This is a genomic window from Kribbella sp. NPDC056345, assembly GCF_042262745.1.
Taxonomy (GTDB): domain Bacteria; phylum Actinomycetota; class Actinomycetes; order Propionibacteriales; family Kribbellaceae; genus Kribbella.
The window spans coordinates 226,969-334,311 of record NZ_JBHJQQ010000008.1; the positions used below are offsets into that span (position 1 = coordinate 226,969).

Here is a 107,343-nt window from a genome sequence, read left to right on the forward strand (position 1 = left end):
TCGCCGGGAGCAGTGCGCAACCGCAGTATGCGCGCACTCGAACGGATCCGCGGGCTGGCCGACGACTCACTGAGGATCGGGAAGGACTGACATGTACGACGACAAGACAGCCACTGACGACCGCGTCACGACGCTATTCCACGACACCACGGCGGACGTCGAGGTGGATGTCGCGGCACTGGTCCGCGGCGGTATCGTCCGCGGCCGCGCCAAGCACCGCCTGCACACAGCCGGTACGGCGTTCGCCGCAGCGGTCGGCGTGGCCGGGATCGTAGGAGTGGCACTGACCGTCGCCCCCGGACTGGGCAGCGGTGGCAGCGGGATCGCCCCGGCCAGTGCCCCTGCACCGGCCACCAGCACCACGGCGAAGCCGGACCAGCCTAAGAACCTGCCGGCGGGCAAGCCCACCAACGCGCCGCCGCCGGCGACTGCCGACATCCCCGTCAAAGCGGCCGATCTACCTGGGCTGTTCACCCGGATCTACCCCGGCAAGGTCACGCCGGCCGAGATGCGGACCGGCCGGATCATGGACCACGGCCGGCAGGCCCAGATCGCACACTTCCTCTGGAAGGGCCACATCACGACCGTCAGCTTCACCGCTTACCACGGCACGCCGGCCGAGGCGTGCGAGGCGGCCCGCCAGGACGCGAAGCTCGCAGGCCGCCCGCCGATCACCTGCACCGAGCGACCGGACGGATCATTCCTGTACTCGGCGTTCGGGCAGGAGCCCGCAGTGGACGGCGGCGGCAGCGCGAACATCGCCACACTGCTCACTCCAGACCACTACGCGATCGAGATCCTGTCGTACACCTACGCCCGCAAAGGCGGTCCCAACCTGAGCGCGAAGCCGCCGCTGACCCAGGAGCAGCTCAAGCAGGCGGTCACCAGCCAGGCCTGGTTCTAGCCGCCGAGGCCCGGCCGCTTCGTGCGGCCGGGCCCGGCTCAGCTCAGAACGGGCAGGTCGATCGGTACTCCTCGACGGTTGTGCTCGCGCCCGGTCCGGGGCAGATGAACTGCTCGTAGCGGGTGTCGTCGTCGACGAAGCGCTTCAGCCAGGAAATGCTGTACTTCGCGACCGTCGTGTTCGGCGAGGTCGGAGCGGAATGGCTGGCGTTGTTCAGCTCCAGGTACGCCTTGTCGAGGGTGGCCGGCAGGCTGGTGTAGAACGGCTCGGAGTGGCTGCTGACCGGGGCGACGGTGTCGCTCTCGGCTCCCACGACCAGGGCCGGCACGGACACCTGTGACCAGTTCTTCGTGGTGTTCCAGCCGGCCAGCGGGACGATGGCCTGGAGTGCCGGCCGGTCCTTCGCGGCCTCGAGGGAGCCTCCGCCGCCCATCGAGTGCCCCATCGCGCCGAGCCGGCTCGCGTCGATCCGGGTCCGGACGGAGCTGGTGGTGGTGAGGTAGTCCAGCGCTGCCAGCAGTTGGTCACCGCGGCTGGCAGGTGAGTCGTAGCGGGACAGGGTGTCGATCGTGATGATCACGAAGCCCTGCGAGGCCAGCCGTGGTCCCAGCCAGGCGACGCTCGACTGAGTCGCGGTGAAACCAGGTGAGATGGCCACCGCACCGAAGGTGCCTTCGCTGGTGCTGGTCGGGTAGTAGATGGTGCCGCCACCGAAACCGCGCGCCCCGGAGGCCGGGACGGTCACCGTCGCGGTGGCGAACGGGCCTTGCGGCGCTTCGATCGTGGCGTTGGTCGGAGCCGGACCGCGCTCGTACGGATTGGCGGCCACCGAGGCGGCTTGGCCGGTCGTTGGGGACAGTACGGCGGCGGCGAACAGCGTTGCGAGGAAGATCTGCAGCGGACGGCGGCGGAAAGCGCGCACGGCAACTCCTTCGGTGGATCGGGCGGCTGAACCGCCTCTCCACCACCGGCCTACTCGGTGGTACGGCGGCCCACGGCGCCCAAGGTAATCACTCGACTACCCTGGGTCAACGCCGTGCACCGAAGATCCGTGCACTGTTCAGGACAAGATCACCGAGCGGGTCAGGCTGCGCGGCTGGTCGGGGTTCAGGCCGAGGGCGAGCGCCTTCGCAACCGCCACGCGCTGGGCGACGACCAGCGAGGCCATCGGGTCCAGCTCGGCGTGGTGCACGATCGTGGCGCCGGTGGCGGCGACATCGTCGAGCAGGCCCGCCGGCGGCTCGCCGAAGACCCACACACCGCGGCCGGGCTGCGCGATCGCGATCGGGCCGTGCCGGTAGTCCATCGCCGGGTAGGCCTCGGTCCACGCGGAGGCCGCCTCGCGCTGCTTCAGGGCCGCTTCGTGGGCCAGACCGACGGTCCAGCGGGTGCCGACGTACGTGACCTGCTCGAGCTTGGCCAGTTCGTCCACGTCGATGCTCAGAGCGGTCACCGCATCCGCAGCGGCCTGCTCGAGATCCTGACCGAGAGATGCGCGCAGCAGCGCCAGCGTGGTGGTCGCGAAGCGGGTTTGAACAACGGACTGCTCATCGGCGAAGTCCAGCATGATCACGTGATCGGCCAGCTCGACGATCGGCGACCCCGGGGTCGCGGTGATCGCCACGGTCGGTACGTCGGTCGACCGGATCAGGTCGAGCACCTCGGTCGTCGTACCGGACCGGCTGATCACGACCACGGCGTCGTACCCGCGGTCCTTGGGGAACTCCGAGCCGGCGAACGCGTCCGTCTCGCCCTGACCGAGGTCCTCGCGCAGGGCGGCGTACGCCATCGCCATGAACCAGGAGGTGCCACAACCGACCGCCGCGACACGCTGACCGGCTTTGGGCAAAGCGTCACCGTACTGCGCGAAACTGCTGCCGATCCGGCGCCAGAGCTCAGGCTGGGTGGCGATCTCAGCGGTCACGAAAGGGCTCTCATCGGGCGTCTGGGTCATGTCGTCTCCGCACTTGTCATGGTCGAAACTGCTCGAACGTGATCGAATGGTGCCAACCGGCCGCCATCCGGCTGACCGAAAGTGTGAAGGAGGAGCCCCGGGTGAAGCGTTATGAACGCCTCAACACCTTGCTCGAGTCGCTCGCCGAGAAGGGCGCCATCGACGTCGACGAGCTCGCCGAGCAGTTGCACGTGTCCGCGGCGACCATCCGGCGCGACCTGGACCACTTGGGCAAGCAGCAGCTCCTCACCCGGACCCGGGGTGGCGCCGTCGCCAACGCGGTGTCGTACGACCTGCCGCTGCGCTACAAGACTGCGCGTTTCGCGTCCGAGAAGCAGCGGATCGCGCAGGCGGCGGCCACGCTGGTCCGTCGCGGCATGGTGATCGGGATGAACGGCGGCACCACCATCTCCGAGGTGGCGCGCACGCTGGCAACCCGGCCGGAGCTGTCCGCCGAGCACGGCGAGCCGGCGTTCACGCTCGTCACCAACGCGCTGAACATCGCCAACGAGCTGATCGTCCGGCCGCACGTGAAGATGGTCCTCACCGGCGGTGTGGCGCGGCCGCAGTCCTACGAGATGATCGGGCCGCTGTCGCACCGGATCCTGGCCGACCTGTCGCTGGACATCGCCTTCATCGGGGTCGACGGGATCGACGAGACCGGCGCCACCGCGCATCACGAGGGCGAGGCGAACATCAACCAGCTGATCGTCAGCCGGGCCGCCAAGGTCGTCGTGGTCGCCGACTCCTCCAAACTCGGCCAGCGCGCCTTCGCCCGGATCTGCGAGCTGAGCGAGATCGACACCCTGGTCACCGACGCCCAGGCCGACGAGAGCCAGCTGACCGTCTTCAAGGAAGCCGGTATCGACGTCATCCGCGCGTAGCCGCATCTTCGCCGTACCTCCTCCGCTGGGGTGAGCTCTGTCCTGACAGGACGATCATATCTGATTGCGGGCCGGTTGTAATGAGCAGTTTTGTGCAATCTCCGCGCGGGAGGCGGGGAAACCGGACCCGGTGCCGCTAGGCTTCTGGGCAGCATGAGCAGCGCAGCAGCGGATTACCCCGCAGACCCACGGGAGGGCATCATCGCCACCGGCATCGACCCGAGCTCCTGGGCGTACGCCGAGGACTACATCGGAGACGACGAGGTCGTCACCGGTGCCCGGGCGAGCGCTGCGGACAGTGGCATCGCCGCGATCGGCTCCGGTTCGGCGAGCGCGCTCAGCCTGCTCGCCGCCACCGTCGGCGCCAAGGCGGTCGTCGAGATCGGCACCGGCACCGGCGTCTCCGGCCTGGCCCTGCTCCGCGGCATGCGCACCGACGGCACCCTGACCACGGTCGACCTGGACGCCGAGAACCAGCGCCTGGCCCGCAAGACCTTCCTGGACGCCGGCATCACCTCGAACCGCTTCCGCCTGATCGCCGGCGCCGCCCTCGACGTCGTCACCCGCCTCACCGACGGCCACTACGACCTGGTCTTCTGCGACGCCGACCGCCGCGAGAACACCGCCTACCTGCACGAGGCCCTCCGCCTGCTGCGCCCCGGCGGCATCGTCATCTTCGCCGGCATCCTCACCGCCGGCCGAGTCCCCGACCCGGCCCACCGGGACCCCGAAACCACCGCCCTGCGCGACCTGATCCGCGCAGTCCGCGAGGACGACGACCTGGTCTCCGCCCTCCTCCCCACCTCCGACGGCCTCCTCACCGCCACCAAGCGCCTGAACTGACCCAGAGCGAACGGCCTGCACTCCCACTCAACGGGTCAGGTGGTGAGGCGGGCGAGTTCGGTGGCCAGGTCGTTGAAGGGGTCGGTGACGGGGTCTATGAGCTCGTAGTGGCCGCAGTTGGGGATGCGGTGGAAGCGGGAGGTGGGGTGAGCGGTGAAGTAGGACTCTGCGACTTGGAGAGGTACTTCGGTGTCGTTCACGCCGTGGAGGATCGAGACCGAGGCGATCGGGGCGGGCAGGTGCACCGGGTCCAGGTCGTTGCGGACGCCACTACCGATGAAGGCCTGTACGGCGCTGTTGCCCAGCATCAGCTGGTCGGCCAGCAGCAGGTCGGCGACCGGGGCCAGCGCGACCACGCCGCGCAGGCGGACCGGGTTGAGGGTGGCCGCGGCCCAGAGTGCCAGCTGACCACCGGCAGAATGGCCGACCAGCACGTACCCGTCCTGTACGTCGACCAGGTCCGGGAGCGCGTCGAGCGCCGTACGGATGTCTGAGGTCGTGATGTCGGGCTCACCAGGGACCCGGCGGTACTCGAGGGAGGCGACCGGCCAGCCGAGGTCGGACAGGGCGGCGCCGAGTGACCGGGCGTGCATGCGGTCGTACTCCGGGCGCCAGAAGCCACCGTGGATGTAGACGACCAGCGGGCGCGGGTTCTTCGCGTGCCAGTGGTCGATCACCTGGTCCGCGTGGTCGCCGTACCGGAGCTCTTCATCAGGCTCACGGCCAGAGCGGGTCAGGATCGATTCATCCTCGCTCATCAAGACCTCCCGAGGTAACGCATCGCGTTCGTCGACAACAGCTTCTGCTGCTGCTCCACGGTCAGGAAGCCGGATTTCCGCACCACCTCCCCGACCGGTCGCTCACCCAGTGGATAGGGGTAGTCGCTGCCGACCAGTACCCGATCTTCTCCCAAGGTATCGACAAGTAGCCGTAAAGGCGCTGATTCGAACACCACGGTGTCCACGAAGAACCGCTGCAGATAGTGCGAGGGTGGATGCTCTGAGCAACCACGCACGATGTCGCCGCGCCGGTGCCAGGCGTTCTCCAGACGCCCGAGCCAGAACGCGAAACTCCCGCCCCCGTGGGCGAAACAGATCCGCAGCGACTCCGGCAGTACGTCGAACGCCCCGCCGAGGATCATCGCGATGATCGACAGATGGGTCTCGGCCGGCATCCCGGTCAGCCAGCGCGCCATCCAGCGATCCAGCCGCGGCCCGCCCGGCATGTCCCACGGGTGCACGAGAACCGGCGTACCGGTCTCCGCACAATGCTTGAGGAAGGCAACGATCCCGGCGTCGTCGAGATCCTTGTCACCGACATGGTTGCCGATCTCGACGCCGGCATGCCCGGCTTCCAGGCAGCGGTCCAGCTCGGCACAGGCCGCGTCGGGATCCTGTAACGGCACCTGGCAGAACGGCACGAAGCGCTCGTCCCCGGCCAGCGTCTCCAGTGTGCGGTCGTTGAAGATCCTTGCCAGCTTGACCGCCTGCGCCGCCGGCCGGTCGTACCCGAAGAAGACCGGGGTCGGTGACACCACCTGCAGATCGATGCCATCGGCATCCATATCGGCCCGCCGTACGGCGGTGTCCCAGGCCTGCGGGCCGACCGGGCGGAACTCGGTCTCGCCGACCATGATCATCGCGGCCCGCTCGGAGTCCACCCGCAGCCACGGCCACCCCTCGCCCCCACAGGCGGCCGCGAGATCGGGCCAGCCCTTGGGGACGAGGTGGGTGTGGACGTCGACAGCCACTCAGGCCTTGCCTGGATGGACAGCACCACACTCGGGGCAGGTGCGGGCTTCCTCGCTCTCGTAGAACGCGGCGAAGACCGGCGGCAGGTCGGCGACGATGTCGGTCACCTGGAGCTCGACCTCGTGCACGATCGCGCTGCACTCACCGCAGTACCAGCGGAACTTCTCCAGCGTGCCAGGTTCGCGGACTCGCTCGATCACCAGGCCGATCGAGTCCGGACCACGCTGCGGCGAATGCGGCATGTTGCGCGGCAGCACCCACATCTCCCCCGCGTTCACCTCGACGGTCTGCGGACCGTCCTCGGTCATCACGTTGACCCGGAGCTCACCCTTGATCTGGTAGAAGAACTCCTCGTACGGGTCGACGTGGAAGTCGGTGCGCTGGTTCGGCCCGCCGACCACCATCGTGATGAAGTCGTCCCCGGTCGGGAACATCTGCTTGTTGCCGACCGGCGGCTTCAGCAGATGCTTGTTCTCCTCGATCCACTCCGGAAAGTTCGTCGCCTTCATGGTTCACTCCTTTGCGGGATCGCCGCTACGGCCTGAATCTCAATGAGCAGCTGGGGATGCGGCAGCTGATGAACAGCAACAGTTGTGCGCGAAGGCCCGTTCTCGTCGAAGTACTCACCGTAAACCTCGTTGTACCCACCGAAGTCGTTCATCGACACCAGGTACGTCGTGACGCTGACCAGGTCTTCCAGCCCGGCGTCGACTGCGCTGAGGATGTCGCGGATGTTCTCCAGTACGGCGCGCGTCTGCTCACGAATGTCGAGTGTCGTGGTGCCGAGCTCGTCGACCGAGGCGCCCGCGATCGTGTTGTCGGGGCGGCGGGAGGAGGTACCGGACACGAAGGCGAAACCGTTCGACACCTTCACATGCGGGAAGCGTCCGCGTGGGGTGGCCTTACCTGCAACAACTGTCATGACAGCTCCACACAGACGTTGGTGGGTTCGGAGTAGAAGTCGAACGAGTGCCGCCCGCCCTCCCGCCCGACCCCGGACAGCTTCATCCCGCCGAACGGCGTCCGCAGATCGCGGACGAACCACGTGTTCACCCAGACCAGCCCGACCTCCAGCGCGGCCCCCGCGCGGTGGGCACGCCCGACGTCGCGCGTCCAGACCGTTGCCGCAAGCCCGTAATCGCTGTCGTTGGCCAGCGCGAACGCCTCGTCCTCGGTGTCGAACGGCGCAATGTGGCAGATCGGCCCGAACACTTCCTCGCGGTTCGTCCGGGCGTCCGCGGGCAGCCCGGTCACGACCGTCGGTTGCACATAGCAACCACCGTCGCGGGCATCACCGAACGCCGGTACGCCGCCACCCGCGAGCACGTCGGCACCTTCGGCGCGCGCGAGATCGTAGTACGAGAGGACCTTGTCGCGGTGCTGCTGGGAGATCAGCGGCATGTTCGCCGTGGCCTCGTCGGACGGCCAGCCGTAGGTGAGTTCGCCGGCGCGGGATGCCAGTCGTGCGCAGAACTCGTCGTACACGGGGCGTTCGACGTACAGGCGCTCGGTGCACAGGCAGACCTGGCCGCCGTTGGTGAAGGTCGAGCGGACCGAGCCCTCGACCGCCGCGTCCAGGTCGGCGTCGGCGAAGATCAGGCCGGCGTTCTTCCCGCCCAGCTCGAACGAGACCGACTTGACCCGCTCTGCTGCCACCTTGGCGATCGCCGTACCGGTCGCGGACTCGCCGGTGAAGGTGATCGCGTCGATCCCCGGGTGCCGGGTCAGGTACTCCCCCGCGGACGCCGGGCCGAGACCGTGCACGAGGTTGAAGACGCCGTCCGGTACGCCGGCCGCCGCCATCACCTCGGCGAGTACGGTCGCCGACGACGGGGTCTCCTCGGACGGCTTGACGACTACCGCGTTGCCGCAGGCAAGCGCCGGTGCGACCTTCCAGGTCAGCAGAAGCAGCGGGAGGTTCCACGGTACGACGATCGCCACGACACCGACCGGTTTGCGGACCGCGTAGTTGAGCGCCCGGCGGCCGTCCACGAGCGTGGTCGTGTAGGACTCGGTGGGCGTGGTGGTGGCGAAGTCCGCGAAGGCGCGGAAGTTGGCCGCACCACGGGGGATGTCGAGAGTGCGTGCCTGGCTGATCGACTTGCCGGTATCACCGACCTCCGCCGCGACCAGGTCGTCGAACCGGCGCTCCAGCTCGTCCGCCACCCGCCGCAGCACGTTCGCCCGCTCCTGCTCTCCCATCCGGCCCCACGGGCCCTTCAGTGCACTGCGAGCCGCCTCTACCGCGGCATCCACGGTGGACTCGTCCGCCTCGCAGACCTCGAAGATCTGCTCCCCCGTCACCGGACTGATCTTGGGGAACCTCTTAGGCGAGTCAAAGAACGCCCCACCGACGAAATGCTTGAGGAGCCCCACCGAGGTCGGCTGGCCGGTCAGGAGCTCAGGCGTCCAGAGCGTCATCGGCGTCTCCTCAACAGCCTCAGTGCGACCAGTCCAAGAGCGGCTGCCGCCAGAGCGACGTACCGGTGCTGGCGGCGCACCCTGCGCTGGACCTCGGCGTACGGGGTCGTGCTGAAGGAGACCAGCTCGTAGCGGGAGACGTACTTGCCTGGGAGGAGTCGCTCCAGTGTGTGCTCCACCTGCTTGGTCAAACGGAAGGCAGGTGACGCCACCTTGTCGCGCATCTCGATGAAGTTGTTCAGCGCCATGTCGGCGATGGCTTCGGTGTTCTCGCGGCGCCGTGCCTCGAAGAGCGGCAGTGCGCGCGCCCACGAGCCACCTGTGTCGTCCAGGCACCGGTCCAGCTCGACGACGTCCTCGAACGCACAGTTCGCGCCCTGGCCGTAGAACGGGACTATGGCGTGCGCTGCGTCGCCGATCAGACCTGTCCTCCCGTGTGCCTGCCAGGGCAGTGTGTGGACCGTGCCGAGCACGCCGACGGGGTTGTGCAGGTAGTCGTCGACCAGGTCCGGTGCCAGCGGCAGCACGTCCGGGTAGTGCTCACCGAAGTACGCAATGACCGCGGTGTCCGTGGTGAGCGCGTCGAACGAGCCGGCCGGCCAGAACAGCGTGCACGTGAACGAGCGGTCTGGGTTGGGCAGGGCGATCATCATCGACGTGCCACGCGGCCAGATGTGCAGGGCACCTGGATCCAGCGCGAACTCACCGTCCACCGCCGGAATCGACAGCTCCTTGTAGCCGTAGTCCAGGAAGTCGACGTCCTCGGCAACGATGCCCTCGGCCAGCAGTTGCTCGCGCACTGCCGAGCCGGCGCCGTCTGCGCCCAGCACCACGTCTGCCGCGACCGACACCTTCCCGGACGGTGTCTGGAACACCATCCGGCCGGCTGCCGAGTCCAGCTCACACAACCGGTGCTCGAACTCCACCGAGACACCTGCGGCGGCCGTAGCTGCAGTCAGCAGCGCGTTGTTCAGTGCACTCCGGCTGATCGAGTTGATCGCCCGGTCGCCTTTGGCTGAGTACTGCTGGAAGTCGAGCGCTCCGGCGACCGGATGGATCATCCGGCCCTTCATCGGCAGCGCATCGGCCATCACCGTCGTGTCCAGCCCGATCCGCCGCAGCGCATCCAGTCCGCGCTCGGAGATGGCCAGGTTGATCGACCGGCCGCGCTCGGCCGTGGCGACGCGCGGATCCGGACGACGCTCGTACAGGGTCACCGTCAGTCCGCGCCTGGCGAGGTAGCAGGCCAGCAGACTGCCGGTCAGCCCGGCTCCGACGATCGCAACCTTCATCCTGGAATCACCTCGGCCAGCGCCGCCGCTGCGCGCCAGCAGTCGTGGTACGTCGAATACAGCGGCACCGGCGCCAGTCGCAGTACGTCGGGTTCACGTGCGTCCGCGATCACGCCGTACTCGAACCGTAGCCGCTTGGCCAACTCACCGGCAGTCAGCGCACCGCCGATCCGCAGCGACAGTTGCGCTCCTCGGCGCGCCGGATCGGTCGGTGTGATGATCGGGAGGTCGAGCAGCGTCTCCAAGTACGCGGTCAGCCGCAGACTGCGCTCACGCAGTGCAGTGATGCCCACTCGGTCGAAGATCTCCAGGGACGTGCGTACCGGACTCATCGAGAAGATCGGCGGGTTCGACACCTGCCATGCGTCCGCAGACTGCGGCGGTCGCGAGTACGGCGCCATCTCGAACCGCGTGGCGGCCTCCGTGCTCCACCAGCCCTCGAACCGCGGCCGATCGCCACCCAGGTGCCGCTCGTGCACGAACGCACCGGCCAACGATCCCGGTCCGGCGTTCAGATACTTGTACGAGCACCAGGCCGCGAAATCCACGCCCCACTCGTGCAGCTCCAGCGGTACGTTCCCTGCCGCGTGCGCCAGATCCCAACCGACGACCGCACCGGCCGCTTGACCGGCCGCGGTGATCGCTGGGATGTCCATGAGCTCACCGGTCAGGTAGTTCACACCGCCGAGCAGGACCAGCGCCACGTCCTCCCCGAGCCGGTCGAGCACCTCGGACGGCTGCACGCGGACGACAGCGTCGTCGTACCCGTGGAAGCGTGCCTGGGACTGGACGGCGTAGCTGTCCGAGGGAAAGGCCGAGTCCTCGATGAGGATCCGGTACCGCGCGGCTGTCGGGCGGTAGAACGACACCATCAGCAGGTGGAGGTTGACCGTCAGCGAATTCATCACCACGGTCTCGCTCGGCAGCGCACCAACGAGCCGGGCCGCCGGGCCGGTCAGCAGCTCGTGATACGGCAGCCACGGCCGCTCGCCCTCGAGATGGCCCTCGACCCCGAGAGCTGCCCACGAGTCCAGGTCCTCGAGCAGCTCGGTGCGGGTCGCCTTCGGCCGCAGCCCGAGCGAGTTACCCGCGAAGTACGCGACCTCGGGGTAGGGACCCTCGTGCACCGGTGGGATGTCGAAGAGCTCCCGGTGTCCCGGGTCGGCGGCGTCCAGTGCAAGTGCCTCCGCCTCCGAACTCATGCCTCGGCGACCTCCGGCTCCTCAACGGCCCGTACGGCGAGCGGCTCGACCACCTGGCCCTTGCCGAGCACCGTGACGCCGCCCTTGGAGACGGTGAAGCCACGCTGCCGGTCGTAGTCCTGGTCGATGCCGATCTCGACCCCCGGGGGAATCACCACGTTCTTGTCCAGGATGACGTTCCGCAGCACCGCACCGGCGCCGATCGTGCAGTTGTCCATGATCACCGCGCGCTCGACCTTCGCACCGGCGCCGACCTTCACGTTGGAGCCGAGTACGGAGTGGTCGACGGTCGCACCGGACACGATCGAGCCCTGGCAGATGATCGACTCGCTCACGGTCGCGTTGTCGGTGAACTTCGCCCCGGGCAACTGCGGGTGTGAGGTGAAGATCGGCCAGTCGGAGTTGTACAGGTTGAACACGGGCTGGATCGAGACCAGGTCCATGTGCGCCTCGTGGTACGAGTCCAGCGAACCGACGTCACGCCAGTAGGAGCGGTCCCGGTCGAGCGCACCGGGCACGTCGTTGTCCTTGAAGTCGTAGACCCCGGCCTTGCCCTCGGCAACGAGCATCGGCACGATGTCGCCGCCCATGTCGTGCCGGGACGCCGGGTTGGCCGCGTCCTTGCGCAGCGCCTCCACCAGCACGTCGGCGCTGAACACGTAGTTGCCCATCGACGCGAACGTCTCGTCCGGCGAGTCCGGCAGCCCGGGTGGGTCAGCCGGCTTCTCCAGGAACTCTGCGATCGTGTGACCGTCGTCGGCGGTCTTGATGACGCCGAACTCCGACGCCTCGGCCCGCGGCACCCGGATCCCCGCGACGGTGACGCCGTTGCCGCGGGCGATGTGGTCGGCCACCATCTGGGAGGCGTCCATCCGGTACACGTGGTCCGCACCGAACACCACGATGATGTCGGGCTTGGCGTCGTTGATCAGGTTCATCGACTGGTAGATCGCGTCCGCGCTGCCCTGGTACCACTGCGGGCCGAGCCGCTGCTGGGCCGGCACACAGGTGACGTAGTTGCCCAGGAACGTCGACATCCGCCAGGTGATCGTCACGTGTCTGTCCAGCGAATGCGACTTGTACTGCGTCAGCACGCACAGGCTGCGGATCCCTGCGTTCACCAGGTTGGACAGCACGAAGTCGATCAAGCGATAACTGCCGCCGAAGGGCACAGCCGGTTTGGCCCGGTCCGCCGTCAGCGGCATCAGCCGCTTTCCCTCACCACCGGCCAGCACGATTCCGAGAATTCTGGGCGCCTTTGCCATGTGCGCACCTTAGCCTTGGCAGCCCCGGCACATAAGCGGTGGCGAGTGTCGCGCTACCGGACGTGCGTAAGACTGGGGGGATGCCAACCCTCGTCGAGCCCACTGTCGCCGTGCACCGGTCCTTCCTGGCCGCCTGGGACGAGCTGCGGCCCGAAGAGGAGCGGTGGATGGGCGCGGAGACGTTCGTCGGTGGCGAAGAGGAGAACTGGACGCGCGAGCAGGCTGCGGACCCGGCCGAGTTCGAGCGGCTCGTCGACGGTATCCGCGGCGCGGCCGACCCGGACGCCGTACTGGTGCCCGGCATCGTGCCGTACACGATCCTCTGGTTCGTCGACGGCCTGGAGTGGCTCGGCCGGGTGTCCGTCCGGCATGTGCTGACTCCGCAGTTGCTGGAGCTGGGCGGCCACATCGGGTACTGCGTGCGCCCGTCGTACCGGCGTCGCGGCTACGCCACCGAGATGCTCGTCCAGTCGCTACCGGTGGCCGCCGAGCTCGGCATCGACCCGGCGCTGGTGACCTGCGACGCCGACAACCTGGCGTCGCGGAAGGTGATCCAGGCGGCCGGTGGCGAGCTGGAGGACGAGCGACACGGGAAGCTGCGGTTCTGGGTCGCTACACACACGTCCTGATGACTTATCGTCGGACTTTATGAAGGTCGCCATTCTGACGCGTGAGTTTCCTCCGGACGTGTACGGCGGGGCGGGGGTGCATGTCGACTTCCTGGTGCGGGAGTTGCGCCGGTTGCTCGACGTCGACGTGCACTGCATGGGTGAGCCACGTCTGGGCGCAACTGCGCACTCGGAGGACGACCCGCGGATCCCCCAGGCCAATGCGGCGCTGCGGATCCTGTCCACCGATCTGACCATGACTGCGGCGGTCGGCGACGCACAGCTCGTGCACTCGCACACCTGGTACGCCAACATGGCCGGCCACTGGGCCAAGCTCCTGTACGGCGTCCCGCACGTGGTGACCGCCCACTCGCTGGAGCCGCGTCGCCCGTGGAAGGCCGAGCAGCTCGGCGGTGGCTACCGACTGTCGAGCTGGGCCGAGCAAACGGCGTACGAGGCTGCCGATGCGGTGGTAGCGGTCAGCCGCGGGATGCGTGACGACGTACTGGCCTGCTACCCGTCGATCGACCCGGCCAAGGTGCACGTGATCTCGAACGGGATCGACGCCGACTTCTACCACCCGGACCCGTCGACCCACGTGCTGGAGCGGCTCGGGGTCGACCTGAGCCGGCCATACGTGACGTTCGTCGGCCGGATCACTCGGCAGAAGGGTGTGCCGCACCTGCTCCGTGCCGGGCTGCGGCTGGACCCGTCGGTGCAGCTGGTGCTGCTGGCCGGTGCGGCCGACACGGTCGAGCTGAAGGCCGAGACGGACGCGCTGATCGACGACCTGAAGGCTGCTCGCGACGGTGTCTTCGTGGTGTCCGAGATGCTGCCGCGCGAAGACGTCCGGCAGGTGCTCACGCACGCGCTCGCGTTCTGCTGCCCGTCGATCTACGAGCCGCTCGGCATCGTCAACCTCGAAGCGATGGCTTGCGAGACGGCCGTCGTCGCCAGCGCGGTCGGCGGTATCCCGGAGGTCGTCGACGACGGGGTCACCGGGACGCTGGTGCGGTACGACGAGAACGACATCGACACGTTCGAGCGCGAGCTCGCCGAGGGCATCAACGAGCTGGTCGCCGACCCGGCCAAGGCCGCTGCGATGGGTAAGGCGGGTCGCGAGCGGGCGGTGTCGCAGTTCGGCTGGGACGCGGTCGCCGAGCGGACGGTCGAGCTGTACAACTCCTTGGTGGGGTAGGGATATCCCTACCTCGATTAGGGGGCCTGCCTGATGGTGGCGAGGGGCCGCTGACGGGTTGGCTGGAGGCATGACAAACCGAGCGATTCGCATCGTCCCCGCCACTCTCGCCATCGGTGCTCTGATCGCCGCGCCGCTGTCCGCCTTCGCCGCCACCCAACCGTCGCTGGCCCAGGCCGCTGTCGCCCAGGCCTCGGTGGCCCAGCCGACAGCTGTTCGCGGTTCGCTCGTGTCCGCAGTCGAGGTCGCCAAGCTCACGGCCGCCGACCTCGACGCGGCCGCCCTCGACGCCGGCTTCGTCGACGCACCGAAGTCCCGGTACGACGTCACCGTCCACCGGCTCATCTACCGCACGATCGACCCCAACGGCCGACCGACCACCGCCAGCGGCATCGTCGTCCTGCCAGACGGCCGCCGCGGCGCACTGACCGTCGCGGAGTACCTGCACGGCACCACCGCCACCAAGGCGTACGCCGCCTCCGTGGACTCCGACTCGACCGACCGCCTGATCACGGCCCTCTTCGCCGGCACCGGCCTGGCAGCCGTCGCCCCCGACTACCTCGGCCTCGGACTCGGTCCGGGCAAACACCCCTACATCGACACCGACACCGAGACCAGCGCGTCGATCGACCTGTTGCTCGCGGCCCGCACCTTCACCGCCCGGCACGGCGTAGCCCTCAAACGCGACGTACTGGTCACCGGCTTCTCCCAGGGCGGCCGCGCCACCCTAGGCGTCGGCCGAGCCCTCACCCGCGGCGAAGCCGGCCCCTTCCGCCTCGGCGAGATCCGCGGCGTCGCCGGCCCCTACGACCTCCTCGACGTCGAGCTACCAGCCGTCTTCACAGGCCAGGTCGCCCCCAAGGTCGCCACCATGTACCTGGCCTACTTCACCACCGCCTGGGACCGCACCGTCGGCCTCTACAACCACCCCCGCGAAGCCTTCCGCGCGCCGTACGCCAAAACCGTCGAGTCCCTCGTCGACGGCACCCACACCAACGAAGAAATCGCCCAGGGCCTCCCCAACTCCCCCGCCGACCTCTTCACCCCCACCTTCTACAACAAACTCGAACACCCCACCGGCCGCTTCCACCAAGCCCTCCACGAAGCCGACCAGATCTGCCACAACTGGACCACCCGAGCCCCCATCCACTTCTACACCGGCACCAAAGACACCGACGTAGTCCCCGCGAACGCCACCTCGTGCGCAACCTCCCTACGCACCCGGAAAGCCACCGTCACCGTCCACTCAATGGGCGACGTCAACCACTTCGGCACAGCGATGACGGCCTACCCGCAGATCGTCCGCGCCTGGACTCCCTAGCCGATGCCGGCGGTGGGGGATTCGGTGGTCAGCCAGGTGGTTAGGAGGCGGGCGCCGGCGCCGGTGGCGCCGGCGGAGTATTCGTGGCGGTCGGCGGGGGACTCGGCGATGGAGGAGAGGTCGAGGTGGGCCCAGGGGGTTTTGCCGGTGAAGGCTTTGAGGAAGAGGGCGGCGGTGATGGAGCCGGGGCCCTTGGAGGAGTTGACGGAGTCGGCGATGGGGGTGGAGATGAGGTCCTGGTACTGCTCGGCCAGGGGCATTCGCCAGAGTTCTTCGCCGGAGACGCGGCCGGCCTCGGTGAGGTTGTCGGCGAGGGCGTCGTCGGTGGCGAACAGGCCGCCGTACAGCATGGCGCCGAGGGAGACCTTGATCGCGCCGGTGAGGGTGGAGATGTCGACGACGACGTCGGGCTTCAGCTCCTGGACGGCGTACGCGAGGCCGTCGGCCATCACCAGGCGGCCTTCGGCGTCGGTGTTCTTCACCTCGGTGGTGCGGCCGCCGTAGTGGCGGATCACGTCGTCGGGGCGGTACGCCGAACCGGACGGCATGTTCTCGGCCGAGCAGATCAGGCCGGTGACCCGGACCTTCGCACCCAGCTCGCGCAGGGCCGCCAGGGTCGCGATCACCGAACCGCCGCCGGTCATGTCGCGCTTCATCGACACCATGCCCTCGCGCGGCTTCAGCGACAGGCCGCCGGTGTCGTAGGTGATGCCCTTGCCGACCAGGACGACGTACGGCGTCTTGTCGGTGGCACCGTCGGGTACGTAGTCCATCCGGATGAACCGGGGCGGCCGGGTCGAGCCCTGGCCGACCGCGAGGATGCCGCCGAAGCCGTCGGCGGCCAGCTGCTTCTCGTCCCAGACCGTCACCTCGAGGCCGGTGGACGCGGCCAGCTCGGTGGCGCGGGCGGCGAGCCAGGCCGGGTCCTTCTCGTTCGAGGGGGTGATCGCGAACTGCCGGGCCAGCCAGCCCGTCCGCCCGATTACGATGCCGCGGTCGAGCACGGTCTGCCGCTCGGCCGTGGAGCCGTCGGTCAGGGTGACCCGGCCGGCCACCGGCTTGCCCTTGTCAACGGTCTTGAGGGTGTAGTGGAACGAGCCCAGTACGACGCCCTCGGCAAAGGCCTGCAGCGCCTGATCGTCGATGCCCTCGGCAACGACCGTGGTGAGCTCGTCCTTGCCGCGGCCGAACCGGGCGATCGCCGCGCCGGCGTGGCGCAGCTCCTTCGCGGTCCCGTCACCGGCGCCGACCAGCAGCACCTCACTGACCTCGCCCGACAGCAACGGGTAGGCCACGGTCGAGCCGGCCGAAGCACTGAAGCCGGCCTCCTGCTGCACCTCGAGCAGCCGGCTCAGATCGACCCCGAGCCGCTCGCCCGCCTCCTTCGCCGCAGCCGGCAACCCACTGGACCCGACCACGATCACCCAAGTGGGTGCGCCATGCACCGGCAGACCGGGCTGCCAATCCACGGCCGGAATCGTCGGGTACACGAAGGTGCTGGTGCGGCGAGCCACTGGAGGGGTCCTCACTGGTCAAGTGTCAAAAGAAACTGCGGGCCAACCGTAACGACCCCGGCCGGTACCAGAAAAGGCACCCACCGGGGTCGAAGGAATGACAGGAGTGCGGAAGGCACCCCGGAGAGTCGGTCAGCCGACGACGGCCTTCAGTGCGTTACCGAGCTCGGTCGCCTCGTCGGCGTTGAGCTCGACCACGAGCCGGCCGCCGCCTTCGAGCGGAACCCGCATCACGATCCCGCGGCCCTCCTTGGTGACCTCGAGCGGACCATCGCCCGTCCGCGGCTTCATCGCCGCCATGCGCGCACCCCTTCCCAGTTCGGTGTTGAGCGACGACACCGCGCGGATCACCGTCGCCGGCGCCGTGCGGTGATGCGCCGTCGGCGCGTATCGCAATGTGTATCCGGACCCATTATCCCCGATCACAGGCCGAAGGCGCGCACCATACGGCAGACTCGGGTTTTGTGCACGCCCGTTCAGCCCTCTTCGACCTGTACGGCGACCACCTGCGCGCGCGTGGAGCGCGGGCACCGGTGGCCGCTCTGGTGCGCCTGCTGGCACCGCTCGGCGTCCATCCCCCGGCCGTCCGGACGGCGGTGTCGCGGATGGTCCGGCAGGCCTGGCTGGAGCCGGTCCGGATCGACGGGCAGCCCGGATATGCCTTGACGGCCCGGGCGCGCCGCCGGCTCGACGACGCGGCGGCCCGGATCTACCGGACCGGGGCCGACGGCACCGATCCGGACGGCATGCCGGCCTGGGACCGGCACTGGCATCTGGGCATCCTGCACGAGGTGCCGAACGCGCGCCGCCGCGACCAGCTGGCGAGCCAACTCGCCTTCCTGGGTTGGGCTCCGCTCTCCGACGGCGCCTGGGTCGGGCTGCGCAACGACGCCGAGGTCGACCAGATCCTGGAGGTCGAAGGGATCACCGCCGACCGGTTCCGGGCGCCGGTCGACGACGGCGCGATCGAGTTCGCCCGGCGGGTCTGGAAACTCGACGAACTCGGCGCGTCGTACGACGCCTGGCTGATCGAGGCCAAGGCTCTGGTCGACGCGGCCGGGGACGGCACCACCGACGAGCAGGCGTTCGCCGTCCGCTCCGAGCTGGTGCACGAGTGGCGCAAGTTCCTCTTCCTCGATCCGGGCCTGCCGGCCGAGTTGCTGCCGGCCGGCTGGGCCGGGACACGGGCCGCCGCATACTTCGATTTCCACGCGGAACGACTGGGCCCCGCGGCCGGGCGTTTCGTCGACGACTGCCTGACAACGCACTGATTTTCCTCACCCACTGTCAAGGAGCTGACCACGATGAGTGACTCCGTCACGTACGGCGTGTCCGAAGGTGTCGCCACCATCACCCTGAACCGGCCGGACGCGATGAACGCGCTCGACACCCCGACCAAGGTGCTGCTGCGCGACACGATCCAGGCTGCGGCCGCGGACGACGCCGTACGGGTCGTGGTGCTGACCGGGACCGGACGGGCGTTCTGCGTGGGGCAGGACCTCAAGGAACACATCGGGCTGTTGCAGGCGAACGACACCGACGCGCTCTGGAGTACGGTGCCGGACCACTTCGCGCCGATGGCACTCGCGCTGGCCGAGATGCCCAAGCCGGTGATCGCTGCAGTGAACGGGGTGGCGGCCGGGGCCGGCGCGTCGCTGGCGTTCGCGTGCGACTTCCGGATCGTGGCGGACACGGCTGGCTTCAATCTCGCGTTCACCGGGATCGCGCTGTCGTGCGACACCGGGATCTCCTGGACCCTGCCGCGGCTGATCGGTCAGGCGAAGGCTTTGGAGCTGCTGTACTTCCCGCGGACCGTCCCGGCGGCGGAGTCGCTCGAGCTCGGTCTGGCGACGTCGGTGGTGCCGGCTGACGGGCTCAAGGCGGCTACTACGGAGCTGGCCGCAAAACTGGCCGCTGGGCCGACGGTCGCCTATGCATCGGTACGGCAGTCGGTTGCGTACTCCGCAACGCACACACTGGCCGAGGCGCTCGCATTCGAAGCCGCGAAGATGCAGCTGACCGGCGACACCGAGGACCACAAGAACGCGGTCGCATCGTTCGTGGCCAAAGAAAAGCCGACCTTCACCGGGCGGTAAAGGTCGGCCTCCTCACGTTGGTGGACTCCCCGGCCGCTTTCCGGTCGGGCGAGTCACGACCGGACAACCACCTGACAGACGGGGAGTCCGCTGAACACCACATCACGTTCTGTGGCCGGAGCACAACTCGTTCAGCCGTTTGTCTTACAGTCAACGCGAATTGCACGATTTCGTGCGTTCTGCACGTGCATTTGGGACATGCAAACGCCCTGGTCAGCGGGCGATACAAGTACTCAGATGATCGTTCACGATGCCCGTCGCCTGCATCAATGCGTAGGCCGTCGTGGGGCCGACGAAGACAAATCCGTTCTTCTTCAACGCCTTTGCCATCGCGACCGATTCCGGTGTTGTCGCAGGCACGTCACCGAGCTTCTTCGGCACCTTCTGCTTGGCCGGCCGGAAGCTCCAGAGCAGCTCGGTGAACTCACCCTCGCCGAGCTCGAGCAAGGCCCGCGCGTTCGAGATCGTGGCGTTGATCTTGAGCCGGTTCCGCACGATGCCCGGGTCGGCCATCAGCCGGTCGAAGTCGGCGCTGCCGAACTGCGCGATCACCTCGGGATCGAAGTGTGCGAACGCGGTCCGGAAGTTCTCCCGCTTGCGCAGGATCGTGATCCACGACAGCCCCGACTGGAACCCCTCGAGCGTCATCCGCTCGAACAGCCCGCGGTCGTCGCGGATCTCCTTACCCCACTCGTTGTCGTGGTACGCGATGTACTCCGGTGCCGAAGTCGCCCACCCGCACCGCGGCTGCCCGTCCGGCCCGGCGACCGTCATGCCGCGACCTCCTTGACCAGCCGCCGCAACGAGATCCGCATCATCACCTCGAACGCGGGCCCAACGACCGGCCAGGCCAGGCGGCCGAGTTTGCCGAACGGCGGGATCACGTCCTCGGACCAGGTGAACACGCTTCCGTCGGCCTTGGTCTTGACGGCGAACGTGCCGGTGCCGCGGACGATCGTGCCGAGGTGCTTCACCGTGCACTCGTTCGGCGGATCCCAGTGTGTGATGACCATGTCGTCAGTGAACCCGATGCCACCGACAGAAGTACGCGCCGCGACTCCGCCGCCGATCCCGACGCCGTCCTGATCGGTCGCCCACACCCGCGTGAACAACATCCACCGCGACTGCCGCGACCAATCCACCACGACAGCCCAGGTGTCCTGCACGTCCAGGTCCAGCTCGATGCTCGCCTCGGCGTGACAGGTGGTCATCAGCTAGGACGCTGGTACGCCGACTGCTCCGGTGGCGCGCTGTGCCGCCCCTGAGCCCCCGGATCGCCCGCAGGTGGCTCCCACGTCTGCCACCCCTCCTGCTCGTCCCCCGGGCCCTCCTGCTGCCCGTTCCCACCCGGCTGCACCCAATGAGGCACCGGCAACTGCTGAGACGCCGGCGCCTGCTGCGCCGACTGCTGAGGACCGGCCTGCGGCTGCTGGTACGGCGTGGCCTGCGACTGCTGTTCGTACGGGGTGGCCTGCGGCTGCTGCTGGTACGGCGAGGGCTGCGCCTGCTGGTCGGGAGTGGGCTGGTACGGCGAGGGCTGCCACTGCGGCCGTTGGTACGGCGACGGCTCAGCCTGCGCCTGCTGGTCCGGGACGGCCTGGCCCTGCTGCTGGTAGCCCGGGGCCTGTGCTTGGCTCTGGTGATCAGGAGCCTGCGCGGGCTGCTCAGGCGCGGCGGCCTGCTGCTGGGGTGTCTGAGACGGCTGCTGGTACGTCGTCGGCGCGGCCGAGCCCGGGTTCGGGAACTGCTGCCCCGGGGCCAGCGCACCCTCGTCATCCTCGGTCGGCTGCTCGTACGGCTGGGTCGGGGACTGCGGTGCGGCGGACGACTCAGTGGGCTGCTGGCTCGACGGGGCGGGCTGTTCCTGGAACCAGGAGCCTCCGTCCGTCGGAGTCGAGGCTCCAAGCGCATCCCGAACCTGCGAGTCGGACTGACCGCTCGCCGGGGTACCTAGTGCGTCAGGTGCCTGCGGGTTGGGCTGCTCGGTCGCCGGGGTGGCGGGGGGCTGCTTGGGGCGTTCGTTGGCTGGGCGGATGGTGGGGAGGCTGCCGGTGGTGGCTTCGAGGAGGGCGCGGGCCTCGGCCTGGAGGCGCTCGTACTCGTTGGCCGCTTCAGACGCCGCTGTCGAGGGCACCGCCTCGGCTTCGGCGGCCGGCTCTTGCGCCGCCGGGACGGCGACTACGGGCACCGTGACGCCCGGAGCGGCCGCTACTGGAGCAGGCTCAGCCGGTACGGCGGCCTCGGGCTCTGCCGGTACGGCCGGCTGCTCGGCGGTGTCGCGCACCGCGGGGAAATCACCCCCGACCAGGATCGGCGGTTGCGAGCCGGTGTCGTCGAAGTCCGCCGCGGTGTAGCGGTTCCGCGAGGCGAACCCGTCTCCGTCCGGCGAGTCGAGGATCGGGGCGACCGCCCGCTCGAGGTCGGCGATCCGGCGGTCGCGTTCGGCGACCTCACGGGCGACGCGCTCGAGCAGGGTGTCGACCTCGTCCATCCGGTAGCCGCGCAGCCCGACGGCGAACCGGACCGACTCGATCTCGGTCGAGGTCAGCGCCTGTCGCGCGGGGACAGTCATGTCGGGGCGGTCGTCGTACGCCGGGCTCATGGCACCCCAACGTCCCGAGGCCACGACGGCGACAGCCCCGATCAACAGCACCACGATCAACCCGAAGAACCACATCACGGGTCCGATCGTGCCATGCCGACCCAGTCACCCGCACAATCGGCGGAGCCTTCAGCTCCCATCTGAGCCCAGCCGACGCTCCTCGCGGCGTTCGCGGGCGGCCGGGTTCTCGGCTTCGGCGACCTGCTGGGCAGCGGTGGAGGCGGCCTCCTCGGCGGCCGCGTCGGCGAGCTCGGCGGCCTTGATGATGTAGCTGACGGCCTCATCCACGGAGTCGGTGATCGTGAACATGTCGAGGTCAGCCGCCGAGATCTTCCCGTCCGCGAGCATCGTCTCGCGCAGCCAGTCGGCCAGCCCGCCCCAGTACGACGTACCGAACAGGACGACCGGGAACGACGTCACCTTGCGCGTCTGCGCCAGCGTGAGCGCCTCGAACAGCTCGTCCAGCGTGCCGAACCCGCCGGGCATCACCACGAACCCCTGCGCGTACTTCACGAACATCGTCTTGCGCGTGAAGAAGTACCGGAAGTTCATCCCGATGTCGACCCACTCGTTCAGGCCGTTCTCGAAGGGCAGCTCGATCCCGAGCCCGACCGAGACCCCGCCGGCCTCGGACGCACCCTTGTTGGCCGCCTCCATCACGCCCGGCCCGCCGCCGGTGATCACCGCGTACCCCGACGAGACCAGCTTCCGCGCCAGCTCCTCGGCGGCGAGGTACATCGGGTCGTCCGGCTTCGTCCGCGCCGATCCGAACACGCTGATCGCCGCACCGAGCTCGGCGAGCATGCCGAACCCCTCGATGAACTCCGACTGGATCCGCAGCACCCGCCACGGATCGGTGTGCACCCAGTCCGACGGTCCGCGGCTGTCCAGCAGCCGCTGCTCGGACGTGGACTGCTGCACCTGCTTGCGTCGCATCACGACCGGCCCGCGCAGCTGGTGGCCGACCGGACGGTCGGGGTGGATCGAAGGTTCGTCTGCCATACCCCCAGGTTAGGACCTATCGCGGCACAGCACCGGCTCAGGCGGACGCGGTCAACCAACTCCTCAGCCGCTGTTCACACAGCTCGATCTCGGCCTCCGGCACGAATTCATCCTGCTTGTGCGCATACAGCGGGTCGCCGGGCCCGTAGTTCACCGCCGGTACGCCGAGCAGCGTGAACCGCGCCACGTCGGTCCAGCCGAACTTCGGCTGCGGCTCGCCCCCGACCACCTGCAGGAACGCGGCCGCGGCCGGCCGCTCCAGCCCGGGCAGTCCCCCGGGCGCCGAGTCCGTCACCACCACGTCGTACCCGGAGAAGACCTCCCGCAGATGCGCCTCGGCCTCCGCCTCGGACCGGCTCGGCGCGAACCGGTAGTTGATCTCCACCGTGCACAGATCCGGTACGACGTTCCCCGCGACGCCACCGTTGATCGCGACCGCGTTCAGCCCCTCGCGGTACTCCAGCCCGTCGATCGGCACCCGCCGCGGCTCGTACGCCGCCAGCCGGGCGAGGATGTCCCCGGCCGCGTGGATCGCGTTGCGGCCCATCCACGACCGCGCCGAGTGCGCCCGCTCGCCGCGGGTGGTGACCTCGATCCGCATCGTCCCCTGGCAGCCCGCCTCGACCACGGCGTTCGACGGCTCCATCACGACCGCGAACACGCCTTCCAGCAGCTCCGGATTCGACTGGGTCAGCTTGAACAACCCGTTCCGCTCGGACTCGACCTCTTCGCAGTCGTAGAAGATGTAGGTCACGTCCCGATTCGGCTCGACCAGCGTGGCCGCCAGCCGCAGCCCGACGGCGACCCCGCCCTTCATGTCGCACGCCCCGAGCCCGTGGATCAGCCCGTCCGCCCGGCGCGCCGGCAGGTTGTCGTTCAGCGGGACGGTGTCCAGGTGCCCGGCGATCACGATCCGCTCGGCCCGCCCGAGGTCGGTCCGCGCCACCACGGTGTTCCCGTGCCGGAACACCTTCAGATGCGAGTACGCCGACAGCGCCGCCTCGACCTGGTCGGCCAGCGGCTCCTCGGTCCCACTGACCGAGGACACGTTCACCAGCGCCTCGGTCAGATCAGGTCCGGACACGGTCAAGTCGAGCTGAGTCATGGGCTAATGGTCCAAGAAGACGCAGAACTCGTTGCCCTCGGGGTCCGCGCAGATGTGCCAGCCGATCTCGTCGTCCTTGGCTCGTAGGAGTGTGGCACCCGCATCGAGGACCGGCTGCAGATCCCCCGCGCTGATGTCCCAGTGGACGCGGTTCTTCACGGTCTTGGGCTCGGGCACCGGCACGAACACCCAGTAGGTGAACGGCAGGCCGGGCACGTTCTCCAGCCAGTACCACGGCTGGTCCGCCGAGCTCCCGAGGTCACCGCCGACCACTCCGGCCCACCACTCGGCCTGCGCCTTCGCATCGACCGAGTCGACCACCAGCTCCATCAGCCGGTACGCCGGGACGCGCTCCCGCACGAATCCGCAGAACTCCCCACCCTCCGGATCCGTCAGCACGGTCCAGCGCGGATGCTCGGTCTGGACGGTCGCCCCGGCCGCCACCAGAGCGTCGATCGACGGGGTGTGCACATCGAGGTGGACCCGGTTCTTGGTCGTCCGCGGGTCGTCGACGGTATTCATCCAGACCGTCTTCTCGGGCGTGTCGCCGAGCAGCACGGTCGGGTTGTCGGCCGGCACGGTCAGCCCGAGTGTCTCCGCCCAGAACGCAACCATCAGACTCGATGCGTTCGCGTCGATACACAGATCCTTGAACCGGGCCACCGTCATACAAGAAGGCTAACCACGCCGTCCCCCAGTTTGTCGGACCTGGTTCTGACTTAGGGTCGTGGGCGTGACTGACCTGCGGACCCGGCTGCGCGCCGTACCGACGCTGACCGGTACTCCCCCGCAGTTCGATCCGGCGCAGGCTCCCGCGACACCGCACGAGCTGTTCGTCGACTGGCTGCTGACCGCGGTCGACCAGCATGTGCCTGAGCCCCTGGCAGCCACCGTCTCCACGGTCCGCGCCGACGGCCGTCCGAACGCGCGGGTGTTGATCCTGAAGGACGTGACGGAGGCGGGCTGGCAGTTCGCCTCGTCTGCGGCCAGTCCGAAGGGCACCGAGCTGGCGGCGACGCCGTACGCCGCTCTGACGTTCTACTGGATTCCGCTCGGCCGGCAGGTGCGTGTGCTCGGCCGAGTCGAGCCCGCCGCTCCGGATGATTCGGCTCTCGACTTCCTGGCGCGTCCGATCGCGGCTCGCGCGGAGTCGCTGGCTGCGCGACAGAGCGACGTACTGAACGACCCGTCCGAGGTCAGCCAGACCGTGGCCGAGCAGACCGAGCGGCTCCAAGCCGACCCGGGGTTGGTCGCGCCGAACTGGACGTTGTACACGTTGCAACCAGACGAGGTGGAATTCTGGCAGGCGGATCCGGACCGCCGTCACCTCCGCCTGCGGTACCGCCTGACCGACAACTGGACGAAGGAGCGCTTGTGGCCCTGATCGACGTGAAGACCGCTGCGGCTCGACTGAGCACGCTGGTGGACGGCCTGGACGAGGCCACTGCCCGCGGCGACTCCGTACTGCCCGGCTGGTCCCGCGGGCACGTGATCACCCACATAGCCAACTTCTCGCGGGCGTTCACCCGCCAGGTCGAGTACGCCCTGCGTGGCGAGCTCGTCGAGGTGTACGACGGCGGCCGGCCCGCTCGTGACGCGGACATCGAGGCCGGTGCGCACCGCCCGGCCGCAGAGCTCACCGCCGATCTGGACGAAGCACTTACCGACCTCCTGGCCGCCTGGGACCGCGTCGGCCCGGAGGACTGGTCCCGGCCGATCCTGCACCGCAACAGCACCCTGGCGCACGGCATCGACGCCACCTGGCGCGAGTTGGTCATCCACACCAGCGACCTGGGCCTCGGCCCAACCCCCGACGAGTGGCCCGCCCACTTCTGCGCCCACCTGCTCGACTTCCTCCGTCCCCGCACCCCCGACGGCATCCACCTGATCCTGCAGCCCTCCGACGGCCCGGTCTGGGAGAACGGCACCGGCGAGGACCACGTCCTCACCGGCACGCTCACCGCACTCACCGCCTGGTACGCCGGCCGCGCCGAGCTGGACGGCGCACCAGAACTCCTCCCCTGGCCCTAACCATTGCGCATTCTTGCTCACATCTGAATGATGTAGGCATGACTGCGCAGTGGGGCTTCGTACTCTGTGACGCCTTGGCGAAGGTGCATCCGACCCGGGACCCGCGACCGGCAGCGACTCAGTTCCAGGCGTTTCTCGGCGAGCCGGCGTCGTTCCAGCTCGCGTATCGGCCGCCGCTCGGGTCGAGCGCACTCCAGGTGCGGGTCGAGGGTCCGGCCGCCGACTTGGTCGCGGTGTCGAGCGTTGACCTCGTGCACTGCGACCTGCTCGCGTTCCCCGAGCACGACGACGGCTACGAGTTCGACGAGCCCGGGCTGTACCCGGACGTGCTGCGGCCGATCCCGAGCGGCGAGACCTCGGTGCGCCCTGGCGAGTGGGCGGCGCTCTGGTTCGACGTCAGCACCACCGACCCCGCACGAGCCGGTCGCCACGAGCTCACCGTCGTACTGAGCGCACCCGACGGGGCTGAGCTGCACCGGCAGCAGGTCACCGTCGAGCTCACCGGAGTCGAGCTGCCGGCACTCGACATCGTGTCGAGTCACTGGATGCACCTTGACTCGCTGGCTGACCACTATGGCGTCGAGGTGTTCAGCGAAGAGCACTGGGCGCTGGTCGACCGCTTCATGGCGTCAGCTGCCGAGATGGGCGCGACCTCACTACTCACACCGGTCTGGACACCACCTCTCGATACAGCGGTCGGCTCGTACCGCACCGTCGTACAGCTCATCGACATCACCGCCACTGAGGACGGATACCGCTTCGGCTTCGACAAGCTGCGCCGCTGGCTGGAGCTGTGCCGACGGAACGGGATCACGGGTGTCGAGGTCGCACACCTGTTCACGCAGTGGGGCGCAAAAGCCACGCCCGGCATCGTGGTCGACGGCCGGCGCGCCTTCGGCTGGGACGTCGACGCGACAGCTCCGCAGTACCGGCAGTTGATGGAGGCCTTGCTGCCGGCACTCCATGCGGTGCTCGACGAGGAGTGGGACCGCGAGCACGTGGTCTTCCATATCTCCGATGAGCCGTCCGGCGAGGACGGGCTCGCCAGCTATCTCGCTGCGAAGGCGGTCGTCGCCGATCTGCTGAAAGGCTGGACACTCGTCGACGCGTTGAGCGAGCACTCGTTCTGGACATCAGGAGCCGTCCCACTGCCTGTCGTCGCCACTGATCACGTCGAACCGTTCCTCAAAGAGCGCCCCGAGCACCTGTGGGTCTACTACTGCGTGAGCCAGAACCGTGACGTCGCGAACCGCTTCATCGGCATGCCCTCGGCGCGCAACCGGGCGATCGGCCACCAGCTCTTCGCGTCCGGCGTGGACGGCTTCCTGCACTGGGGTTTCAACTTCTGGTACACCCAGTACGCCGCCCGCCGCGTCGACCCGTTCACCGAAACGTCAGCCGGCGGCGCGTTCCCGTCCGGGGACCCGTTCATCGTCTACCCCGGCACAGACGGTACGCCGTGGCCGTCGCTCCGGCACCGTGTCTTCGCTCAAGCGATCTGGGACCACCGCGCGCTCCAAGCCATCCGCGCCCGACACGGAAACGCCAGAGCACTGGACGTGATCGACCCTGACCGGACGCTGCGCTTCAACCGCCCAGTGCTCGACCCCGACCACTACTACCAAGCCCGGCAACGCATGGTCGCCGCACTCACTTGAGGCCGGTGGTCTTCATCGCGTCGACCAGGCGCTTCTGGCCGGCGACGAAGACCACGACTGTCGGGACGGCCGCGATCACAGCGGCCGCCAGGATGAGGTTCCAGGCCGAGGCGTACTGCCCCTGCATGCCGGAGACGCCGAGCTGGATGACGCGCAGGTCCGGGTTCCGGGTGATGGTCAGCGGCCAGAGGAATGCGTTCCAGTTGGCCAAGAAGAACAGCACCGACAGGGACGCGAGCACCGGGCGGCTGAGCGGCAGGATGACACTCCAGTACCGCCGCCAGTAGCCGCAGCCGTCGAGGTCGGCGGCCTCTTCGAGCTCGCGCGGGATGTTCAGGTAGTACTGGCGGAGGAGAAAGATGCCGAAGGCATGGAAGATGCTCGGCACGATCAGGCCGGCGTAGCTGTCCAGCAGGCCGAGTTGCTTGGCGACCAGGAACAGCGGCACCAGGATCACCGGCAGTGAGACGAGCAGTGTCGACATGATGCCGGAGAAGATGATCCCGCGCCCCGGGAACCGCAGCCGGGCCAGCGCGTACGCCGCCATCGAGTGGAAGAACAGCGCGATCACGGTCACCGCGACCGAGACGATCGCCGAGTTCAGCATGAAGCGCGGCATCGGGATCTTCAGCAGCACGTACTGCAGGTTGTCCAGCGTCCAGGTGCTCGGCCAGCCGAAGTCGAAGACGTCCTCGACCGGTTTGAGAGCACTGATCACAATCCAGAGCAGTGGTAACACCGCGATGATCGCGAGTACGTGCGCGACGATCGGCAGGACTCTAATCCTCATCGAAACGGCCTCCTCGGGTGACGCTGAACATCAGGCCGGTACAGAGCACGAGGATCGCGACGACCACGGTGGTCAGGGCGGCGGCGTACCCCATGTTGTTGAAGGTGAACGCCTGCTCGTAGATGTAGAGCACCACCGTGCTGGTCGCACGCGCCGGGCCGCCCTTGGTGAGCACGAAGACCAGATCGAAGGCCTGCAGGCCGGTGACCGCGCCGATCGTCGAGTTCACCACCACGAAGAAGCTGGTCGGGCGGAGCAGCGGCCAGATCACGTACCGGAACCGCTGCCAGGAGCTCGCGCCGTCGATCTGCGCGGCGTCCTCCAGCTCCTTCGGCACGTCCTTCAGCCCGGCCAGGAAGACGAGCATCTGGTAACCCATCAGGAACCAGACGCTGATCACCACATAGGTGCCGAGGGCAAGGGACGGCGTACCGAGGAAGGAGACGTCACCGAGGCCGAGTGGCGCGAGCAGCTTGGACAGCGCGCCGCGCTTGTCGACCAGCAGGAACTGCCAGATCAGGCCGACCACGATCAGGCTGACCACGTTCGGCAGGAAGAACGCCGAGCGGACCCAGCCGATGCCCTTGAAGTGGTTGCGAACCAGCATCGCCAGCGCGAAGCTGACCACGAACGCGATCGGGACGAAGGTGACCACGTAGATCGCGGTCACCTTCAACGAAGCAAGCAGCTGGTCGTCTCCCGCCATCAGCTGGTAGTTCGCCAGACCGACGTACTGATAGTTGCCGAAGCCATCAACCTTGAAGAACGCAACGCCGAACGCGAGCACCATCGGGAGCGCGACGAAGATCAGCAGGCCGAGAGTGTCCGGCGCGAGGAACGCATACGCCGCCAGCGCCTCGCGTCGCTTCTTGGTCATCCGCATCAGCTGATCGGCGCGCCCTGGTAGGTCTTCAGGAAGGTGTCGATCCGGGCCGCCGCGTCGGCCGCGGCCTTGGCCGGATCGGCAGCGTTCAGCTGGCAGGCCTGGATGGCATCGGCGATCGGCTGGTAGACCTCCGGCGGGAAGCGCGGCTCCGGCTTCCCGGTCGGCGCGATCTCACTGACGAACTTCTTCAGCGCGCCATCCGCGAAAGCGCCCTTCGCGTCAGCCGCGGCCTGAACCGACTTACGCGGCGGCACATTGGTCTTGACCACCGTGTTCCACTGCCGCTGCCGCTCGACGCCGGCCGCGTCCGTCGAGCCGAGCGCCCAGGCGATGAACTTGGCCGCCGCCTCCGGGTTCTTGCCCTTGGAGTTCGCGACGAACGCCCAGCCGCCGAGGTCGGTGGCCGCCTTGCCACCGGCCGGAGTCGGGTGCGGAATGACGCCGTACTTGAAGTTCTTCGCCTTGGCACGCATGTCCGCCACTGCCCAGATGCCGCTCTGCTGCATCGCGGCTGCGCCGGAGCCGAGGTTCGAGACCACGTCACCGCCACCATCGCCGAGCGCCTTGCGCGGGGCGACCTTGTTCTGAATGGTGTCCTGCCAGAACTTCAGTGCCTGTACGGCGGCCGGCGAATCGAACGCGACCTTGCCGTCCTTGATCGGGGTGCCGTCACCCTGCCAGAGGAAGGGGTACCAGGTGAAGTTCTGGTAGTAGCCGGGCAGCGTTTCGAACATCACGCCGTACCGGTCCTTGCCGGTGAGTTTCTCGGCAACCGCGAGGGTCTCGTCCCAGGTCTTGGGCAGGTCGGCCTCGGACAGGCCGGCCTTCTCGAAGGCGGTTTCGCTGTAGTACATGGCGAGCGGCTCGATCTCCATCGGCAGTCCGTAGACCTTGCCGTCCACGCTGCGCGCCTCGAGCAGTCCGGGGAGGTAGTCGGCCTTGGACTCGGGCGACAGCGCGGAGCCGAGGTCCTGCAGGACGTTGCCGTTGTAGTAGCGCAGGAAGTCGCCCGGGCTGATCAGGAAGATGTCCGGCCCCTGCCCGGACTGGAAGGCCGTCTGCAGCGTGGTCCCGTTCAGGTAGTCCTTGCCGGGGATGTAGCGCAGTTTGACCTTGACGTCGTTGTTCCGGTTCCACTCGTCGACGACGTCGACGAACCACTTGCTCTGCGGTCCTTGGTCGTCGGACGGGCCGTAGAAGTTCCAGAACGACATCTCCTTGCCGTCCCCGCCGGACGAACCTCCGCAGGCCGACAGCAGCGGCACCGCAGCGAAGGCGCCGAGCAGGGTACGGCGGCTCAGGCGGGCAGGGGGAGGCGTGGCGATCATCAGCTGCTCCAGGGGTGGGCAATCGATTTCTCGCAATCTACGATTCCCACCGAAGCCGGTCAAGACCGGAGCTGCCGTTGATCCGGCCGAAGCCGGAGTATTGGTCTATCCGCAAGGGTTTCGGCCACGAATCAGCCGTTGACACTCCGCGGTCACACTCCCTACTCTGCGTCTACTTGCTGGAAATCGATTTCTCAGTGCGAACGGGGTTTGCGGATGCCAGTTGTGCCGGACCGGGTCGCCCGCGGTCTCGCGGCGGCGCGGACAGCGATCGAGACCGAGGCCGCGGCCGTGTCGGCACTGGCCGATCGCCTCGACGGTGTCTTCCTCGACGTACTGATCGCTGTTGCCGACTGCGAGGGTCACCTGGTGGTGACCGGGCTCGGGAAGTCCGGGCTGGTCGGGCGGAAGATCGCCGCCACCCTGGCAAGCACCGGTACGCCGGCCACCTTCATCCACTCCGGTGATGCGCTGCACGGCGACTCCGGCGCGGTCACCAGCCGCGACCTGGTACTGGCGTTGTCCGCGTCCGGCGAGACGGCCGAGGTCTGCGCGTTCGCCCGGATGCTGCGCGATCGCAAGATCCCGGTGATCGCGATGACGGGTAACGAGGAATCGACGCTGGCCCGGCTGGCGACGTACACGCTGGACACGATGGTGCTGCGCGAGGCCGATCCGCTGAACCTGGCGCCGACCGCCTCCACCACAGCCTCGCTGGCGATGGGCGATGCGCTGGCGTGCGCACTCGTCGTACTGCGGGAGTTCAGTCAGCACGACTTCGCCCGGTTCCATCCGTCCGGTGCCCTGGGCAAGCGTCTGCTCACGGAGGACGCATGAGGTACGACGTGTGCGTGCTCGGGTCGTTCATGAAGGATCTGGTCGCGAGCGCGGACCGGCGGCCGCTGCCCGGCGAGACGCTGCACGGGACCGGGTTCGCCGAACACCTCGGCGGAAAGGGCGTGAACCAGGCGATCGCGTCCGCCCGGATGGGTGCGCGGACCGCGATCGTCGGGACGATCGGCAGCGACCGGTACGGCGAGGAGTTCCTCGAACTGCTCTCCGGAGACGGCGTCGACACCTCGTGGATCGTGCGGCACCCGTCGTTGGGGACCGGGGTCGGGTTGCCGCTGGTGCTGCCGGATGGCGGGAACTCGATCATCATCGTGTCGCGGGCCAATGCCGCGATCACCCCGGCAGATGTGGAAGCGGCAGCCGACGTACTGACTGCCAGCCGGGTGCTCAGCGTGCAACTGGAGTTGCCAGTCTCAGCTAGTCAAACGGCGTTGCGGATCGCGGCGGCGGCTGGGGTGACCACGATTCTCACGCCGGCGCCGGTCGGGCCGATCGATCCGCGACTGACGGCGGATGTGGACATCCTGGTACCGAACGAGGTCGAGGCGGCCGCGTTGACTGGGTTGGACTGCGACGACGAGACGCAGGTGCCGGTGATTGCGCGGAAGCTTGCGGACGAGTGGGACCTGCGGGGGTGCGTGGTGACGCTCGGGGCGCGGGGAGCGTTTGTTGTTGACCGCTCGTCCGGCGCGGAGGTGTGGATCGAACCGCACATGGTGGCGACCGTCGACACGGTCGGTGCCGGCGACGCCTTCTGCGGCTCACTCGCGGCATCCCTTGCCTCCGGCGCCGACCTGGTCGCCGCCGTCCGCCTCGCCAACGCCGCCGGCGCCCTGTCCACCACCGTCAACGGCGCCGCCGCCTCCGCCCCCGCCCGCGCGGCCGCACTCGCCCTGCTGGACCCCGGCTTGTCATGAGACGCTTTGCCCTGGATCGGAGTTAAAGTGCGATCCAGAAGGCCAATCGATTTCCAGCAGGGGGCGGGTATGACGACGATCTACGACGTCGCGCGTAGATCGGGTGTGTCCCCGGCGACGGTCTCCCGGGTGCTCAGCGGACGGCGGAACGTCGATCCCGAGCTGTCCGAGAAGGTCCGCGCCGCGGTCGCCGAGCTCGGCTACCGCCCGAACGGCGTCGCCCGGAACCTGCGCAAGTCCCGGACGAACCTGTGGGCCGTGGTCATCTCCGATATCGAGAACCCGTTCTTCACGTCGCTGGTGCGCGGGCTCGAGGATGTCGCGCAGACCGAGGGGTACCACGTCGTTCTCTGCAATTCCGACGAGGATCCGGCGAAGGAAGCGGCGTACGCGTCGGCCGTCCTGACCGAACAGATGGCCGGGGTCGTGATCTCCCCGACCTCGACCGCCGAGGGCGTCCAGCAGCTCGCCGAGGCCAAGACCCCGATGGTCCTGATCGACCGCCGCGTCGAAGGCGTCGAGGCCGACACCGTCCTGGTCGACAACGAACACGGCGCCCACGAAGGCGTCAAACACCTCATCGACGGCGGCTACCGGCGGATCGCCTGCATCACCGGCCCCCGCAAGGTCAGTACCGCCATGGACCGCCTGGCCGGCTACCGCTCCGCCCTCAAAGCCGCCGGCATCCGCTACGACAAGGACCTGGTCCGGCACGCCGACTTCCGCGAGGCCGGCGGGTACGCCGCGATGGAATCCCTGCTGGCCCTCCCCCAACCTCCCGAAGCCCTCTTCGTCACCAACAACCTGATGACGGTAGGCGCCCTCGAACACCTGGCCAAGGCAGGCCTCCGAGCCCCCCAGGACATCGCCATCGTCGGCTTCGACGACATCCCCTGGGCCGACCTCGTCGTCCCCAGCCTCACCACCGTCGCCCAGCCCACCTACGAACTAGGCCGAACCGCCGGCACCTTGCTGAAGGACCGCATCGCCTCCCCCGGCCGCCCACCCTCCACCGTCACCCTCCGCACCGAACTCCACATCCGGGCCACCTCAGCGCCCAAGTAGGACCGCTACCCGGCCGGCGGCGTACAGACGGACGGGTAGTGGTGGGCTCCGAGCGGGCGTGGCGGCAGCCGCCAGGCGGGCGACGGCGGGGAGCGGTGGACTACTACCCGTTCTTCTGTACGCCGTCGGGGTCCGGGAGGGTGAGGATCTGAGGGCCTTCGGGCGTGATGGCGATGGTGTGTTCGGTGTGGGCTGTGCGGGTGCCGGTGGCGCTGCGGAGGGTCCAGCCGTCGGGGTCGGTGATGAGGTCGGCGGTGTCTTGCATGACCCAGGGTTCGAGGGCCAGGAGGAGGCCGGGGCGGAGTTTGTAGCCTCGGCCGGGGCGGCCGGTGTTGGGGACGTGGGGGTCCTGGTGCATGGTCGAGCCGATGCCGTGGCCGCCGAAGTCGGTGTTGACGGGGTAGCCGGCCGCGGTGAGGACGGTGCCGATGGCGTGTGAGATGTCGCCGATGTGGGCGCCGGGCTGGGCGGCGGCGATGCCGGCGGCGAGAGCGCGCTCGGTGGCCGCGATCAGGGCGAGGCTCTCGGCGGGCCGGGAGTCACCGACGATGAAGCTGATGGCGGCGTCGGCGGCCACGCCACCTTGGAGGACGGCGAGGTCGAGGGTCAGCAGGTCGCCGTCGGCGAGGGCGTAGTTCGAGGGTTTGCCGTGCAGTACGGCGTCGTTGACGGCCGTGCAGATGTAGTGGCCGAAGGGGCCTCGGCCGAAGGATGCCTCGTAGTCGACGTAGCAGGACTGGGCGCCGGCGTCGGCGATCATCGCCTTGGTCCACTGGTCGATGTCGAGCAGGTTGGTACCGACCGCGGTCCGGCTCTTCAGGGTCTGCAGGATGGTGCCGACCAGTGCGCCGGTCTTCGTCGCTTGGGTGAGCTCGGTGGAGCTCAGGATCTCGATCATGCGGGCGTCCCTCTCACGAACCAATAACTATACCGGCCAAACTATACCGGTACTATAATCCGACCATGGTCCGGCTGCCCCTCACCCCCACCGAGATCGAGCGCGGACAGCGCCTCGGCGCACTGCTGCGCCGAGCCCGAGGTGATCGTTCCATCCTCGACACCGCCCTCGACGCCGGCGTCTCCCCCGAGACCCTCCGCAAGATCGAGTCCGGCCGCGTCGCCACCCCGGCCTTCCCCACCATCGCCGCCATCGCCGACGTCCTCGCCCTCTCCCTCGACGAGGTCTGGACCGAGATCAACCCACCCGCCACACCCACCCCCCGCCGCACCCGCGAACCTCTCGCCTCCTAAGCACGTGGCCCTCGAGCCATGGGTGGTGGAGTGGTGTGGGCGGGAGCTCGGGGCCCGGCCGGTTGAGGTGTTGCTCAAGGCTTCGGTGGTTAGCGAGGTCTGGGGGTTGCGGCTCGATGACGGGCGGGAGGTTGTGGTGAAGGCGCGGGCGGATGACGGGCGGGTGGGGACGTGTTTGGCGGTGCAGGAGGCGGTGGTCGCGGCTGGGTTGCCTTGTGCTCGGCCGTTGACCGGGGTGAGCGTGGTGGACGGGCGAGCGGTGCATGCGGAGGAGTGGCTGCCTGGGGGTGAGGTTGCTCGGGGCAACGATGCTGGTACGGCGAAGCGCTCGGCGCGTCTGTATGCCGCGGTCATGGGGGTGACCCGGCGGCTCCAGCATCCGTCGCCGCTGCCTAATCCGGAGTGGGTGCGGTGGGATCACGACGGACCGGGTGAGTGGCCGCCGAATGCGGTTCACGACACGAGGCCGGGTGCGGATTCGTTGCGGGCGGATCTGGTGGCGATCGCGACTCGGGCGCGAAGGCGGTTGCTGAAGGCTGGGTCGATGCGACATGTGCTCGGTCACGCGGACTGGGAAGCCCAGAACCTGCGATGGCACGGGCACACGCCGTACGTCGTACACGATTGGGACAGCCTGGCGTGGTTGCCGGAGCCCGCGTTGGTCGGTGCTGCCGCGGGCGCCTTCGCCAGCACCGAGGTTCCCACGCTTGCTCCGCTGGCCAGTTCTGAGGCGTTTCTCGTTGCCTATCAGGAGGAACGGGAGTTCACGCCCGACGAACTGGAGGTCGCCTGGGCCGCCAGTCTCTGGCCGGCCCTCCACAACGCCCGCGCCGAAATCCTCTGGAACCAACCCCCCGTAGCCCTCACCGCCCTCTTCGCCCAAGCCAGATCCCGCCTCCACCAAGCCGCCGCGTAGCCCTCATTTCGCTGGCTAGGCACTGAAATTGGGGGTTCCGTACCCGTATTCAGAGTGTAGAACCCCCGATTTGCCTGCCTAGCCAGCCAAATCGGACGTCAGGGGAGGAGTTCTACCTGGGTGAGGGTTAGCGGGGTTGGGAAGGTTAGGCGGTAGTGCTGGTACTCCGCGAGGGTGGGGATTTGGAAGGGGCGGAGTTGGTGGCGCCAGGGGAAGGTTTGGTTGGTGCGTTCGTCGAGGACGGACCAGGTGGTGCCGTCCGGCGAGGCTTCCAGCCGCCAGGAAAGGTGATCGGTGGCATCAGCTGAGGTGAGGGTGTAGAAGGTCGCGGTTGCCGGGGCCGGGAGAGACCACTCGACAACTGAGACTGCGGCCGACGTGGCGGAGGTGTTGTCGAAGAGTGGGTTCGACGGATCCAAGGGGATCAGGTCGACCAGTGGGGCCGGGACCTCGGAGGACAGGGACGGCGGGGGTTGCAGGGTGCCCCAGTCGGACGGCTCCGGGCCCAGGACGAACTCGACGAGCGAGGCGCCTTGCAGGGCGGCGTCGGTGATCGATGCCACGGACAACGGTTTGCCGTCGACGCGGAGCTCCTGGACGTACGGGTGCTCGACGTCCGAGGCTGTAATCACCAACGGCGAACCGCCGAGCGGTGCCACGGTGACGCGCGGGAAGAGCGGTGAGCCGATGGTGTACTCGGGAGCACCGACGCGGAGCGGATAGAGACCGAGCGCGGCAAAGAGGTACCAGGCGGACATCTCGCCGTTGTCCTCGTCGCCCGGATAGCCCTGGCCGATCTGCTCGCCGACGTACAGGCGGTCGAGGACCTCGCGGGCGATGGCCTGCGTCTTGTGCGGGGCGCCGGCGTAGTTGTACATCCACGCGATGTGGTGCGCCGGCTGGTTGCTGAACCCGAACTGACCCATCCGGACCGCCTGCGCCTCGAGCATCTCGTGGATGACGATGTCGTAGCTGCCCTTCTTCGTGGCCAGTTCGGGAGTCGCGAAGAACTCGTCGAGCTTGGCCTCGAGACCGGCCGGACCGCCGTACAGACCGGCCAGGCCGCGGGGGTCGTGGGCGACATGGAAGGCGAAGTTCCAGCCGTCGGTCTCGGTGAAGTCGCCGCCCCACTCGCAGGGGTCGAACTCCTCCGGCGTCTGCGCGAAGGACCCGTCCGGCCGCCGGCCCTGGAAGAAGTTGATCGCCGGGTCGAAGAGCAGCACGTAGTTCTGCGAACGCCGGTACAGGTACGCCGCTTCCTCCCTCAACTGCGCGCTCCGCTCAGGAGACACGTCCGCCAGCCGCGAGGCCATCGCGGCCAGCCCGAAGTCGTTGAGGTAAGCCTCCAACGACCAGGACACACTCTCCTCGGTGTCATTGCTGACATACCCGTTGAAGAACCCAGTCGTCGCGCCCTTCCGCCCAACCTCGGTCGCAACCGGTACGACGGTCGCGTTCCGCAGCCCGGCGTCGTACGTGGTCAACGGGTCCGGCAGCTCGACCCCGCGCAGGTAAGCATCGGCGAACGAGACATCCGACGAGGTCCCGGTCATGCAGTCCGCATACCCCGGCGAGGACCACCGCGCGATCCACCCACCATCGCGGTACTGCTGCACGAACCCGTCCACCAGCTCCGCGGTCAGCGCCGGATACAGGAACGCGTACGCCGGCCACGCGGTCCGGTAGGTGTCCCAGAAGCCGCTGTTCACGTACATCTTCCCCGGCTTCACCACCGCCTGCCCGTCAACCGTCGGGATGACCGGACTGGCATACGCGTACGACGGCGCGTCCGCCGTACCGGTGTTCTCGAACTGCGAGTTCGGGTAGAGGTTGAGTCGATAGAGGTTGCCGTAGACCGTGCGCAGCTGCGGTTCGGTCGCACCCTCCGGACGGATCACCGCCAGCCGTTCGTTCCAGATCGCGTTGGCTGCCTGCTGAATCTCCTCGAAGGACCGCCCCTCGAGCTCCAACGACAGGTTGTGCCGGGCCTGGTCGACGCTGATGAACGACGTCGCAATCCGCAGCGTCACCTCATCCGTGTCGAAGCTCGCCGCCCGCGCGTTCGCCCGCCCGCCATCCGCGGGTCCGAAGGACGCCGGCTCTGAGAACAGGCCGTAGCAGAACATCCGGGTTCGCCCGGTCTCCGCGCCGCTCTCGACCCAGCCGGTCAGCGCACCGTCGTCGTACCCGAAGGCGCCGTTCTCGTCGATCGTGTCGAAGACCAGATGCCGCCCGGCCGCATCCGCCGGGAACGTGAACCGGAAGATCGCCCCGTGATCGGTCGGCGCCAGCTCGGCCAGCAGCCCATCCTGGCAGCGCACCGAGTAGAGATCCGGCCGGGCAACCTCGTCCTCGTGACTGAACGCCGCCGCCCGCGCCACCGGATCACCCAACGGCGTCGCAGCAGTGACCGGCATGATCGTCAACTGATCGCGATCGCCCATCCACGGGCTCGGCTGGTGCGAGAACGTCAGCCCCTGCAGTTCGGTCAAGTTGTCGGCATTGTTCAGCCGGTGGTACTCGTACGCCCACCGGTACGTCGATGCGTCCGTGACCGGCGTGATGAAGTTGAACCCGTTCGGCCAGGCCGTGATCGGCAGCGTGTTCCCGCGGGAGAAGGCGAAACTCGCGTTGGTCCCGCGCCGCGTGTCGACGTACGCGGCCAGGTCCGACCCGTCGAGCCGCGGCGGCGCCGGCCCGATCTCAACGTCGTCGATCCAGCCCACGAACGTCGTACCGGTGGTGGGTGCATCGACCGTCAGTACGACGTCCGCGACCGTCTTCCCGGCCGCGACTGCGAGGTCGACCTGGACGTCGTTCCACTGGTTGGCATAGAGGACCTTCGACGCACCCTGCCCCAGGGCGTCGAAAGGGTTCCCGTACTGATCCTTCGCACCGAGCTCCGACAGCCGCGTGCCGTCGGTGAAGACCAGGTCCACTGCCACGTACGTCGCACCGTACTCGAGGCCCTCGTCCAGCTCCGGATACACCTTGTAGCGCAGCCGTTCCCCAGCCTGGACCACCCCGGCGGTCACGCTGAGCGACACCGCCTGCCGCCCACCGGTGGTCCCGGCGTAACGCACCGCGTCCACGCTGCTGAAGCCTGCCTGCGGGCTGGTCGGGCCGCCCGGCCCTCCACCTGTCTCAAGGATCACGGCGGCAATGTTAGAACATTTAGTGCGGTGGGTCCGGCGGGATGTTCCCATCCTGGACCCAGGCCACATAGTCCCGGGCGCTCTCCTCGTCTGGCCGCAACCGCAACCCGGCCGCCAGTGCCCGCCTGTTGTCCAGCTGGAAGAGCCCTTCGTCGTTCAGGTGGAAGCGATCCACCGCCGGCGCCCAGTCCATCGGCGCCGGATCCGGTACGACGGAACGCCAGGCGGCGGCCAGTTCGGCCATCGTCCGGGTCGGGCCGACCACGTTGTACGGACCCGACAACTCCAGCAGCAGGAAGTCGGCGAGATCACGGGCATCGACGTACTGGACCGGCTGCGAAGGCGGTGCCGCGGACTCCATCCGGTTGCCGGCGGCAAGCGCCGTACCCCAGTTGCCGAAGTCCGGGTTGTAGGGCCCGACCACGAAACCGGACCGTACGGCGGCCATCCGGCTCCCGAAGGTGGCTGCGAGCAACGATTCGCAGCGCACCTTCGACGGTCCGTACAGGTCCATCGTGAACTCGTTGTCGGGGGCATCCACCGGCCACGGGAGCAACGCCCCGGACTCGTCCTGGCCCGGTGTCGTCCGGTCCGCGTAGACCGCGATCGAGGACATGTACGTGTAGCGGCCGACCCGATCCCTGAGGACCTCGGCACTCAACCGCACATCCCGCACCAGGAGGCCGGACAGGTCGATCACGCAGTCCCACTCCCCCGCGGCCAGGTCCGACGGATCGGCCCGGTCTCCGGTCACCCGGCGGACCTCGGGGAACAGCCCGGGATTCGTCGTACCGCGGTTGAAGAGCGTCACCTCGTGACCGTCACGCAGCGCGGCCTCGACCACGTGCCGACCGAGATTCTTCGTGCCGCCGAGAACCAGCAGCCTCACGACAACTGCTCCACCAGATCCGCCAGCTCGGCCAGCAGCGGGTCGATCCAGTCCGCCGACTCGGGGATCGTCTGCAGGCCCTCGGTGACCACGAAGTCCAGTGCCCGCAGGCAGAAGCAGGCACCGCCGACCAGGATCTGACGGTCGACGAGAAAGGGATCCGCACCGGCAGCGGCGACGTACTCGGCGACCAGTGGGCCGCGATCGTGGCCGAGGGCAACTGCATCGCGGATCAGGGTGTACAGGTCACTGAGATGGGGTGCGAGGTGGGCGAGCGGCCAGTCGACCGCGGTCCAGCGGATCCCGTCGGTGACCAGGTTCTTCGGCACGAAGTCGCTGTGGACCACCCGCGCGGGCGCCTGGTCGTGCAGGGCCGCGAGGGCTTCGGTCAACGGCGAGACGTCGAAGGTGATCCGGCCGATCCGTGCCGTCAGCTCCTTTACTCGCTCCGGCGGGAACTCGCTGGGACCGTCGATCGGCGCGGTACGGATCTCGGCAAGCAGCCCGGCCGCGGCGAGAAACCCCTCGGCCGTCGGTTCCTGCTCCAGCGTCACCCGGCCGACGTCCTCGAGCACCAGCACCTCATCCGCCGCGTAAAATATCCGGGGCGCCGGCAACCCCAGTGGAATCACGAACCGCTCGTACGCCGCTGCCTCACCCGACTGGGTGCCCGTCCCGCGCTTCACGATCACGCTGCGCAGCCCGTACGACAGCCGCCATACCTCGGACGACGCCCACTGCCGTAGCAGTTCGCCGTGCAGCGCCTCGACCTCCGGTGCCTGCGTCGCCTCGAGGACTGCGGGAGGAAGCCAAGCAGGAAGCATCCAACGAGTAGATCACGTCCCGACGGATGCTTCCCAGTTGTTTGTCTCAGCTCAGGCCGCAGGGGCGGAACGACTGGTAGAGGGCGGGCATCGCGTCGGTCATGGCCTGCTCGTACTCGAACGGATCGTCGCGGACGAAGACCGTCGTCCGGCCGTCCCCGCCGAGCTCGAACTCGAACCGGCCGTTCGGGGTGGAGCGGACCGTGCACGGGACCTGCTCGTTCCGGATCACGGTGTCCCCGGCCGACACCTCGGCGGCCGGAATGATCGAGTGGCAGCCGTCAGGACGCCGTACCAGGACTCGGCCCGCTACCTGCATCCACGCGGCGGTCTCCCAGACCGAGTGAGTGCGGTCGTAGATGTCGGCCATCAAGTCCGCCGCCGCGTCCTCCTCGAGCGCACGCAGGAAGTCGGGCCGCGAAGACTGGCCGAGCGTGTATCCGAGGTAGCGCCGCAGCCACGGGTGCAGGTCCTCGACCCACTTCAGATCCGGCAACATCCAGTACGTGTTGTTGCTGTCGTCCATGTCGTCGGCGGAATACGGGTAGAGCGACAGCGGCAGACCGGAGTCCACGATGCGGATGGCCGCCTGCGGGTCCATCGTCGTACCGGCCGCCAGGTGGATCCGGGCGACCTTCTCCCGGAAGAGCTTCGGGGCCCGGTTGTAGGCGACCGCCACCGGCCTGGCCGACCCGAAGGACAGGAGGTGTACCGGTTCCGGGCTGTCCGCCAGGGCATGAATGAGCAGGTCGATCCCCCGCTGCTGAGCCGGCGGGGCGTCACACATCCTGTCGTTCGGGTCACGCATCCGGGCGGACGGGCACCAGGCGGTCGGGACGTTCCGGCCGAAGATGGCGTTCAGCTGGGTCACCGCGGCGACACCGGGGTCACGCCTATCCAGGATCACCGCGCGCAGATCGAGCTCGGGCAGGCCGTAGGCCATGATCAGGTCGACGTTTCCACCGGGATCCTCCGGCGGATGGTAAAGGTCAGTGATGCTGATGACGGGGACGGTCATCTCAGCCTCGCATTCGAGTGGTCTCCTGAGAACTAGACGCCGCTCGCGGAGAGAAAGTTGCTAGCTCAACGGCGCTGTCGTCTGCCAGAGGGTGTAGGACCAGAGGGAATCCGGGTCGTAGCCTGCCGAGGTATAGACGACGGTCAGTTCGGATTCGTTGGGTAGGGTGCCGTAGACCGTGCGGAGGAAGCCCGGGTTGTGGGTCCGCGGCTTGCCGGTCCGGGCGCTGGTGATCGTGCTCTCCACCGTCCAGCTCACCCCGGGCGTGCCCCAGAAGCCGGCGCCGGAGATGCTCGCGATCTGCAGGTGGTCGGAGATGTAGTCCGGCTGGGAGCCGCTCGGGTACGGGTGGCCTTCGCGGACCAGGTAGAAGCGGTCCCGCGGCGGCGAGTAGACGAGGTCGAAGTTGTTCAGGCCGGGGTCCGACCCGACCATCGGAAGCACCCGCTCGAACTGGACCACCGGCGTACCGGATCCGAAGCTGACCTGCGCGGCCTTGCCCACGTTCCCGCTCGGCAGGCCCTGCGTCCAGGCGAGGACGACGGTGCCGTCGGTCGCGTTGATGGTGGTGGCGGTCGGCTGCCCGGCGCCCCACTCGGTCGGCGCGCTGCCGGGGAACTGGATGACGGGGTTCGGCAGCTTCACCCATGGCCCGTCGAGATTGTGGGCGACGGCGACGCCGATCGCGTTGTGCGCCGAGGCGTCCACGTCGTTGCCGAGGTAGAACATCGCGTAGCTGTAGGTCTGGCCGTTGTACGGCACGTTGACCCGGACGACGCTCGGGTCGCAGTTGTGGAAGTGGTCCCAGCCGGAGCCGCTGCCGGTCAGCACGGAGGTCGACGTACCGCCGATCTTGGTCAGGAAGATGTCGTCGCGGATGGTGGTCGCGGCCTTGCTGTGGCAGGTGTAGATGCGGGTCGGGCTGCCGGCCACGACGCTCGGCGCGTACGCGTAACCGCGGCCTTGGACGTCACTGGCGGCGTACAGGCGGATCGGCGCTGACCAGCCGCCGACCGCGGCGCGGGCGGAAGAGAGCGGGAGCAACGCCAGGACGGTGGCGATGGCGGCGATTCGGCGGAACATCATGCCTCCGGGGCTAGGAGCGGGAACAACCACAGGACCGGCGGATCACCAGGTCCACCTCGAGTACGGCGTGCAGCCGCGGAGCGTCGTGCGTGGTCAGCTGGCGGACCGCGAGTTCGGCCATCTGGGCGATCGGCTGCTGGACGGTCGTCAACGACGGCACCGCGTACGCCGACAAGGCCGAACCGTCGAACGTGGCGATGGCGAGGTCGTCGGGGATCGCGAGACCCTCATCGGCAGCCGCGCGCAGCAGCCCGATCGCCTGCCGGTCCGAGGCGGCGAAGACAGCCTGTGGTCGCGGCCGACCACCGAGCAGCTCCAGCCCACCGGCGTACCCGCCGTCGACCGTGAACGGCTGATGCACGAAGGCACCGTCCGCCGCACCGAGCGAGGTGAGAGCGTGCTGCCACCCCTCCCGGCGGGCCTCGGCCACCTCGGCGTCAGCAGGGCCGCCGATCATCGCGATCCGCTCGTACCCGTGGCCGACCAGATGCATGGTCGCGGCCACCGCCCCGCCGAAGTTGTCGACCCCGATCGACGAGTCGTCCGGCGGCGCGGCGCCCAGGAACACCCGGCGCGTCCCCGCCCGCTCCAGCAACCGAGCGGCCGTGATCGGGGCCTGCGAGATGATCACCACCCCGTCGATCCGGCGCTGCAGAAACGTCTCCAGCAACGCCAGCTCGGTCTCCGCATCCCCCTCGGAATTGGCCAGCAGCACCGTCCGCCCGACCTGCCGAGCAGCATGCTCGACCGCCCGCGCCAGCTCGGCGAAGAACTCGTTCGCGATATCCGGAACGATCAGCCCCAACGTCATGGTCGACCCACCGACCAGCGCCCGAGCCACCCCGTCCGGCCGGTACCCGGTCTGCTCGATCGCCGCCAGCACCCGCTGCCGAGTAGCCGCCGCCACCGGCCGCGGTCCCCCGTTCACCACATAACTGACGACAGCCATCGACGTCCCCGCCGCCCGAGCCACATCAGCCTGCGTAACCCTAGCCACCCCACCACTCCCATCTATACGTATAGATAGCCCGTCCACCCCCGCCCCTCAAGCCCTTCGACCAGCCCCGAAAAGGGGTGCGGACGCCAGGGCCATCACAATTGCGCGTCACGCCTCGCCGCACGCCTGCGCCCGCTCCCGGATCCCCAGTTGTGATGGCCTGCAGGTCCGGCCCGCGCGGGCGACCAGGCGTCTGGCAGGCTGTCCCCATGACGAACGTGACCCACGCCTGGGGCTTTGGCCTTGCGACTGTTACTGCCGGCGGGACTGTGCTGGATGTCTGGTATCCGGCGCCGGAGCTGGGTGAGCGGCCGGAGGATGTGAAGGCGCCGGCGGAGTTGGTGGCGGCGGAGGGGAACGACGAGCTGCGGCAGGTACGGCGTGAGGTCGTGAGCACGCAGATCGTGCTGGACGAGGGGCCGAGTGGGACTGCGGATGCGTACCTCCGGCTGCACCTGTTGTCGCATCGGCTGGTTCGGCCGCACGGGCTGAGCCTGGACGGGATTTTCGGCGCACTGCCGAACAACGCGTGGACGTCGGTCGGGCCGGTGCCGGTCGAGGAGATCGAGCACGTGCGGCTGCGCGCGCGGGCTGCTGGTCAGCACCTGAGCGTCACGAGCGTGGACAAGTTCCCCCGGATGACGGACTACGTCGTACCGAGTGGGGTGCGGATCGGTGACGCGGACCGGGTGCGGCTGGGTGCGCATCTGGCCGAGGGCACGACCGTCATGCACGAGGGCTTCGTGAACTTCAACGCCGGCACGCTCGGTACGTCGATGGTCGAGGGCCGGATCGTCGCCGGTGTCGTGGTCGACGACGGCAGCGATATCGGGGCCGGCGCATCGATCATGGGCACGTTGTCCGGCGGCGGGACGCAGGTCGTGTCGATCGGCAAGCGCTGCCTGCTCGGAGCGAACGGCGGGACCGGGATCTCGCTCGGCGACGACTGCGTGGTCGAGGCGGGTCTGTACGTGACGGCCGGGACCAAGGTCACCCTGCCCGATGGCAGCGTGGTGAAGGCCCGCGACCTGTCCGGCCAGCCCGGGCTGCTGTTCATCCGCAACTCGGTCACCGGCGCCGTCGAGGCCCGGCCGCGTCAGGGCGAGGGCATCACCCTCAACGAAGCCCTGCACGCGAACGCGTGACAAACCCGCCAACCGCTCGGCGGGTTCGAGCGTCAACCACATCGTGATCTACACCGCGGAACCAGGCCACCGCTCTCGCACGTTGGGAGCGGTATGCCGATGAAGCGAGGCGTGCTCGTTGCCTTGGGGTCCATCGGGGCGCTCAGCCTCGTCATCGGCGGAGCTGTGGCCTGGGTCGGCGGGAAGGACCTCGGCCCGCTGCTGCCACCACCGGAGCAGTGCGTGGCCACGGTCAACGGCGCGACCGTCGAGCTCGAACTGGAGCAGGCCGAGTCGGCCGCGATCATCGCGGGCGTCGCCGTACGGCGTGGGCTGCCGGGCCGGGCGGTCACGATCGCGCTCGCCACGGCGTACCAGGAGTCCGGGCTGCGCAACCTTGCGCACGGCGACCGGGATTCGCTGGGCCTGTTCCAGCAGCGACCGTCCCAGGGCTGGGGGTCGACGAAGCAGGTGCAGGACCCGCACTACGCATCCGGCAAGTTCTACGACGCCCTGGTGAAGATCAAGGACTACCAGAAGCTCCCGATCACCGTCGCGGCCGACCGCGTCCAGCGCAGCGCCTTCCCGAACGCGTACGCCGACCACGAGGCCGACGCCCGCGTGCTCGCCTCCGCGCTGACCGGCAATTCGAAGGCGGTCTTCAGCTGCACGGTCAACCCGGACGACGTACCGGTCCAGACAGTCGGCAAGAACGGGCTGACGCCCCGCGCGGACGCCGTACGGCGGGATCTGCTGGCAACGTTCGGGCGGATCTCCACCGGTGGTTACGCGCCGGGCGGGGTCCGGTCCGGGCACATGGAGGGGTCGGCGCACTACGAGGGCCGGGCGGTGGACGTGTTCGTCCGGCCGATCACGGCGGCCAACACGACCAAGGGCTGGGCGATGGCGCAGTACCTGGTGGCCCGGGCCAAGCTGCTGAACATCCGCACGATCATCTTCAGCGACAAGATCTGGACCGCCGGCGGCCGCTCGGACAGCGGGTGGCGCGACTACACGCCACCGGCCCGGTCCGGTGACCAGAAGATCCTCCGGCACCTCGACCACGTGCACGTCGACGTCCTCGACAACTGATCTGAAGACTGTCTGAAGGTCCCCGCTCACCCTGAGTACATGGCGAATCTGGGGGAGCAACACCGGCCGAACGTCCTGTTCAACCTGGCCGGACTCGTACTGATCGTGGCAGGCATCGGCCTGACCATCTACGGCCTCGTCTCGGCAGTCGGGGTCATCCAGGCATTCGACGCGTTCCGTGGCGACGGACCGCCGGTCCAGGTCGCGGACGGAATGGCAGCGGCCTTCTGGGGGATCGTGGTGTTCACGATCGGGCGCTACCTGTGGCGAGGGGCGCGCAAACGCGGCGCTGCCGACCGCTTCGGGCGGCTACTGCTCGTGGTCGCCTACGTGATGCTCGGCATCGGACTGGACGGCGGGGTGCATGCCGCGACCGGCATCTGGACGCAATCGTCCGATTCGGCCGAGGAAGCGATGATCCGCACGCTCGTGACAGTGGCCGTGTGGGGCCTCCCGGCCTCCTTGATCGGCTGGTTCGGCACCAAGCTCGCGAACGAGAAGATCCTGGCCACGGCCGACGTCAAGGTGGGCTGACGACGGTGGGGTACCTGCGTACCCCACCGTCGTTTCTCAGCTCTTACTCGTCGTGCTCCTGCGGGGGCAGCGCGGCGATGAAGGGGTGGTCCTTGTCGATCTTGCCCATCTTGGACGCGCCACCGGGCGAGCCCAGGTCGGTGAAGAAGTCGACGTTCGCGGTGTAGTAGTCCTTCCACTGCTCCGGGGTGTCGTCCTCGTAGTAGATGGCTTCGACCGGGCACACCGGCTCGCACGCTCCGCAGTCCACGCACTCGTCGGGGTGGATGTACAGCATCCGGTTGCCCTCGTAGATGCAGTCCACGGGACACTCCTCGACACAAGCGAGGTCCTTCAGGTCAACACACGGCTGCGCGATGACGTAGGTCACTGCTACTCCTCCTATGGCAGGCACGCGCAGCGATGATCCTCTGGGTTGCTGCGATGCGGTGGTGCAAGAGTCTCTAGTATCACGGTAATACGCTGCCCACTCTGCCAGGAGTCCGGATCGTGTCAGGCCTTGGTACTCGTGATATCGGACACCGTGTGGTGGTCCGGCATCGAATTAAGGGTGGCCTAACCGACGTCATCGGAGTTCTCGAGGACCGTCGGGAGGGTCAGCTGGTGGTCCGGCATGCCGACAGCAGCCGGCACGAGATCGAGCTCTCCGCGATCACCGCGGCCAAACCGATCCCGGAGATGCCGCTACGCCCGGTCGACGTCGAGCAGCTTTTCCTGACCACCGCACTGGGCCGTCCGGCGGCCGAGACCGTGTATCTCGGCGAGTGGTTGCTGCGGGCATCCTCGGGCTGGACCGGTCGCGGCAACTCGCTGCTCACGGCCGGCAACCCCGGGACGCCGCTCACCGAGGCGCTCAAGCGTGCTGAAGCCTGGTACGTCGAGCGCGGGCTGCCACCGCAGGCCCAGGTCCGCCTCGGCAGCCCGGCCGCGACCGACCTGCAGGAGCTCGGCTGGATCGACGGCCACCCCGAGCGTTCCGACGTACTGGTCATGCACACCACACTCGACCACGTGAACGCGCTCCCGCCGTACGAGGTCGACCTCGCCGAGCGCCCCGGCAAGGCCTGGTACGGCGTCGCCTTCGAGGGACCGGTTCCCGCTCCGGCGCCGGTCGTGCTGGAAGGTGCACCCAAGGCCGTCTTCGCCTCGATCGTGCTCGACGGCGAGCACGTGGCGGTCGGCCGGGGCGCGATGACCGGTCACTGGCTCGGAATCGACGCTCTCCGGGTCGCACCGGCCCACCGCGGCCGCGGGCTGGCGGCGGCCGTCGTACAGGCTCTGGCGCGCTGGGCAGGGCCTCAGGGCGGCCGCCGGACCTATCTGGAGGTCCTGGAGGACAATCTGCCGGCCGTGACGGCCTACCGGCGGCTCGGGTACGTCGAGGCGTATCGCTACCGGTATCTGGTGAGCCCCTCGGGCTAGGCTCAGCCGGTATGGCGGATCACGTGGTGGAGCGCCCCGAGTATGCCGGGGATTTCGAAGGCACCGTGCAGGTCGAGTACACGCCACACCCGGATGACGGGGTGGCGGACCCGGGTGAGGTGGTCTGGACCTGGGTGCCGTTCGAGGAGGACCACCAGCGCGGGAAGGACCGGCCGGTGCTCGTGGTCGGATCCGACGGGCCGTACCTGCTGGCGCTGATCCTGACCAGCAAGGACCACGACCGCGACGCCGCCGACGAGGCCCGCTGGGGCCGGGTCTGGATGGACGTCGGCCAGGGCGCCTGGGACCGCGAGGGCCGGAACAGCGAGGTCCGGCTGGACCGGGTCCTCCGCGTCGATCCGGCGCTGGTTCGCCGCGAGGGTGCGGTGATCGGCGAGGACCTGTTCAACCAGGTCGCTGCCGGGCTCCACACCCTCCATCGCGGCTAGGCGGCCGCCGGTCAGCTCGGCGTACGAGGTGGGGTCGTCTGGGTGTTCTGCGGGCCGTTCGGGGGCGGGGTCGTGGTCCCGGGCTTCGGGCCGCAGCGGATGTCGTCGGCCGCGTTGTAGTGCGTGGTGAACTGCTCGGTCTTGACCTTCGCACCGTTCTTGTAGAAGTCCCGGAAGATCGTGATGTCGAAACCGGCGGTCGGTGCCTGCGGGCGGCAGCCCGGCTCCTGGCTGTAGACCAGGCCGGGGGCGCGGTTGTTCGACTTGCCGGAGGCCCGCGCCTTGATCTCGTAGACCTTGGTCCCCCAGATCTTGACCGTGATCCGGCCCTGGCTGCCGGGCTTGGACGCGGTGAAGATGGTCTGGATGTAGATCCCGTTGCCGGAGTCGTTGAGGAACTTCAGGTCCACCGACGGCCACGCGACGGTCGCCTCGCGGCCGATCGGGTAGCGGCTGATGTAGACGCTGTGCGCCTTGTGCTCGACATCCTTGAGCCCGGCGAAGAACGCCGCGTTGAAGGTCGTGGTCGCCGACTGGGAGACCCCGCCGCCGAGGTCCAGCTTGAAGACGCCACCGCTGATGATGTTGCCCTCGGTGAAGCCGTTCTCCTTGGTCCGCTCGCCGACGATCTTGTTCAGGCTGAACATCTCGTTCGGCTTCAGCAGCGTGCCGTTGATCTTGCGGGCCGCGGTACCGATGTTGGTGTTGCGGTACGGCGCGTGCGGGAACTCGGTGGTGAACTCGCCCATCACCTCTTTGATGCCGAGCTTCTCGATCTGCTCGGTGGTCACCTTCGCCTTGGTACTCGCCAGGCCGACCGCGGCCTTGCGCTCACCGGCCGGCTTCGGCAGCACCGAGATGATCGCCGGGACGACCTTGGTGCGGTCGACGACCATGCCGTCGACGGCGGGGACGACCTTCGGCTTACCGGCCGCGATCTCGAAGGTCGCGTCCTTCGGCAGCGTCTCGAGGGCCTTGAACCGCTTCTGGAACAGCGGCTCCAGCTGCTTGCCGCTCAGCGTCGGGGTGACCTGGCCGTCCTTCACCGTGAAGGTCAGCGCCGGTGCGAACTCCGACGGGGTGAGCGAGACCGACTTGTCGCCGACGGTCAGCTTGATCGGGGCGGCCACGGCCGGCTCGGCGAAGTCCGTGATCGCCTTGCTGATCGCGTCGGACCCGGCCTGCGGCTGGGTGACCTGCACCGGCAGGTCCGCCGCGGTGCCGCCACTCGGGTAGGCCGCGACGACGACGTCGACGGCCTTTGCGGTGTCCAGCTCGAGCCCTTCGGCGGGCTTGTGCGGGACCGGCTTGAGTCCGTCGAAGGTGATCGAGCCCTCGGTCGCCGGGCGGTTCACCTGCTTGGCGAGCTTCGCGACCGCTGCCTGCAGCTTCGCCTCGTCCTTGGCGACCACCGGCTCGACCGCGGAACCACCGGTCAGGGCACGCCAGATCCGCGCGGGGGCCAGGCTGCGCCCGGCTCCGGCCTGGGCCACTGTCGCCTCGACGTCCAGGCTGAGTCCGGCCTCGGCCGGGTTCACCGAGTACGACGTCGCCGAGTCACCGGCCTTGAACTTGACCGGCTGGGCCAGCCGATCCTTCAGTCCGGCGTCGAGCTTGGCCTTGGCATCGCTCTCCGACAGCCCGCCGAGCGGGATGCCGAGCACGGTGGTGTCACCGGGAATCTTGTCTCCGGCGAACGCGAAGGCGGCGCCGTACCCCACGACGAGCACGCCTAGTCCTGCCGCGGCGACAATCCCCGCGAGCTGCTTCTTCCCCACCGGACGAAGTCCTCCTGCTCATGCCCTGGCGCCGCAGGCACCTATGGTCAGGCTGTGCCCGCTGGGGACACAAGGGCATATCTTACGGGACGGGGCAGGCCTTCCCGACCTTTGGGGCAGGCCCCGCCTGCCTCAAAAGCCCCCTTCGCCACGCTCAGCGTGCGGGCAGCTCCCGATAGTGACTGGCGTGATGGACCAGCGCACCGGCACTCAGGGCTTCCCCGAGGCCCAGACTGAGCACCTCGCCGACCACGATCGTGTGGTCACCGCCCTCGTACGTCGCCCAGGTCCGGCACTCCAGCCACGAGAGCGAGCCGGTGATCACCGGGCAACCGGTCTTCGGTCCGGATTCGGTCGCGACCCCGTCGAACTGGCTGTACAGATCCCGCCCGGACCGGGCGAACCGGGCGGCCAGCTCCTGCTGGTCCGCGGCCAGCACCGACACGGCCCAGTAGCCGCAGTCGAGGACCGCGTCGTGCATCCGCACACCCTTGTCGACGCAGACCAGCACCAGCGGCGGGTCCAGCGACACCGAGGTGAACGCGTTCGCCGTCATCGCATGGGCCACGCCGTCCTGCAGCGTGCTCATGATCAGGATCCCGGCCGCGAACTGGCTCAGTGCCGCCCGGAACTCCTCGGGCGGCACGATCCCGCTGGGCTCGGGCGTCATTGACACCTCAGCAGCCTATGCCCGGCGGATGGTTGATGTCTGAAGTAGGCGTGTGTGGACCGTCACGCCAGGCCGGCGAACAGATCGTCCTCGACGCCGTTGGGACCGGGGGCAGCCGTGCCCTTGACCAGGCGGTAGCCCTCGTCGCCGAAGATCGAGCTGCCGTTGTTGTCCGACAGAGCGAAGAACGGCCCGTCCACCGTGATCTGGGTGGCGTGCGCCTTCATCGCGTTCATCTTGCGGTCCATGTACGCCGAGCCGTCGACGATCGCGTCGATGAACCGGTCCGGGGTGATCATCGGCGGCATCGGACCCTCCGGATCCATCCCCTCGAAGGTCGTGGTGTCGCCGGCCGCGCGGAGCTCGCGCAGGCTCGCCCGCATCGCCGACTCGATGATCGCGGTCCAGTAGATCTTCGGGATTTCCCAGGCCGGGCCGAGGTCCTCACGGTACGAGCGGGCGCCGGCCAGGGCAGCGGCGTACATCGCGACGCGGTGTGCCTTGATGTGGTCCGGGTGGCCGTAGTTCCCGTACTCGTCGTAGGTGACGAGGACCTGCGGGCGGATCTCCCGGATCACCGGGACCAGATCGTTCGCCGCGGTCAGCAGGTCGGCCTGCCAGAAGCTGTCCTGACGGGTGTCCGGCGGGACGTCCGCGTTGCCCTCGTCGTTGTAGATCATCCCGGTGTCGCGGTACTTACCGGGGCCGCCGAGGTAGCGGTGGTCGGTGACGCCGAGCTCGGCCATCGCGGCCTCGAGCTCGGTGATCCGGTGTGGTCCCAGCTGGTCGGTCTGGTCAGCGGCCAGATGGGACAGATCCGGAACGAGCACCTCGCCCTCTTCACCGAGAGTGCACGTGATCAGCGTGACGTGGGCGCCTTCGTCCACGTACCGCGCCATGGTTGCGCCGTTGTTGATGGTCTCGTCGTCAGGGTGGGCGTGCACCAGCAACAGCCGTCGCTGTGCAGTTGGTGACGGGGGGAGCTCAGCCATACCCAAACACTACGTCGCAGCCCCGACACTTATTCCCGTCAGCCGAAGCGACGGACCAGCAGACAGCCGGCCTGGAACCGGGACTTGGCTCCGAGCCCGACGACCAGCGCACTGACCTCGGCCCGGACGGTCCGCAGGGACAGCCCGAGCTCACGAGCGATCGCGGCGTCCTTCGTCCCGGTGGACAGCATCCGCCCGATCGCGATCTGACGGCTGGTCAGTTCCTTGATCGCCGCCGGCGTCTGCCGCCGGGATCCCAGTTCGTAGATCTCGCAGACATCTTCCGGTACGACGTCTTCCCTCCGGACCGAAGGGACGACCTGATACACCGACATTCCTCACTCCTCCCCAGTAGCGTGCAGAAGGATTCTCGCCGCCGGCGTAGACCACTCACCAGGTACAACCCATACAAACGACCCATACAGTTTGCGGCCGGGGCCGTTTTCTCAGCGTGATCCGACGGTTCCGGAACGTCGTTTCCGCCGAGTGTGACTTCCGCCACTACAGCTGGTCGCGCAGGGCCCTCACGAACGGACGATCCGGTACCAGCCAGTCCGCTTCGACCAGTTCGGCCGCCGCGAACCACCGCAGTTCGGCGTGCTCCCGCCGTACCGGCTCGCCTGTCACGATCGTCGCCCGGTAGACGTGCAGCCGGTACTTGTCGGAGATGTCCACCCCCGGTCCGAGCGAGGCGCCGATCTCCACCTCGAGGTCCAGCTCCTCGCGCAGTTCCCGGGCTGCTGCCTGCGCCTCGGTCTCCCCCGGCTCGACCTTCCCACCCGGGAACTCCCAACCACCCTCGGGACCCGGCCGGTACGCCGCCAGCACCCGCTCACCACGCACGACGGCTACACCTACAACGATCTGCACAAGGTGACTCTGTCAGACATGTAACGAAAAACCGTCGGTGGCCTACGGCACGATGAGCTGCATGCCGTTGCAGAACAGGGTTCTTCCCACCCAGGAGATCGTCGCCGAGGACGGGCGCGGCCTCCTGATGGGCAACCGCGGCAGCCTGCACAGCCCGGATCGCCGCCTCGGCACGACCCGCTGGCGCTCCAAGGCGTGGATCTGCTGCGTCCTTGACTGGAAGGGAGTTCAGCGCGATCCGATGCCGCCCGGGCGCTGGACCGCCTTGTTCTTCTTCGACGAAGCCGTCGCACTCGCGGCCGGGCATCGGCCCTGTCATTACTGCCGACGCAGGGACTTCCTGCGGTACGCCGGGGCCTGGGCGCAGGGACATCACCTCGACGAACGCCCACGCGCGCCCGCGATGGACGCCGTACTGCACAGTCAACGCGTCGAACCGCGCACACGCCGGCAACGGACTGCCATCCGCGATCTCGGTGCGCTACCGGACGGCGCCATGGTCCGGTACGACGGCCGCCCGGCGCTGGTGCTGGACGGGCAGGTGCTGCCGTGGTCGTGGCAGGGTTACGAAAACCCGCGCCGGCCGCCGGGACTGATCGAGATCGAGGTGCTGACCCCAGCGGCGAATCTCGTTGTCCTGAAGGCCGGATTCACTCCATTACTCCACTCGTCGGCCGTCGGCAACTGAGGCAACCCTAAGTAGAAACACGCCGTACCGAGAGGTCTTCCGTTGCATGCTCCAGCGCGGCAAAGTGTGCCCATACTGACAGCTACAACACCATCACTGGAGTCGGCATGGGTGAAGGCAACGGCGCCGTAGCGCCCGTAGTCCGCGCGCTGGAAGCGCTACATGCGGCCGTCGGAAAGCTCAGCCAGGAGTACGGAGACACTCTCGGCGTTCGTCGCTTGGTCTCCGATGTGGCCCGGCTGAGCGACGATCTGGCCGAGCTCGGCCCTCCCGACCCGAAGCACAGACCCGGACCGGTTCCGGAGGACCTCGAGGAGATTCCCGACGTGGAGTATGACGCGTCCATGTGGACAGACGCGGAGCATGAAGGCTTCGGCGCACCGGATCGGCGTGCCCCCTGATGGCACATGGAGTTGATTCGCCCGGGCGCGCACAAGTTGGACTGAAGACCGCGAGAACCGATCGCTGGTGGCTGGCGCCGCTGCGGATCGGGGTGATCCTGGGCTTCTTCATCGTCTACGCGACGATCCGGATCTTCATGAACAAGTGGTACTGGGTGGACGAGCACCACTACCTGACCCCGCTGTACTCGCCGTGTGTCACCGAGTCGTGTGTGCCGGGTTCGAGTCACCTGGGCACGTGGTTCCCGAAGTTCCCGGTCTTCATCCCGTTCAGCATCATCACGTTCGCCGTCCTGGCCGGCTTCCGCGGGACTTGCTACTACTACCGCAAGGCGGGCTGGCGTTCGCTGCTGCTCGCGCCCGGGGCGTGCGCCGTACCGGAGCCGCACAAGAAGTACAGCGGTGAGAGCAAGTTCCCGCTGACCGGTCTGAACCTGCACCGCTACTTCTTCTACGGCGCGCTGGTCTTCGGTGTGCTCAACGTCTACGACGGCGTGCTCGCCTTCCACGGTAAGGACGGCGGCTTCGGGATCGGCCTCGGCACGGTGATCATCTGGATCAACCTGGTGATGCTCTGGCTGTACACGCTGTCCTGCCACGCCTGCCGGCACATCGTCGGCGGCCGGCTGAAGAACTTCTCCAAGCACCCGTGGCGGTACCGGTACTGGACCTGGGTGTCCAAGCTGAACCCGAAGCACGGCACGTTCGCGATGGCGTCGCTGTTCACCGTGATCCTGACCGACTTCTACATCATGGCGCTGTCGGCCGGCTGGTTCTCCGACCTGCGCTTCCTGAACTGAGGATCTGCGAGATATGACTGAGCTGGAACGACACACCTACGACGTCGTCGTGATCGGGGCCGGCGGCGCCGGTCTGCGCGCGGCGATCGAGGCCCGCGAGCAGGGCAAGCGCACCGCGATCGTGTGCAAGTCGCTGTTCGGCAAGGCGCACACCGTGATGGCCGAGGGCGGCTGCGCGGCCGCGATGGGCAACGCGAACGCGAACGACAACTGGAAGACGCACTACGTCGACACGATGCGTGGCGGCAAGTTCCTGAACAACTGGCGGATGGCCGAGCTGCACGCGCAGGAAGCGCCGGACCGGGTCTGGGAGCTGGAGACGTACGGCGCCCTGTTCGACCGGACCCCGGACGGCAAGATCAGCCAGCGCAACTTCGGCGGTCACACCTACCCGCGGCTCGCGCACGTCGGCGACCGGACCGGCCTGGAGCTGATCCGCACCCTGCAGCAGAAGATCGTCTCGCTGCAGCAGGAGGACTTCGAGGCGACCGGCGACTACGAGGCCAACCTCAAGGTCTACGCCGAGTGCACGGTGACCGAGCTGCTGAAGGACGGCGACGCGATCTCCGGTGCCTTCGGGTACTGGCGTGAGTCCGGCCGCTTCATCCTGTTCGACGCGCCCGCGGTGATCCTGGCCACCGGCGGTGTCGGCAAGTCGTTCAAGGTCACCTCGAACTCGTGGGAGTACACCGGTGACGGTCACGCCCTCGCGATGCGGGCCGGCGCGACGCTGATCAACATGGAGTTCATCCAGTTCCACCCGACCGGCATGGTCTGGCCGCCGTCGGTGAAGGGGATCCTGGTCACGGAGTCGGTGCGCGGCGACGGCGGCGTACTGAAGAACTCCGAAGGCAAGCGGTTCATGTTCGACTACGTTCCGGACGTGTTCCGCGCGCAGTACGCGGAGACCGAGGAAGAGGCCGACCGCTGGTACAAGGACGCCGACAACAACCGGCGCCCACCGGAGCTGCTGCCCCGCGACGAGGTCGCCCGGGCGATCAACTCCGAGGTCAAGGCCGGCCGCGGCACCCCGCACGGCGGCGTCTTCCTGGACGTCTCGTCCCGGCTGCCCGCGGAGGAGATCCAGCGCCGGCTGCCGTCGATGTACCACCAGTTCAAGGAACTGGCCGACGTCGACATCACCGCGGAGCCGATGGAGGTCGGCCCGACCTGTCACTACGTGATGGGTGGCGTCGAGGTCGAGCCGGACACCGCGCAGTCCTCGGTCAAGGGCCTGTACGCCGCCGGTGAAGTGGCCGGCGGGATGCACGGCTCCAACCGCCTCGGCGGCAACTCGCTGTCCGACCTGCTCGTCTTCGGCCGCCGCGCCGGAGCCGGTGCGGCGATGTACGTCGAGTCGCTGGGCGAGAACCGGCCGAAGATCGCTGAGGCCGATGTCGACGCGGCCGCGGCCGAAGCCCTGGCACCGTTCGAGCTCGAGGGCGGGGAGAACCCGTACACGATCCACCAGGAACTCCAGCAGTCGATGAACGACCTGGTCGGCATCATCCGCAAGGCCGACGAGATCGAGCAGGCACTGTCCCGGCTGGCCGAGTTCCGCGGCCGGATCGCGAAGATGACGGTCGAGGGGCACCGCCAGTTCAACCCCGGCTGGCACCTGGCCCTCGACCTGCGCAACATGCTGACCGTGTCGGAGTGCGTCGCCAAGGCCGCCCTGCTGCGGGAGGAGTCCCGCGGCGGTCACACCCGCGACGACTTCCCCGGTATGAACGCCGAGTGGCGCAAGCTGCTCCTGGTCTGCTCGCTCCAGGGCGACGGCGACGGGGTCACCGTGGTCAAGAAGGACCAGATCCCGATGCGCGAGGACCTGCTCGAGCTGTTCGAGCGCAGCGAGCTAGCGAAGTACCTCACCGAAGAGGAGCTGCCGGTATGAGTTATTTGGCCAAGTTCCGGGTCTGGCGTGGTGACGCCGACGGTGGTGAGCTGAAGGACTACGAGGTCGAGGTGAACGAGGGCGAGGTCGTCCTCGACGTCATCCACCGGCTGCAGGCGACCCAGACGCCGGACATGGCGGTCCGGTGGAACTGCAAGGCCGGCAAGTGCGGCTCCTGCAGCGCCGAGATCAACGGCATGCCGAAGCTGCTGTGCATGTGCCGGATGAACACCTTCGAGGAAGGGGAGACCGTCACGGTCACCCCGATGCGGACCTTCCCGGTGATCAAGGACCTCGTCACCGACGTGTCCTTCAACTACCAGAAGGCCCGCGAGATCCCCGCGTTCAAGCCCCCGGCCGACCTGAAGCCCGGCGAGTACCGGATGCAGCAGATCGACGTCGAGCGCTCGCAGGAGTTCCGCAAGTGCATCGAGTGCTTCCTGTGCCAGGACACCTGTCACGTCATCCGTGACCACGAGGAGAACAAGGAATCCTTCTCCGGCCCCCGGTTCCTGATGCGGATCGCCGAACTTGACATGCACCCCCTCGACGCCGGCGACCGCCAGCACGCCGCCCAGGAACAACACGGCCTCGGCTTCTGCAACATCACCAAGTGCTGCACCGAGGTCTGCCCCGAACACATCAAGATCACCGACAACGCCCTCATCCCGATGAAGGAACGCGTCGCCGACCGCAAGTACGACCCCATCGTCTGGCTGGGCAACAAGATCCGCCGCCGCGCCTGACCTGATGTGCACAACTGCTGCGCCCGACCGCCTGTCGCGGTCGGGCGCAGTTGGTTTGTGTACCCGCTCCGGGCGTCCGGCCGCAGTTAGCCGAGGCGCCGGAGAGCTGTCTCGATGGCGGCCTCGACCCGAGCAGTCATGCCGGGCACGTCGACGGGACGGCGGCCGGCGACCTGGCTGCTGATCCACTTCGACGCGCTGTCGTCGTAGTGCAGCAGGGCATACAGGTCCCACCACGGATCGAGAGTCACCCCGGAGATCGACTCGTAGAGCGACCGGAGCTGCTCCGCCCACTCGGGCGAGTAGAGCGCCGCCAGGTACCGCCGGCAGTGGCCGACGTCGATCGCGCGTGACCCCCGATGGATGCTGTTCCAGTCGGTCAGGCCGGTAATCCTCCCGCGCGACCACAGCAGGTTGACCGGCAGCAGATCGCAGTGCAGAAAGACAGCCTCGTCCTTCGGCGGCTGTGCCGCCATGACATCGAACGCTGCCGTCCACACAGCCGGCTTCTGTGCGCCGACCGGCACCCGAAACCCGTCTCGCGGAGCGATCCAGGAATCCGTCCAAGGTCTGAACGTCTTCGCAGGAAGATCCAGCGAATGCAGCAGCACGGCAAGCTCCGCGATCCTCGTCAGCCACAACCGAGGTTCCGCCGGACTGAGCTCAACATGACCCGGCAACCGCGTCATCAGCAACGCCGGCGCACCACCCGTCGAAGCACCGGCAACATCAGTCGCCAGGATCCTCGGAACCGGCAACCCGCTCCCCGCCACCACCCCAAGATTGGCGATCTCCTGCTCCAGCGGCTCCTCCAGACCAAGCCCGCCCGGATACTGCCGCAGCACGACGAACGTTCGCACGCCACGCCGCTCGACCGTCAACCGATGCACGGCAGAGCAGACACCACCGGTCATGCGGCGATAACCCACGACCCGACTGCCACTCCCCACCGACGCCGCAACCCAGTCCAGCGTCTCCGCAGAGGGCCGACGCTGCCTGAACCCGTTCTCTCTCCAGTCGCCCTCGGTCATGAACACGAGCCTATGCATCACAGTCCTGCTGCGACACGGGTTTTCCAACCCACCAAAGGCGGTGGCCACAGGACCGCAGATCTGTACACCGGATCGCGTGGCGAGCGATATGTCCCGCACACGTGCGCGGCAGCGCACAAAGGAGGCGGGAGGGGGTAGCCCGGGATGGGCTCCCCCGTGTGGGTGAACCGGGGTGCGGGGTGGACGGCCTAGGGTTCGACGCATGGATGTTGCGATTGCCGGGGTGTTCAGCCTGGTTGTGTTCATGGTGATCTTTATTCCGGTGGCGCAGCGGTTGCTGGGGGTGCGGTTCGGGCTGGTGCGGTTGGGGTTGGCGGCGGGGTTGACGTTGTCCACGTTCAGTCCGATTGCCAATGCACTGGTGGGGCCGCCGCCGTTCACGGGGTCGAATGCGGCGGCGTTGGCGTTCGTGGGGCTGACGACGTTGTGTGCGACGTTGTGTGGGCTGGTGTTTCTGGTGCTGGCGGAGGCGTTGGTGCCGACGGGGTCGTTGCCGCGGGCCCGGGATCTGCGGCGGGATGTGACTGGGCGGATCGCGCGGACGAGGCGGTATCTGCAGATTCTGCGGATCGCGGTCCGGCATGGGCTGGGGCCGTATCTGCGCGGCCGGCGGCGGCCGGGGCGAGAGAATGCGGCTGGACAGGCGGAGCTGGCGCGGTCGTTGCGGCTGGCGCTGGATGATGCCGGTGTCACGTTCGTGAAGCTCGGGCAGGTGTTGTCGACGCGGAGCGACATCATCCCGCTCTCGGTCGCCAACGAGCTGAGCCGCCTGCAGGATCAGGTCACGCCCGCACCCTGGGCGGAGATCGAGCAGGTGCTGACCGAGGAGCTCGGTGCACCGCCGAACCAGGTGTACGACGAGTTCGTCACCGAGCCGCTCGCCGCGGCCAGCGTTGCCCAGGTCTACACAGCAAGCCTGAATAGCGAGCGGGTCGTGGTGAAGGTGCAGCGCCCAGGTATCGCGAGTGTCGTCGACCGCGACCTCGATATCGTACGGCGCCTCGCCCGGCTGCTCGAGCGGAACACCGACTGGGGTCGCTCGATGGGCGTCCGCGCGCTGGCTGACGGTTTCGCCGAGGCGATGCGGGAGGAGCTCGACTTCACCGTCGAGGCGGGCAACATGGCAGCGGTCGCGGCCGGCCAATCCGTTGCTGCCAGCAACGACATCGTCGTACCCGCGCTCCACACCCGCCTGTCCACGCATCGCGTACTCACCATGCAGCGACTGGACGGGATCGGCCTCGGCAACGCCGCCCCGGCGATCGCCGAGCGCGGCCTGGACGCCGTTCGGCTCGGCCGCACCCTGTTCGACTGCCTGCTCGGCCAGGTTGCGATCGACGGGGTCTTCCACGCCGACCCGCACCCAGGCAACTTCCTGCTGCTCGCAGATGGCCGCATCGGAATGCTCGACCTAGGCTCGGTCGGCCGCCTTGATCCGGCGACCCGCGAAGCCCTGCAGCGTTTCCTGCTGGCCATCGATCACGGCGATCCGGTCGGCGCCACTGACGCGTTGCTGGAGATCGTCGATCGCCCCGATGTCATCGACGAGCGCGGTCTGGAGCGGGCAGTCGGTCAGTTCATGACCCGGCATCTGACCGGCGCGGTGGCGATCGGTCCGGCGATGTTCAACGACCTGTTCAAGATCATCACCTCGCACGAGCTCGGGGTTCCGCCCGAGGTCGCGGCAGTGTTCCGGGCGCTGGCCACGATCGAGGGCACGATCAGCCGGATCTCCCCCGGGTTCGACCTGGTCGGGGCGTCGCGGCAGTTCGCCTCGGCACATGTCACCGACCGGCTCACCCCGGAGGCACTTCGCCGTACGGCGACCGAGGAACTCGCCTCGATCCTGCCGATGCTGCGTCGCCTGCCGCGGCGGATCGACCGCATCGCCGCCGCGGCCGAGAGCGGCCGGCTCGGCCTGAACGTCCGGCTGCTCGCCGACGAACGCGACCGGCAGCACCTGACCGGCCTGCTGCACCAGGTCCTGCTGGCCGTCCTCGGCGCGACTGCCGGTCTGATGGCGGTCCTCCTCCTCGGCATCGACGGCGGCCCCCGGGTCAGCGCGAGCATCACCCTCTACCAGCTGTTCGCCTACAACCTGTTGGTGATCTGCGCGGTCCTGGTCCTGAGGGTTCTCGTTCTCATCTTCCGCATCCCCGAAAAAACCGGTGCGCGTTAAAAGTCCAGTTGTGCCAAAATAACCGTCATGTCTACCTACGTCCTCGTCCACGGCTCGGGCAGCAACTCGTTCCTGTGGACGTCGGTCCAGCGCGAGCTCGCCCTCCGCGGACTGCCGTCGTACGCCGCCGATCTCCCCGGCCACGGCCTCGACGCGCAGTACCCGGCCGCCTACCAGGCCCCGCAGGATCTGGAGTCCTGGGCGACCGAGCCCTCCACCCTCGCCACGGTCACCCTGCAGGACAACGTCGACAGCCTGCTTCCCGCCGTACGGCGCCTGGCCGCGAACGGACCGGTCGTCCTGGTCGGCGCCAGCCTCGGCGGTGTCACGATCACCGCACTGGCCAACCAGGCACCGGAGCTCGTCGACCACCTCGTCTACATCTCCGCCTGGGCGCCGGTCTCGAAGCCGAATCCGATCGAATACATGGGCGAGCCCGAGTTCGCCGAGAGTCGGCTGCCGACCCTGACCGGCTTATCCGTCGGTGATCCGCAAAGCATCGGCGCCGGCCGGGCCAACTACCGCACCGCCGACAAGGCACTCCTCGAGGCGCTGAAGGCGGCCACGATGGCCGAGGCGACCGACGCGCAGTTCCTTGCCCTGCTCAACATTCTGCAGCCCGACGAGTCGCTGCAGGTGATGATGGGTGACGCCCGCGCCGACGCCGAGACCTGGGGCACGATCCCGCGCACGTTCGTCCGGCTCACCGCGGACCGCTCGCTCCCGATCGCCCTGCAGGACCTGCTGATCCGCGAGGGCGACGAACTCACCCCCGACAACCGGTACGCCGTCCAGTCGCTCGACGCGAGCCATGTCGGCTGGATCTTCCAGCCGGACCGGGTCGCGGAGCTGCTGGCCGGAGTTGACCTCAAGTCCGCTTGAACTCCGAGGATGGCGGGATGACCGCAGACCTGTCGACCCCCGCCCCTCGCCTGTTCAGCGGGCCGCACCTGCCGCTGGCGCTCGGCGTGATCGGCCTGGTCACCCTGAGCGCCCTGGAGAACCGCGCAGTCGGTACGGCGTTGCCCACGATGGTGCGCGAGTTCGACGCGCTCGGCAGTTTCGGCGTGGCCAACGCGGCTCCGAACGCGAGCTTCGTCTTCGCGCTGGCGGTCGCCGGTCTCTGGTCGGATCGGCACGGACCGATCCGGACGCTGCGGCTCGGGGCGATCGTGTTCGGGCTGGCCCAGTTGCTGATCGGGTTCGCGGTGGCGATGCCGATGGTGATCGCCGGCCGGGTGCTGAGCGGGATCGCCGAGGGTCTGCTGGATGTCTCGCTGATTGTCCTGGTCGCCCGTGCACTGCCCGCCGCGCTGCGGCCACGGATGATGTCGCTGATCTCGGCGATGTGGGTGCTGCCGTCGATCTTCGGCCCGCTGCTGACTGGTGTGATCACCGAGCAGTTTGGCTGGCGCTGGGTGTTCCTGGGCGCCGTCGTACTGCTGGTCCCGACCTGGTTGCTGCTGCAGCCGGCGATCCGGCAGTCGCAGAACAGTCCGGAGCCCGAGCGCACGCCCGAGCATGTCGCCGAACTGGCTGCCTGGCGTACGGCGCTGCCGTGGGCGGCCGCGATCTCGGTCGCGCTGTTCACGTTGACGCTGACCGGCGACCACCTCGGTGGACACCTGGTACTCGGTGGCACCGTGATCGCCGTCGCGCTCGTCGTACTGGGCGTAGCCGCCATCCGGGTGATGCCACGGGGAGCGTTCGTTGCCGAGCGTGGATTCCCGGCGGTGGTCGCGCTGCGCGGGCTCGTCGGTGCTGGGTTCGCGGGCGTCGGTGTCTACCTGCCGCTGTTGCTCACTCTGCTGCACCACTTCAGCCCGGCCCGGGCCGGCGTGAGTTTGTCGATCACCGGAGTGTTCTGGGCGTTCGGCTCCTGGTTGCAGGGCCGCGACCACAACTTCCAGCGCGTCAACGTACTGCGGACTGGTCTGACCCTGATGACCGTCGGAATCGCGATCACTTCGTTGCTGGCGTGGACCGACGCGACTGTCTGGTTCGGGCTGACCGGCTGGGCGATCGCGGGAATCGGCATGGGGCTCAGTTCGTCGAGTCTCTCGGTGCTGATGCTCGACCTGTCCGACGCCGGCAACTCCGGCCGCAACGCGAGTGCCGCCCAGATGGCTTCGGTGATGAGCATCGCGACCGCGGTCTCCGTCACCGGCACCTTGCTGGCCCTGAACGCCGACGACCCGCAGCCCTGGGTGTTCGGCGTGATCGTCAGCGCAGGCGCCGTACTGACTGCCCTCGCGCTCCTGTGTGCCGGGCGCGTCCGCCGGAAGGTCTAGAGTGACCAGCATGGCTGAGCTGCTCACGGACGACCAGATCGATCTCGCGCTCCGCGACCTGATCCCGCTGTGGAAGGCCGTGGACAAGACGCTGGTGCGGACCGTCGAGCGGGACACCTTCCTGGACGGGATCCGGCTGGTCGCGACCGTCGCGCAGCTGGCCGAGGCGACCGGGCACCACCCGGACATCGACATCCGCTACAAGAAGATCACCTTCCGGGTCACCAGCCATGACTCGGGCGGTATCACCGAGGACGATCTGGTCCTCGCGCACCACATCGACACCGCGGCCGGATAAACCCCTTCGTACATCGGTTACCGTTGCCGGGTGACTTCTGTTGACGAGTACCGTCTGCTGGGTTTCTCCGACGAGGACCGCGAGGACGCCGAGAAGTTCGTGGCGGATCCGGCCGTGGTCGAGGATTTCGTCACCCAGTTGCGTGCGGGGGTGGGGAACCAGGGCACCGAGCAGCAGTACCGGATGCCGGAGGACACCCGCAACACCGTCGCGGCGTTGCTGGCGACAGTCCCGGAGATCCGGAAGTACCACGCGGAGCGCGGGATCCCGGACGACATCAGCTGGGCGACACTGGCCGATCTCGGCAAGCAACTGCAGGTCAGCCGGCGGACCCACGGCAAGTACGGCCTGGCCACGCACTGGTGGCTGACGATCCACTGGGCCGGGCAGATCTATGCCCTCGGCCGCTTGCAGTGGATGCTCTACCAAGTCACCGAGGACAAGCCGGTGCCCGGGACCGAGCCGGGCGAATGGGTGGTCGGCGTCCACATCCCCGAGTCCGGCCCGCTCACGCCCGAGCTCGTCGACGCGAGTTTCGCGCAGGCCCGGGAGTTCTTCCCGCGGTACTTCCCGGAGTACCCGGTCAAGACCGTCACCCTGCACTCGTGGCTGCTCGACCCGTACCTGCTCGACAACCTGCCGCCCGAGTCGAACATGGTCCGCTTCGGCCGCCGCTTCACGCCGTACGGGACACCGATCGACAGCCAGGACAGCGCGATCTTCTTCACCTTCCGCAGCCGCGACCTCAGCCGGCTGGACGAGTTCCCGCAGGACACCACCCTGCAGCGACTGGTCGTCAGCCGGATCAAGCAGGGCGGCACCTGGCAGGACGCGAGCGGCTACACCCAGTTCTAGGAACGACGACCGCTCGGGACGCCGGCGTACTTGGCGAGCCAGCCGGCCAGCTCGATATTGCTGACGCACCGGACGTCGGGCTGCTTGCAGGTCTCCTTGACGAACGTCGTCAGCGCGTCGGAGTAGATGCTGTTGTTCCAGCGGTTGAAGTGGTTGCCGAGGAAGATCGGCGGGTTGCCCTTCGCCCGGGACCGCGCGAGTTGCTGCCGGTACGTCGCCAGCACCTGCGCGCGTAGTTGCGGCACCTGCGCGACCGGTGCCTTCTTGGCCTTGGTCTGCGCGTACCAGAGGTTGTAGTCCATCGTCAGCGTGTTCTTGGTCGTCCCCGCGAGCCTGACGTCCTGCAGCGGGAAGTCCCACAGCCCGTCGACCTTCTTCGGCCACCGGAGATAGCCGGTCGCGGACGCGTCGTACACCATGCCGCGATAGCTCATCGCCCGCCGGTACGCCGCTCTGTTGCCTTCCAGGCACGGGGTTCGCAGCCCTTTGACCGTGGCAGGGTCGAACGGAGCCGCAACCGTCTTCCCAGCCGCGAGACCGGGGCCGGTGCGAACCATCTGGTCGAAGGCGTTGAGTTCGGCGGTCCACTGGGCGGTCGCCCATTCGCCGACACCCTTCGGCCCGCAGAAGTGACCGTTGACGTGGGTGCCGATCTCGTGACCCTCAGCGATCGCGTCGTGCAGGATCGTCGTCCGGGCCAGCACGTTGGCCGGCGTACTCCAGCCGATGTCGGAGGCGCCGGGCTTGTGGAACGGCGGTTTGTAGTCGGTGCGGTGGGAGGCCGGGTAGAGGTAGGGACCGGACAGGAAGAACGTCATCCGGGCGTCGACCTGCTCGGCCACGGTCCGCCAGTGGTGCCAGAGGGCGAGATCACCGGCGCCGTCGAACGAGACGACCACGAAGAGCGGTGGCTTGCCGTTGGCGAGCCGGGCCGGGAACTGCCGGGTCACCGACGTAACGGTCGGAGTCCGGGAGGGAGTCGGCGAGGGTGTAGGCGTCGGCGAAGGAGTCCCCGAGGGCGATCGCGAAGGTGTCTTCGACGGCGGGCTCGGAGTCTCGGAAGGCGTGGCCGACGGCTGCCCGCTGGACTCGATATCGGCACATCCAACCAGCACCGCCGCGACCACCACCGCGGCGGCAAGGAGGTTCGCTCCAGGCCTCACCACACCTCTACTGACGCACGGACCGCATCAGAGGTTGAACCGGGACACGCAGCCGCGCGGAAACCCGCCCGGGGATCGTTAGACCGCTGTGATCTTCGCCGCGCGGCGACGGTTCGCGATCCGGCGGGACGTCTCGATCACCAGGCCGATCACAAAGGCCATCCCGAGACTGAAGCCGAGCGCCTTGAGCGAGTCGTGCTGGAACGCGTCACCGCCGAGGTAGCCGATCAGAGCGACGTACGTGTAGGCGATCGTCACCCCGGCGAAGGTGAAGAGGACGAACTTCTTGAACGAGTACCGCGTTGCGCCCGCGGTCAGGGTCGCGACCATCCGGGCGCCGGGGATGTAGCGCACCGTCACCAGGATCAGGCCGCCGCGTTTGTGCAGGGCGGCCGAGACCTTCTCGTACAGCCGCTGCCGGCGCTCCTGCCGCTTCATCCAGCGGTGCAGCCGAGGGCCGGAACCGCGGCCCATCAGGTAGCAGACGGACTCGCCGATGACCGAGCCGACCATCGCGACCACGATCACGAGCAGCAGGTTCTGGTGGCCGGCGGCGGCGGCCATACCCGCGGTGACGACCATGCCCTCACTCGGGATGATCGGGAAGACGGCATCGATCGCAGCGGCCAGGAAGAGGACCAGCAACAACCAGTGCGAGGCCATGGCCAAGCCCAGCAGGTGCCGCGCCACCTCCAGGATCTCAGTCATTTGTCAAAGGATGCCATCCCCGGTCAAGCCGCTCACAATCCCATGGGTGTGATTCAACGGGCATTCACGTGATGTTCAAGGGCAAAGTCTGGATGCCGTTCAGCAGGAAACCGGGCGGGCGGTCCGGCTCCACGTCGGGCTCGGCCAGGCGCAGATTCGGGAACCGGTCGAACAGCATCTCCAGCGCCACCCGGCCCTCCAGGCGGGCCAGCGGAGCGCCCAGGCAGTGGTGAATGCCGTGTCCGAAGGCCAGGTGCGCGGAGTCGGGCCGGGTGATGTCGAACTCGTCGGGCCGATCGACCTTACGGCCGTCGCGGTTGGCCGGCAGCAGGGCGAACACGAGCACCTCCCCCGGCTCGAGCCGCTCACCGGCGATGTCGATCGGCGCCTGGACGAAGTACGGGACGGTCACCTGCAGCGGGCCGTCGTACCGGAGTGTTTCCTCCACTGCCGCCGGAAGCCGATCCGGCTCGGCCCGCAGCAGGGCGAGCTGGTCGGGGTGTTCGAGCAGCGCGTAGGTGCCGTTGGTGATCAGGTTGACCGTGGTCTCGTGACCGGCCGACATCAGCAGGAAGATCATCGAGGTCAGCTCTTCCGCGCTGAGCCGGTCCCCGTCCTCCCGAACCGCGACGAGCGCCGACAGCAGGTCGTCGGCAGGCTCCTTGCTCTTGACCGCGATCAGCTCCTGGATCATCGCCACGATCTGACCGCTGGCCTCGATGTACTCGTCCGGGGTGTGCATCGGCGCGTTCACCGCCACCGACGACCACCTCCGGAACGACTCGCGGTGCTCGACCGGGACGCCGACCAGCTCACAGATCACCGTGATCGGTAGCGGGTAGCTGAACAGCTGGACCAGATCGGCGCCGTCACCGGCAGCCTCGATGTTGTCGAGCAGCTCGGCCGCGATCTCCCGGATCCGCGGCTCCAGTTCGTCGATCCGGCGTCGCGTGAACGCGGCGGTGACCAGCTTGCGCAGCCGGGTGTGGTCCGGCGGGTTCATCAGCAGCATGTGCCGGTCGGTCCACCGCACCTGCTCCTCGGTCAGGAAGTCCCGGTGCGGCCCCTCCATCATCGAGCGCACCACATCCGGATGCGCGAGCAGAGCGCGGACCTCGGCGTACCCGGTCACGAGCACCACCGGTACGCCGGTGAACAGTGTCAGGCGGGTGATCGGTCCCTGAGCGGCAAGCTCGGCGAACCCTTGCTGGCGGGCAGTTCCCTTGGGCAGAAGAAAAGGCTGCGTCACCCCGTGAAGCCTAGTGTCTTGACCAAACACTTCACCAACTGGTGAAATGTTCGCTGTGCTGACGATGACCTTCGGAGCGCTCGCGGATCCGACCAGGCTGGCGATCGTGGGGCGGCTGAGCCGCGGCGACGCGACCATGGGCGAGCTCGCGGCGCCGCACCGGATCACGCCGCCGGCGATGACCAAGCACGTCGGGGTGCTCGTGGACGCGGGCCTGGTGAGCCGCCGCCGGGTCGGCCGGACGGTGGTCTGCACACTGCGACCCGAGGCGCTGTCCGAACTGGAGCGCTGGCTCGACGACCTGACGGCGTACTGGAACAGCACCGTCGACCGGCTGGAAGAACTCTTGCGAGGGGACCACGATGGCGACTGAGATCCGGATCGAAAGGGTGCTGCCGGCAACGATCGATCGGGTGTACGACGCCTGGACCCGAGCCGACCTGCTGATGCGCTGGTACTGCCCGAATCCGCAGCTGGAGCTGAAGGTTCAGGCCGACGTCCGGGCCGGCGGCGAGTACGTCGTCGAGATGGGCCCGCACGTGGTCCGCGGCAGCTATCTCGAGGTCGAGCCACCGCACCGCCTGGTCTTCAGCTGGGCCTGGGACGGCAGCTCGGACGAGCCGACCCGCGTGCAGGTCGACCTGTCCGAGGTCGCCGACGGCACCCTGATGGTGCTCAACCACACCGGCTTCGCGAACGCGGAGGACACCGCGAACCACCGGCAGGGCTGGGATCCTCAGCTCGATCGGCTCACTGCTCTGCTGCTCGCCCCCTGAGCCGGTCGAGAGTGAAGACGACCAGCACGGTGGCGGTGAGGAGGACGAGAGCTTCGGCGGCGGCGGTGAAGGTCTGGCCGCGGTCGGAGAGGGCGAAGATGCTGACGGGGACGGTTCGCCAGGAGGCCGGGTAGACCATGATCGTGGCGCCTACCTCGCCCATCGACAGCGCTACCGAGAGACCGGCGGCGGACGCGATGGCAGGGCGGAGCATGGGGAGCCGGACCTGCCAGAGGACTCGGGCCGGGGAGGCACCGAGGGACGCGGCGACATCGGCGTACGAGGGGTCAACGCGTTGCAGCGCCGCGGCAACGGTTCCGTAGCTGAAGGCAACCATCAGGACGAGGTGCGCGATCACCACGATCCACTTGGTGCCGTTGAGCAGGATCGGTTGCCGGGAGAAGGCGACGAGCAGGCCGAGGCCGACGACGACCGACGGTACGGCGATCGGCAGGTGATGCAATGCGTCCGCGACTCGCACCCAACGGCTGCCGTGGGCTGCGAGCGCACCCCAGGTGCCGACGACCACGGCGAGCAAGCCGCCGAGGAATGCAGTCTGCAGGCTGACCGACAACGACGCGAGCTCATCACCCGACAACGCCTCCTGCAGATGGCCGGTGGTCGGGTTCGACGGGAGGACGCCGTTCCAGGTCCCGGCGAACGCGGCCGCGATCACCACCACGAACGGCGCCAGCACGAGCACACCGAACACCAGCGCGAACGTGATCCAGGTGAGAGCCTTCCCAGGCCTAGTCCAGACGAGCACGACGACCTCCCAGAGCCTTCCGTAGCAAGGCATAAAGCCCAAGCGACAACACGATCTGTACGACGGCGATCGCGCACGCGGCCGGGTAGTCGGACATCACGATGCCCTTGGTGTGGACGAGCATCGGCAACGTGGTCGTGCCTTTCGCGCCGAGGAACAGCACGATGCCGAACTCGTTCAGCGTGAGCAGCAACGTGAGACTGCCGCCCGCGACCATCGCCGGACGCACCTCGGGCAGCACGACCTGCCGCAGTACCCGCCACGGCCCGGCACCGAGGCTCGCGGCCACGTCCAGCTGGGCCCGCGGCAACCGACTCATTGCCGCCAGCAACGGCCGCATCACGAACGGCGTGTAGAAGGTGATCTCGGCCAGCACGACAGCCCACGGGGTGGTGAGGAATCCACCGGTCCGCAGGATCCCCGCCGTACCGTAGATGAAGGTGAAGGACAGCGCGACCAGGAACGACGGCAACGCCAGCATCGTGTCCACCAGGCTGGCGACCACCCGAGCACCGGGGAACGGGACGAAGCTGATCACCACGGCGAGGAACGTTCCGACCAGCAGGCAGCCGATCGTCGAGCAGACCGCGACCTGCACGGTCCGGATCAACGCCTCACGAAACTCCACCGACCCGAGCACCTCACCCCAGGCCGGCGCGGCCTCGACCGCAACCAGCACCAAGGGATAAACAACCAGCACCGCAATCAGCAGCAGCGGTGGAACCAACCACGCGGATCTGCTTCTCAACGGCGTACCAGACTGCAGGCCTCGGCGGGTAGCACCATCGACACCTGGGCGCCGAGTGCCGGGACCTGGCGATCCGCCGGAAGGTCGATCCGCACCGACACGTCCGCCAGCCCGTCCACGGTGCACGTCAGCTGGTTGGACGAGCCGCGCCACTGGGTCGCGATCACCCGCGCCGGAACGCCTTCTGAGCCAAGCCGGATCGCGTGCGGACGGATGCAGAGCAGCTCCTTGCCCGGCGTCGAACGGACCCCGGGCAACACGTGACCGGCCACCTTGACGGCTTCGCCGACACTCTCGACCGGCAGCAGGTTCGCGCCGCCGAGGAACGATGCGGTAAACGCCGACGGCGGAGTCGCGTAGAGCTCAGCAGCCGGGGCGATGTCGACCAGGCGGGCGTCGCGCATCACCGCGATCCGGTCCGCCAGCGCGAGCGCCTCGGACTGGTCATGCGTCACGTAGACGATCGCCACCTCCGGCACCTCGCGCCGAAGCTTCTGCAGTTCGCCGAGCATGTCGGCGCGCAGCTGCGCATCCAGCGCGGCCAGGGGTTCGTCGAGCAGCAGCACCTTCGGCTGGATCGCCAACGCCCGCGCGATCGCGACCCGCTGCTGCTGGCCGCCGGACAGCTCCCGCGGGAACCTCTTCGCGTACGACGTCATGCCGACCATCGCGAGCATCTCGGCCACCCGCCGAGCCACCTCGGCCTTCGGCTTCCGGGCCGCGCGCAGCCCGAAGGCCACGTTGTCCGCAACTCTCAAGTGCGGAAAGAGCGCGTACTGCTGAACGACGACCCCGATCCCCCGCTTGGCCGGCGGGAGATCCGTGACGTCCTGACCACCAAGCCGAATCCGCCCACTGCTCGGCCGGACAAAACCGGCCACGGCCTTCAAAGCGGTCGACTTCCCCGAGCCCGAGGGCCCGAGCAGGGCGACCGTTTCACCGGCGGCCACGGTCAGGCTGAGTCCTTCCAGCGCACACGTCCGGCCGAAGTGCACCGAGACGTCGTCCAGCTGGACAGTCATCCCTGGATCGCCTTCGTGTACGCCGCAACGTCGGCGTCAAGATCAGTCAGTACGGCGCTCCAGTCCGGCGACCATGCCTCGACACCGGTCATCGACTGCTGCACCGCCTGGAAGTTCGCATCGGTCGGCTTCACATCGGTCCGCGCCGGCAGACCGAAGGCGTCACTCGCCAGTGTCTGCTGGGCTTCCGTGGACAGCAGGTAGTCCATCAGCTGCTTGCCACCATCGGAGTTCGGCGCACCGGTCGCCAGGCCCATCACGTACGGCAGGGCGATCGTGGACTTCTTGCCGTCCGCTCCGGCGGGGAAGAAGATGCCGAAAGCAGATTTGTCGACAGAGATCGAGGACAGGTTCATCTGAACGTCGCCGTTGGCAACCAACAGCTCACCCTTACTCACCTTCGGCTGCAGTTTGCCGGTCGATGCCGACGGACCGACATTGTTCGCCTCCAGCTTGCGCAGATAGTCCAGCGCACCCTGCTTACCCATCAGGTGCTGCAACAACAGCAGTACGGCGGTTCCGTCACCAGCCTGCCCCGGAGTCGAGTACTGCAGCTTCCCCTTGAACCGCGGATCCAGCAGCTCGTCGAACGACTTCGGCGTACCGGCCTGCTTGTTGGCGATGAAGCACAGGTAGTTGTTCGCGACGGCGACATAGTCATCCGCCTTCACACTCGTCACGTGCTCACTACCCGGTACGGCGTACTTCTGCAGCAGGCCGTCCTTGGACGCCTTCTGGATGAACGGCGGCAGGGTCACGACGACATCGGCCTGCGGATTCGACTTCTCCTTGGCGAGCCGGGAGACGACCTCCCCCGATCCGGCCTCGACGGTCTGGACCTTGATCCCGGTCTTCGCGGTGAACGCTTCGAAGCGGGTCTTGTACCAATCCGCCAGGCCGTCGGCGGTGTAGACGGTGACCGTCTTCGTGCCTTGAGTGGAGGCAGCACCGGTACCACCGCAACCGGCGATCACGGAGACGAGGAGTGCGGCGATGAGCAGGGGCTTGAGCTTCTTCACAGTTCCGACCTTCAGCTGAGGAGAAGGTCCGGCAGATCCCGGACCGACGAGAGAACGTGCGTCGCGCCCGCGGCCTGGAGCTGTTCCTTGCCATGGGCACCGGTGAGGACGCCGGCGACGATCCCGGCACCGGCCGAGATCCCCGTCGTCATGTCGTAGGCGGTGTCGCCGATCACGGCGACGTTCGCCACCGCGTCGGCCTTCAGATCCAGCACGGCCCGCAGGACCATGTCCGGATACGGTCGGCCGCGGCCCGCCTGGGCCGGGCACAAGGTGAGGTCGGCCAGCTCACGCCAGCCGAGGGCGGACAGAATGCGCTGCTGCGTGGTCTGCGCGAATCCGGTGGTCAGACAGACCTTGACCCCTGCGCCCCGCAGTTGCCGGACCGCGTCTTCGGCACCTTCGATCGGCGCGCAATGACCTTCGTCGACGAGAGCGCCGTACGCGGTCTCGAAGGCCTTGTTGACCTGCTGGGCGGCTTCCTCGTCGTTCAGCAGGGCACGGAAGACGGTGATCTTCGACTCACCCATGGTGGCGCGGACGTGGGCGAGCATCCGGCCGTGGTCGGGGCTGCCGGATTCGATGCCCTGGGCACCGATCGCACTCGTGAAGGCGCGTTCGACGAGCCCGTCGTCGGCGACCGTCGTACCGGCCATGTCGAGTACTGCCAGCTGGATCATCGGTCGATCTCCTCGAAACTCGTCTCGGCGATCGCCGGGGACATGGTCATACCGCGGCCACCCGGTCCGGTGACCAGATGGACCCCGGACGCGACCTCGCGTCGTACGACGAGTTCGTCGCCCGTCGCCTGGGAGTAGACGCCGGCCCAGCGCCGGGTGATCTTCGGCATCGGACGGCCGAGGATGTCCTCGACGGTCCGGGTCAGGTAGTCGTACGGGTCGGACTGGACGTCGAAGTTGAAGGGCTCCGCGTATTCGTGGGTGTCGCCGATGGTCAGGCCGCCGTGCGTGCGCTGAACCATCAGGAGCTGCATCGCATGCTCCTGCGCGATCGTTGCCTGCGGCTCCAATGCGTCGACCGACGGGCCGCGGTACGCCGGGTAGTAGCGGAAGCTGTCCGCGTCCGCGACCGCGGTGGTCAGCGGTACGTCGAGGGGTTCGGTCTGCATCATCTGCAGCCGGACGCGCCGTACCGGCAGGTCTTCGGTGAGCTCGCGGATCAGGCCGCTGTGCCAGGCGCCCGTGCACAGGAACACCAGATCGGCGGCGTGCGTCTGGTGGTGATCGTCGGTGATCTCGCCACTGTCGACGGTCCGCACCTCTCTCCCACCCAGGAACTGGTAGCGCCCGGACTTCTCGAGCTCGCGGCGGAGCGCGGGGAGCACCTCACGGGGCTCGACGATCGCATCGCGCGCACACCACAACGCACCCTGCAACTCGCCGCGCAACGCAGGGTTGCGCTCGCGGGTCTGCTCCGCGTCCAGCACCTGAAAGCCGCGTTCGGCTGCGTCCGGCCGAGCCGCGGCCTCCTTCGCGACGGCCAACTCCTCCTCCGTCCGGCAGACCGTGAGCGAGCCATGTGGCCGGAAGCTGATCCCCGGGACCTCCGCCCACAAGTCCCGGGCCCGCTGCGCACACGCGATCTCCGGACCGTCGGACCGGCCGCTGACCCAGACGAGACCGAAGTTCCGCACACTCGCCCCGCGCGCCTCGGCCTCCCGCTCGATCTGGAGCACGTCGTACCCCCGCCGTACCGCCTCGCGGGCATGCATCGTCCCCAGCACCCCGCCACCCACCACAACCACGCGCACCGGCGTCTCCCGTCACTCGACCTGACCCCAGATTGGTCCGGACCAATGAAGAACCCGCGCAAGCCAGGCAACCCCCCGATGAACCCCCGGCAAACACTCCGCCGCACCCCATTTGGTGGGTGAACCCATCAGCTTGGAGGTTCCCCAGCCGAATTCCGGGGTGGGAACCTCCCGCGTTTGGTGGGTGCACCCACCAAACGCGGGAGGGGTTAGGGGCGGAGGGTGGCTCGGAAGCCGACTCGGTCGCCGCGGTAGAGGGAGCGGACCACCTCGATGGGGTGGCCGTCGGCGTCGCGGGTGCTGCGGTGCAGGAGCAGCATCGGGAGCTGCTGGGTCGCCTTCAGCAGCTCGGCCTCGCGCGGAGACGCGATCACTGTCTCGACGAGCTCCTCCCCCTCGCCGAACACCACGCCGAGCTGGTCAGTCAGGCAGCGGTACAGCGAAACCGTGGGGTCCAGCACGTCGCGCAGGGTTGGGAAGCGCGCCACCGACAGGTACGTCGTCTCGAGCCCGATCGGCTGTTCGTCCGCGAACAGCACCCGCTCCAGCTCGAACACGGGATCACCAGGCGCGATGGCCAGCTGCCCGGCCAGTCCGTCGTCCGCCGGGATCTCGTCGAACTTGATCACCTCACGCGCCGGCGTGTGCCCCTGCGCGCGCAGTGCCTCGGTGTAGCTCACCAGCGCCAGCGGCTGCACGATCTTCGGCGTCGCCACGAACGTCCCCTGGCCCTGCCGCGCCCGCAACCGCCCGTCCGCGATGAGCTCCCGGATCGCCTGCCGCATCGTCCACCGCGACACCCCGAAGTCCTTCGCCAGCACCCGCTCGGGCGGCAGGCCGGCGCCCTCCCCCAGCTGTTCGATCAGCTCGACCAGCCGGGTCTTCACCACGTAATGCAGCGGGACACTCACCTGCCGAGAATACCGGCGGAAAGAGTCGAGCCCCGGGCGGCAACCCGGGGCTCATGCGGATGGATGGACAGTTGGCGGATCTCAGCTGCCGGACTTGCGCCGGAACTGGCGCTTCTGCTTGTCGTTGTGGGCCTCGCCGACGCCCTCCTTGCGGTTCCCCGAACCGGGGTGTGCCGCGTGGTTGGCGTTCTTCTTCTCCAGCGCTTCCCTGAACTTCTTCTGCAGATCGTCCGCCGGCTTGCTGGCCTTTTCGCTCATACCGTCTCCTTCAAACCGTCAGGCGTACACGCACACGCTATCCGAGTTCGAGCACGACGAGCGACCGGAATACCGTCACGCGCTCACCGGACACCCCGGCTGCCCGCAATCGGCGTCTTCGGCGATGTCGCCGTACAGGTTGTGCTCGAACGCGAAATGGAAGCATTCCCAGTGCATGCGTTCGAAGAGCTCGTAGTCCTCCCGGCTCCCCTCGACCGGTTTCCCGCACCGCATGCACTCCTGCTCCATCCCCGCAAGGTATCTCAGCCGCTGAAAATCCCCCGTAGCCCGGTCCCGCGCGCTGTTAGGTTCAGGGCCGAGGGAGAGGAGCCGGTATGCCGGTAAGTGGTGAGGCGTTGATCGGGATCGCACTGGTGGAGCTCGGGCTGGTGGTGATGCCGGGGCCGAACATGATCTACCTGATCTCGCGGTCGATCGCGCAGGGACGCCGGGCCGGACTGACCTCGCTGGCCGGGGTCGGCGTCGGGTTCCTGGTGTACTTGCTGGCGGCAAGCGCCGGGCTGGCGACGCTGTTCGCGCTGGTCCCGGAGATCTACGTGGTGCTGAAGTTCGCCGGTGCCGCCTACCTGCTCTGGCTCGCCTGGAACGCCCTCCGCCCCGGCGGCAGCTCGGTCTTCGCCACCCAGGAGCTCGAGCCCGACAGCTCCCGCAAGCTGTTCGGCATGGGCCTGCTCACCTGCCTGCTGAACCCGAAGATCGCGATCCTCTACATCTCCCTGCTCCCGCAGTTCCTGGACCCGGGCCGCGGCCACCTCGGCCTGCAGAGCCTGATCCTCGGGATGACCCAGCTCGTGGTCGGAGTCGCGATGAACGCGGTCTTCATCATCACCGCCGGCTCGGTCGCCGTCTTCCTGACCCGCCGCCCCACCTGGATGCGAATCCACCGCTACCTCACCGGTACGGCGCTCGCCGTCTTCGCCATCCGCCTGGCCACCGAACGCACCCGCCCCCTAGCCACCCCCTGATGCACCCCAACCAACTGGACATCACCGTCCCCCTGGTCAAAAACCTGATCCGAACCCAATTCCCGGCATGGTCGGGTTTCGAGGTCCGACCCGTCCCCTCCCACGGAACGGTCAACGCCCTGTTCCGGATCGAGGAGATCAGCGGCCCAGCCGAACGCCGGATCGAGGGCCTCACAGGCTCCGACGACGTCCGGGTCCAGGGCAGCGTGGCGTCCGGCGAGGGCAGTCGGGCTCGCCCGTCCGGCCTCGAGCGAGCCCCATCGCCCGGCCGGGCCTTCGTGGCGCGGTTTCCGCTGCAGGCCGGCGACCCCGGGCGGGTTCGCCGGGAGCTCGAGGACGAGATGGCAGCAGCTCGGCGGTTGCATGCGATCTCGCCGTGCCCGACTCCCCAGCCGATCGCCCTCGGCGAGCCCGGCGACGGCTACCCGCTGCCCTGGGCCGTCTACACGTGGCTGAACGGGACGACGGCGTACGACGCGGATGTCGCGGGGTCGGTGAGTTTCGCCGAGGACCTCGCCCGGTTCGTGCTCGCCCTTCGCGCCGAACCGACCGAGGGCCGCGTGTTCACCGGTTCCTGGCGCGGCGGCGTACTGACTTCCCAGGACGAGTACGTCGCCGATGGGCTGGAACGCAGTCGCGGAATGATCGACGTGGACGCACTCGCCCGCCTGTGGGCCGTGTTGCGTGAGACGCCGCGCAGCGAGCCGGATGTGTGGACCCATCGCGACCTGATGCCCGGCAATCTGCTGGCTGCCGACGGCCGGCTGGCCGGCATCATCGACGTCGGCACCTTCACCGTGTCCGACCCGGCCATGGACCTCCAGCCCGCGTGGAACCTACTCGACCCGGTAGCGCGGGCGGCCTTCCGTACGGCGCTCGGGAGCGACGACGCCGAATGGGCGCGCGGGATGGGCTGGTCGTTCGCCCAGGCCATCGGCTGCCTCTGGTACTACGTCGAGACGAACCCGGTGATGTCCCGCACCGCCCACCACACCTTGACCGCCCTGCTCACAGCTTCCTAGCAACGAACACGAACTCCATCCCCGGCCGATCCGGCGCGTCCCGCACCTCTTCGACCTCAAAGCCATCCAGCGACACCTCGTCCCGCGCCCGGAACCACAGCGTCGAATCCGACGTGATCTCAGCACCGTCGGAGCTGAAGACATACGTCCCGCGGAAGCTGACATACGGCAGCTCGACCCGCGTCAGTTCACCCCAGTTCGCCACTGTCTCCCCGCTCGGCAGCACCACCTCCCGGTAGGTGCTTTCGCGCGTCCACTCCGCCCACTGCTCCCAGGCCCGGTACGCCGGATCCCGCGTCTCGAAGACGAACCGCCCGCCCGGCTTCAGCGCCGCGCGGATACCGGCCACCGTCGCCGCCCACTCCTCCTCGGTCAGGAAGACCTGCGCCACGTTCCCCGTCATCACGGCCAGGTCGACCTCCAGTGGCGGCAGCGTGGTCGCGTCGCCGTGCAGCCAGCGCACCCGGTCGGCGAACTCCTTGCCCTTGGCAACCTCCAGCGAGGCCGCCGCCGGATCCACGCCGATCACCTCGACGCCGCGCCGGGCCAGCAGACAAGCCAGCTCCCCGGTCCCGCAGCCGACATCCAGCACCCGTTCGGCGCCGAACTCGGTCACCATCGCCGCATAGGGTTCCAGGTCGTCGCGCACCGCCGGCTCCAGCGCGTCGTACACCGCCGCCAGCCGCGGGACCGCAAACAAGTCGTCAGCCATGTCCACGCACGCTACCGAGAACCGCTACGACGTCGCACCCGTATATCGCCGAAGCCCGGCCCGCCAGGCGAGCCCGGCCAACCCGGCCGCGATCACGGCCATAAGCAACCAACCGGTTAGTTGTGCCAAACCTGCACCGTTGAGCAGCGCAGCGGACGGCACGGCGGCGATCAGCGCCAGCGGGAACACATACGTCAGCGCGAACCGAATCGGCCGCGCGAACACATCGGTCGGATAGCGCCCGAGCTGCCAAGCAGAGTGGTAGAACACGTCAAGCTGCAGCTTCGGCGCCCAGAACGCCAGGCAGGCCAGCAACACACTCAGCGCCCACGTCACCACCAGGCCGGCCCCCATCAGCAGCAACCAGCTCAGTACGCCGTACAAGCTCGGCTTCTCGGCTGCGGCGCTGATTCCCCAGCCCAATACCGATGCGCCGAGCGCGCACTCGATCAACGCCAGCGGCGCGGACAGAGACAGGCTCGCGAGGAACAGACTCGGAGCCGGCTGCAGCAGGTAGCTGTCCAGCTTGCCGTTGCGGATCCCGTTGTCCGGGAACCAGGAAAGATTCGGGTCGATGAACGCCGACCGCAGACCGGTGATCAGCTCATAGGTCCCGATCAGTACCAGGAACTCCGCCTTCGACCAGCCACCCACAGTCTCGGTCCGGGTGAACACAATCAGTACGGCGGCGATCGTCGTACCGAGACCGGTGAACGCCAGGATCACGTCGAAGAGCAGGTTGATCCGGAACGCGACACTCCGGCGCAGCGACATCGAGAACCCCGCTCCGAACAGGCGCAGCAGCTTCACGATCCCACCGCCGTGTACCGCCGCACGCCGGCTCGCCAAACCGCCGAGACCGCCACCACCAGGACCACCACCCAACCGAGTTGATAACCGAGGGAACCGTCGTACTGGCTGCCGGACGCGATCTCGGCCGGCAGCCCGTGCATGCCGTAGAAGGGCAGCACCTCGGCGATCCGGGCCCAACCGTCGGGCAGCAGGGCGATCGGGGCCGCCGTACCGCCGAGCAGGAAACCGAGTTGGCTGCCGAAGGCAACGACCGAGTGCACGCGATCGGTCCAGAACGCGGTCAGCGAGAGCAGGAACGTGAAGAGGAAGATCAGTACGGCGGCCAGCGCGATCCCGGGGATCGCCAGCAGCACGGACCGCCAGGCGAACGTGGTGCCCAGTGCGAGCGCGGTCACCAGCACGATCGGTGCCCCGAGCAACGTCAGCCACCCGCGGATCGCCAGGTTCTCACCGAGCACACCGAGCACGACCGGTTGCGGACGAAGCAGTTCGTGACTGAGCGTTCCGTCGTACACGCGGTTGGAGAAGGTGTGCTGCTCGAACGACTCGGTCATCAGCGTGACGAGGATGATCGCGACGTAGTACCGGGCGATGGTCGGGTCGTCGGGGTAGACCGCCGACCAGATGAACAGGCCGATCAGCGGGGCGATCACCGCCTGGACGACGAGCGTCAGCAGGAACCACCACGCGCCGGACCACTCGAGCACCTGCTGCCGGATGCGGAAGGTGAGCAGGGTCAGCGTTCTCATCACACGCCTTCCCGATAGGCCTGGTCGATGACCTTCTCCAGCGGCGGCTCCTCGACGGCCAGGTCGATCACGTCGCCGGCCTGGAGGAGTTCGGCCGTCGTCCGCGCGACCTCGTCCCTCGGGACGCGCAGGTCCCGCACCCCATCGCGCGTGGTGATCCGGATCAGCTTGTACGGCGAGAGCCGGGCGGACAGTTCGGCGAGCGGTCCGTCGTACCCGATCTTGCCTTGGTCGATCAGGATCAGCCGCGGGCAGAGCGACGCGACATCAGCCATGTAGTGGCTGGTCAGCAGCACGGTGGCGCCGGTGGTGGCGACGTACTCGGCGACGAACTCGCGGATCTGGCTGCCCGCGGTGACGTCGAGCCCGATCGACGGCTCGTCGAGGAACAACACCTCGGGGCGGTAGATCAGCGCCATCGCCAGCCCGACCCGCATCCGCTCGCCGAGGCTGAGCGCGCGGAGCTGCCGATCCAGTTGGAGGTCGAGGAGCGGCTGGAGTTCGTCGAGGGTACGGCGGAAGTCGGGGCGGGCGACGTCGTACAGGAGCCGTTGGTACTCGAGGCTGTCCATCACCGTCAGCTCCTGCGAACCCCCGACCGGCTGGCTGCCGCGGACGAACGCGATCCGCTTCAGGAACGCCGACCGGCGCTGCCACGGGGTGTCGCCGAGCACGCTGACCCGGCCGGCGGTCGGGTGCAGGATCCCGGACAGGATCTTCATCGTGGTCGTCTTGCCGGCGCCGTTCGGCCCGATGAAGCCGACCACCTCACCTTTGGTGATCGTGAAGGACACCTGGTCGAGCGCCTGCACCGTCTTGTACTCGCGGCGCACCAGCGACCCCAGCGCGGCCCGCAGCCCGCCTTTGCGCACGGGAGCTCGATAGGACATCGCGAGCTCATCTACTTCGACAACTGTCATCCTGCGACCGTAGAAACAAAACACCACACTTGATGTCTTATTTGGCTGGCATAGTTCTCTGCATGCGCGCCGAGCGGCTCCTGCGACTCCTGCTCCAGCTGCAGACCCGCGGCCGCTGCACAGTCGCCGAGCTGGCCGCTGCCCTCGACGTGTCCCACCGCACGGTCCAGCGCGACCTCGACGCCCTCAGCCTGGCCGGCGTCCCCGTCTACTCCACCCGCGGCCGCGGCGGCGGCTGGTCCCTGCTCCCCGACTACCGCAGCCGCCTCACCGGGCTCACGCCGTCCGAAGTCATGTCCGTCTTCGTCGGCGCCACCGCCCACGTCCTCGCCGACCTGGGCCTCGACGCCTCCGCCGACCAAGCCGTCCTGAAGCTCATCGCCACCCTCCCCGACGCCTCCCGCCGCGACGCCGAGTACGCCCGCCAGCGCCTCCTCATCGACCACGCCGGCTGGGACGACCGCCGCGGCAGTGTCACCTCTTTTCGGCCTCGCTGGCTGGACCTCTGCCGCCAGGCCGTCTGGGAAGAGCGCACCCTCGAAATCACCTACGCCGACGGCACCAGCCCCTTCCCTATCGCCCCACTAGGTCTGATAGCCAAAGCCCGCACCTGGTACGTCGTAGCCGCCCGCCCCGCCGGCCACCTCCGCACGTACCGCCTGAGCCGCCTGACCTCAGCCACCTTGTCGGCGGTCACCTTCACCCGCCCACCCGACTTCGACCTCGCCACCTACTGGCACCGGTCCCAGCAAGCCCTCAAAGCCTCCCGCCCCTCCTACCCCATGGTTCTGCGCGTCAACGACCAGGCCCTCCGCCGCTTCCGCCCCACCACCCCACCCCTCCCAGCCGATCTCCCCGGCTGGTGGATCATCCAGGCCGACCTGGAAAACCGCACCGAAGCCACCGCCGCCGTACTCGCCCAAGCCGGCTCCGCCGTCGCCCTCTCTCCACCCGAATTGGTCACCGGCGTCCGCGAAGCCGCACAGACCCTGGCGAACCTCCACCGAGACGAAACTGTCGGCGACCGCTGATAGACCTTCGGCATCCAGCGACCGAAGGGGCCGTGATGCTTGAGCGACCGCGTGTGGTGGTCAATGTGGGGGCCAGTGTCGACGGGAAGGTGGCACTCACCCGGGATGCGCTCTTGATGCAGCAGCCGAGCACGGATCTGTGGGCGGCGATGACACCGCCTGCTGCCGACCCGGCGCCGAGCGACATCCTCGAGACGGTCAGACAGCAGTACGGCTGCAACGCGATCCTGGAGGGCAGCGGCAGCCTGGTCGCCGAGTCCGAGATCCCGGACGAACTCCCGCCGTACGACGGTGACACCGCCGAACTCTACGAGCACTTCCTTCCCGCGGACATCACCGGACTTCCGTCGCCACCGCTGATGTGGTTCACCATCGTCGACAGCCGCGGACGAGTCCGCTGGACCGAGAACCACGAGAACTGGGCCGCATTGGTGCTGGTGGCACAGTCCACTCCCGCCGCCTATCTCGCCTACCTCCGCCGCGAGCACATCTGTTACCTCGTCGTCGGTCAAGACCGTGTCGATCTGGCGCAAGCGATAGCCGCAATGGGTACTGAACTCGGCATTCGCTGCGTCTTGTCAGCCGCAGGCGGCGGGCTCAACGGCGCATTGCTGCGGGCTGGTCTGATCGACGAGCTCTACGTGACGCTGGCGCCCGCCCTGATCGGCGGGCTGGGGACACCGTCGATCATGGACGGGCCACCCCTTGCCCGCGGCGAGTCCGCGACCAGACTGCAGCTGCTCTCGGTGAACACCGATACCAGCGGCTCCGTGCGTCTGCACTACGCCGTACTTGAAGACTGACGACAAGCCTTACCTGCAGCCAGCCTTCAGGACGGTCCGCGGTCTCGTAGGGCGGCCCATTGGCGGAGGCGTTCGGTGATCTGGGATTCGTAGCCGTTGCGGGTGGGCTGGTAGTAGGTCTCGCGGTCCATGTCGTCGGGGAAGTAGTTGGCGCCGGAGAAACCGTCAGTGGTGTCGGGGTCGTACTGGTAGTCCTTGCCGTAGCCGAGCTCCTTCATCAGCCGGGTCGGGGCGTTCAGAATGTGGGCCGGCGGCATCAGGGAGCCGGTGCGCTTGGCGGATTGGTGTGCGGCGCCGAAGCCGCGGTAGACGGCGATCGATTTGGGCGCGGTCGCGAGATAGACCACAGCCTGCGCGATCGCCAGCTCGCCCTCGGGAGAGCCCAGTCGCTCGTAGACGTCCCAGGCCGCGAGCGTCTGCTGGACGGCCTGCGGGTCGGCCATGCCGATGTCCTCGTTGGCGAAGCGGACCAGCCGACGCGCCACGAAGAGCGGGTCCTCGCCACCGTCGAGCATGCGGGCCAGCCAGTACAGGGCCGCATCCGGATCCGAGCCGCGCATCGACTTGTGCAGCGCGGAAATCAGGTTGTAGTGGCCCTCCTGCGCCTTGTCGTACAGCGGTGCACGCTGCTGCACGAGCCGAGTGAGCGCGGTGGTGTCGAGTGGCTGCTCAGTGGTCGGCAGGGCCTGGAGCTGTTCGACCATGTTGAGCAGGTAGCGGCCATCGCCGTCTGCCATCGCGGTCAAGGCATGCCGTGCGGTCTCGTCGAGTGGCAGCGGGCGGCCGGTGAGCTCCTCGGCACGCTCGATGAGCGACTCCAGCGCGGCCTCGTCGAGGCGTCTGAGGACGAAGACCTGGGTGCGGGACAGGAGAGCGCCGTTGAGTTCGAAGCTCGGGTTCTCCGTGGTCGCTCCCACCAGGACGATCGTGCCGTCCTCGACGTACGGCAGGAAGCTGTCCTGCTGGGCACGGTTGAACCGATGGATCTCGTCGACGAACAGCAGCGTGCCCTGCCCGACCGTGCGCCGCTGCTGAGCCGCGGCGAACACCTTCCTCAGGTCGGCGACCCCGGCGAAGGTGGCCGAAACAGGCTCGAAGTGGAGATTGCTGCGATCGGCGAGGAGCCGCGCGATCGTCGTCTTACCGACCCCGGGCGGCCCCCACAGAACCGCGGACACGAGGCGTTGCTGCGCAACCATCCGGCCGAGCGGAGCCTCCGGGGCGAGCAGGTGCTCCTGCCCGACGACCTGATCAAGCTCCGTCGGCCGCATCCGGTCGGCCAGCGGCCGATGCGGCTCATCCTCGAACAGCGGCAGGGTCGGCTCCATCAGACGCCCTCGGACGCCGGCAAGCCACCGACCACCAGCTCATAGGAGTGCTCGACCGCATCCACCACCACCTGCTCGGTGACTCCCTCACCCGGCCCGATCGAGATCCAGTGCCGCTTGTTGTGGTAACGGCCCGGCGTGATCGACGCATAGCCGCGCTGCAACTCCTCGCCGTACTCAGGCTCGCACTTGACCGTGATGATCGGATCGTCCGGAACGTCCGTGACCACCAGAAACACCTTCCCGGCGACCTTGTAGACGTCGAGCGAATCAACGAAAGGCCGACTCTCGCTGACCCCCGGCAGAGCACCGGCCGCGCCCCGAGCCGCACGCTGAAGCCGCTCCCCCGCCGTACCCATCGTTTCCGTCATGCTTCCATCCTGACCCACCCCACCGACAGTCGGTCTGTAAGCTGCGGACACGTGATGGTCGAGAGGCGACAGGTCCCGCTCTACGGCTTCCAGCCTCCGGTTGGTACGCCGTACGGGCTGGAGGTCACGACGCTCGAGGACTTTCACGCCCAGCACGCCGACTGGCCGTGGAACCCGGCAGTTCCGGGCCGCGCCACCCTCATCCTGTTCGAACCAGACGTGCTCCGCGCCGACACGGCCGGCCTTCTTTCCGCGCTCACCGCGCACGACGCCCCCGCCGTACTGGCTCCGCCTTTGGACGACCGCCCCTGGCTGCACCAGATGGCTCTCCAGTTGCTGGACGAACACCGCGCACTGGGACTGCGCCCGCTCGCTGTGCACCACGCGTTGCGGCAGCCTCCTGGAGTCGCTACTGCTGCGCCTCGCCCGCTCCGCCGAAGCCTCGCCCACCCCGGTACGGCGGGACACCCACGACCGTTTCCTCGACGCGTTGGAGCTGCATTTCGCGAACTCCACCGGGCCAAGGACTACGCCCTGTTACTCGGCTGCTCGGTGCGCACACTCAGCCGAGCCGTACAGGATGCCACCGGCAAGGCGGTGCGGGAGGTCATCAACGAGCGGCGGCTGCTGGAAGCACGCCGCCTCCTCGGCGACGCCCAGTGGACCCCGCAGGCGACGGCCGCCCACCTCGGCTTCACCGACACGGCCAACTTCGGCCGTTTCTTCCGCCAGTACGCCGGCCTCACGCCCGGCGCTTACGCAGCCCGCAACACGATCCCGTACGAGCCGTCGTACGACCGCCCCATCCCGCCCATCATCGTCGCCACCTGCTGCCCCGTCCGCAGCCCACTCCCCTCCGGCGCCCGGTCGATCACCCCCACACCCTCAATGCCGGGAATCCGCGGATAAGTGACCTCCCCATCCGACTCGCCCTTGCGCGTAGTGACCTCGGATTCGTTGACCCCGAACGCCATCACCTTGATCCGCACCCACCCGGGTCGCGGCTCGGGCATCGGCACCGAGGTCAGCCGAAGCGCCTCCAGCCCACCAGTCTCCGTGACCACAACAGCGCGCATAACTCATCCCTCACTGGGCCGGTTCGTCGGACAACTCCATCCTGGTCCCGATTCCGCCCCACCCCGCAGCCGCCCGCGGACACCCGATGGTCACCAGACGACAATCCTCCGATCACCGCATCAGCTGTACGGCGCCTTGTCGTACGGCGATCCAATCCGTCGTCAGCACGCGTGACCGGGCGCGAGCCAGCCAGCCGGCGCGGTCCCGGTGTTCACTGCGCAGCTGAGTAAGATCCAGCGCGATGCCGGCTGGCGGGGCAGCCTCGACCTCGGCGATCCGGGCGTCCATCGCGGTGATCAGCGCAGCGTCGAGATCCTTGATCGCGGCAACGAACTCCGCAACGGCAACCGTCGTCCGGACAGTTCGCGGCTCGGCGAAGTTGGCCGGCGCCTTCCAATCGAGGATGACCTGGTCCCCGATCCGCCAACACCGCAGCGACGGAGCTTCGCGAAGGTACCCGAAGTACACAGACCGCGACCCCCACCACTCCATCGCCAAATCGGCGACATCGGACTCGGTGTCCTTCCACTCACTGCCATCAGATTCGACAAACCCAACCAGGTCAGCCGGCACCTCTTCCACCGCCGCCGGCAACACCGCGAGCAGGTCCTCCCACAACCGCACCACGTAGTAGTCGACGTACGGAATCTCATGATCAGCCGCAAACCGCAGCAGCCGAACCCCACCGGCCTCGACCCAATACCACCCCTCAGTCAACCCGAACCAATGCAGCGTCAACTCATCCCGCCCCCAAGGCGCGACCTCCCCCACCGCCCGAAGCTCAAACCGGAACCGAAGCAAGTTCACCGCCTCGCGTCTGAGGCAAGTTGCTGGATGAGGCGCTTGCAGTGGTCGCGCAGCGCGGGCAGGGTCCGAGCACCTACCTCGTAGGCCCCTGGGATGTCCTGGGCATTGGCGACCGCTCGCTCGAAGGCATCCGGATATTGCTCGGCAAGTCCTCTGGCGCGGCCGATCAAGAGGCCGGGATCCAGACCCAGTGTTCTGGCGGCCTTCTCCCACTGCTTGCGCCGTACACGGCTGAAGGTCCGCTCACCTCCGATGGACAGAGCGATGCTTCGTTCGACCGATTCCCGGTCGTAGCTCAGGCCCGTGGCGAGGTCGTAGAGCGGCGCAATCCGGCGCTGCCCATCGTGGGCCAGGAGAAGCGAGATGTTCTTCGAGTGCCCATCAGGTGCGCCTGCGACGAGATTGATGGCTGCGAAATCAGCGAGTGCCATCAGGTCGTCCTCTCGATCTGATGACCATCTCCTGACGACACCCGCCAGATCGGTGAGCCGGGGACCGCCGCGGGACTCGTACTTCAGTTCGGGGAGTCGGCCCAGCGCCTGACAGAAGTCCTCTTGATGGACACGCACGACTGAACCATCTCGTCCGATGACCCGGTCGAAGCGCTCGACGACAAGGGCCCACTGGTCACCGAACTGAACGATGCGACTTGCCGCAACGTCGACTCCGAGCTCGGATGCCGCCGCCATCGTGAGATGTTCGACAAGGGCCTGATGATGCAGGATCTTGATACCCGGCTTGATGATGTGCGTCGTAGCAGCGGATCCGTGCGCCTCGTGCCATTGACCGATGAGCAACGTGAGGGCGAACTTCTCCTGCTGCCCACCCAACGACCAGTGCTCGCCAGGCATACTCCACGAGGCAGGCTCGGCAACCAGTTCGCGCAGGCGCTCAGCAATGTCGGCATCGCTGACTGGCTTGTACTCGCCGTTCCGGCTCAGCAGATCGTCAACATCGTCCGGACGACAGAACTGCACCGCACCAGGACATTCCCATCCCATCTCAGCCAGAATCGCGAAGATGTCGTCCGGCGCGACGCCGAGCCGGTCCGCCCATCGCCCGAGCGTCGCGCTGTTCTCGGGCAGAAGCCCCCGCAAGTAGGGCTCGACCCGTTGAGCCGAGTATGGCGTCTGCGAGATCGGGAGTCGCAACGAAAGTGGCACCGCCCCGTCGGACACATACGCGTCGTCGTAGCTGAATGTCGGGAGGTCGCCTTCAGCCGCTTGTTCCAACCGGCCGACCACTTGCCCGTACAGCAGGACGGCCAGGCGTTCAGCCATGATCGGATGCGGCCGGCTTGAGCCCATCGGCGGACCACGCGCGTCGGCGGTTCTCCGCGCTTCGCTGCTGCTTGTCCATCAGATCTCGGATCGCCTCGTCCTCGGGGCGCGCAGAAGCGCCGGAACGAAGAACAAGCGACAAGCCGAGGGCCTCGAGCAGACGCAGGATCTGTTCGAACTCTGCCCCCCGATGCCCTGCTTCCAGCTTCGCCAGCCAGGATCGAGAAACGCCGGCGCGCGCAGCCAACTCATGCTGGCTGAGCGCCTGATCTGCTCGCTCGGCCTTGATGATCGCCCCGAACTTGTTCCAGTCGGACACGGTGACGTCCCGCATGAGTCCTCCTCTGTCCTCGTTCAGAGACATTGTGCCTCTGTCTACGAACGTAGACAAGGCGTCACTGTCTACGAACAGAGACAAACGAGGACATCAGCCCGGTTCACCTCGCGTGGTGTGGGTCAGACGTTGAAGCGGAATTCGACGACGTCGCCGTCTTGCATGATGTAGTCCTTGCCTTCCATGCGGACCTTGCCTACGGAGCGGGCGTTGACCAGGGAGCCGGCGTCGAGGAGGTCCTGGTAGGAGACGATCTCGGCCTTGATGAAGCCGCGCTGGAAGTCGGTGTGGATGACGCCGGCGGCTTCGGGGGCGGTGGCGCCGCGCTTGATGGTCCAGGCGCGGGCTTCTTTGGGGCCGGCGGTGAGGTAGGTCTGGAGGCCGAGGGTGTCGAAGCCTACGCGGGCGAGGACGTCGAGGCCGGGCTCGTCGATGCCCATTTCCTTGAGCATCTCGAGGGCTTCGTCCTCGTCGCCGAGCTCGACGAGTTCGGCTTCGAACTTGGCGTCGAGGAAGATCGCTTCGGCGGGGGCGACCAGGTCGCGCATCTGCTGCTTCAGGGGCTCGTCGGAGAGTTCGTCGGCGTCGCAGTTGAAGACGAAGATGTACGGCTTGGCGGTCATCAGCATGAGTTCGCGGATCGCGTCGCGGTCGACGTTCGTGGCGATGATCGGCGTACCGGCCTCGAGGTGCTTCTGGGCCTCGCGGACGGCTTCGAGGGTGACCGCGGCCTCCTTCTTGAGGCGAGTCTCCTTCTCCAGCCGCGGGATCGCCTTCTCGACGGTCTGCAGGTCGGCGAGGATCAGCTCGGTCTGGATCGTGGAGATGTCGTCGGCGGGTGAGACCTTGCCGTCGACGTGGGTGACGTCGTCGTCGCGGAAGACCCGGGTGACCTGGCAGATCGCGTCGGACTCGCGGATGTGGCTGAGGAACTTGTTGCCCAGGCCCTCACCCTCCGAGGCGCCGCGGACGATGCCGGCGATGTCGACGAACTGGACGGTGGCCGGGATCACCTTCGCGGAGTTGTAGAGCCCGGCGAGCTTGTCCAGGCGTGCGTCCGGTACGCCGACGACCCCGACGTTCGGCTCGATCGTCGCGAACGGGTAGTTCGCCGCGAGCACGTTGTTCTTGGTCAGCGCGTTGAAGAGCGTGGACTTGCCCGCGTTGGGGAGCCCGACGATTCCGATGGTGAGTGCCACGGGCGTCAAGAGTACGCGGGTAAACCGCCTGGACCCCAATTCAGATCAGGAAGGACTCCAGTTCGGCGTCGTACCAGCGCGAAGTACGGCCCAGTGAACGCATACCGAGGCGGCGGCAGACGGCGAGCGACGCGGCGTTGTCAGGGCGGACGACCGCGTAGATCTGAGCCAGGCCGGCCTTGAACCCGCGGGCGATCGCACCGCGCGCGGCCTCGGTGGCCAGGCCGCGGCCCCAGGCGTCGGGGTGGAAGTGCCAACCGACCTCCACCTCGCCGCGGGCCGCGGTGCCGTCCGAGGGGTCGGGCAGCGGAACCAGTAGGACGGTCCCGGCGACCGTGTCGGTCTCCCGCTCTTGCACCGCCCAGACGCCGTACAGCGGGTCCTTGTTCCGCTCGTTCCAGCGGTCGATGACGCGGTTCGCGCTGTCGCGGTCGGTCATCACCTTCGGGTCGGAGCCGAGCCAGCGCGCGACCTCCCAGCGCCGGTAGATGTCGAACACCCGGTCACCGTCGGCCGCGACCCAGTCACGGACGAGCAGCCGATCCGTCTCGTAGACCACCTTCGGTTCCATCGCCCTCCCTTTCGGAACATTAATGAGGGCCGAACCAGCCGGGGGCAAGTAACGTCTCCACTCTGTGACCAGTTGGAGAAAGCTCGCCCCGGAACGCTCACGCTTCGTGTTCGGTTGCCTGCAGTTCCTCCGGTTCGGTCTGCTCGAACTGATCTCCTGCCTCTTCCCGGCGTTCCTGTTCGCCGGCCTCGCCATCTCCAAGTACGTCGACCTGCCGATCGCCCGGTACGACGCCCTGCTGATCTACTGCCTGGCCCTGACGCTGCTGTTCTGGGTGGTGCGCCTGGAGACCTGGCGGGAGGTCGCGGTCATCTTCGGGTTCCACCTGGTCGGCCTCGGGCTGGAGCTCTTCAAGGTCCGGATCGGCTCCTGGCAGTACCCGGGTGACGCGATCACGAAGGTCGGCGGCGTCCCGCTCTTCGCCGGTTTCATGTACGCCGCGGTCGGCAGCTACATCTGTCAGGCCTGGCGGCGGTTCGATCTGCGGGTCAGTGGTTATCGCCCGGTCGCGACCACGATCCTCGCCGTACTGATCTATGCGAACTTCTTCACCCATCACTGGATCCCCGATCTGCGGATCCCGATCGCCCTCGTACTGCTGTTTGTCCTGCGCGGGACCTGGGTCTTCTTCTCGGTCGGAGTACGGCGCTACCGGATGCCGCTCGCGGTGTCGTTCGGGCTGATCGGGTTCTTCCTGTGGATCGCGGAGAACTTCGGCACGTTCCTCGACGCGTGGAACTATCCGGACCAGGTCGACGTGTGGCGACTCGTCCATCCGGCGAAGTTCGGCGCGTGGGCGTTGCTGGTCAGCATGAGCTTCGTACTGGTGGCAAGTGTCAAGGCACTCGAGGGCAGGCTCTATCACCGCGGTGCGCCGGCAACCGTTGCGACCCCGCGTGCGACCGAGGTCACAACTCCTTCAAATACAGGCGATCGTGAAGCTGCTGAGACCTCACCGCAACACGAGGATGCCAACCACAGCAGGGGTTGAGGCGTCTTCTGATTGTGAGGCTCCTGAGGGGGAGCAACTGGGGAACATCCGCCTGCTAGAGAGGGAGCATCATGTCCCGAAAGTTCGCCGCATTCATCGCGACCGGGGTGGCGCTGGTCGTCGTTGCCGGTGCGTTGCTGGTCCTGGCGCTGGGACACGAACGCCAGCCACATCCGGCCGCCGCGACCACACAGACGTCACCACCACCGAACAACGCACCGGCCAGCGAGCCGTCAGGTCAGCCGACCCAGACACCGAGCAGCAACCCGCCGGCGACGCCGGGCAAGCCGGCCGCTGATCCGACCGCGGGCCTGGTGAAGGACAAGACCAAGAAGGTGCTCTTCTTCAGTTTCGACGACGGACCCGATCCGTACTGGACGCCGAAGATCCTGCAGGTGCTGGCGAAACACAACGCCCACGCGACGTTCTTCCAGCTCGGCAAGATGGAGGCCGAGCACCCTGGACTGCGCGAGCAAGTGCTTGCCTCCGGCAACGCTATCGGCAGTCACTCGATCTCGCACCCGCAGCTGACCGCGATCTCGGCGGCCGAGCGGCACCGCCAGATCTTCGACGGACCGAAGTCCACCTGCTTCCGCCCGCCGTACGGCGCGAGCAACCCGAAGGTCCGCGCGGATATCAAGGCGGCCGGCATGGTCGAGGTGCTCTGGGACGTCGATCCGCGGGACTGGGCCCGGCCCGGCGTCAACGCGATCGTGCAGAACATCATGAACAACGCACGCAACCACAACATCATCCTGATGCACGACGGCGGCGGTGACCGCGGGCAGACCGTGGCCGCGCTCGACAAGGCGCTCACGCTGCTGGCGGCGAAGGGCTACTCCTTCCTCGCGATGGACTGCAAGCAGCCGTAACAAGTTGCTCTGAGCAACCGCCTGACCTCTGCTGGGGTCAGGCGGTTGTCGTTGGAGAAGGTGGTGAGGTCGAGGGCAGCCGGCTCGGGACCGAGGGGTTGGCGGCTGAGCGGGTCGATGGTCAGCCGGCCTGGGGTGGGGCCAGGGGCGGGTGGGGGTTGTCGGAGACTGGCCAGCGGCGGATGGGTTCTTGGTCTTCGGCGACGAGGAACTCGGGGGCGGTGAGGGGGCGGACCGATGCCTCGATCGACTCCATCGCGGTGAGCTCGGCCTCGGTGACGTGCAGGTCGCGGAGTTTGCGGGCGGTGATGAAGACGCGCCGCTCGAACGAGCCGACCGTGCCGTTGTAGGCCTCGACCGCCGAGGTCAGGGAGCGGCCGACGCGGCCCAGGTGATCGCCCATCACCGAGAGCCGGTCGTACAGCTCGCGGCCGAGCTCGAAGACCTGTTGGGCGGACTCGGTCAGCGCCGACTGGTTCCATGCGTACGCCGCCGCGCGCAGGGTCGCGATCAGCGTCGTCGGCGTCGCCAGGATCACCCGCCGCTCGGCTGCATACTCCAGCAGCGAAGGCTCGATATCGAGCGCCGCGGACAGGAACGACTCCCCCGGCACGAACAGGATCACGAACTCCGGCGACGGCGACAACCTTGTCCAGTAGGCCTTCGCGGCCAACTGGTCGACATGGATCCGCAGATGCCGGGCATGCGCCCGCAACCTGTCCTCCTGGAAGTCCGGATCATCGGACTCCGCCGCCTCCAGGAACGCCGCCAACGGCACCTTGGAGTCGACCACGATGTTCTTGCCCTCAGCCAGCCGTACGACGAGGTCCGGCCGGAGCAGCCCGTCCTCGCCGGAGCCGGAGGTGGTCGTCTGCTCGGTGAAGTCGCAGTGCGCGACCATCCCGGCCAGCTCGACCGTCCGCCGCAGGTGCATCTCGCCCCAGCGCCCGCGGACCTGAGGTTTTCGGAGCGCGGTCGACAAGGACGCGGTCTCGCGGCGCAGTGCCTCACCGCTCAGCCGCACCTCGTTGACCTGTTGATGCAGCTGGCTCTGCCAGGCTGCCCGGCCCTGCTCCAGCTGATTCAGCTGAGCGTGCAACCGGTCGAGCGCCTCCTTGACCACGGCCTGGCCGCCCATCTGCTGGCCGACCGACGTCCGCTCCTGGGTCAGCTCGACGACCCGATCCTCGGCCGCATCCCGCTCGGCGGTGATCCGGGCGAGCGCGGCGCCATCGCGGCCGCGCGCCCAGAGCACTCCGCCTCCTGCTCCCAGCAGCAGACCCACCACCAGGAACAACAGCACCAGTAATACCGTCGCGCCACTCATGTCACAGATGGTGCCGGACACCACCGACAGTTTCTGCTCACCTACCCGGTGTGGTCCGGCAATCTGTGAAAATCAGCCGTTCCGGCGGGCGCGATACTCGAGATCGGCGTCGATCGGGCGCATCACGGCGGCCACGGCCGCGATCGCCTCGGCGAGCGTCTTGCCCGCCTCGATCGCGTCGTCGAACGCCTTGTCCGCGCGAGCCCGCTCGTCCTCGGTCTGGACGCCGTACCGCAGTGACCAGATCGCCTGCCGGCGGACCTCCTGGCGAGTGGCGGCGCCTTCGTTCTTGATCTGCTGCATCAGGTCTTCGTACTGCCCCACGGTGAACAGCTCCTTCGGTGGCGTGCTGGCGGCGGCGAACAATGCGGTGGTGCTGATGCCCCCCGGATCCCCATGATTATTCCCGGGAATATGGCTGTGGCCGTAATGACCACCCCGGTTCAGCCAGATGGTCCGGCTGCGGGGTGACTCGGGCTCGTTGTGGGGCGGGTCGGCAATGAAACGCGGGGGCGCCCCGGCGGGCCAGACGTCCTTGATCCCCCAGGACCGCACCGCGGCCATGAATGCCCGGTAGTTCTTCCCAGGCTTCCAGTAGCTGGTGAACGGCTTGGCGGCGCGGCCGATCACCTCGATCTGGATACAGACCTGGCCGACCCGATTGGTCAGCGTCGAGCCGTCGTTGCGCAACGCCCGGCCACCGACGTTGAGCGGCATGAACTGCCCGAGCCGATCGGTCAGCGGGTCCCAGAGCACCTGCGGCTCGGCGGATTTGTCCTTCAGTACCCGGATCATCGTCGCCCAGACGGACGACGTACCGGGGTCAGCCTCGGTGGTGTGCCAGACCACGCGGGGCGGTGCGTTCGAGGTGATGGTGCCACCGGGCGCGGACGGCGTTATCCGTTCCGCTCCGGGGATCCAGATCGTGCCTGCCATTACATCCCTTTCCTCACTGAGTGATCTGGTCGTCCCAAGGCCTGATGATCTCCCGCTGGGAGCGACATCGCATGTCGGAGAGCGGCGGATGGCGGAGGCCCGTGGGCGACGCAGCGTACTCGACGGATCACACCCTGCTATTGGATCAAGTTGGCGGAGATCCGACAACAGTGAACGGTTGACAGCATGGGGTGAATTGACGGGAGTATGAGAGCGCTCTCAGACACCCGCGGACGGCGCCCTCCCGTCCCTCGCCGCCCGTGTGCTCCGCCTTCTCACCTTGGGACAGATCTGAGGAGGAACAAGTGCGCACAAGACTCCATCTCCCGGCGATCGTCGCGGCTCTGGTGACCGCGGCCGGTCTGCTCACCGCCGGCAGCAGTACTCCGGCAGCGGCCGTTCCGGCCACCATTCCGCTGAAAATCAGCAACAACTCGGGCCGTGGTGACGCCCTCTACATCTACAACCTCGGTACCAACCTGGCCACCGGCCAGCAGGGCTGGGCCGACTCTGCCGGCAACTTCCACGCCTGGCCGGCCGGTGGCAACCCACCGACCCCGGCACCTGACGCATCCATCCCCGGCCCGGTCAACGGCCAGGCCATCACCATACGGATGCCGAAGTTCTCCGGGCGCGTGTATTTCTCTTACGGGCAGAAGTTGGTGTTCAAACTGACCACCGGCGGCCTGGTGCAGCCCGCCGTACAGAATCCGTCGGACCCGAACCGCAACATCCTGTTCAGCTGGTCGGAGTACACGTTGAACGACTCCGGTCTGTGGATCAACAGCACCCAGGTCGACATGTTCTCGGTCCCGTACGCCGTCGGCGTGCAACCCACCGGCGGTACCACCAAGGCCACCGGGCACCTGAAACCCGGTGGCTACAACGCCTTCTTCAACTCGCTCCGCAGCCAGCCCGGCTGGGGTGGCCTGATCCAGACTGCGCCGAACGGCAGTACCCTCCGCGCGCTGTCACCCTTGTACGGCGTGGAAACCGGCGGACTGCCCGCGAACGCGATGGACGACTACGTCAACCGGGTGTGGTCGAAGTACAGTTCGCAAACGCTGACCGTGACACCGTTCGCCAACCAGCCGAACACCAAGTACTTCGGGCGCGTCTCCGGCAACACGATGAACTTCACCAACAGCGCGGGCCAGACGGTCACGTCGTTCCAGAAGCCTGACTCGGCCAGCATCTTCGGTTGTTTCAAACTCCTCGACGCACCGAACGACCTGGTCCGCGGCCCGATCTCGCGCACCCTCTGCGCGGGGTACAACCGGTCGACGCTGCTGGTGAACCCGAACCAGCCCGACGCGAACAACGCCAACTTCTACCAGGACAGCGTCACCAACCAGTACTCGAAGAAGGTCCACCAGCAGATGGTGGACGGCAAGGCATACGGCTTCGCCTTCGACGACGTCGGCGCGCACGAGGCCCTCGTCCACGACGGCAATCCGGCCCAGGCCTTCCTGACGCTGGATCCCTTCAGCTGAAGCTGATCCACTGGACACATGCTGACGCAGACGGTGGATGTCCCGGTCGATCCCGAGCGGGCATCCACCGCCTTCACGGCGTACCTGAACGGCGAGGGCGCTGTCGGCGCCCACCTGCACGACTCCCACGGCAGATGGTGCGGAACCGTCTCCGACTGGGATCCCGCCAAGTCCGTGAGCTTCACCTGGCATCCCGGCCGGGATCCACAGCGCGCCGGCCACGTCACCGTCACGTTCACTCCGACAACCGGCGGCACACGACTCGCCCTCACCTCTACCGGAGAGACCGGCGACACCGGTGACGACTGGCAGGACATGCTCGACCTGTACGCCGAACACGTCCAGCGCGGATAGTGGATGGATGGTGAACGCGCCCGTCGATCCCCGTGCCCTCGAAAACTCGCTGCGCCCGCACGGCGAATCCGTCATGCTGCCGCAGGCCGCCTACACCGATCCCGCCGTACTCGCTTGGGAACGGCGACATTTCTTCGCCGGTAGCTGGACCTGCCTCGGCCGCGTGGCCGAGTTGTCCGCCGGCACGCACCAGGAGCTGACGATCGGCGACATCAGCGTCCTGCTGACGTTCGGCGATCGGCCACGGGCGTTCGCGAACACCTGCCGGCATCGCGGCCACGAGCTCCTGCAACGAGGCGAATCGAGTGACCGCCGGGCCGTGGTCTGCCCGTACCACGGCTGGTCGTACGAACTCACCGGCGCCGTGAAGGCCGCGCCCCGCATGGGCGAGGGGTTCGACCCAGCGCCGTACGGGCTGGTCGAACTGCCGGCCGAAGTCTGGCTGGGATGGCTGTTCGTGAACGCGACCGGTACGGCGACCGCGTTCACCGACCACATCGGCGGGCTGACCGACCTCGTCGCGCCGTATGCACCGGAGAGCCTGGTTCTCAAGGCCAGACACCAGTACGACGTCGCCTCGAACTGGAAGACGGTCGTGGAGAACTACCACGAGTGCTACCACTGCCCGCTGATCCATCCCGAGCTGTGCAAGGTCTCTCCGCCGACCTCGGGCGACAACTGGAACCTGCCCGGCGCCTGGGTCGGCGGTCTGATGGACCTGCGCCCCGAGGCCGAGACGATGTCACTCGACGGTCGCTCGTACGGCGTTCTGCTGCCGGGCGTGGATCCGCGCCGGGTGAACTATCTCGGGCTGTTCCCGAATCTGCTCATCTCACTGCACCCCGACTACGTGATGACGCATCGAATGGAACCGCGCTCGCCGGGGCTGACCGCGATCGAGTGCTCCTGGTATTTCCCGGCCGAGGTGCAGGACCCGTCGTACGCGGTGGAGTTCTGGGATGTCACGAATCGCGAGGACTGGGCCGCCTGCGAGTCGGTGCAGCGGGGCGCCGAGTCGCCGCACTTCCGGCCCGGCCCGCTGGCACCCGCGGAGGACGCCGTCTACCAATGGGTGACGATGATCGCCCGCGGGTACCTCGGGAAACCCCTACATCAGTAGCCGACGGTGAACCGGCCACGGTTGTTGGCCGGCTTCTCGAACTCGTCGAGGACGGCGATCGCGAAGTCCTCGGCCGAGATGTTGTCGCCGACCGGCTCGTCCTGACCGAGCCGGAAGGTCCCGGTGCGCTCGCCCGGCTGAATCACGAACGGCGGGTGCAGCATCGTCCAGTTCACACTCTCGTCGGTGGCGCGCAGCGCCTCGAGCGCCTGCGCAACCGTCAGCGACTCCGGCCGGTATTCGGCCGGGAAGGCCGGCCCGTCGAGCACGCGCTGCCCGCCGATGGTCAGCCCACCGGCGCCGCCCACGACCAGCAGGCGCGTTTCGGTACCGCGGACGGCCGCGATCAGGTTGTCGACCGCGTCGAGGTAGTCCTGGTGGTTCCCGCCGGTACGGCTCGGGCCGAGCGCCACGGCGACCACATCCGCGTCGCCGACGATCTCCTTGACCGATGCGACGTCGTTCGCGCTGGCCTGGACACTCCGCACCCCGGCCGGGAGGTCGGCGCCGGAGCGGGTCACGCCGGTGACCTCGTGCCCACGAGCCGCCGCCTCGGCCACGATCCGGCTACCGACCATGCCACTCGCGCCATAGACCGCGATCTTCATGCTGTTCCCCTTCAGAAGGATGAATTCTCAACTTGTTCTCCGATAGTATCGATTGGTAACCAGCTACTTCAACGTGCTATAAGTACCTTGTGGTTACTAACGGGCAGTCCGAGCGCGGCGACCTCTTCAACCCGCAGTGCGGGACGCGAGTGGTTCTCGACCGCATCGGCGACAAGTGGACCGCTCTGGCGGTGCTGCTGCTGCAGCACGGCCCGCTGCGTTTCACCGAGCTGCGCGACGGCATCGGCAGCGTCGCGCCCAAGGTGCTCACCCAGACCCTGCGCCGGCTGGAGCGCGACGGCCTGGTCACCCGCGAGGTCTTCGCCGAGGTCCCACCCCGCGTGGTCTACACGCTCACGCCGATGGGCAGCTCACTGATCAAGCCACTGACCGTCGTCAGCGAGTGGGCCGAAGATCACATCATGGCGATCAACCACGCCCAGGCCGAGTACGACGCGGGCGTGCCGACGAAGGGCTAGAGCGTCCAGGCGTGGTCGGAGGTGCCGGTGGTCGGGCGGCCGGCGGCCTTCAGATCTGCCCGCAGGTCCTTCGGCAGGGCGAAGGTGAGGCTCTCCTCGGCGGTGGTGACCTCCTGGACGTCGGCGTACCCACGCTCGGCAAGCCAGCGCAGTACGTCGCGGACCAGGATCTCCGGCACACTCGCGCCACTGCTCAGACCGACCGACTCGACCCCGTCGAGCCACTTCTCGTCGATCTCGGCGGCGTAGTCGACCAGGTGACCGGTCTTGGCGCCGTACTCGAGGGCGACCTCGACCAGGCGGACCGAGTTCGACGAGTTGCGGGAGCCGACGACCAGCATCAGGTCGACCTCGGGAGCCATCTTCTTGACCGCGACCTGGCGGTTCTGGGTGGCGTAGCAGATGTCGTCGCTCGGCGGGTCCTGGAGCAGCGGGAACTTCTCCCGCAGCCGGCGCACGGTCTCCATCGTCTCGTCGACCGACAGCGTGGTCTGGGACAGCCAGACGACCTTCTCCGGGTCACGCACGGTGACGTTGGGTACGTCGTCCGGCCCGTCCACGATCGTGGTGTGCTCCGGCGCCTCACCGCTGGTCCCGACGACCTCTTCGTGACCCTCGTGGCCGATCAGCAGGATGTCGAAATCGGTCGCCGCGAACCGCTTCGCCTCGTGGTGCACCTTCGTCACCAGCGGGCAGGTCGCGTCGATCGTCTTCAGCTGCCGCGCCGCCGCCTCCGCGTGCACGACCGGGGACACCCCGTGAGCGGAGAAGATCACCGTCTCGCCCTCGGGAACCTCGTCGGTCTCGTCCACGAAGATCGCACCCCGGTCGGTCAGGGTCTCCACGACATACTTGTTGTGGACGATCTCCTTCCGCACGTAGACCGGCGCGCCGTACAGGTCGAGGGCCTTCTCGACCGCCACCACCGCCCGGTCCACGCCGGCGCAGTACCCCCGGGGAGCGGCCAGCAGCACCCGCTTCGTCACCACGGCGGTCGTCGTACCAGTGTCTTCAGGCTGGGCAGTCACAACCCCCATGGTACGGGCCCCGACTCAACGCCTCCGGAGCCGCACCACGTGCGAAACCGCCAGCCCACAGGCACAGATCGCGACCGCCAGCGCGGCATCCCCGAACGAAGTGAGCCCAGGACGCGGATCCCCCGTCCCCGGCCTTGTGAGCAGCATCACGGCAATCAACCCCGACAGTACGGCGATCGCCGCCGGAACCAGCGCGGTCGCGGGCGGCCGGAAGCTCGCGTACCCGAGCAGCATGATCAGCCCGCCCATCAGCACAGCGCCCATCGCCGCCGGATTCCCCGATCCACGGCCTGCCATCTCCCACACCGTGCCGTACTCGTCGGCCGGCAGGATCGGCTGGAACGACAGCACCATCGCAACTACCGCCAGCGGCGCATACAGCCGCGCGTATCCCTCGTTCACAGTCCTTGTTGTACCAGGGGCCGGGCTCGAACCGGCGACCTCACCCTTATGAGGGGTGCGCGCTAACCAACTGCGCCACCCTGGCTAGTTGCTGATAGCAACATTCAGTACGTCGAGGAGCCGTCCGCCCTGTCCGGACGGCTCCCCCGGGAGGTGTTCTTCCCCTCAAGAATGCGCCGGATCGCCTTTGTCCGCAAAGGATTTTCGGATCGCCTCGAAGTCGTCCGGGGTGAGACCGGTACGACCATCGACAGGCCACACGATCTGGTGAGCTCCGGGAAAGTACGCGATATCCGCGTCCCCTACCCCGTCATCGACCCAGACGAACGAGCGATCGCCCACCCACTCCGCGACGTACGGCGTCTTCCAGGAGCCGCGCGGTACCGGCGTACGGTCCGGCCAGAGGATGGTCGGGAGCTGAGGTAGGCCCAGGAGGGGCGACAGGAGTCGATTGGCCCCGTGCTCCCAGCTGCTGGCCCACACCAGGTCGAAAGTTGCTGCCAGCGCACGTAATTCCTCTCCGTGATGCGGATTGAGGTGCACCACCCAGCTCTTCGCTCCCTCGGTGATCTCGTGCCGCACATAGCCGGGCTGTTCGGAGTGCGGGTTCAGGGGCCCGTCGAAGTCGAGTAGGAGGAGGGGACGCATGGGTCAGCGCTTGCGGTAGGTGAGGACTGCGACGCCGCTCTCGTAGACCTGGTGGTCGGTGAGTTCGAGGCGGCGGACGGTGAACGTGTCCGTGCTGAACAGTTTGATGCCCGCGCCGATCACAACCGGGTTGACCTTGACCACCAACCGGTCGATCTCCGGCCACAGCGTCTCGGCGAGGCCGCCACCGCCACACAGCCAGATGCCGAGGCCGTCCTCGGCCTTGAGCTCACGGACCCGCTCGACCGGGTCGGTTGCGACGAACTCGACCGTCGGGTCCGGGCTCGCCGCGAGGGTGCGGGTGAAGACGAGGTTGCGGAGCCGCGGGTAGGCGTTGGTGTTGCCGTGTTCGACGCCGAGCTCCCACGTCTTGCGGCCCATCAGAACGGTGTCGAAGACCCGGTTCTCCGCGTCGATCCCGAGCGCCTCCCGGATCGCGCCAGGCACTGTCTCGGGGTACGCCGTCAGGAGCGGAAGCGAGTGATCCCCCTGGGACAGGAGGAAGCCACCCGGGCTGAAGTCGGTCGGATCACCGCCGCCCGGATCGGCGACGTACCCGTCGAGGGTGGAGGCGATGAAGTAGGTGAGTTCACGCATGCAATCCATCATCGCCCGACCGGGGTGCGAGGTTTTGTCGGCGCCGGGCCGTAGGGTCTGGGGGTGGCATTGGAGACCTCCCCGGATGCGCCTGCAGCCGTTCGCACGATTGCGAACGGCATTGCGAGCTGGATCAATCAGCTCGGCGCGGTCTGGGTCGAGGGACAACTGACCGACGTGTCGATCGGACGCGGGACGACGACCGTGTTCGGCACCCTGCGCGACACCGACGCGGACATCTCGTTGCGGTTCACCTGTAACCGGCGGGTGTTCGAGGCGGTCGACCCGCCGGTGACGGACGGGTCGCGAGTCGTCGTCAACGCCAAGCCGAACTTCTTCGCCCGCCGTGGCACGCTCGCGCTGGCGGTCAGCGAGATCAGGCATGTCGGGATCGGCGAGCTGCTGGCGCGGATCGAGCGGCTCAAGCAGCTGCTGGCCGCCGAAGGGTTGTTCGCGGCCCACCGCAAGAAGCGATTGCCGTTCCTGCCGCACACGATCGGGCTGATCTGCGGACGGGATTCGGCCGCGGAGCGCGACGTACTGGAGAACGCGAAGCGGCGCTGGCCGGCGGTCGCGTTCCGGATCGAGTATGCGTCCGTGCAAGGACCAGCGGCGGCCGGTGAGGTCATGCAGGCGCTGCGGAAGCTGGACGGCGACGATTCGGTCGAGGTGATCGTGATCGCGCGCGGCGGTGGATCGCTGGAGGATCTGCTGCCGTTCTCCGACGAGGGGCTGATCCGCGCGGTCTCCCAGGCGCGGACCCCGATCGTGAGCGCGATCGGCCACGAGCCGGATTCCCCGCTGCTCGACCTGGTCGCCGATCTCCGTGCCTCGACCCCGACGGATGCCGCGAAGCGGATCGTGCCGGACGTGCGCGAGGAGCTGGACGGCGTGCGCCTGCTGCGCGACCGCGGCCTGCGCGCCATCACCAGCTGGCTGGACCGCGAGGCGCATGCCCTGGCCGCGATCCGCAGCCGCCCGGCCCTGGCCGCCCCGGTCACCGGCATCCAGCGGCGCTCCGACGAGATCACCGCGCTGCTCGACCGCAGCCGCCGTACTCTCACCCACCGTCTGGACCGCGCCGCCGACGACATCGCGCACCGCCTGGCGAGCGTCCGCGCCCTGTCCCCCAAGGCCACGCTGGAGCGCGGGTACTCCGTCCTCCAGCTCGCCGACGGCACGGCCGTCCGAGAGCTGGCGCAGGTCGCGGCCGGCGACGTACTGCAAGCACGAGTCACCGACGGCCGATTCGCCGTGGAAGTCCAGCCCGAGGAGAAGAAGTGACAACGGACCGACCAGAGATTTCTTACGAGCAGGCACGCGAGGAGCTAGTCGAGGTCGTCCGCAAGCTCGAAGCCGGCGGCACCACCCTCGAAGAGTCCCTGGCCCTCTGGGAGCGCGGCGAAACCCTCGCCACCACCTGCCAGTCCTGGCTCGAAGGCGCCCGCGAACGCCTCACCAAAGCCCAGGAAGCCACCGAAGAAAAGACCAAGTGATCCCCCTTGCTGGTGCGGGCCGCGCTGGCGGGCGACCTCCTCGGTGCTGCTGAGGCTCGTGTCGCCAGCTGGCGGACGGCGTTCGCCAGCTTGGTACCGCAGGACTTTCTCGACGGCATGGACGCTGAGGCCATCGCTACGTCTTGGGCGGGGAGCATCGCGGCCGGGCGATCACGGCTGTACGTCGCCTTGGTCGAGGACCGGGTCGTCGGGTACGCCGGGGTCGGGCCGGAGCGGGATCCGCAGGCACCGGCGGATACGGGTGAGCTGTATGCGCTCTACGTCCATCCGGATTATTGGGGCACGGGGGCTGGCCGAGCACTGACCGACGCCGCGCTGGCAGACCTTCGCAGTACTGGCTGTACGGCGGCGTGGTTGTGGGTGCTGGAGGCGAATGCGCGGGGGCGGCGGTTCTACGCGCGGTACGGGTTCACGGAGACGACGGATCGGACGTACTCGTCGTTGGGCGACCTGCCGGAGCTCAGGTTGTCAGTAGCGCTCTAGCGATCGCCGTTGAACCTGCTTTGAGGCGGTCAAGGTCGAAGCCGCGGTTGCGGAGGGACTGGTGGAGGTCGGCTGCCAGCGGGGCCAGCAGGACATGGGCGGTGTGGTCTGCGTCCAGGTCAGCGCTTGATTGCTCGACCAGGTGAGCCAGGTGGCGATGCCAGAGGTTGTAGGAGCCGATGCGGTAGCGGGCGCCGTCGGACGCGTTCTCGCTGTCCATGAAGAGCTCGACGTGGCGGTCGAGGAGATCCAGGTACGCCGTGAGGAACGCGGCCACGCGATCGACCGCGGGGGCACCGGGGCCTAGCGGGGGTGGGCCGGTCAGGATCTTTGCCTGGAGTTCTTGTTCGCGTTCATCCAGGAGCGCGACAGCCAGACCGGCGCGGTCGCCGAAACGACGGAAGACCGTGCCTTTGCCCACGCCTGCCTCGGCGGCGATCGCGTCAAGCGACACGTTCTTCACGCCGTGCTCGGTGAACAGGCGATCGGCCGCCTCCAGTACGCGGAGGCGGTTGCGGCGGGCATCCGCGCGTTCCGGCCGCGGCGTACCGACGACCAGCAGCTCCCGTTGCGAGACGGACTGCGGTCCGTCACTGTCGCTCATAAGACGGACTGTAGTCCGCTAGGCCCTGCACAGGAAAGCATCAGCCGGTGCAGTGGCGTGGGCGGACCGCCAGCCCATCACAATTGCACGCCCAGCTGCGTTCCACGGCGTGAGCCCACATTCAGCGTCCACTTGTGATGGCGTGGGGGTCCGGGCTTTCAGCTATGGGAGGGGGCGGTTCGGGGTTAGCGGGTGGTTCGGCGGCGGTGGGGGCGGGTGGGGAGGGAGGTGGGGTGGGGGGTGTTGTCGGGGAGGGGGTGGCCGAGGGTTTGGTGGTAGTCGGGCCAGGTGCGGATGCGGGTGGGGATGTTGCCTATGGCATCTACTTGGGTGATGGGGTGGTGGTCGGTGAGTTGCCAGAGGTCGTCGTCGGAGCGGAGTTGGCGGAGGCCGCCGAAGAGTTCGCGGGCGCACCAGACGGGGTAGCTGGGGCCGTCGTCGTAGTGGCTGATGCCGAGGGGGGTGGAGGGGCCGGCGACTTCGGCGACCAGGGACCAGACGGCGGCCGGGGTGATGCCGGGCTGGTCGCCGAGGAGGACGACGATGCCGTCGGTACGGCGGTCGACCGCGTCGAGGGCGGGGACGATCGACGAGCTGCCGGTGTCGGCATGCGGGGATTCGACGACGCGGACGCCGTCGAAGTCGACCCGGTCGTGGATCTGTTCGGACGCGGTGCCGAGGGTGACGATCAGCTGGTCGAAGCCGCACTCGCGGGCGGTTTCGAGGGTGGAGCCGAGCAGGGTCTCGCCGTTGTAGGCGAGGGACTGCCACGGTACGCCGAGGTGCGGGGAACTCTCGGCGGCCAGCAGCAACCCCGTGACGAACATCGGCGGATCAACTTCGCAACCGGGGTACGGCGGACACGACGGGACTCCTCAGCGCTGTCCCCGAGTGGCAAGCCGAAGCCTCGATCGAACCCCGGCCCCGGCAACCCTGTCAACGGGCGTCCGGAGTCCGGTCAGTACGGGATCACTGCAGCGACGAAGCAAACGTTTCGAGGGCCGGGTAGCCGGCGTTGCCGGTGACGATCGTGGTGACGCCGGAACCGACCAACACCAGGGCGTGCTCGTCCTTGCGGTCCAGCAGCACCTTGCGTTGCCAGGTGACTCCGCCGACCGTCGCCGTACCGTCGTCGGCGGTCCGGCCGAGCTCTTCGGCCTGGTACTTCGTCCCGGTGACGTTGGACTGCTCGAGCCCCACGTACTTCCGCGAGTCCGTGACGACACCGAGGTGCCAGGTCATCGGTGCCTGCTCCGGTGCGCGGAACTCGACGCTGGTCGCCTGCCAGCCACCAGGCATCGGCGCCGGACCGCGGACCCAGGAGGCAGCCTTGCGGGCGTCTTCCAGCTGAGCGCTGTACTCGATCGCGCGGACCTTCTCCTCCTTCGGCCGCCAGGTGACGATCATCAGGAACGCGACCACGACGAAGCAGGCCAGCAGCGCCCAGAACATGTTGGGCAGCGTCCGCGCCTTCGCCCGGTCCTTCGCGTTCTGCTCGCGGTATGCGATTGCCTCCGCGCGCGCCCGGGCCTTCTCCCGCGCCTCCGCCGCACCCTGACCAGTCGAACTCATGACACGAGTGTCGCATCCTGGCTGAGAGGTCCGATCACCCAGTTGGCTACGATCCGTGCCATGACCGACCCGACGACGCCGCCTGCCCACCTTGAGGTCGAGGCCGATGCGCCTGACCGCAACCTCGCGCTCGAGCTGGTCCGGGTCACCGAAGCGGCGGCGATGGCGGCCGGTCGCTGGGTCGGCCGCGGCGACAAGAACGGCGCCGACGGTGCGGCGGTGAACGCGATGCGCACCCTGATCGGCACGGTCGGGATGAACGGCACCGTGGTGATCGGCGAGGGCGAGAAGGACAACGCCCCGATGCTCTACAACGGCGAGCGCGTCGGTGCCGGTGACGGTCCCGAGTGTGATGTCGCGGTCGACCCGGTCGACGGTACGACGCTCGTCGCGAAGGGGATGAACAACGGCATCGCGGTGATGGCGGTGTCGGCCCGCAACTCGATGTACGACCCGTCCGCCGTGTTCTACATGGAGAAGCTGGTCGTCGGTCCGGAGGCGGCCGAGGTGGTCGACATCCGGCTCCCGGTCGCGGAGAACATCCGCCGGGTCGCGAAGGCGAAGGGGTCCACGGTCGACGACGTCACCGTCGTACTGCTGGACCGGCCGCGGCACGAAGAGCTGGCCACGCAGATCCGGGCGACCGGTGCGCGGATCAAGTTCATCAGCGACGGTGACGTGGCCGGTGCGCTCGAGGCGGCGCGGCCGGACACCGGTCTGGACATGCTGCTCGGCATCGGCGGTACGCCGGAGGGCATCATCGCGGCCTGTGCGATGAAGTGTCTGGGCGGCAAGATCCAGGGCCGGCTCTGGCCGACCGACGACGAGGAGCGGCAGAAGGCGATCGACGCCGGCCACGACCTCGACCGCGTCCTCGATACCGATGACCTGGTCAGCGGTGACGACTGTTTCTTCGTCGCCACCGGTATCACCGACGGTGAGCTGCTGCGCGGCGTCCGTTACGGCCGCTCGACCGCACGCACCCACTCGCTGGTAATGCGTTCGCGCAGCGGCACGATCCGCAGCATCGAGAGCGTCCACCAGCTCGCCAAGCTCCGCGCGTACTCAGCCATCGACTTCGAGCACGCGAGATGAGTGCACCCACCCTCGTAGTAGGCGAGGCGCTGGTGGACATTGTCAGCACAGGCTCGAAGACCACGCGGAACGCGAACGGAAAGCCGAAAGCAACGCCCGGTGGGTCCCCGGCAAATGTGGCGGTCGGTCTGGCCAGGCTCGGCGTACCGACTGAGCTGGTGACGAGGTTCGGGACGGACCCGTACGGCGATCAGCTCGGAGCGCACCTGTTCGGGAACGGCGTCCAGCTGTCCCCGGGCTCGGTGGAGCCCGGATTCCGGACCAGTACGGCGACCGCGACGCTCGATGGGGCCGGGGTTGCGTCGTACCAGTTCGACATCACGTGGGAGCCGCCGGCGTTGTCGCTGTCGCGCGGCTGTCCCGCGGTGCACACCGGGTCGATCGCGACTGTGCTCGAGCCGGGCGCCACGGCGATCCGCGACTTCCTGAAGACGCTCGTGGACCAGCCCGTCACGGTGACTCTCGACCCGAACGCCCGCCCGACGATCACTCCGGATCCGGTCTCCACGTGGGCCGCCGTACGGGAGTTGGCTGCGTTGTCGGACCTGGTGAAGCTGAGCGATGAGGACTGCGAGTTCCTGCGGCCCGGGCAGTCACCTGAGTCGATCGCGGTCGAGCTACTGAGCGCGCCTCGGACTCAGTGCGTCGTGATCACCCGCGGCAGTGAGGGCGCGCTCGGCATCAGTCGGGACGGACGGATCGATGTCACCGCACCGAGGATCGATGTCGTCGACACAGTCGGCGCGGGTGACTCCTTCATGGCGGCCCTGATCGCCGGCCTGAACGGCCAGGACCTGCTCGGCGCGACTCGCCTGGCCGGACTGACCTCGCAGAACCTGCAGACCGTAGTCGACTACGCCGTCAAAGCGGCCGCGATCACCTGCACCCGGCATGGCGCGGATCCGCCGACCGCCGCGGAGCACGCGGCGACCTGGGGAGCCTGATGCCCGCAGATGTCTGGAACACGCAGCTGGACGAGGACGGCCGGGTCGTGTTCCCACCGCGCCGCGGCCGCCTCTACCTTCGGCTGACCGCGTTCGGCCTGCTCATGCTCGCATCCGCGGCGACGAACCTCGACCACCTGCGCACCGACGGCATCTCCGGAACCCTCGGCGTACTGCGTCTGACGGCCCTCGCCGCGTTCGTCTACGGAACCGGCCTGACGCTCTACCAGCTGATCGCGAACCGGCCGGTCGTCACGATCGACGCGGAGGGCGTCGCCCGCGGCCGGCGCCTGCCCTGGTCCGCGATCGCGCAGATCGACGAACCCACCGGCTTCACCGGTGCACGGACGATCCAGGTGCACGCCGTCGACCGACGTACCAGGCCGTTGCGCATCTCCCTCGACAACGTCGAGGAGCTGGACGCGTTCGCGCATTGGCTGCGCTCGGTCAAAACGCGCTACAACTCTTAGCCGACGCTGCTCCGCACGGCGGTCAGATGTTCGCGGCAGCGGGCGGCCGCGAGCTCGGGGTCGCGATCCCGTACGGCGTCCGCGATCGCGACGTGAGCGGCTTGGTCGTGGCGGTGCCGATGCTGGTCGTCGAGCTTCAGCATGTCGAGCATCGTGGTCCGGATCCTTGGCACGAACGCGTCGAACAGCTCGGCCAGCACGGTGTTGTGGGCCGCGGTGACCAACGCGCGATGGAACGCGAGATCGGCCTCGACATACCAGTCGTCGGGTGATTTCTCGGATGCGTCGAGCCGGTCCTTCAGGGTGTAGCGAAAGCTCTTCAGATCGGCCGGAGTACGGCGGGATGCGGCGAGCCGGGCGGCCTCGGTCTCGATCGCGATCCGCCCCTCCAGTACGTCGGTGATGTCGGCCCGGCGGAGCACCTGGTCCCAGTCCTCCGCGGCCTGGTGACCGATCACGAACACACCCGCGCCCTGCCGGCTCTCCAGGACCCGGCGGCCGGCGAGCTCGCGGACCGCCTCCCGGATCGTCGACCGGCCGACGCCGAGCTGCGCGGCCAGTGTCGTCTCACCCGGCAGCTTCGCGCCGAGCGCCCACTCACCGCTGCCGATCCGGCGCAGCAGCTCCTCGGCGGCCTGCTCGGCGAGTGGGTGACGGCGAATCATGCGGCTCAGTCTAGGGGGTTGCCAACACTTATCAGGTTATCAGCTTGTCTGAGGAGTTGAATCGGGTTAGCGTGATTCGGGTGATGCACTGGAACCGTCAGCTGCCCTCCCCGATGCCGAGCCACCGCTACCGCGACATCTACGCCCGGGTCCCGGTCCTGCCCCCCGACCGCATCTGGCCGGAGCGGCGGATCACCGCCGCTCCGCTCTGGGTCCCGGTCGACCTGCGCGACGGGAACCAGGCCCTGGCCGAACCGATGGACCCAGAGCGGAAACGCCGCTTCTTCGAGCTGATGGTTGCCATCGGCTACAAAGAGATCGAGGTCGGCTACCCGTCCGCCTCACAGACCGACTTCGACTTCGTCCGGCTGCTGGCGACGACGGATCTGGTCCCGCCCGACGTCACGGTCGTCGTCTTCACACCGGCCCGGGCGGACCTGATCGAGCGCACGATCGAATCCATCCAGGGGATCCGCGGCCAGGTCGTCGTCCACATGTATGCGGCAACCGCGCCGACCTGGCGGGACGTCGTACTGCGTCGCTCCCGGGACGAGTTGGCGGCGATGATCCAGGCGGGTGCTGAGCAGGTGCTGCGGCTGGGTGGGGAGTCGGTGCGGTTCCAGTTCTCGCCCGAAGTGTTCAATCTGACCGAGCCGGACTACATCCTCGAGCTCGCCGACCAGGTCACGAAGGTCTGGGACGCGAGCCCGGAGCGGCCGGTGATCCTCAACCTGCCGGCCACCGTCGAGGCCGCGACCCCGAACGTGTACGCCGACCAGATCGAGTACATGGATCAGAACCTGCCCCGGCGGGACGGGGTGATCCTCTCCGTCCACCCGCACAACGACCGCGGGACCGGGATCGCGTGCGCGGAGCTCGCCGTACTGGCCGGCGCGCAGCGCGTCGAGGGCTGCATCTTCGGCAACGGCGAACGCACCGGGAACGTCGACATCGCGACGCTGGCGCTGAACCTGC

Annotated in this window: 121 protein-coding genes, 1 tRNA gene and 1 pseudogene (2 of these 123 cut by a window edge); 52 read left to right on the top strand and 71 right to left on the bottom strand. The window is 68.0% G+C overall.

The window, feature by feature from the left end:
- A protein-coding gene (locus ACFCV3_RS27680) for a SigE family RNA polymerase sigma factor (RefSeq protein ID WP_132410257.1) crosses the window boundary here: on the top strand, positions 1-90 show its end. It extends 432 nt beyond the left edge of the window; only the last 90 of its 522 coding nucleotides appear in the window; its start codon lies beyond the left edge, outside the window; the stop codon is at positions 88-90.
- 1 nt (position 91) lies between these two features.
- Positions 92-904, top strand: a complete 813-nt coding sequence (locus ACFCV3_RS27685) for a hypothetical protein (RefSeq protein WP_376034634.1) — start codon at positions 92-94, stop codon at positions 902-904.
- 43 nt (positions 905-947) lie between these two features.
- Here ACFCV3_RS27685 and ACFCV3_RS27690 read toward each other — a convergent pair whose 3' ends face one another.
- Positions 948-1,826 (bottom strand): alpha/beta hydrolase, encoded by an 879-nt coding sequence (locus ACFCV3_RS27690; protein ID WP_376034636.1) that lies wholly within the window; start codon positions 1,824-1,826, stop codon positions 948-950.
- Positions 1,827-1,964: 138 nt separating this feature from the next.
- Positions 1,965-2,858 carry an SIS domain-containing protein gene (locus tag ACFCV3_RS27695; RefSeq protein WP_376034638.1) on the bottom strand — a complete coding sequence of 298 codons (894 nt, stop codon included), beginning with the start codon at positions 2,856-2,858 and terminating at the stop codon, positions 1,965-1,967.
- A 101-nt stretch (positions 2,859-2,959) separates the two neighbouring features.
- Between ACFCV3_RS27695 and ACFCV3_RS27700 the strand changes: the two genes are divergently transcribed.
- Positions 2,960-3,742, top strand: a complete 783-nt coding sequence (locus ACFCV3_RS27700; RefSeq protein ID WP_132410249.1) for a DeoR/GlpR family DNA-binding transcription regulator — start codon at positions 2,960-2,962, stop codon at positions 3,740-3,742.
- 153 nt (positions 3,743-3,895) lie between these two features.
- The gene (locus ACFCV3_RS27705; RefSeq protein ID WP_376034640.1) at positions 3,896-4,585 is read left to right on the top strand and encodes an O-methyltransferase; all 690 of its coding nucleotides are present in this window, start codon (positions 3,896-3,898) and stop codon (positions 4,583-4,585) included.
- Positions 4,586-4,620: 35 nt separating this feature from the next.
- On the opposite strand, the gene ACFCV3_RS27710 is transcribed toward ACFCV3_RS27705, so the two are convergent.
- Genes ACFCV3_RS27710 through glgC form a run of 8 tightly spaced genes read right to left on the bottom strand, consistent with a single transcriptional unit; the run spans position 4,621 to position 12,516 of the window.
- The gene (locus tag ACFCV3_RS27710; RefSeq protein ID WP_376034642.1) at positions 4,621-5,343 is read right to left on the bottom strand and encodes an alpha/beta hydrolase family protein; all 723 of its coding nucleotides are present in this window, start codon (positions 5,341-5,343) and stop codon (positions 4,621-4,623) included.
- Positions 5,343-6,335 (bottom strand): amidohydrolase family protein, encoded by a 993-nt coding sequence (locus ACFCV3_RS27715; protein ID WP_376034644.1) that lies wholly within the window; start codon positions 6,333-6,335, stop codon positions 5,343-5,345. Before ACFCV3_RS27715 ends, ACFCV3_RS27710 begins: the two co-directional genes overlap by 1 nt.
- Complete coding sequence (locus ACFCV3_RS27720; RefSeq protein ID WP_376034646.1) at positions 6,336-6,845, bottom strand: 3-hydroxyanthranilate 3,4-dioxygenase; 510 nt, start codon at positions 6,843-6,845, stop codon at positions 6,336-6,338.
- A complete protein-coding gene (locus ACFCV3_RS27725) occupies positions 6,842-7,258 on the bottom strand; it encodes a RidA family protein (protein ID WP_376034648.1) in 417 nt (138 codons plus the stop codon). The genes ACFCV3_RS27720 and ACFCV3_RS27725 overlap by 4 nt, the downstream gene beginning before the upstream one ends.
- Complete coding sequence (locus ACFCV3_RS27730; protein WP_376034650.1) at positions 7,255-8,757, bottom strand: 2-hydroxymuconic semialdehyde dehydrogenase; 1,503 nt, start codon at positions 8,755-8,757, stop codon at positions 7,255-7,257. Before ACFCV3_RS27730 ends, ACFCV3_RS27725 begins: the two co-directional genes overlap by 4 nt.
- The gene (locus ACFCV3_RS27735) at positions 8,754-10,049 is read right to left on the bottom strand and encodes an FAD-dependent oxidoreductase (protein ID WP_376034652.1); all 1,296 of its coding nucleotides are present in this window, start codon (positions 10,047-10,049) and stop codon (positions 8,754-8,756) included. Before ACFCV3_RS27735 ends, ACFCV3_RS27730 begins: the two co-directional genes overlap by 4 nt.
- On the bottom strand, positions 10,046-11,251 hold the full coding sequence (gene kynU / locus ACFCV3_RS27740; RefSeq protein ID WP_376034654.1) for a kynureninase: 1,206 nt from the start codon (positions 11,249-11,251) through the stop codon (positions 10,046-10,048). Before kynU ends, ACFCV3_RS27735 begins: the two co-directional genes overlap by 4 nt.
- Positions 11,248-12,516: a glucose-1-phosphate adenylyltransferase gene (glgC, locus tag ACFCV3_RS27745; RefSeq protein WP_376034656.1), complete on the bottom strand. Its 1,269-nt coding sequence runs from the start codon at positions 12,514-12,516 to the stop codon at positions 11,248-11,250. The genes kynU and glgC overlap by 4 nt, the downstream gene beginning before the upstream one ends.
- 80 nt (positions 12,517-12,596) lie before the next feature.
- On the opposite strand from glgC, the gene ACFCV3_RS27750 reads away from it, so the two are divergent.
- From ACFCV3_RS27750 to ACFCV3_RS27760, 3 genes are all read left to right on the top strand, one after another.
- A complete protein-coding gene (locus ACFCV3_RS27750; protein ID WP_376034658.1) occupies positions 12,597-13,145 on the top strand; it encodes a GNAT family N-acetyltransferase in 549 nt (182 codons plus the stop codon).
- 19 nt (positions 13,146-13,164) lie between these two features.
- Positions 13,165-14,322, top strand: coding sequence for a glycogen synthase (gene glgA, locus ACFCV3_RS27755; protein ID WP_376034660.1), 1,158 nt, complete (start codon positions 13,165-13,167; stop codon positions 14,320-14,322).
- A gap of 70 nt (positions 14,323-14,392) precedes the next feature.
- Entirely contained in the window at positions 14,393-15,643 is a 1,251-nt protein-coding gene (locus ACFCV3_RS27760; protein WP_376034662.1) for an alpha/beta hydrolase family protein, read from the top strand.
- On the opposite strand, the gene ACFCV3_RS27765 is transcribed toward ACFCV3_RS27760, so the two are convergent.
- The gene (locus ACFCV3_RS27765) at positions 15,640-17,172 is read right to left on the bottom strand and encodes a M17 family metallopeptidase (protein ID WP_376034664.1); all 1,533 of its coding nucleotides are present in this window, start codon (positions 17,170-17,172) and stop codon (positions 15,640-15,642) included. The genes ACFCV3_RS27760 and ACFCV3_RS27765 overlap by 4 nt on opposite strands.
- Before the next feature lie 117 nt (positions 17,173-17,289).
- The gene (locus ACFCV3_RS27770; protein ID WP_012923066.1) at positions 17,290-17,457 is read right to left on the bottom strand and encodes a DUF3117 domain-containing protein; all 168 of its coding nucleotides are present in this window, start codon (positions 17,455-17,457) and stop codon (positions 17,290-17,292) included.
- Positions 17,458-17,621: 164 nt separating this feature from the next.
- Between ACFCV3_RS27770 and ACFCV3_RS27775 the strand changes: the two genes are divergently transcribed.
- Together ACFCV3_RS27775 and ACFCV3_RS27780 are read left to right on the top strand one after the other, a co-directional pair.
- Positions 17,622-18,428: a PaaX family transcriptional regulator C-terminal domain-containing protein gene (locus ACFCV3_RS27775; RefSeq protein WP_376034667.1), complete on the top strand. Its 807-nt coding sequence runs from the start codon at positions 17,622-17,624 to the stop codon at positions 18,426-18,428.
- Positions 18,429-18,461: 33 nt separating this feature from the next.
- Positions 18,462-19,253: an enoyl-CoA hydratase/isomerase family protein gene (locus ACFCV3_RS27780; protein WP_376034669.1), complete on the top strand. Its 792-nt coding sequence runs from the start codon at positions 18,462-18,464 to the stop codon at positions 19,251-19,253.
- 213 nt (positions 19,254-19,466) lie between these two features.
- Here ACFCV3_RS27780 and ACFCV3_RS27785 read toward each other — a convergent pair whose 3' ends face one another.
- From ACFCV3_RS27785 to ACFCV3_RS27810, 6 genes are read right to left on the bottom strand one after another with little or no spacing between them, the layout of a single operon-like run.
- On the bottom strand, positions 19,467-20,027 hold the full coding sequence (locus ACFCV3_RS27785) for a DNA-3-methyladenine glycosylase I (RefSeq protein ID WP_376034671.1): 561 nt from the start codon (positions 20,025-20,027) through the stop codon (positions 19,467-19,469).
- Entirely contained in the window at positions 20,024-20,464 is a 441-nt protein-coding gene (locus ACFCV3_RS27790) for an SRPBCC family protein (RefSeq protein WP_376034672.1), read from the bottom strand. Before ACFCV3_RS27790 ends, ACFCV3_RS27785 begins: the two co-directional genes overlap by 4 nt.
- Positions 20,464-21,930, bottom strand: a complete 1,467-nt coding sequence (locus ACFCV3_RS27795; RefSeq protein WP_376035121.1) for a DivIVA domain-containing protein — start codon at positions 21,928-21,930, stop codon at positions 20,464-20,466. Before ACFCV3_RS27795 ends, ACFCV3_RS27790 begins: the two co-directional genes overlap by 1 nt.
- Positions 21,931-21,984: 54 nt before the next feature.
- Positions 21,985-22,857: a TIGR00730 family Rossman fold protein gene (locus ACFCV3_RS27800; protein ID WP_376034674.1), complete on the bottom strand. Its 873-nt coding sequence runs from the start codon at positions 22,855-22,857 to the stop codon at positions 21,985-21,987.
- A 37-nt stretch (positions 22,858-22,894) separates the two neighbouring features.
- Positions 22,895-23,962, bottom strand: coding sequence for a succinyl-diaminopimelate desuccinylase (dapE, locus tag ACFCV3_RS27805; protein WP_376034676.1), 1,068 nt, complete (start codon positions 23,960-23,962; stop codon positions 22,895-22,897).
- Positions 23,963-23,965: 3 nt separating this feature from the next.
- Complete coding sequence (locus ACFCV3_RS27810) at positions 23,966-24,631, bottom strand: VOC family protein (protein WP_376034678.1); 666 nt, start codon at positions 24,629-24,631, stop codon at positions 23,966-23,968.
- 64 nt (positions 24,632-24,695) lie between these two features.
- On the opposite strand from ACFCV3_RS27810, the gene ACFCV3_RS27815 reads away from it, so the two are divergent.
- From ACFCV3_RS27815 to ACFCV3_RS27825, 3 genes are read left to right on the top strand one after another with little or no spacing between them, the layout of a single operon-like run.
- The gene (locus tag ACFCV3_RS27815; protein ID WP_376034680.1) at positions 24,696-25,346 is read left to right on the top strand and encodes a pyridoxal 5'-phosphate synthase; all 651 of its coding nucleotides are present in this window, start codon (positions 24,696-24,698) and stop codon (positions 25,344-25,346) included.
- Positions 25,337-25,993: a maleylpyruvate isomerase family mycothiol-dependent enzyme gene (locus ACFCV3_RS27820; protein WP_376034682.1), complete on the top strand. Its 657-nt coding sequence runs from the start codon at positions 25,337-25,339 to the stop codon at positions 25,991-25,993. Before ACFCV3_RS27815 ends, ACFCV3_RS27820 begins: the two co-directional genes overlap by 10 nt.
- 38 nt (positions 25,994-26,031) lie before the next feature.
- Positions 26,032-27,651: a glycoside hydrolase domain-containing protein gene (locus ACFCV3_RS27825; protein WP_376034684.1), complete on the top strand. Its 1,620-nt coding sequence runs from the start codon at positions 26,032-26,034 to the stop codon at positions 27,649-27,651.
- On the opposite strand, the gene ACFCV3_RS27830 is transcribed toward ACFCV3_RS27825, so the two are convergent.
- The 3 genes from ACFCV3_RS27830 to ACFCV3_RS27840 are packed head-to-tail and all read right to left on the bottom strand — an operon-like array spanning position 27,644 to position 30,655.
- On the bottom strand, positions 27,644-28,441 hold the full coding sequence (locus ACFCV3_RS27830; protein WP_376034685.1) for a carbohydrate ABC transporter permease: 798 nt from the start codon (positions 28,439-28,441) through the stop codon (positions 27,644-27,646). The genes ACFCV3_RS27825 and ACFCV3_RS27830 overlap by 8 nt on opposite strands.
- Positions 28,431-29,318, bottom strand: coding sequence for a carbohydrate ABC transporter permease (locus ACFCV3_RS27835; protein WP_376034687.1), 888 nt, complete (start codon positions 29,316-29,318; stop codon positions 28,431-28,433). Before ACFCV3_RS27835 ends, ACFCV3_RS27830 begins: the two co-directional genes overlap by 11 nt.
- Before the next feature lie 5 nt (positions 29,319-29,323).
- Complete coding sequence (locus tag ACFCV3_RS27840) at positions 29,324-30,655, bottom strand: ABC transporter substrate-binding protein (protein WP_376034688.1); 1,332 nt, start codon at positions 30,653-30,655, stop codon at positions 29,324-29,326.
- 216 nt (positions 30,656-30,871) lie between these two features.
- On the opposite strand from ACFCV3_RS27840, the gene ACFCV3_RS27845 reads away from it, so the two are divergent.
- The 3 genes from ACFCV3_RS27845 (at position 30,872) to ACFCV3_RS27855 (ending at position 33,489) form a co-directional block, all read left to right on the top strand.
- Positions 30,872-31,492 carry an SIS domain-containing protein gene (locus tag ACFCV3_RS27845; protein ID WP_376034690.1) on the top strand — a complete coding sequence of 207 codons (621 nt, stop codon included), beginning with the start codon at positions 30,872-30,874 and terminating at the stop codon, positions 31,490-31,492.
- The gene (locus ACFCV3_RS27850) at positions 31,489-32,424 is read left to right on the top strand and encodes a ribokinase (protein WP_376034692.1); all 936 of its coding nucleotides are present in this window, start codon (positions 31,489-31,491) and stop codon (positions 32,422-32,424) included. The genes ACFCV3_RS27845 and ACFCV3_RS27850 overlap by 4 nt, the downstream gene beginning before the upstream one ends.
- A 69-nt stretch (positions 32,425-32,493) precedes the next feature.
- Complete coding sequence (locus tag ACFCV3_RS27855) at positions 32,494-33,489, top strand: LacI family DNA-binding transcriptional regulator (RefSeq protein WP_376034694.1); 996 nt, start codon at positions 32,494-32,496, stop codon at positions 33,487-33,489.
- Between the two features lie 103 nt (positions 33,490-33,592).
- Here ACFCV3_RS27855 and map read toward each other — a convergent pair whose 3' ends face one another.
- Positions 33,593-34,387 (bottom strand): type I methionyl aminopeptidase, encoded by a 795-nt coding sequence (gene map, locus ACFCV3_RS27860; RefSeq protein ID WP_376034696.1) that lies wholly within the window; start codon positions 34,385-34,387, stop codon positions 33,593-33,595.
- Positions 34,388-34,452: 65 nt separating this feature from the next.
- Between map and ACFCV3_RS27865 the strand changes: the two genes are divergently transcribed.
- Both ACFCV3_RS27865 and ACFCV3_RS27870 read left to right on the top strand, forming a co-directional pair.
- Positions 34,453-34,740, top strand: a complete 288-nt coding sequence (locus ACFCV3_RS27865) for a helix-turn-helix domain-containing protein (RefSeq protein ID WP_376034698.1) — start codon at positions 34,453-34,455, stop codon at positions 34,738-34,740.
- 4 nt (positions 34,741-34,744) lie between these two features.
- Positions 34,745-35,656 carry a hypothetical protein gene (locus ACFCV3_RS27870; protein ID WP_376034700.1) on the top strand — a complete coding sequence of 304 codons (912 nt, stop codon included), beginning with the start codon at positions 34,745-34,747 and terminating at the stop codon, positions 35,654-35,656.
- 98 nt (positions 35,657-35,754) lie between these two features.
- Here the strand turns inward: ACFCV3_RS27870 and ACFCV3_RS27875 are convergent, their stop codons facing one another.
- From ACFCV3_RS27875 to ACFCV3_RS27900, 6 genes are read right to left on the bottom strand one after another with little or no spacing between them, the layout of a single operon-like run.
- Positions 35,755-38,811, bottom strand: coding sequence for a GH92 family glycosyl hydrolase (locus ACFCV3_RS27875; protein WP_376034702.1), 3,057 nt, complete (start codon positions 38,809-38,811; stop codon positions 35,755-35,757).
- Between the two features lie 19 nt (positions 38,812-38,830).
- Positions 38,831-39,700 (bottom strand): NAD-dependent dehydratase, encoded by an 870-nt coding sequence (locus ACFCV3_RS27880; RefSeq protein ID WP_376034704.1) that lies wholly within the window; start codon positions 39,698-39,700, stop codon positions 38,831-38,833.
- Complete coding sequence (locus tag ACFCV3_RS27885; protein WP_376034706.1) at positions 39,697-40,524, bottom strand: phosphotransferase family protein; 828 nt, start codon at positions 40,522-40,524, stop codon at positions 39,697-39,699. The genes ACFCV3_RS27880 and ACFCV3_RS27885 overlap by 4 nt, the downstream gene beginning before the upstream one ends.
- Positions 40,525-40,570: 46 nt before the next feature.
- Positions 40,571-41,542, bottom strand: coding sequence for a hypothetical protein (locus tag ACFCV3_RS27890; RefSeq protein WP_376034708.1), 972 nt, complete (start codon positions 41,540-41,542; stop codon positions 40,571-40,573).
- Positions 41,543-41,602: 60 nt separating this feature from the next.
- Entirely contained in the window at positions 41,603-42,628 is a 1,026-nt protein-coding gene (locus ACFCV3_RS27895; protein WP_376034710.1) for a hypothetical protein, read from the bottom strand.
- A gap of 10 nt (positions 42,629-42,638) precedes the next feature.
- The gene (locus tag ACFCV3_RS27900; RefSeq protein WP_376034712.1) at positions 42,639-43,625 is read right to left on the bottom strand and encodes a LacI family DNA-binding transcriptional regulator; all 987 of its coding nucleotides are present in this window, start codon (positions 43,623-43,625) and stop codon (positions 42,639-42,641) included.
- 209 nt (positions 43,626-43,834) lie between these two features.
- On the opposite strand from ACFCV3_RS27900, the gene dapD reads away from it, so the two are divergent.
- The 3 genes from dapD to ACFCV3_RS27915 all read left to right on the top strand — a co-directional run bounded on the left by dapD (position 43,835) and on the right by ACFCV3_RS27915 (position 46,375).
- The gene (gene dapD, locus ACFCV3_RS27905; protein ID WP_376034713.1) at positions 43,835-44,770 is read left to right on the top strand and encodes a 2,3,4,5-tetrahydropyridine-2,6-dicarboxylate N-succinyltransferase; all 936 of its coding nucleotides are present in this window, start codon (positions 43,835-43,837) and stop codon (positions 44,768-44,770) included.
- Between the two features lie 93 nt (positions 44,771-44,863).
- On the top strand, positions 44,864-45,841 hold the full coding sequence (locus tag ACFCV3_RS27910; RefSeq protein WP_376034715.1) for a hypothetical protein: 978 nt from the start codon (positions 44,864-44,866) through the stop codon (positions 45,839-45,841).
- A 39-nt stretch (positions 45,842-45,880) separates the two neighbouring features.
- The gene (locus tag ACFCV3_RS27915; protein WP_376034717.1) at positions 45,881-46,375 is read left to right on the top strand and encodes a hypothetical protein; all 495 of its coding nucleotides are present in this window, start codon (positions 45,881-45,883) and stop codon (positions 46,373-46,375) included.
- Between the two features lie 43 nt (positions 46,376-46,418).
- On the opposite strand, the gene fdxA is transcribed toward ACFCV3_RS27915, so the two are convergent.
- Positions 46,419-46,745, bottom strand: a complete 327-nt coding sequence (gene fdxA / locus ACFCV3_RS27920) for a ferredoxin (protein ID WP_376034719.1) — start codon at positions 46,743-46,745, stop codon at positions 46,419-46,421.
- Between the two features lie 155 nt (positions 46,746-46,900).
- Here fdxA and ACFCV3_RS27925 point away from each other — a divergent pair, with 155 nt between their 5' ends.
- Positions 46,901-47,797 carry a GNAT family N-acetyltransferase gene (locus ACFCV3_RS27925; RefSeq protein WP_376034721.1) on the top strand — a complete coding sequence of 299 codons (897 nt, stop codon included), beginning with the start codon at positions 46,901-46,903 and terminating at the stop codon, positions 47,795-47,797.
- Positions 47,798-47,808: 11 nt separating this feature from the next.
- On the top strand, positions 47,809-48,246 hold the full coding sequence (locus ACFCV3_RS27930) for a type II toxin-antitoxin system PemK/MazF family toxin (RefSeq protein WP_376034723.1): 438 nt from the start codon (positions 47,809-47,811) through the stop codon (positions 48,244-48,246).
- A gap of 11 nt (positions 48,247-48,257) precedes the next feature.
- On the opposite strand, the gene ACFCV3_RS27935 is transcribed toward ACFCV3_RS27930, so the two are convergent.
- The 5 genes from ACFCV3_RS27935 to ACFCV3_RS27955 all read right to left on the bottom strand — a co-directional run bounded on the left by ACFCV3_RS27935 (position 48,258) and on the right by ACFCV3_RS27955 (position 52,556).
- Complete coding sequence (locus tag ACFCV3_RS27935; RefSeq protein ID WP_376034724.1) at positions 48,258-50,024, bottom strand: VanW family protein; 1,767 nt, start codon at positions 50,022-50,024, stop codon at positions 48,258-48,260.
- A 154-nt stretch (positions 50,025-50,178) separates the two neighbouring features.
- The gene (locus tag ACFCV3_RS27940; RefSeq protein ID WP_376035123.1) at positions 50,179-50,694 is read right to left on the bottom strand and encodes a flavin reductase family protein; all 516 of its coding nucleotides are present in this window, start codon (positions 50,692-50,694) and stop codon (positions 50,179-50,181) included.
- 62 nt (positions 50,695-50,756) lie between these two features.
- The gene (gene mshB / locus ACFCV3_RS27945; protein ID WP_376034726.1) at positions 50,757-51,686 is read right to left on the bottom strand and encodes an N-acetyl-1-D-myo-inositol-2-amino-2-deoxy-alpha-D-glucopyranoside deacetylase; all 930 of its coding nucleotides are present in this window, start codon (positions 51,684-51,686) and stop codon (positions 50,757-50,759) included.
- A gap of 38 nt (positions 51,687-51,724) precedes the next feature.
- Positions 51,725-52,021 (bottom strand): LuxR C-terminal-related transcriptional regulator, encoded by a 297-nt coding sequence (locus ACFCV3_RS27950; RefSeq protein ID WP_376034728.1) that lies wholly within the window; start codon positions 52,019-52,021, stop codon positions 51,725-51,727.
- Between the two features lie 166 nt (positions 52,022-52,187).
- On the bottom strand, positions 52,188-52,556 hold the full coding sequence (locus ACFCV3_RS27955) for a (deoxy)nucleoside triphosphate pyrophosphohydrolase (RefSeq protein ID WP_376034729.1): 369 nt from the start codon (positions 52,554-52,556) through the stop codon (positions 52,188-52,190).
- A gap of 61 nt (positions 52,557-52,617) precedes the next feature.
- Here ACFCV3_RS27955 and ACFCV3_RS27960 point away from each other — a divergent pair, with 61 nt between their 5' ends.
- The 5 genes from ACFCV3_RS27960 (at position 52,618) to ACFCV3_RS27980 (ending at position 57,085) form a co-directional block, all read left to right on the top strand.
- Positions 52,618-53,244 (top strand): hypothetical protein, encoded by a 627-nt coding sequence (locus ACFCV3_RS27960; protein WP_376034731.1) that lies wholly within the window; start codon positions 52,618-52,620, stop codon positions 53,242-53,244.
- 107 nt (positions 53,245-53,351) lie between these two features.
- Positions 53,352-53,645 carry a hypothetical protein gene (locus ACFCV3_RS27965; RefSeq protein WP_376034733.1) on the top strand — a complete coding sequence of 98 codons (294 nt, stop codon included), beginning with the start codon at positions 53,352-53,354 and terminating at the stop codon, positions 53,643-53,645.
- Positions 53,645-54,445: a hypothetical protein gene (locus tag ACFCV3_RS27970; RefSeq protein ID WP_376034735.1), complete on the top strand. Its 801-nt coding sequence runs from the start codon at positions 53,645-53,647 to the stop codon at positions 54,443-54,445. The genes ACFCV3_RS27965 and ACFCV3_RS27970 overlap by 1 nt, the downstream gene beginning before the upstream one ends.
- Before the next feature lie 13 nt (positions 54,446-54,458).
- On the top strand, positions 54,459-56,339 hold the full coding sequence (locus ACFCV3_RS27975) for a fumarate reductase/succinate dehydrogenase flavoprotein subunit (RefSeq protein WP_376034737.1): 1,881 nt from the start codon (positions 54,459-54,461) through the stop codon (positions 56,337-56,339).
- Entirely contained in the window at positions 56,336-57,085 is a 750-nt protein-coding gene (locus ACFCV3_RS27980) for a succinate dehydrogenase/fumarate reductase iron-sulfur subunit (RefSeq protein WP_376034739.1), read from the top strand. The genes ACFCV3_RS27975 and ACFCV3_RS27980 overlap by 4 nt, the downstream gene beginning before the upstream one ends.
- A gap of 86 nt (positions 57,086-57,171) precedes the next feature.
- On the opposite strand, the gene ACFCV3_RS27985 is transcribed toward ACFCV3_RS27980, so the two are convergent.
- Complete coding sequence (locus tag ACFCV3_RS27985; RefSeq protein WP_376034741.1) at positions 57,172-58,116, bottom strand: phosphotransferase family protein; 945 nt, start codon at positions 58,114-58,116, stop codon at positions 57,172-57,174.
- Between the two features lie 223 nt (positions 58,117-58,339).
- Between ACFCV3_RS27985 and ACFCV3_RS27990 the strand changes: the two genes are divergently transcribed.
- Genes ACFCV3_RS27990 through ACFCV3_RS28010 form a run of 5 tightly spaced genes read left to right on the top strand, consistent with a single transcriptional unit; the run spans position 58,340 to position 63,760 of the window.
- Positions 58,340-60,316 (top strand): ABC1 kinase family protein, encoded by a 1,977-nt coding sequence (locus tag ACFCV3_RS27990; RefSeq protein ID WP_376034743.1) that lies wholly within the window; start codon positions 58,340-58,342, stop codon positions 60,314-60,316.
- A gap of 27 nt (positions 60,317-60,343) precedes the next feature.
- Positions 60,344-61,198, top strand: coding sequence for an alpha/beta hydrolase (locus tag ACFCV3_RS27995; protein ID WP_376034745.1), 855 nt, complete (start codon positions 60,344-60,346; stop codon positions 61,196-61,198).
- Positions 61,199-61,215: 17 nt separating this feature from the next.
- Positions 61,216-62,607 (top strand): MFS transporter, encoded by a 1,392-nt coding sequence (locus tag ACFCV3_RS28000; RefSeq protein WP_376034747.1) that lies wholly within the window; start codon positions 61,216-61,218, stop codon positions 62,605-62,607.
- A gap of 10 nt (positions 62,608-62,617) precedes the next feature.
- Positions 62,618-62,905 carry a 4a-hydroxytetrahydrobiopterin dehydratase gene (locus ACFCV3_RS28005; protein ID WP_376034749.1) on the top strand — a complete coding sequence of 96 codons (288 nt, stop codon included), beginning with the start codon at positions 62,618-62,620 and terminating at the stop codon, positions 62,903-62,905.
- 30 nt (positions 62,906-62,935) lie between these two features.
- A complete protein-coding gene (locus ACFCV3_RS28010; RefSeq protein WP_376034751.1) occupies positions 62,936-63,760 on the top strand; it encodes an acyltransferase domain-containing protein in 825 nt (274 codons plus the stop codon).
- On the opposite strand, the gene ACFCV3_RS28015 is transcribed toward ACFCV3_RS28010, so the two are convergent.
- The 3 genes from ACFCV3_RS28015 to ACFCV3_RS28025 all read right to left on the bottom strand — a co-directional run bounded on the left by ACFCV3_RS28015 (position 63,757) and on the right by ACFCV3_RS28025 (position 66,880).
- Positions 63,757-64,710, bottom strand: a complete 954-nt coding sequence (locus ACFCV3_RS28015) for a hypothetical protein (RefSeq protein WP_376034753.1) — start codon at positions 64,708-64,710, stop codon at positions 63,757-63,759. The genes ACFCV3_RS28010 and ACFCV3_RS28015 overlap by 4 nt on opposite strands.
- 291 nt (positions 64,711-65,001) lie before the next feature.
- A complete protein-coding gene (locus ACFCV3_RS28020) occupies positions 65,002-65,631 on the bottom strand; it encodes a DedA family protein (protein WP_376034755.1) in 630 nt (209 codons plus the stop codon).
- A 64-nt stretch (positions 65,632-65,695) separates the two neighbouring features.
- Positions 65,696-66,880, bottom strand: a complete 1,185-nt coding sequence (locus ACFCV3_RS28025) for a cytochrome P450 (protein WP_376034757.1) — start codon at positions 66,878-66,880, stop codon at positions 65,696-65,698.
- A 46-nt stretch (positions 66,881-66,926) separates the two neighbouring features.
- On the opposite strand from ACFCV3_RS28025, the gene ACFCV3_RS28030 reads away from it, so the two are divergent.
- Entirely contained in the window at positions 66,927-67,253 is a 327-nt protein-coding gene (locus ACFCV3_RS28030; RefSeq protein WP_376034759.1) for an ArsR/SmtB family transcription factor, read from the top strand.
- On the top strand, positions 67,243-67,656 hold the full coding sequence (locus ACFCV3_RS28035) for an SRPBCC domain-containing protein (protein ID WP_376034761.1): 414 nt from the start codon (positions 67,243-67,245) through the stop codon (positions 67,654-67,656). The genes ACFCV3_RS28030 and ACFCV3_RS28035 overlap by 11 nt, the downstream gene beginning before the upstream one ends.
- On the opposite strand, the gene ACFCV3_RS28040 is transcribed toward ACFCV3_RS28035, so the two are convergent.
- The 9 genes from ACFCV3_RS28040 to ACFCV3_RS28080 form a co-directional block, all read right to left on the bottom strand.
- On the bottom strand, positions 67,631-68,422 hold the full coding sequence (locus tag ACFCV3_RS28040) for an ABC transporter permease (RefSeq protein WP_376034763.1): 792 nt from the start codon (positions 68,420-68,422) through the stop codon (positions 67,631-67,633). The two genes, ACFCV3_RS28035 and ACFCV3_RS28040, sit on opposite strands and share 26 nt — an antisense overlap.
- Entirely contained in the window at positions 68,406-69,188 is a 783-nt protein-coding gene (locus ACFCV3_RS28045) for a 2-aminoethylphosphonate ABC transporter permease subunit (RefSeq protein ID WP_376035125.1), read from the bottom strand. The genes ACFCV3_RS28040 and ACFCV3_RS28045 overlap by 17 nt, the downstream gene beginning before the upstream one ends.
- Entirely contained in the window at positions 69,167-70,192 is a 1,026-nt protein-coding gene (locus ACFCV3_RS28050) for an ABC transporter ATP-binding protein (RefSeq protein WP_376034765.1), read from the bottom strand. Before ACFCV3_RS28050 ends, ACFCV3_RS28045 begins: the two co-directional genes overlap by 22 nt.
- Positions 70,189-71,211 carry a 2-aminoethylphosphonate ABC transporter substrate-binding protein gene (locus ACFCV3_RS28055; protein ID WP_376034767.1) on the bottom strand — a complete coding sequence of 341 codons (1,023 nt, stop codon included), beginning with the start codon at positions 71,209-71,211 and terminating at the stop codon, positions 70,189-70,191. Before ACFCV3_RS28055 ends, ACFCV3_RS28050 begins: the two co-directional genes overlap by 4 nt.
- An 11-nt stretch (positions 71,212-71,222) precedes the next feature.
- Positions 71,223-71,891, bottom strand: a complete 669-nt coding sequence (locus ACFCV3_RS28060; RefSeq protein ID WP_376034769.1) for a phosphonatase-like hydrolase — start codon at positions 71,889-71,891, stop codon at positions 71,223-71,225.
- Entirely contained in the window at positions 71,888-72,982 is a 1,095-nt protein-coding gene (locus ACFCV3_RS28065) for a TIGR03364 family FAD-dependent oxidoreductase (protein ID WP_376034771.1), read from the bottom strand. Before ACFCV3_RS28065 ends, ACFCV3_RS28060 begins: the two co-directional genes overlap by 4 nt.
- Before the next feature lie 209 nt (positions 72,983-73,191).
- Positions 73,192-73,893 carry a GntR family transcriptional regulator gene (locus ACFCV3_RS28070; protein WP_376034773.1) on the bottom strand — a complete coding sequence of 234 codons (702 nt, stop codon included), beginning with the start codon at positions 73,891-73,893 and terminating at the stop codon, positions 73,192-73,194.
- A gap of 81 nt (positions 73,894-73,974) precedes the next feature.
- Complete coding sequence (locus ACFCV3_RS28075) at positions 73,975-74,151, bottom strand: DUF5302 domain-containing protein (protein WP_165952829.1); 177 nt, start codon at positions 74,149-74,151, stop codon at positions 73,975-73,977.
- 75 nt (positions 74,152-74,226) lie between these two features.
- On the bottom strand, positions 74,227-74,400 hold the full coding sequence (locus tag ACFCV3_RS28080) for a hypothetical protein (RefSeq protein ID WP_376034775.1): 174 nt from the start codon (positions 74,398-74,400) through the stop codon (positions 74,227-74,229).
- Between the two features lie 86 nt (positions 74,401-74,486).
- On the opposite strand from ACFCV3_RS28080, the gene ACFCV3_RS28085 reads away from it, so the two are divergent.
- Positions 74,487-75,137 (top strand): LysE family translocator, encoded by a 651-nt coding sequence (locus tag ACFCV3_RS28085; RefSeq protein ID WP_376034777.1) that lies wholly within the window; start codon positions 74,487-74,489, stop codon positions 75,135-75,137.
- Entirely contained in the window at positions 75,137-76,159 is a 1,023-nt protein-coding gene (locus tag ACFCV3_RS28090) for an aminoglycoside phosphotransferase family protein (protein WP_376034779.1), read from the top strand. Before ACFCV3_RS28085 ends, ACFCV3_RS28090 begins: the two co-directional genes overlap by 1 nt.
- Here the strand turns inward: ACFCV3_RS28090 and ACFCV3_RS28095 are convergent.
- The 4 genes from ACFCV3_RS28095 to ACFCV3_RS28110 are packed head-to-tail and all read right to left on the bottom strand — an operon-like array spanning position 76,146 to position 79,353.
- Complete coding sequence (locus ACFCV3_RS28095) at positions 76,146-76,871, bottom strand: class I SAM-dependent methyltransferase (RefSeq protein ID WP_376034781.1); 726 nt, start codon at positions 76,869-76,871, stop codon at positions 76,146-76,148. The genes ACFCV3_RS28090 and ACFCV3_RS28095 overlap by 14 nt on opposite strands.
- Before the next feature lie 24 nt (positions 76,872-76,895).
- Positions 76,896-77,681 carry an ABC transporter permease gene (locus ACFCV3_RS28100; protein ID WP_376034784.1) on the bottom strand — a complete coding sequence of 262 codons (786 nt, stop codon included), beginning with the start codon at positions 77,679-77,681 and terminating at the stop codon, positions 76,896-76,898.
- Positions 77,678-78,433, bottom strand: a complete 756-nt coding sequence (locus ACFCV3_RS28105; RefSeq protein ID WP_376034786.1) for an ABC-2 family transporter protein — start codon at positions 78,431-78,433, stop codon at positions 77,678-77,680. Before ACFCV3_RS28105 ends, ACFCV3_RS28100 begins: the two co-directional genes overlap by 4 nt.
- Positions 78,433-79,353: an ATP-binding cassette domain-containing protein gene (locus ACFCV3_RS28110; protein WP_376034788.1), complete on the bottom strand. Its 921-nt coding sequence runs from the start codon at positions 79,351-79,353 to the stop codon at positions 78,433-78,435. Before ACFCV3_RS28110 ends, ACFCV3_RS28105 begins: the two co-directional genes overlap by 1 nt.
- A gap of 62 nt (positions 79,354-79,415) precedes the next feature.
- On the opposite strand from ACFCV3_RS28110, the gene ACFCV3_RS28115 reads away from it, so the two are divergent.
- Positions 79,416-80,384, top strand: coding sequence for a helix-turn-helix transcriptional regulator (locus ACFCV3_RS28115; RefSeq protein ID WP_376034790.1), 969 nt, complete (start codon positions 79,416-79,418; stop codon positions 80,382-80,384).
- Between the two features lie 35 nt (positions 80,385-80,419).
- Entirely contained in the window at positions 80,420-81,187 is a 768-nt protein-coding gene (locus ACFCV3_RS28120; RefSeq protein WP_376034792.1) for a RibD family protein, read from the top strand.
- A gap of 26 nt (positions 81,188-81,213) precedes the next feature.
- Here ACFCV3_RS28120 and ACFCV3_RS28125 read toward each other — a convergent pair whose 3' ends face one another.
- Positions 81,214-82,515, bottom strand: coding sequence for a replication-associated recombination protein A (locus tag ACFCV3_RS28125; RefSeq protein WP_376034794.1), 1,302 nt, complete (start codon positions 82,513-82,515; stop codon positions 81,214-81,216).
- A complete protein-coding gene (locus tag ACFCV3_RS28130) occupies positions 82,515-82,886 on the bottom strand; it encodes an MmcQ/YjbR family DNA-binding protein (protein WP_376034796.1) in 372 nt (123 codons plus the stop codon). Before ACFCV3_RS28130 ends, ACFCV3_RS28125 begins: the two co-directional genes overlap by 1 nt.
- Before the next feature lie 321 nt (positions 82,887-83,207).
- Here ACFCV3_RS28130 and ACFCV3_RS28135 point away from each other — a divergent pair, with 321 nt between their 5' ends.
- Positions 83,208-83,795 (top strand): helix-turn-helix domain-containing protein, encoded by a 588-nt coding sequence (locus ACFCV3_RS28135; RefSeq protein WP_376035126.1) that lies wholly within the window; start codon positions 83,208-83,210, stop codon positions 83,793-83,795.
- Here the strand turns inward: ACFCV3_RS28135 and ACFCV3_RS28140 are convergent.
- The 6 genes and pseudogenes from ACFCV3_RS28140 to ACFCV3_RS28165 all read right to left on the bottom strand — a co-directional run.
- A pseudogene (locus tag ACFCV3_RS28140) lies at positions 83,762-83,962 on the bottom strand (alcohol dehydrogenase catalytic domain-containing protein); the annotation flags it as partial. The gene ACFCV3_RS28135 and the pseudogene ACFCV3_RS28140 overlap by 34 nt on opposite strands.
- 112 nt (positions 83,963-84,074) lie before the next feature.
- On the bottom strand, positions 84,075-84,770 hold the full coding sequence (locus ACFCV3_RS28145; protein ID WP_376034798.1) for a DUF5984 family protein: 696 nt from the start codon (positions 84,768-84,770) through the stop codon (positions 84,075-84,077).
- On the bottom strand, positions 84,767-86,050 hold the full coding sequence (locus ACFCV3_RS28150; RefSeq protein ID WP_376034800.1) for a type II toxin-antitoxin system HipA family toxin: 1,284 nt from the start codon (positions 86,048-86,050) through the stop codon (positions 84,767-84,769). The genes ACFCV3_RS28145 and ACFCV3_RS28150 overlap by 4 nt, the downstream gene beginning before the upstream one ends.
- Positions 86,043-86,384, bottom strand: a complete 342-nt coding sequence (locus tag ACFCV3_RS28155; RefSeq protein WP_376034802.1) for a helix-turn-helix domain-containing protein — start codon at positions 86,382-86,384, stop codon at positions 86,043-86,045. The genes ACFCV3_RS28150 and ACFCV3_RS28155 overlap by 8 nt, the downstream gene beginning before the upstream one ends.
- Before the next feature lie 122 nt (positions 86,385-86,506).
- Positions 86,507-87,583 (bottom strand): redox-regulated ATPase YchF, encoded by a 1,077-nt coding sequence (ychF, locus tag ACFCV3_RS28160; protein WP_376034804.1) that lies wholly within the window; start codon positions 87,581-87,583, stop codon positions 86,507-86,509.
- A gap of 40 nt (positions 87,584-87,623) precedes the next feature.
- Positions 87,624-88,154 carry a GNAT family N-acetyltransferase gene (locus tag ACFCV3_RS28165; protein ID WP_376034807.1) on the bottom strand — a complete coding sequence of 177 codons (531 nt, stop codon included), beginning with the start codon at positions 88,152-88,154 and terminating at the stop codon, positions 87,624-87,626.
- A gap of 64 nt (positions 88,155-88,218) precedes the next feature.
- On the opposite strand from ACFCV3_RS28165, the gene ACFCV3_RS28170 reads away from it, so the two are divergent.
- Together ACFCV3_RS28170 and ACFCV3_RS28175 are read left to right on the top strand one after the other, a co-directional pair.
- Positions 88,219-89,145: a DUF817 domain-containing protein gene (locus ACFCV3_RS28170; protein WP_376034809.1), complete on the top strand. Its 927-nt coding sequence runs from the start codon at positions 88,219-88,221 to the stop codon at positions 89,143-89,145.
- A gap of 71 nt (positions 89,146-89,216) precedes the next feature.
- Positions 89,217-90,017 (top strand): polysaccharide deacetylase family protein, encoded by an 801-nt coding sequence (locus tag ACFCV3_RS28175; protein ID WP_376034811.1) that lies wholly within the window; start codon positions 89,217-89,219, stop codon positions 90,015-90,017.
- 121 nt (positions 90,018-90,138) lie between these two features.
- Here the strand turns inward: ACFCV3_RS28175 and ACFCV3_RS28180 are convergent, their stop codons facing one another.
- Both ACFCV3_RS28180 and ACFCV3_RS28185 read right to left on the bottom strand, forming a co-directional pair.
- Positions 90,139-91,344 (bottom strand): DNA recombination protein RmuC, encoded by a 1,206-nt coding sequence (locus ACFCV3_RS28180; RefSeq protein ID WP_376034813.1) that lies wholly within the window; start codon positions 91,342-91,344, stop codon positions 90,139-90,141.
- Between the two features lie 72 nt (positions 91,345-91,416).
- Entirely contained in the window at positions 91,417-92,280 is an 864-nt protein-coding gene (locus tag ACFCV3_RS28185; protein WP_376034815.1) for a hypothetical protein, read from the bottom strand.
- A gap of 305 nt (positions 92,281-92,585) precedes the next feature.
- On the opposite strand from ACFCV3_RS28185, the gene ACFCV3_RS28190 reads away from it, so the two are divergent.
- Genes ACFCV3_RS28190 through ACFCV3_RS28200 form a run of 3 tightly spaced genes read left to right on the top strand, consistent with a single transcriptional unit; the run spans position 92,586 to position 95,247 of the window.
- Positions 92,586-93,773: a glycoside hydrolase family 64 protein gene (locus ACFCV3_RS28190; protein WP_376034817.1), complete on the top strand. Its 1,188-nt coding sequence runs from the start codon at positions 92,586-92,588 to the stop codon at positions 93,771-93,773.
- Positions 93,774-93,791: 18 nt separating this feature from the next.
- The gene (locus ACFCV3_RS28195; RefSeq protein ID WP_376034818.1) at positions 93,792-94,127 is read left to right on the top strand and encodes an SRPBCC domain-containing protein; all 336 of its coding nucleotides are present in this window, start codon (positions 93,792-93,794) and stop codon (positions 94,125-94,127) included.
- Between the two features lie 7 nt (positions 94,128-94,134).
- The gene (locus tag ACFCV3_RS28200) at positions 94,135-95,247 is read left to right on the top strand and encodes an SRPBCC family protein (protein WP_376034820.1); all 1,113 of its coding nucleotides are present in this window, start codon (positions 94,135-94,137) and stop codon (positions 95,245-95,247) included.
- On the opposite strand, the gene ACFCV3_RS28205 is transcribed toward ACFCV3_RS28200, so the two are convergent.
- On the bottom strand, positions 95,241-95,855 hold the full coding sequence (locus ACFCV3_RS28205; RefSeq protein WP_376034822.1) for an NAD(P)-dependent oxidoreductase: 615 nt from the start codon (positions 95,853-95,855) through the stop codon (positions 95,241-95,243). The genes ACFCV3_RS28200 and ACFCV3_RS28205 overlap by 7 nt on opposite strands.
- 89 nt (positions 95,856-95,944) lie before the next feature.
- Here ACFCV3_RS28205 and ACFCV3_RS28210 point away from each other — a divergent pair, with 89 nt between their 5' ends.
- Complete coding sequence (locus ACFCV3_RS28210) at positions 95,945-96,334, top strand: winged helix-turn-helix transcriptional regulator (protein WP_376034824.1); 390 nt, start codon at positions 95,945-95,947, stop codon at positions 96,332-96,334.
- Here the strand turns inward: ACFCV3_RS28210 and ACFCV3_RS28215 are convergent.
- From ACFCV3_RS28215 to ACFCV3_RS28235, 5 genes are all read right to left on the bottom strand, one after another.
- Entirely contained in the window at positions 96,331-97,371 is a 1,041-nt protein-coding gene (locus ACFCV3_RS28215) for a 4-hydroxy-3-methylbut-2-enyl diphosphate reductase (RefSeq protein WP_376034826.1), read from the bottom strand. The two genes, ACFCV3_RS28210 and ACFCV3_RS28215, sit on opposite strands and share 4 nt — an antisense overlap.
- 15 nt (positions 97,372-97,386) lie before the next feature.
- Positions 97,387-97,773: a hypothetical protein gene (locus ACFCV3_RS28220; protein ID WP_376034828.1), complete on the bottom strand. Its 387-nt coding sequence runs from the start codon at positions 97,771-97,773 to the stop codon at positions 97,387-97,389.
- A gap of 11 nt (positions 97,774-97,784) precedes the next feature.
- Positions 97,785-97,858, bottom strand: a tRNA-Met gene (locus ACFCV3_RS28225).
- An 80-nt stretch (positions 97,859-97,938) separates the two neighbouring features.
- The gene (locus ACFCV3_RS28230) at positions 97,939-98,421 is read right to left on the bottom strand and encodes an HAD domain-containing protein (protein WP_376034830.1); all 483 of its coding nucleotides are present in this window, start codon (positions 98,419-98,421) and stop codon (positions 97,939-97,941) included.
- 3 nt (positions 98,422-98,424) lie between these two features.
- Complete coding sequence (locus tag ACFCV3_RS28235) at positions 98,425-99,018, bottom strand: dihydrofolate reductase family protein (RefSeq protein ID WP_376034832.1); 594 nt, start codon at positions 99,016-99,018, stop codon at positions 98,425-98,427.
- A gap of 63 nt (positions 99,019-99,081) precedes the next feature.
- On the opposite strand from ACFCV3_RS28235, the gene xseA reads away from it, so the two are divergent.
- The 3 genes from xseA to ACFCV3_RS28250 are packed head-to-tail and all read left to right on the top strand — an operon-like array spanning position 99,082 to position 101,018.
- Positions 99,082-100,302 (top strand): exodeoxyribonuclease VII large subunit, encoded by a 1,221-nt coding sequence (gene xseA / locus ACFCV3_RS28240; protein WP_376034834.1) that lies wholly within the window; start codon positions 99,082-99,084, stop codon positions 100,300-100,302.
- Positions 100,299-100,514: an exodeoxyribonuclease VII small subunit gene (locus ACFCV3_RS28245; RefSeq protein WP_376034836.1), complete on the top strand. Its 216-nt coding sequence runs from the start codon at positions 100,299-100,301 to the stop codon at positions 100,512-100,514. The genes xseA and ACFCV3_RS28245 overlap by 4 nt, the downstream gene beginning before the upstream one ends.
- 12 nt (positions 100,515-100,526) lie before the next feature.
- Positions 100,527-101,018: a GNAT family N-acetyltransferase gene (locus ACFCV3_RS28250; RefSeq protein ID WP_376035128.1), complete on the top strand. Its 492-nt coding sequence runs from the start codon at positions 100,527-100,529 to the stop codon at positions 101,016-101,018.
- Here the strand turns inward: ACFCV3_RS28250 and ACFCV3_RS28255 are convergent.
- The 3 genes from ACFCV3_RS28255 to ACFCV3_RS28265 form a co-directional block, all read right to left on the bottom strand.
- Positions 100,996-101,622 (bottom strand): TetR/AcrR family transcriptional regulator, encoded by a 627-nt coding sequence (locus ACFCV3_RS28255; protein ID WP_376034837.1) that lies wholly within the window; start codon positions 101,620-101,622, stop codon positions 100,996-100,998. The genes ACFCV3_RS28250 and ACFCV3_RS28255 overlap by 23 nt on opposite strands.
- A 185-nt stretch (positions 101,623-101,807) precedes the next feature.
- On the bottom strand, positions 101,808-102,449 hold the full coding sequence (locus ACFCV3_RS28260; RefSeq protein WP_376034839.1) for an NTP transferase domain-containing protein: 642 nt from the start codon (positions 102,447-102,449) through the stop codon (positions 101,808-101,810).
- 142 nt (positions 102,450-102,591) lie between these two features.
- Positions 102,592-103,194, bottom strand: a complete 603-nt coding sequence (locus tag ACFCV3_RS28265) for a DUF4245 domain-containing protein (RefSeq protein WP_376034841.1) — start codon at positions 103,192-103,194, stop codon at positions 102,592-102,594.
- Between the two features lie 60 nt (positions 103,195-103,254).
- Here ACFCV3_RS28265 and glpX point away from each other — a divergent pair, with 60 nt between their 5' ends.
- Genes glpX through ACFCV3_RS28280 form a run of 3 tightly spaced genes read left to right on the top strand, consistent with a single transcriptional unit; the run spans position 103,255 to position 105,703 of the window.
- Entirely contained in the window at positions 103,255-104,289 is a 1,035-nt protein-coding gene (glpX, locus tag ACFCV3_RS28270) for a class II fructose-bisphosphatase (RefSeq protein ID WP_376034843.1), read from the top strand.
- Complete coding sequence (locus ACFCV3_RS28275; RefSeq protein WP_376034845.1) at positions 104,286-105,233, top strand: carbohydrate kinase; 948 nt, start codon at positions 104,286-104,288, stop codon at positions 105,231-105,233. Before glpX ends, ACFCV3_RS28275 begins: the two co-directional genes overlap by 4 nt.
- Positions 105,233-105,703 (top strand): hypothetical protein, encoded by a 471-nt coding sequence (locus ACFCV3_RS28280; protein ID WP_376034847.1) that lies wholly within the window; start codon positions 105,233-105,235, stop codon positions 105,701-105,703. Before ACFCV3_RS28275 ends, ACFCV3_RS28280 begins: the two co-directional genes overlap by 1 nt.
- On the opposite strand, the gene ACFCV3_RS28285 is transcribed toward ACFCV3_RS28280, so the two are convergent.
- Positions 105,700-106,368, bottom strand: a complete 669-nt coding sequence (locus ACFCV3_RS28285; protein ID WP_376034849.1) for a FadR/GntR family transcriptional regulator — start codon at positions 106,366-106,368, stop codon at positions 105,700-105,702. The genes ACFCV3_RS28280 and ACFCV3_RS28285 overlap by 4 nt on opposite strands.
- Before the next feature lie 83 nt (positions 106,369-106,451).
- Here ACFCV3_RS28285 and ACFCV3_RS28290 point away from each other — a divergent pair, with 83 nt between their 5' ends.
- Positions 106,452-107,343, top strand: partial view of a 2-isopropylmalate synthase gene (locus ACFCV3_RS28290; protein WP_376035130.1) — the 5' portion only. The gene runs 443 nt beyond the window's last position; 892 of the gene's 1,335 nt are visible here — the first part of the coding sequence; it begins with the start codon at positions 106,452-106,454; the stop codon falls past the right edge of the window.

What these genes read in the sequence shown, in the direction of transcription:
- ACFCV3_RS27685 (WP_376034634.1), top strand. Translation starts at nt 92, where the DNA reads ATGTACGACGACAAGACAGCCACTGACGACCGCGTCACGACGCTATTC.
- ACFCV3_RS27695 (WP_376034638.1), bottom strand. Translation starts at nt 2,858, where the DNA reads ATGACCCAGACGCCCGATGAGAGCCCTTTCGTGACCGCTGAGATCGCC.
- ACFCV3_RS27705 (WP_376034640.1), top strand. Translation starts at nt 3,896, where the DNA reads ATGAGCAGCGCAGCAGCGGATTACCCCGCAGACCCACGGGAGGGCATC.
- ACFCV3_RS27710 (WP_376034642.1), bottom strand. Translation starts at nt 5,343, where the DNA reads ATGAGCGAGGATGAATCGATCCTGACCCGCTCTGGCCGTGAGCCTGAT.
- ACFCV3_RS27720 (WP_376034646.1), bottom strand. Translation starts at nt 6,845, where the DNA reads ATGAAGGCGACGAACTTTCCGGAGTGGATCGAGGAGAACAAGCATCTG.
- ACFCV3_RS27725 (WP_376034648.1), bottom strand. Translation starts at nt 7,258, where the DNA reads ATGACAGTTGTTGCAGGTAAGGCCACCCCACGCGGACGCTTCCCGCAT.
- ACFCV3_RS27730 (WP_376034650.1), bottom strand. Translation starts at nt 8,757, where the DNA reads ATGACGCTCTGGACGCCTGAGCTCCTGACCGGCCAGCCGACCTCGGTG.
- ACFCV3_RS27735 (WP_376034652.1), bottom strand. Translation starts at nt 10,049, where the DNA reads ATGAAGGTTGCGATCGTCGGAGCCGGGCTGACCGGCAGTCTGCTGGCC.
- kynU (WP_376034654.1), bottom strand. Translation starts at nt 11,251, where the DNA reads ATGAGTTCGGAGGCGGAGGCACTTGCACTGGACGCCGCCGACCCGGGA.
- glgC (WP_376034656.1), bottom strand. Translation starts at nt 12,516, where the DNA reads ATGGCAAAGGCGCCCAGAATTCTCGGAATCGTGCTGGCCGGTGGTGAG.
- ACFCV3_RS27750 (WP_376034658.1), top strand. Translation starts at nt 12,597, where the DNA reads ATGCCAACCCTCGTCGAGCCCACTGTCGCCGTGCACCGGTCCTTCCTG.
- glgA (WP_376034660.1), top strand. Translation starts at nt 13,165, where the DNA reads ATGAAGGTCGCCATTCTGACGCGTGAGTTTCCTCCGGACGTGTACGGC.
- ACFCV3_RS27760 (WP_376034662.1), top strand. Translation starts at nt 14,393, where the DNA reads ATGACAAACCGAGCGATTCGCATCGTCCCCGCCACTCTCGCCATCGGT.
- ACFCV3_RS27770 (WP_012923066.1), bottom strand. Translation starts at nt 17,457, where the DNA reads ATGGCGGCGATGAAGCCGCGGACGGGCGATGGTCCGCTCGAGGTCACC.
- ACFCV3_RS27780 (WP_376034669.1), top strand. Translation starts at nt 18,462, where the DNA reads ATGAGTGACTCCGTCACGTACGGCGTGTCCGAAGGTGTCGCCACCATC.
- ACFCV3_RS27785 (WP_376034671.1), bottom strand. Translation starts at nt 20,027, where the DNA reads ATGACGGTCGCCGGGCCGGACGGGCAGCCGCGGTGCGGGTGGGCGACT.
- ACFCV3_RS27790 (WP_376034672.1), bottom strand. Translation starts at nt 20,464, where the DNA reads ATGACCACCTGTCACGCCGAGGCGAGCATCGAGCTGGACCTGGACGTG.
- ACFCV3_RS27795 (WP_376035121.1), bottom strand. Translation starts at nt 21,930, where the DNA reads ATGTGGTTCTTCGGGTTGATCGTGGTGCTGTTGATCGGGGCTGTCGCC.
- ACFCV3_RS27800 (WP_376034674.1), bottom strand. Translation starts at nt 22,857, where the DNA reads ATGGCAGACGAACCTTCGATCCACCCCGACCGTCCGGTCGGCCACCAG.
- dapE (WP_376034676.1), bottom strand. Translation starts at nt 23,962, where the DNA reads ATGACTCAGCTCGACTTGACCGTGTCCGGACCTGATCTGACCGAGGCG.
- ACFCV3_RS27810 (WP_376034678.1), bottom strand. Translation starts at nt 24,631, where the DNA reads ATGACGGTGGCCCGGTTCAAGGATCTGTGTATCGACGCGAACGCATCG.
- ACFCV3_RS27825 (WP_376034684.1), top strand. Translation starts at nt 26,032, where the DNA reads ATGACTGCGCAGTGGGGCTTCGTACTCTGTGACGCCTTGGCGAAGGTG.
- ACFCV3_RS27830 (WP_376034685.1), bottom strand. Translation starts at nt 28,441, where the DNA reads ATGAGGATTAGAGTCCTGCCGATCGTCGCGCACGTACTCGCGATCATC.
- ACFCV3_RS27835 (WP_376034687.1), bottom strand. Translation starts at nt 29,318, where the DNA reads ATGACCAAGAAGCGACGCGAGGCGCTGGCGGCGTATGCGTTCCTCGCG.
- ACFCV3_RS27840 (WP_376034688.1), bottom strand. Translation starts at nt 30,655, where the DNA reads ATGATCGCCACGCCTCCCCCTGCCCGCCTGAGCCGCCGTACCCTGCTC.
- ACFCV3_RS27845 (WP_376034690.1), top strand. Translation starts at nt 30,872, where the DNA reads ATGCCAGTTGTGCCGGACCGGGTCGCCCGCGGTCTCGCGGCGGCGCGG.
- ACFCV3_RS27850 (WP_376034692.1), top strand. Translation starts at nt 31,489, where the DNA reads ATGAGGTACGACGTGTGCGTGCTCGGGTCGTTCATGAAGGATCTGGTC.
- ACFCV3_RS27855 (WP_376034694.1), top strand. Translation starts at nt 32,494, where the DNA reads ATGACGACGATCTACGACGTCGCGCGTAGATCGGGTGTGTCCCCGGCG.
- map (WP_376034696.1), bottom strand. Translation starts at nt 34,387, where the DNA reads ATGATCGAGATCCTGAGCTCCACCGAGCTCACCCAAGCGACGAAGACC.
- ACFCV3_RS27865 (WP_376034698.1), top strand. Translation starts at nt 34,453, where the DNA reads ATGGTCCGGCTGCCCCTCACCCCCACCGAGATCGAGCGCGGACAGCGC.
- ACFCV3_RS27885 (WP_376034706.1), bottom strand. Translation starts at nt 40,524, where the DNA reads ATGCTTCCTGCTTGGCTTCCTCCCGCAGTCCTCGAGGCGACGCAGGCA.
- ACFCV3_RS27890 (WP_376034708.1), bottom strand. Translation starts at nt 41,542, where the DNA reads ATGACCGTCCCCGTCATCAGCATCACTGACCTTTACCATCCGCCGGAG.
- ACFCV3_RS27895 (WP_376034710.1), bottom strand. Translation starts at nt 42,628, where the DNA reads ATGATGTTCCGCCGAATCGCCGCCATCGCCACCGTCCTGGCGTTGCTC.
- dapD (WP_376034713.1), top strand. Translation starts at nt 43,835, where the DNA reads ATGACGAACGTGACCCACGCCTGGGGCTTTGGCCTTGCGACTGTTACT.
- ACFCV3_RS27910 (WP_376034715.1), top strand. Translation starts at nt 44,864, where the DNA reads ATGCCGATGAAGCGAGGCGTGCTCGTTGCCTTGGGGTCCATCGGGGCG.
- ACFCV3_RS27915 (WP_376034717.1), top strand. Translation starts at nt 45,881, where the DNA reads ATGGCGAATCTGGGGGAGCAACACCGGCCGAACGTCCTGTTCAACCTG.
- ACFCV3_RS27930 (WP_376034723.1), top strand. Translation starts at nt 47,809, where the DNA reads ATGGCGGATCACGTGGTGGAGCGCCCCGAGTATGCCGGGGATTTCGAA.
- ACFCV3_RS27940 (WP_376035123.1), bottom strand. Translation starts at nt 50,694, where the DNA reads ATGACGCCCGAGCCCAGCGGGATCGTGCCGCCCGAGGAGTTCCGGGCG.
- mshB (WP_376034726.1), bottom strand. Translation starts at nt 51,686, where the DNA reads ATGGCTGAGCTCCCCCCGTCACCAACTGCACAGCGACGGCTGTTGCTG.
- ACFCV3_RS27950 (WP_376034728.1), bottom strand. Translation starts at nt 52,021, where the DNA reads ATGTCGGTGTATCAGGTCGTCCCTTCGGTCCGGAGGGAAGACGTCGTA.
- ACFCV3_RS27960 (WP_376034731.1), top strand. Translation starts at nt 52,618, where the DNA reads ATGCCGTTGCAGAACAGGGTTCTTCCCACCCAGGAGATCGTCGCCGAG.
- ACFCV3_RS27965 (WP_376034733.1), top strand. Translation starts at nt 53,352, where the DNA reads ATGGGTGAAGGCAACGGCGCCGTAGCGCCCGTAGTCCGCGCGCTGGAA.
- ACFCV3_RS27970 (WP_376034735.1), top strand. Translation starts at nt 53,645, where the DNA reads ATGGCACATGGAGTTGATTCGCCCGGGCGCGCACAAGTTGGACTGAAG.
- ACFCV3_RS27975 (WP_376034737.1), top strand. Translation starts at nt 54,459, where the DNA reads ATGACTGAGCTGGAACGACACACCTACGACGTCGTCGTGATCGGGGCC.
- ACFCV3_RS27980 (WP_376034739.1), top strand. Translation starts at nt 56,336, where the DNA reads ATGAGTTATTTGGCCAAGTTCCGGGTCTGGCGTGGTGACGCCGACGGT.
- ACFCV3_RS27985 (WP_376034741.1), bottom strand. Translation starts at nt 58,116, where the DNA reads ATGACCGAGGGCGACTGGAGAGAGAACGGGTTCAGGCAGCGTCGGCCC.
- ACFCV3_RS27990 (WP_376034743.1), top strand. Translation starts at nt 58,340, where the DNA reads ATGGATGTTGCGATTGCCGGGGTGTTCAGCCTGGTTGTGTTCATGGTG.
- ACFCV3_RS27995 (WP_376034745.1), top strand. Translation starts at nt 60,344, where the DNA reads ATGTCTACCTACGTCCTCGTCCACGGCTCGGGCAGCAACTCGTTCCTG.
- ACFCV3_RS28000 (WP_376034747.1), top strand. Translation starts at nt 61,216, where the DNA reads ATGACCGCAGACCTGTCGACCCCCGCCCCTCGCCTGTTCAGCGGGCCG.
- ACFCV3_RS28005 (WP_376034749.1), top strand. Translation starts at nt 62,618, where the DNA reads ATGGCTGAGCTGCTCACGGACGACCAGATCGATCTCGCGCTCCGCGAC.
- ACFCV3_RS28020 (WP_376034755.1), bottom strand. Translation starts at nt 65,631, where the DNA reads ATGACTGAGATCCTGGAGGTGGCGCGGCACCTGCTGGGCTTGGCCATG.
- ACFCV3_RS28030 (WP_376034759.1), top strand. Translation starts at nt 66,927, where the DNA reads ATGTTCGCTGTGCTGACGATGACCTTCGGAGCGCTCGCGGATCCGACC.
- ACFCV3_RS28035 (WP_376034761.1), top strand. Translation starts at nt 67,243, where the DNA reads ATGGCGACTGAGATCCGGATCGAAAGGGTGCTGCCGGCAACGATCGAT.
- ACFCV3_RS28050 (WP_376034765.1), bottom strand. Translation starts at nt 70,192, where the DNA reads ATGACTGTCCAGCTGGACGACGTCTCGGTGCACTTCGGCCGGACGTGT.
- ACFCV3_RS28060 (WP_376034769.1), bottom strand. Translation starts at nt 71,891, where the DNA reads ATGATCCAGCTGGCAGTACTCGACATGGCCGGTACGACGGTCGCCGAC.
- ACFCV3_RS28075 (WP_165952829.1), bottom strand. Translation starts at nt 74,151, where the DNA reads ATGAGCGAAAAGGCCAGCAAGCCGGCGGACGATCTGCAGAAGAAGTTC.
- ACFCV3_RS28080 (WP_376034775.1), bottom strand. Translation starts at nt 74,400, where the DNA reads ATGGAGCAGGAGTGCATGCGGTGCGGGAAACCGGTCGAGGGGAGCCGG.
- ACFCV3_RS28085 (WP_376034777.1), top strand. Translation starts at nt 74,487, where the DNA reads ATGCCGGTAAGTGGTGAGGCGTTGATCGGGATCGCACTGGTGGAGCTC.
- ACFCV3_RS28090 (WP_376034779.1), top strand. Translation starts at nt 75,137, where the DNA reads ATGCACCCCAACCAACTGGACATCACCGTCCCCCTGGTCAAAAACCTG.
- ACFCV3_RS28095 (WP_376034781.1), bottom strand. Translation starts at nt 76,871, where the DNA reads ATGGCTGACGACTTGTTTGCGGTCCCGCGGCTGGCGGCGGTGTACGAC.
- ACFCV3_RS28105 (WP_376034786.1), bottom strand. Translation starts at nt 78,433, where the DNA reads ATGAGAACGCTGACCCTGCTCACCTTCCGCATCCGGCAGCAGGTGCTC.
- ACFCV3_RS28110 (WP_376034788.1), bottom strand. Translation starts at nt 79,353, where the DNA reads ATGACAGTTGTCGAAGTAGATGAGCTCGCGATGTCCTATCGAGCTCCC.
- ACFCV3_RS28115 (WP_376034790.1), top strand. Translation starts at nt 79,416, where the DNA reads ATGCGCGCCGAGCGGCTCCTGCGACTCCTGCTCCAGCTGCAGACCCGC.
- ACFCV3_RS28120 (WP_376034792.1), top strand. Translation starts at nt 80,420, where the DNA reads ATGCTTGAGCGACCGCGTGTGGTGGTCAATGTGGGGGCCAGTGTCGAC.
- ACFCV3_RS28125 (WP_376034794.1), bottom strand. Translation starts at nt 82,515, where the DNA reads ATGGAGCCGACCCTGCCGCTGTTCGAGGATGAGCCGCATCGGCCGCTG.
- ACFCV3_RS28130 (WP_376034796.1), bottom strand. Translation starts at nt 82,886, where the DNA reads ATGACGGAAACGATGGGTACGGCGGGGGAGCGGCTTCAGCGTGCGGCT.
- ACFCV3_RS28135 (WP_376035126.1), top strand. Translation starts at nt 83,208, where the DNA reads ATGGCTCTCCAGTTGCTGGACGAACACCGCGCACTGGGACTGCGCCCG.
- ACFCV3_RS28150 (WP_376034800.1), bottom strand. Translation starts at nt 86,050, where the DNA reads ATGGCTGAACGCCTGGCCGTCCTGCTGTACGGGCAAGTGGTCGGCCGG.
- ACFCV3_RS28155 (WP_376034802.1), bottom strand. Translation starts at nt 86,384, where the DNA reads ATGCGGGACGTCACCGTGTCCGACTGGAACAAGTTCGGGGCGATCATC.
- ACFCV3_RS28165 (WP_376034807.1), bottom strand. Translation starts at nt 88,154, where the DNA reads ATGGAACCGAAGGTGGTCTACGAGACGGATCGGCTGCTCGTCCGTGAC.
- ACFCV3_RS28175 (WP_376034811.1), top strand. Translation starts at nt 89,217, where the DNA reads ATGTCCCGAAAGTTCGCCGCATTCATCGCGACCGGGGTGGCGCTGGTC.
- ACFCV3_RS28180 (WP_376034813.1), bottom strand. Translation starts at nt 91,344, where the DNA reads ATGAGTGGCGCGACGGTATTACTGGTGCTGTTGTTCCTGGTGGTGGGT.
- ACFCV3_RS28185 (WP_376034815.1), bottom strand. Translation starts at nt 92,280, where the DNA reads ATGGCAGGCACGATCTGGATCCCCGGAGCGGAACGGATAACGCCGTCC.
- ACFCV3_RS28195 (WP_376034818.1), top strand. Translation starts at nt 93,792, where the DNA reads ATGCTGACGCAGACGGTGGATGTCCCGGTCGATCCCGAGCGGGCATCC.
- ACFCV3_RS28200 (WP_376034820.1), top strand. Translation starts at nt 94,135, where the DNA reads ATGGTGAACGCGCCCGTCGATCCCCGTGCCCTCGAAAACTCGCTGCGC.
- ACFCV3_RS28205 (WP_376034822.1), bottom strand. Translation starts at nt 95,855, where the DNA reads ATGAAGATCGCGGTCTATGGCGCGAGTGGCATGGTCGGTAGCCGGATC.
- ACFCV3_RS28215 (WP_376034826.1), bottom strand. Translation starts at nt 97,371, where the DNA reads ATGGGGGTTGTGACTGCCCAGCCTGAAGACACTGGTACGACGACCGCC.
- ACFCV3_RS28230 (WP_376034830.1), bottom strand. Translation starts at nt 98,421, where the DNA reads ATGCGTCCCCTCCTCCTACTCGACTTCGACGGGCCCCTGAACCCGCAC.
- ACFCV3_RS28235 (WP_376034832.1), bottom strand. Translation starts at nt 99,018, where the DNA reads ATGCGTGAACTCACCTACTTCATCGCCTCCACCCTCGACGGGTACGTC.
- ACFCV3_RS28255 (WP_376034837.1), bottom strand. Translation starts at nt 101,622, where the DNA reads ATGAGCGACAGTGACGGACCGCAGTCCGTCTCGCAACGGGAGCTGCTG.
- ACFCV3_RS28260 (WP_376034839.1), bottom strand. Translation starts at nt 102,449, where the DNA reads ATGTTCGTCACGGGGTTGCTGCTGGCCGCCGAGAGTTCCCCGCACCTC.
- ACFCV3_RS28265 (WP_376034841.1), bottom strand. Translation starts at nt 103,194, where the DNA reads ATGAGTTCGACTGGTCAGGGTGCGGCGGAGGCGCGGGAGAAGGCCCGG.
- glpX (WP_376034843.1), top strand. Translation starts at nt 103,255, where the DNA reads ATGACCGACCCGACGACGCCGCCTGCCCACCTTGAGGTCGAGGCCGAT.
- ACFCV3_RS28275 (WP_376034845.1), top strand. Translation starts at nt 104,286, where the DNA reads ATGAGTGCACCCACCCTCGTAGTAGGCGAGGCGCTGGTGGACATTGTC.
- ACFCV3_RS28280 (WP_376034847.1), top strand. Translation starts at nt 105,233, where the DNA reads ATGCCCGCAGATGTCTGGAACACGCAGCTGGACGAGGACGGCCGGGTC.
- ACFCV3_RS28285 (WP_376034849.1), bottom strand. Translation starts at nt 106,368, where the DNA reads ATGATTCGCCGTCACCCACTCGCCGAGCAGGCCGCCGAGGAGCTGCTG.